This window comes from Mesorhizobium huakuii, assembly GCF_030160235.1.
GTDB classification, from domain to species: domain Bacteria; phylum Pseudomonadota; class Alphaproteobacteria; order Rhizobiales; family Rhizobiaceae; genus Mesorhizobium; species Mesorhizobium huakuii.
The window spans coordinates 55488-167321 of the sequence record NZ_BSNY01000023.1; the positions used below are offsets into that span (position 1 = coordinate 55488).

The window sequence follows — 111834 nt, forward strand, 5'->3', positions numbered from 1 at the left end:
GGTGCTGTACCGGCCGGCAAGAGGTGTGGTGGGGCAGAGGGTGCAAGCCGGGCGCGGACCAGCAGACGTCCAGCGACAGGGCCTGCCTCGCCGTCGTTAGCGTCATGCTCCTCGCGCTTCGTCGTCACCCTAAACGCTAGGCTCAGAGACGCCGCCATTCCTCAGAGTTGATGACGAAGGCAGGGAAGCTTTCGGCTAGTCTCGACGGTCGGCGCTATCTTCGTCGCGGCCCTGGATTCCAGGCGCCCAGTCGCAAAAAGTGCTCCCAGAAAAAGTCTGACGCGGTTGCCTGGAACGAGAAGATTGCGCAGGAGATTCGTGGCAAGGGTGGAGCAGTTTGGACCAGCCTTCGAGACCCGACCCGTGCAGATGAAGCCGTTTCTCCTCGCCTCCGCATCAACCCTCGCACTCCTCGCCGCGCCCGCGGTGGCGCGAGCCGCTTGCCCACAACTGTCCCTCAACGATCAGACCTACACCAATGCGACGGCGGGCTGCTTCGTCCGTACGAGCGGCGCTGTCGACCTGACCAACACCAATACGGGCATGATCGGCGCCGTTTGGGATACGGCGAGCACCGACACCACGACGATCGACAATGCCGGCTCGATCAGCGGTTCCCAGGCAATACGGTTGCAAGGAACGCTGACCCTGACCAATCGCTCGGGCGCGACCATCCTTGGATCGAACGGAGCCATATATGTGGGCTCCAGTGGCGTCACCACGATCGTCAACGATGGCAGGATCGAAGGCAGGTACGCCCTCGATGGGGACCGCTACCTTGACCTGACGAACACCGGGGTCATGGCGGGGCAGGTATTCGGCATCGACGGCTACACGGTGAAGGCGACCAATTCCGGCACGATCTCGGGCGGCTCCTTCGCCCTCAGGGCCATCGGCGACCTGACCCTCCGCAATTCGGGCGACATCGTCGCGAACACCAACCCATCGCCCAACAGCGCGGCTGTCAGGGCCTGGGGCGGCACCACCGCGATCACGAATTCGGGGCGCATCTGGAGCGACAGCGGCTACGGCATCCACGCGGAAGTTTACATAAAGAACACTCCGGTCGGCTCTTTCAACTTGACCAACACCGGCACGATCGGCGGCAACATCGGAGTCTATACCGCCTCCAACATGGTCAGCACTGTCAGCGCGACCATTGTCAATTCCGGCAGGATTTCGGGCTATTCGGCCGCCATTTCAACAGGCGGCGACCTGACACTCGACAATTCGGGCCAGATCTACTCCATCGGCAATTCGGGCGATTGGGATGGTGTCGCGGCCCACGGCGTCACCACGAAGATCATCAATTCGGGCAGCATCGACAGCTATGGCGTCTACGGCACGGGCATCGTCGCCGACAGCACCGACGCCGACGCGTCCCTGGCGTTGGCCAATAGCGGCACGATCACCGCCACGTTCGGCGTCGCCTCGCACGTCGCCACGACGACGATCGACAATTCCGGAACCATCACCGGTACGGGGGGCGCTGGCGTCTACGCGGATAGCGCGGCCGCCAACGCGTCCCTGAAGTTGACCAACAGCAACAGCGGCAGGGTCACCGGCGAGTACGGTGTCGATTCGCTGCTCGCCACGACGACGATCGACAATTCGGGAACCATCACCGGGGTGAACGGCGCTGCCGTCTATGCCGGGGATACGGCCGCCGGCTCGTCTCTGGCGTTGGTCAACCGCGGCACCATCACCGGCCACGGAGGCGTCTCTTCGCGAGCCGCCACGACAACGATCGACAATTCGGGGATCATCGACGTCGTGCCCAGGGCGGCGATGGCGTCTTCGCTTTCAGCACCCTCGCCGATGCGTCGCTCGCGCTGACCAACAGCGGCACGATCGGCGGCATTTACGGCGTCCATTCGCAGGTCGCCACGACAACGATCGACAATTCAGGCACCATCGCCGGCAAGTACCTCTCCGGGTATGGCCTCTATGCCGACAGTCCGGCCGCCAATGCTTCCCTGGCGTTGACCAACAGCGGCAAGATCACCGGCCGGTTCGGCGTCTATTCGCAGGTCGCCACGACGACCATCGACAATTCGGGCTTCATCGGCGGCGACAACGGCCAAGGCGTCTACGCGCGGAGCACAGCCGCCAACGCCTCTCTGGCGTTGACCAACAGCGGCTGGATTTTCGGCTACTACGGCGTCCTTTCGCTCAATGATACGACCACGATCGACAATTCGGGAGAGATTGCCGGCAGGATTGGCGCTGGCGTCTCTGCTCAAAGCACGGCGGCCGACGCGACTCTGGCGTTGACCAACAGCGGCACGATCAGCGGCTCGGTAAGCGGCGTCTCTTCGCAGGTCGCGACGACGACGATCGACAATTCAGGCACCATCGCCGGCTGGCAATACGGCATCTACGCCGATAGCGCCCTCACTTTGACCAATACGGGCCTGATCTCCGGCGGCACCGCCGCGGTGCTGCTGAACAAGGACGGCAACAGCCTTGGCCTGGACAAGGGCGCTCGCTTCGATGGTGTCATCGATTATGCCGGCACCACCGGCAACACCACCCGCTTCGGCCATGGCAGCTGGATCCTCGACGTCGCCAACTACGATGCCGCGGACAACACGATCCTGACCGGCGGCAGCGCCTATGTCGTCAAGGGAAACCAGATCATCGTCGCCGATGGTTCCGCGGTGCAGGCCGGCGCGCGCGGCGCGCTCGACATCACCCGCTCGCTCTCTGGCCTCGCCAGCGACGCCCTCTCGCTGTCGTCGTCGTCCTTGCCGGTCGCCAGTTCCTTCGGCGGCGCGCTCGCCTATGCCGACGACAATGCCGTCGACCGGGGATTTACCTCTGCGGCGCTGGCCGGCTCAGGCCAGGACAGTGCTTTCTCGCGCTTCTCGAACGGCGCCGTCGGCGACACCGCCGGCAACATCGTCTGGTCGCGCGTCCTGGCCGGGCGGAGCGTCGCTTCGCAGGACGCGGCCAGTGCCGCCTCCTGGATGAATTTCGTCGGCGCCGCCTTCGGCGGCGATCATCGCTTCTCGGACACGCTGCGCCTCGGCGGCTTCTTCGGTCTCGCGGACAGCCGCACCGAGACCGGCGGCGATTCCTCGCTCAAGTCCAAATGGTACTATGCAGGGCTCTATGGCAGCTGGTCGCCCGGTGCGGCCTTTGTCGAGGGGAATCTTACCGGTGGCTATGCCGAAAACCGTTCCGAGCGCATGGTCACCAGCGGCCTCGCCACTGAAACGGCCAGCGGCGACTATGGCTCGACTTTCGTCTCGCCCGAGCTCGCCCTTGGCTATCGTGTCGCCCTGCAGCCCGGTGTCAGCCTGACGCCGCAACTGCGCGTCCGCTATCTCGGCGTCGACGCCGAGGGCTACGGCGAAACCGGCTCCAGCGCCGACATGACGGTGTCCGCGCACTATACCGGCTTCCTGGAGGAGCGGGCGCTGGCCAAGCTTGAATTCGACAATGAGCGCTGGAGCCTCTTCAGCACACTCGGCGTCGTCGCCCTGCAGCGCGTCCAGGGCTCCGGCACGGATGTCAGCCTTCTCGGCATCGCCTCGACCGTGGCGGAAGGCGACACCAACCTCTTCGGCGTCAGCTTTGGTCTCGGTGGCAACTGGAAGATGACCGACACCGTCTCGCTCTACGGCGCCGTCAACGGCACGGCCCTGAACAACAATGCCAGCATCGACACCAATATCGGGGTGAAGATGGTGTTCTGAGGGGCTGAGCTCCCACCGTTGGTGTCAGGCTCGACGGCAGGGGCCTATTCCGGCATCCTCAACCCCAGCGCCTCGACCATCGCCGGGTCCAGCGCGCGCGTGGTGTCGTCCATCATGCCCATGCCGTCGAAGAGGTCCCAGAAGGCCCAGGGGAAGCCGGCCGCCTCGGCGCTCTGGCGGACATCGGAAATGTAGCGGGCGCGGTCGGGGTTGGGCGCCGCCACATAACGCGCGTCGGTGCGCAGCGCGCCGAACTCGCCCATGATGACGCGTTCCGGCGCAATGCCGTGGGCATCGGCCCAGGCGCGCGCCTGGCTCAGATATTTGTCGATGAACCAGCGGTCGGGCTTGGCGTCGAAATAGACCTTCAGCACGCGCTCGGTTTCGGCATAGGCGGCCTGCTTGTCCGCTTCGGAGGTCTCGGAATCCTGCGCCATGCGAGCGCGCACGGAGGCCAGCGTCTGTTCGAGCGAGCCGGCGGAGGCCGGCCATGGCACATTGTTCAGCGAACGGTAGACCGGCTCGCGCATCCAGGGCGCACCCTGGTGGCTGAACAGATAGGGCTCGTAGAAGTGGAAGGTGAACAGGATCGGTTCGAAGGCCGCCAGGGGCGCCGGGTCGAGTGCCACGAGCCCGCTGACCATCGAGCCGCAGCCGCCGGTGACGACCAGCGGCAAGGTCCGGGATGATGCCCTGGCCGCCGTCAGCAGGGATGCCTGCACCTGCGACCAGACGTTGGAATCGCAGGACTGCGCCGGTTCGTTGACCGGTTCCAGCGCCACCATGCCCGGCGTGAACCGCGCCAGCCTGCCGGCAAGCTCGCCGATCAGCGCCCGGTAGAGCTCGAAGGCCGGAGCCTCGGTGCTGGAGAGCATGCGATCGGGGTTCCAGTAATGGGTGGCGCCATTGGCCTGGACGTTGACGATGATGCCGAGGCCGGCGGCGAGCGTGGCGGCAACGGCGGCATCCAGCATGGCCAGCAATTTTGCGCGCGTGGTAGCGTCGGCGGCGAGGAACGGGCCGGGATCCACGGGCAGGCGGATGAAATCGAGCCCGGTCTGGCGTAGCCGACCAAGGTCGTCCGGGGTCGGCACCGGCCGCTGCGACTGGAAGGGCGGCCAGTCATAGTCGGTGCGTGGTGCGGGAAATTCGCGTGTCAGCGCGAACCAGGGCCAGGCATTGACGCCGCGGCGGAAACGCCATTCGCCAATGGCGGCAAGGGCGGACGAGGCGGAAAGTGGCGCCAGCGATGCAGCGGCGGGCACCAGCGCTGTCGACAGCGCGGTGGTGAGAAGCCGCCGACGCGACCAGCCCGTCATACCGCGCCGGGCGAGGGGTGGTCGATCGCGGCCGTTCTGGCTGATGTGACGCCAAGAAGCCGATAGGCTTCATTCTCGTAGGCCAGCAGCACATCCTCCCAGCGGAAGGCTTCGCGGGCGCGTGTCCTGGCGGCCTCGCCGCAGGCCTTGACCAGCGCATCATCCTCCATCGCCGTCTGCATCCGCTCGGAGCAGCTTTGCGTGTCGGTGAAATAGATGGCAGCGGCCCCGGCCACCCATCTGTTGTAGGGATTGTCGTGCGCGATCACCATGTTGCCGGCGGCCAGCGCCTCGACCAGCGAAGGGTTGGTGCCGCCGACCGTGTGGCCATGCATATAGGCGCGAGCGTGGTACCTAAGCGCCTTCACCGCCGCCTGGTCGTAGATGGCGCCGGGCAGGACCACCGAGGCGTTCGCCGCCTTGCGGACAGCGACATGATAGGGGATCTGGTCGGACAGCGTGCCCAGCACCACCAGCTTCATGTCGCGCTTGCGGCTGCAGAAGGCCTCGACGATCGGCAGGATGTTGTTGTCGGGCTCGATGCGCGCGATCGAGATCAGGTATTTCCCGGGCTCGAGGCCGAGCGCGCGCACCGGCGCCTCGGGTGCCGATGTCACCGGGTCGGCGCCATAGGCGATGGTGGAAATGGCGCTGCGCGGCCGGCGCGTCGCCAGGTGATCGGCAATGACGGGGTGGTCGGCGACCAGCCGGTGCGAAGCCCAGGCGCCGATCCACTCATTGATCCAGAACCAGGTGCGCGCCGCGCGCCCCCATTTGGGGCGGCGCCACTCGATGCCGTCCATGTTGGTGATGACCTTGCGCCGCATCAGCCTGAGCCAGGTCAGGAAGATCGCGCCATTGTAGCCGAGCACCAGGCAGACGCCGGGCCGGCGCGCGGCGTCGAGCACGCATTGCCAGTCGAACTCCAGCGTCGCGCGCGGGCCTTTCGAGGCGACCTGGACGTGGATGAGGTCGATGCCGCGCCAGCTGTCGAGGCGCACCCTCTGGTCGACCCGCTCGATCTCGTCCTGGCAGTAGACGCCAACCTTCCAGCCGCGTGCGACCAGAAAGAGCGCCAGTTTCTCGGCGAAGGTCTCGAAGCCGCCATGGGCCGCGGGGATGCCGCGCGTTCCCAGGATCAGGATGGAAGGCTGTTCCGGTTTCATGGCTGCTGGCGCTTTCAAATCCGTCCGATCCGCTGTGGAAGGCTGTCCCGTGTCAAAACCGGCCCTGCAATATGCCTGCCAGGTCCGATTCCAGCCATTGTCGCATTCGGGTTGTAAAATATTTGTTCCAACCGCCGGAGTTGTTTCACTATCGGTCAACCTTCCGAACGTATGTGTATCGAAACGAGGCGATGCCGGGGCCAGTCGGCCCGCGAATGAATATATTAGCCCGGCATGAACCTTGCTGATGGACTTCTGCGCGCCAGAATCGGCGGAAGGCGTGCAGCGTCGGTGTGGTGAACCGGATCCAGATCCGTTTCATGACCACACTGAAAACCAGTGAAGTCCAAAGGGGTGTTGGGCTTGACGTTTCCGGTCGCCGGTATGGTCAGGCGGCGGAATCGTCACACCACCCCTGACAGAAAGATGCATGTGAAGATGCGGATTGCCTGCATCCATCAGGGATACGAGCTCTACGGTTCCGACCGCAGCTTCGCGGAGAGCGTGGCGGCGCTGCGCGCCGCGTTTCCGTTGGCCGACATCGAAGTGGTGCTGCCGCGCAGCGGACCGATCGTCGAAATCCTGGAACCCCATGCCAGCCGCATCGTCTTCGAACCGCTCTGGGTGCTGAGACGGCAGGCAATGCTGAGGCTGGCGACCATCGAGATGGCCCGGCTGCCGGTCGCGCTGTGGCGGGCATGGCGGCGCCTCGGCGCTTGCGACCTCGTCTATGTCAACACCTCGATCGTCGCCGACTATGCGCTGGCCTCACGCCTGCTGCCCGCCAAGGCGCTGCTGCACATCCATGAAATTCCCGAAGGCGTGCTGCGCCGGATCCTCGTCGGCCTGATGCACTGGAGCCATGCCGATCTCATCTTCAACTCGAAAGCGACGCGCGATACGTTCGGCGAGCCCAGATCCGCGCGCTCCTACGTTGTCTACAATGGCGTTGCCGGTCCGGCGGCGGCGGAGCCGATGACCTATGACGGCAAGCGCCCGCTGCGGGTGCTGCTGCTGGGCCGCGTCAACCGGATCAAGGGCCAGGAAGTGCTTCTGGAGGCGCTCGCCTCGCTGCCGGCCGAGCTGAAGTCAAGGATCGAGGTGCGGCTGGTCGGCGGCGCCTTCGAAAGCGTCGAGCGCGAGCGCGCCCTGACCGAACTGGTCGAAACCATGGGGCTGAGCGGACATGTCAGCGCCTTGCCCTTCATCCCGGACCCTTCGGAGCATTATCGCTGGGCCGACATCGTGACCGTGCCGTCGCGGCGTCCGGAATCGCTTGGCCGTGTCGCCATCGAGGCGATGGCCTATGGCCGGCCGCCGCTGGTGTCGGCGATCGGCGGGCTGGTCGAAGTGGTCGCCGACGGCGAGACCGGCTGGCATGTTCCGCCAGGCAATGCGGCGGCGTTGGCCGCGAAGTTGCGGGAGATCATCCTCGCCCCCGAGGCCTGGCGCGGTTTCGTCGCCGCCGGGCGCAAGCGCTACGAGACGGTGTTCAGCGAACCGGTCGCCGCGGCCGCGATCGCGGCGATCGCCGCCGACAAGCTGAAGGCTGCCATCGCAAGGCCGGACCGGACGGCAAGCACCCGGCAGGCGGAGACACAGCCGTGAAGTTGCCTTTGCATCTGGTGCGGCGCCTCGTGCTGATGATCGGCGGCGAGGCGATGCAGAGCGGCTTTCATTTCGCGCTCAACATCGCGCTGCTGCACATGCTGTCGGCGCAAGGCTACGGCCTCTTCGCCATCGCCATGGTGATGGGCGGCGTCGGCCTGTCCTATATCAGATCGCTGACTGCCGTTCCCGCCTCGATATGGATGGGCAAGAGCACCAACAGCGCCGGCGTCGACGCCCATGACGTGGCCTTTGGAACGGCAGCGCTGGTGGTGGCGCTGCTGATGGCCGTCGGCACGGCTCTTCTGATGCATCTCCTGGGCGACCCGAGCGGCATTGCGGCCGGCTGCTTCGTCGGCGCATGGTCGCTGCGCAGCCATATGCGCACGGCATTCTTCGCGCGCCGCCAGCAGGTGATCGTCTCCGTCAGCGACGCGGCTTTCACAATCGCCGGCACCGTGTTCGCCGGCCTGGCGATCTGGTACGCCGAGGCCGCGCTGCAGACCGTCTTCTATGCCCTTGCCGCGGCCAACGTGATCGGCATCCTCGTCCTGGCCCGGCTGGCACGCCGCACGCTTCGCATCAGCTTCCGCATGCCGACGCGGCGGCGCTACACCAAACTCTGGCGCCAGCTGTGTTGGTCGGCCTTCAGCGCGACCACCACCAACATCCAGGGGCAGTGCCTGGCTCTGCTGGTGGCCGGCATTGCCGGACCCGCGGCTTACGCGCCGCTGGCGGCGGTGATCGTGCTGTTCGCGCCGCTGCGCATCATCAGTCTTGCTTTCGTCAACATGACGCAGCCGGAGCTCGCCAAGCTGATGCGGCACAATGAAACGCGCCGCGTCTGGTCGCAGGCGAAGATCTGGTCGGTCGTCATGGGGCTCGGCGGCCTGGCCTATGGATGCGCCATCCTGTTCGTCCTGCCGATGATCAAATCCCAGGCTCTGCAGGATGCTTCGGTGGGGTTCATCGGGCTGTTCGTGACGGCCAATTTCATCCCGATCATGCTCTACATCATGCCCCGCATCGTCCTGGAGATCTTCGGCGATTTCCGCATCGTCGCCTTCATCACCATGGGCGGCGCCATCGTCGGGTTGGCGCTGATCGCCATCCTGCTGGCCGTCGCGTCCCCGCCATGGGCGCTGCTGGGCTCCGCGGTCTCCGAGACCTTCGTGCTCGCGGCATCGTGGTATTTCGCGCATCACCGCATGTGGAACATCGAGCATCCGGACCAGCAGCGTAACAGCCGCCTGGGCTCCTGGCGGCGGGCGGTCACGTTCGCCGCGGTAAAGCGATAGGAGATGGATGTGGCTGGCCAGGCGGTGCAAATTGCTACGGTGGATGACGGCTTGCCGGTCGGGGACGCGTCCCGTCCGGTGACCGTTCCCGCGAACGACGCGTATACGGCGCGACTGCACACAAGCCTTGAAGCGGTCAGGCCACTCTGGCTGCGCTTCCAGATGGACGGTGTCTGCACCGCCCACCAGCATTTTGCGTGGGTGGAGGGGATCGTGGCGCGGCTGATGCCGGCAGGCGCGGAGCCGCTCATCGTCGAAGTGAACGACGCGGTGACGGGCGCGCCCTTGATGCTGGTGCCGCTGATGCTGCGATCAGCCTTCCAGCATCGGGTGATCGAGTGGTTGAGCTGTGGCGTGTGCGACTATTCGGCACCGCTGCTGGCGGATGCGGGTGCGTGGACCGCCCAGTCGGCGCAGGCTGCGTGGGCGGCGGTGCGTTCCGTGCTGCCATCGGCGGATCGCTTCCATATCACGGGGATACCGCAGCAGATCAGCGGCGTCGCCAATCCCCTGGCCTTGCTGACGGCCGCGCGCGGTTCCCTCCAGACCACCTTTGGTATTGCCATCGACGGCGACCCGCAAACCGTGCTCAAGCGTCTCTGCAGGCCATCTTTCGTCAAGGAATTCGGCAAGGACTGGCGCCGGCTCGAAAGGCTCGGCGACGTGGAGCTCGTCCAGGCCGGTTCGCCGCAGCAGGTGGAGGAAATCTTCGGCGAACTGGTGCGGATGCGGCTCAGCCGGTTTCGCGAGCTTGGCCGCTTCGACCTGCTGACGCAGAAGGCTGTCGTCGATTTCTACCGTGACGCGGCCATTCAGGGCTTGTCGAACGGTTCGGTGCGGCTCTTCGGCCTGCGTGTCGGCGGGTCCCTGATCGCGGTTCAATACCTGCTTGTCCATCAAGGGACTGTTCATGCTCTGCTGATAGCTATGGACCAGAGCATCGTGCCCAATGTCTCACCCGGACTGGCGATCATTGGCAGGTTGATGAGGTGGGCACGCGAGCAAGACTTCGGCTATTTCGACCTGTCGGTCGGTAACCAGAGCTACAAGGAATATATGGGCGCCAAGGGTTCGGTTCTTGTGGAACTCTGCCACGGGTACACGATGCGGGGCAGGGCGGCGAGCACCGCCATCGATCTACGCAACCGAACCGAGGCTTTCGTGCGATCCAAGCCACGGCTGCTCAACGTGGCCCAGAGACTGATGCGAGGTTTGCGGCGTTCGCGTGGAGGACGTTGAAAGCAGGCCTGAACGACGGAGAAGTACGTGGCAGGCCAGGCAATACGAATAGTCGCGGTGGGGGATGCACCGGGCCAGTCACTTCCCCCGGTCATCGCCGGTTGGGGCGCCGCCGCGCGCTTTGCCGCGCGGCTGCACACCAGCTTCGATTCCGTAAGGCCGCTGTGGCTGCGCCTCGAGGAGACCGGCCTGTGCACGGGCCATCAGGGCCTTGCCTGGGTGGAAGGGATAGCAGACCGGCTGATGCCCAAAAGCGCGGAACTGCTGGTCGTCGAGGTCAACGACGCCGCAACGGGCGCGCCGGTCATGCTGTTGCCGCTGATGCGCCGCCGGGCCATGGGCCATTATGTGATCGAATGGTTGAGCTGCGGCGTGTGCGATTATTCGGCGCCGCTGCTGGCCGATGCGAGACCCTGGACCACGCAGAGCGCCGACGCCGCCTGGGCGGCGGTGCGCGCCGTGCTGCCGCCGACGGACCGCTTCCACATCGCGGGAATTCCGCGAGAGATTCACGGCGTCGCCAATCCGCTGGCGCTGCTTTCGCAGGCCCGCGATTCCATCCAGATCGCTTCGAGCCTGGCCCTGAATGGCGATCCGCAGACGCTGATCAAGCGCATCTGCAAATCGTCCTTCGCCAAGAATTTCCACAAGCACTGCCGCCGCTTCGAACAGATGGGCAAGCTCGATCTGGTCGAAGCCGAGACGCCCGAGATGGTGGAGGCGCATTTCGCGACGCTGCTCGAGCTCAGGCTCAACCGCTTCCGCGAGCTCGGGCGCTTCGACCTCCTGACGCAGGCGCCGGTCGTCGATTTCTACCGCAACGCCGCCTTGCAGGGCCTGTCCGACGGCTCGGTGCGGCTGTTTGGGCTGCGTGTCGGTGAAGCCTATCTCGCCGTCATGTACGTGCTTGTCATGAAGGGCACCTTGCACGCGCTTCTGCTCGGGATCGACCAGGACGCGGTGGCGAACGCCTCGCCAGGCCTGACGACGATCGGCAAGCTGATGATGTGGGGGGTGGCGCAGGGGCTCGACTGTTTCGACCTGTCGGTCGGCAGCCAGGGCTACAAGCAGCATATCGGCGCTTCGAGCGCGGTGCTGGCCGAGCTGTGCGAGGCGGTGACGCTGAAGGGCAGGGGCTCGACCGCCTATATCAAGCTGCGCGGGAAGACCGAGCTTTTCGTGCGCTCGAAGCCCGGGCTGTATAAGACCGTGCAGGGCGTGATGCGGCGGTTTCGGCGATTGAAGAATTGAAGAATTGAAGAATTGAGGAACGGCTCCCGAAGCGGCTTCGGGAGCAGGAATTGATGGCCGTGCGCGGCGACGTAACGGTTCACAGTATTTCGGTGTCGAAGAGCAGCATCGTCACCAGATCCTCATCCCCGGCGAACTTTCGCCGGTCCTCCGCGCAGGCGCGGCCGATCTCGCTGGCAAAAGCCGTGCGAATGGCCTCCATGCTGTCGAAATAGAGGATGGCGACCCTGTAGGGCGTCTCGCCCGGCAGGACGTTCATGATCGGCGACCGGCTGATCTCGTAGCGCTGCAGTCCGGGCAATTGCTTGGCCAGCGGCACATGGATGTCGTGGTAATGGCGCTCGAAGGCCGCCGGATCGGCGGGGGTTTTGTAGATGACAAGCATCTTGGCCATGATGGTGCTCCCAGTTTGAGGTGATCGCGCCTCGCCGGCGCCGCACCAATGTCGTTCGCCGGGAGCGGATTTCGACACGGATACGGGATTTTCGCAGGACCGACGGCATGGCTTCGGCGCCAGAAGATAGTCCGCGCCTCGCCATCCTGGCCGCCGGCCGGTGCCTGCATGGCGGCGCGCTTGATCCATGTCAAAGCGGATCGGCGTCGATGCTTCTATCTGGTCCAGTGTCTTGGGAAGGACACAAGGCGGTGGGTGGTTCCGGGCCGGCAAGCTGAAAACAGCTCCGGTCCGGACTGCCTGTCCCGAGCCATGGCCGATGCCCGGATGCCTCATGTTTTGATTCAGTTCCGCGCGCAAGCACCTTCAAAAATCTGGCAAAACTTAACCGAACTGCAACGCAAGGTCTCTATAGGGTTGTGTGAGGGATAAGAAACCAAGGGCTAGCAATGCCATCAATCGTTTCCCGTTTCATGCGGGATGAAACCGGTGCGACAGCCGTCGAGTATGGCCTGATCGCCGCCCTCATCGCGCTCGCCATCATCGCCGGCGCCGGTGCGCTCGGCAATGCGATCAACGCCAAGTTCACGAAAATCGGCAACACGCTCAACAGCAGCGGGTCGTAACCGTCGGCCACGGCCCGCGAAATTGACAGGACAGCCCGTCTCCGTCATCCTTGAGCCAGTCGCCTGATGTGTAGGGCGACCGAGGGCAGCGTTATGTTCAGTCCCGTCACCAGCCAGAATGCCAAGCGCGCCGCTGTGCGCAAGGCGCTCGACGCCCACAAGGTCTACATCACCGCGCAGAGCTTTTCGGACGGCGCCTACCGTGCACGCGTACTGGTCGACGGCGAGGCCTACTGGGTGGATGAGTTCCGGCTCGCCCAGCTGCGGCAGGGCCTGTCGCCGGCCGAGCTCGAGCTGACGCCGGCTGCCGACGATTGAGAGCGTGACTTCCATCCGTTCCGGAACGCGGCGGTTGCTCCTGCTTGCCAAGCGCTTCGGGCGCTGACCCATGCCCGCTCCCGCCAAACTCAAAACCTACCGCGCCAAGCGCGAATTCTCCAAGACGCCGGAACCGGCCGGCGGGCTGGTCAGCGGCGACGGCAACCGCTTCGTCGTCCACAAGCACCACGCCACGGCGGACCATTATGATCTGCGCCTGCAGGTCGGCGATGTGCTGAAGAGCTGGGCGGTTCCGCGCGGGCCCTCGCTCAACCCGGCCGACAAGAGGCTGGCGGTCGAGACCGAGGACCATCCACTCGAATATATCGACTTCGAGGGCGTCATTCCCGAGGGGGAGTATGGCGGCGGGCCGATGATCGTCTGGGACACCGGCACCTGGGCGCCGATGGAGGATGTCGAGAAGAGCCTGCGCACCGGCGCCTTCAAGTTCCGGCTCGCCGGCGAAAAGCTCAATGGCGGCTGGATGCTGACCCGCCTGAAGCCCAAGCCCGGCGAGGACGAGAACAAGAAGAACTGGCTGCTGTTCAAGGAGCGCGACCTCGCCGCCGACACGGCGCTGAACATTCTGGAAGCGCGGCCGGAAAGCGTGAAATCCGGATTGCGCATCGAGGAACTGGCGGCCGCCGCGAAACCGGCCGCGAAGTCAGCGCCAAGACCGGGCTCCCTGAAGCCCGGCGAACTGCCTGGCGCGGTGAAGGCGCCGGCGCTCAGCCGCATCGAGCCGCAGCTGGCGACGCAGGTTCCGAAGCCGCCGGGCGGCGAAGGCCCGGCCGAGAAGACCAACGAGCTCTGGCTGCACGAGATCAAGTTCGACGGCTACCGCACCATGGCGCATCTTTCCGACGGGCAGGTGCGGCTGATCACCCGAGGCGGCATCGACTGGACGAAGCGCTATGGCGACCTGCCGCATGCCTTCGCCAAACTGCCCTGCCGCGAGGCGATCATCGATGGCGAGATCGTCGTGCTCGACGCCAAGGGCATCAGCCGCTTCGCGTTGTTGCAGGACGCGCTCGCCGAGGGTGCCGGCAGCAAGCTGCATTTCTATGCCTTCGACCTGCTGCATCTCGACGGCTGGGATTTGCTGAAGGCACCGCTGATCCGGCGCAAGGCGCTGCTGGCCGAGCTGCTTGGCGGGCTCGGGGCGAATTCCGCCATCCAGTTCTCCGACCATGTCGACGGCTCGGGGCAGGGGCTGTATGACCAGGCGACGGAGCTCGGGCTCGAAGGCGTCGTCTCCAAGCGCGCCAGCGCGATCTACCAGAGCGGCCGCACCAAGAGCTGGACCAAGTGCAAGGCGCTGCAGAAGGACGATTTCGTCATCGCGGGTTACACAACCTCGCAAGCGGCGGAAGGGCTGGCCGCACTCGGCATGGCCGAATGGCAGGACGGCGAGCTGCACTATCGCGGCAAGGTCGGCACCGGCTTCGATGCCGAGACGGCAGCCGACCTGCTCGCCCGGCTGGAGCCGCTGACATCGGGCGCCACGGCGCCGGAAGGCGTGCCGCGCGAAATCATGCGCGAGATGCACTGGGTGAAGCCGCTGTTTTCGGCGCGCATCCACTACGCCAACCGCACGGCGGACAATGCGTTGCGCCACGGCGTGTTTCGCGGCCTGCGGGATGTCGGCCTGTCGACGCCGGTCTCGGCCAAGCGCAAGCGGCTGATCTCGGAGGCGGATCTCGCCACCATCTGGGTGACCAATCCGCAGCGGCGGCTGTTCGGCAAGACCGGGCCGACCAAGCTCGATATCGCCGTCTACTACGCGCTGGTCGGCGACTTCATGCTGCCGCACATACTCGGCCGCCCGGTGTCGCTGGTGCGCTGCCCGACCGGCCTGCCAAAGGACTGTTTCTTCCAGCGCCACGCCTTCACCGGCATGCCGCCCTCGGTGGTGACGTTCCAGGCGACCAATTCCGAGGGCGAGACCAAGTCCTATCTCTCCGTCGAAGGGGCAAAAGGCTATCTGGCGCTGGCGCAGTTCGGCGTCGTCGAGTTCCACACCTGGGGCACGCACCGCACCAGCCTCGACAAACCCGACCAGATCGTCTTCGACCTCGACCCGGGCGAGGGGATTTCGTGGCGCGAGGTGGTCGAGGCCGCCGTCCACATCAAGGGCGAGCTGGAGGGGCTCGGGCTGGTGCCGTTCGCCAAGACGTCCGGAGGCAGCGGCATCCACATCACCGTGCCGGTGACGCCCAGGCAGAACTGGAAGAAGCTGCACCAGGCGACCAGCGCCATCTCCACGCATCTGGCGGCGACCGCGCCCGACACATTCACCACCACCATGGGCAAGGAAAACCGCAAGAAGCGCATCTTCATCGACTATCACCGCAACGCGCGCGGCCACACCTCTGCGGCGCCCTATTCGCTGCGCGCCCGCACCAATTTGCCGGCCTCGACGCCGGTGAGTTGGAGCGATCTGGAGGCGATCGATGCGCCACAGGACCTGAACTATTCCTCGCTGCCGGGGCTGCTGGAGACGTCGGGCGATCCGTGGGCGGACATCGAGGATTTTGCGCGGGATTTGCCGGTGTTTGAGGGGGCGAGAAAGTAGTCGTGAGATGAAGGCGGCCGCGATCCGTGGGCCTGCCGGCGTCTCTCAATTCCAGGTCCATCGACGCTTCCGACAATTTGAATTATTCTCTCCAAACGACCTCAAGGACGCATCGGAAGATTTCGTCAGGGATTTGCCGGTATTGTGCGGGGTCGGTGTAGGATTTGCGCAGCCTCGTTCGTCCTTCGGACGAAAAGCGCTGCAGAGAGCATGATGCCGAGGTCATGCTCAGTTCAAAAATGTCAGTGCATGGCCGCGTAGGAGTGTATCATGGCGCCCAGGGCAAGTTGGAAGGGTTATCTCAAGCTCAGCCTCGTCAGCTGTCCGGTCCGGCTCTATCCGGCGACGACGACCAGCGAGCGCATCTCGTTCAATCAGCTACACAAGAAGACGCATAACCGCATCAACATGAAGCCGGTCGATCCCGAACTCGGGCTCGTCGAACGCTCGGACCTGGTCAAGGGCTACGAGTACGAGGACAAGCAGTACATCATCATCGACGATGCCGACCTCGACGCGGTCAGGATCGAATCCAACCACACGATGAACATCGAGGCCTTCGTCGACGAGGGCGAGGTCGATGTCATCTACCAGGACGCGCCCTACTACCTGGCGCCGGATGGGGCCATGGCGGAGGAGACCTTCGCCGTGCTGCGCGAAGCCATGCGCAAATCCGGCAAGCTGGCGATCGCGCGGCTGGTCCTGTCCAGCCGCGAGCGGGTGGTGACGATCGGCGCGCGCGAGAACGGCATGTTCGTGTGCACATTGAGGAACCCGAACGAAGTGCGCGGCACGGCTGAATATTTCGGCAACATCCCGGCCGGCAAACCCGATCCGGAAATGCTCGAGCTCGCCGAAGCGCTGATCAAGCAGAAGGAAACCACCTTCGACCCGAAGAATTACGAGGACCGCTACGAGATCGCGCTGATGGCGATGATCCGCGAGAAGCTCAAGGGCCACAAGCCGATCATCGCGGCCGCGCCCGAGCGCGGCAATGTCATCAACCTGATGGATGCGCTGAAGGCCAGCCTGTCGCAGTCGAAGCCGCCGGCCAAGTCGAAGAGCAAGGCCGACGAAGTGGCGGCCAAACCCGCCGCCAAGAAGGCGGCTGTGGGCGGCGCGCCTGAGAATCCGCTGAAGGCCAGTCTGCTCAAGGCGGTCGGCAAGAGCAAGAAATGACGGCACCGGCCGTTTCGGTTCCGGGAGCCGTTTTCGGTACCATTGGCGCGCTGGCGGCGTTCCCCTTGCGGCTCGCCGCGCGTGAGGTCGAGCGCCAGCACGGCCAGCTGAGGCGCGGCATCACCAGGCGCACGACGCATGTCGTGTTCGGCAGGACGGTGTTGGCCAAGGCCGGACTGACGAAAAGCGGCGATGCCGGGATCGAGCGCCGCGTCGCCGCCGAGCGCGCCGCCGGGCGCACGCTGATCAGCGAGAACGGTTTTTTGCGCCTGCTCGGCCTGATGAAGGCGCCGGAGGCGTCGTCACTGTCCAGGCAATCGCTGATCGAGCAGTCGCGGCTGCCCGGCGCCGACCTCGATCTGCTGTCGCTGTTCGATGCCTTCGAACATGATTGCGAACCCTATTCCTTTCGCGATCTGATCCTGGCGCGCAAATATGCCGGGCTGGTGGCCGGCGGTGCCAGTTGGGGCGCGATCGCGCGTTCCGTGCACCGCTCCGGCCCGGTCGCCTCGCTCACCGCCAAATCGCTCAATGTCGGCTCGCAGCACGGCCGTCCCGACGCGATCTATCTCGAAGGCGGCCAGAGCGAGCTCGACGGGCAATTGCTGTTCGATCTGGGCGCCGCACAAGGCGACGACACGCTGGAAGATCTGTTTGCCGAGGCCGAAGCGGCGGAGGAGGGCGGCGATCATGAACGTGCTGCCGCCCTTTACCAGCGCTGCCTCGCCATCGACCCGAGCGACGCCATCGCCGCCTTCAACCGCGCCAACTGCCTGCGCGCCGGCGGCCATGCGGCGGATGCAGCGCATGATTATGCCAGGGCGATAAAGCTCGATCCGGCCTTTGTCGAAGCCTGGTTCAATCTCGCCGGGCTGATGAGCGAGCAGGGCCGCGACACCTCGGCGCGACGGCATTTGCAGAAGGCGATCGCGCTCGACAGGAATTATGCCGATCCGGTGTTCAATCTGGCCAGGCTGGAATTCGACGCCGGCAATCTGCCGGAAGCGCGGCGGCTGTGGGTGCGCTACCTGGAGCTCGATGCGGATAGCGAATGGGCCGGGGTGGCGGCCAAAGGCGTGCAGTTCGTGGATATGCAACTGGCGCGGACGGCGGGGTGAGGGGTTGCCACTCGACGCCAAGACCATTCGAACGCGGGTTGCGAAAGAACTCCATGTCCGCCTCGGCCAGAGATGGTTCGAGCCGGCCAGCGCCAAGTTGCTCATCGCATCCACGGACAACCTGACTGAGTTCAGCATCGAGCTGGATTGTTCCACGGATCACCGCTACGGCGCGTATGACTGCGAGCTTGCCGGCGTCATCAAGTGGAAGAAATTTGCCAAGCTGTGGAGGGACTTTGACGCCTGGTATGAAACCAAGGATCCAAGTTCGGCTCAGTTCCAAACCCGCAGCGCTCGAAAGTTGAACCACGTATTCCTGCGAAAAGGCTTCAATGCCATAGGTGGGGATTTTCAGCCTCCCAGCCGAGGCGTCTTCTGGGTCGCCAACGAACAGGAACTGGATGCCTTCATAGCTCAGTGCGTTGCTGATCTCGACGGCAAGGTCGGTGCATGGATCAAGCGATGGTTCGCATGGACGTCAGCGCTGGATGTCATGGACGGCAATTCGCAATTGTGCGGCGCGTGGCGAGACACCGCCTATTACTGCTTGCTTGAGCAAGTTCATGGACGTGAAGCTGCTTGCAAATGGATAGATGGTATCGACGCGACCGGCTGGCCTGGATTGCTCGCCGCGCAGGTAGAATATCTGCAATCGCAAGTTTGCGGCGCGGGTGCCGCGCAAGCATAGTCTGGCAGCATAATTCTAGAAGGATTGGCAGGCTCATGTTCAGAAAGACCGCCCCATGACCAGCTTCCTCTTCGATGGCTTCGACACCGCTCCCGTCACCATCCTGCTCGCCCATGGCGCCGGCGCGTCGATGGATTCTCCATCGATGACCGCAACCGCCAAGGCTCTGGCTGCGGCCGGCTTCCAGGTCGCGCGCTTCGAATTCCACTATATGGCCGCCCGCCGTTATGGCCACCGCAAGCCGCCGCCGCGCGCAGAGACGGTCAACCCGGAATATATCAAGGCGATCGCCGATCTGCGTGCCAAGGGCGTGACCGGGAAGCTCATCATCGGCGGCAAGTCGATGGGCGGACGCGTCGCTTCCATGGTCGCGGACGAGATGTTCGCAAAGGGGGAGATCGCCGGGCTGGTCTGCTTGGGGTATCCCTTCCATCCACCCGGAAAACCTGACCAGCTGCGCACCAAACATTTGACCGGGCTGAAGACGCCGACGCTGATCTTTCAAGGCACGCGCGACGAGTTCGGGATGCGCGACGAGGTGGCGGGTTATGGGCTGTCCGATGCGATCGAGGTGATCTGGCTCGAGGATGGCGACCACGATCTCAAGCCGCGCAAGAGCATTTCGGGATTTTCGACGGCCGATCATCTGAAGGCCATGGCGGAGACGGCGAAGGCTTGGGCAGGCCGGATCGCCTCCTGATCCAACCATGAAACTCGCCACCTTCAACATCAACAACATCAACAGCCGGCTGGACAATCTGCTGGCTTGGCTGGCGCTTGCGAAACCCGATGTCGTCTGCCTGCAGGAACTGAAGGCGCGCGACATGCAGTTTCCGCGCACCGCGCTGGCCGATGCCGGCTATGGCGCGGTGTGGAAGGGCGAGCCGACCTGGAACGGCGTCGCCATCCTGGCGCGCGGCGCGGAGCCGGTGCTGACCCGCGATGCCTTGCCCGGCGACGACGCCGACCGGCAGAGCCGCTATATCGAGGCGGCGGTCGACGGCATCGTCATTGCCTGCATCTACGCGCCGAACGGCAATCCGCAGCCGGGGCCGAAATTCCAGTACAAGCTTGCCTGGCACAAGCGGCTGGAGGCGCATGCGGCGCAGCTTCTCGACACCGGCCTGCCGGTCGTGCTGGCCGGCGACTACAACATCGTGCCCGAGCCACGCGACATCTATGCCACGCGCTCCTATGACGACAACGCGCTGGTGCAGCCGCAAAGCCGCGCCGCCTTCGCCGTCCTCATCGAGCAGGGCTGGGTCGACGCGCTGCGAAAAATCTATCCGAAAGAGACGCTCTACACCTTCTGGGACTACCGGCGGAACCGCTGGCCGCGCGATGCGGGCTTGAGGCTCGACCATATCCTTCTGTCGAAGACACTCGCCCGCCGGCTCAAGGGGGCAGGCATCGACCGCGACGTGCGCGGTGAGGACGGCGCGAGCGACCACGCGCCTGTCTGGGTGGAGTTGAGGTGAGGGCATCGATCTTGGCTGCCGGAGCGAACGCTCCGACTGGTGAAGGGCGATCCAGAGGCGCGAAGCCGCTACCTACAGGCCAACAGCGCTCCAGCCTACATCGACATTGTTAGCGACACTAGGCAATTGAGCAAACATTTGAGTGGCCAGATTTCGAGTCCTGTTGGCAAAGGCCGACATGGTCATACCTGGAGATGGGCCGAAATCAGTCATGGCGCGGTACCAGATTTGCCCTGCGGTTTCCCAGCTTTTGCCGCCTATGCCGGCAGCCGCCGTGTAGAAGGCGAGGTTAGGAATGCCGCTGCTGTCGTGAGGGTTCATCAGCGGCTGGAATTGGCTAAAATGAACGGGTTGCGGCGTGTAACAGTGGGCGGCGGCGGGATTTCGGAGGTCACGAATGCATGCGAGATCTTTTGCGCGCGAAACCGGCCCCAGAATATCGGCGCCCATCAACCAATCTGCATCAACAACGTCTTGCCCCGCCCGCCATTGGCGAAACATGGAACCGAAGACATCGGAGATGCTTTCGTTCAATCCTCCAGCTTCCGTCCGCGTACCGAAAAGACGCAAAGTGTTTTGGGTGATCGCATGGGTCCATTCGTGGGCAATCAAGTCGTCGGAGTTGCTGGGATCAAGAAATACCGCGCCGTCGCCATCGCTGTAGAGCACCTGTGACCCCGACCAGATAGCCTGACCTGCCATCATCCCAAAATGGATGGTCGAAGAAAGTGCAGCGCCAGCATTGTCGATTGAATTCCTGTCGAAGACTTCGGAAAAGAACCGAGCCACCTCGCTGGTTATCGGCGCCAGGTTGGTGACGACAGGATCCGCGGGAGCCGAGAAATCATCTATGGGCAATCCAGGCAAGGTCGAGCCGCCACGACAATCGAATAACAATATGGTCGGCGGCGGAAACGCGATGAAAGACGTCGTCTGAGATCCTACCAGCCCAGCTATCACGCGCGACCGTTCCCGGGTGCGCCGTATTTGACTGTCAACCTTTATTGTCGTCCTAAACTTGCGTCGAAGTTTAGGAGACAGTGATTTGTCGGCAGCCAGGGCTTTATAAATTCGGTCTGGAATAAACCTACAGACATGGCACATCCGACACTTCCGGTTGTTTTTTCGATGAAAACTCCGATACGACTCCCGCACCGGATGTCGGCGTCTCACTAGTCTGGCTTGCGGAAGGTCGTGAATGCACCTGGTTCAGCTTGCGATGCGCTCCTCACCTGGCTTGCAAGAAGTGTCGCTATGGCCAGGCTGGCATCCGCCTTCTCGTCCGGAAGGAACCCTTGGCCCTTCTGCTTCAGCCCGTCCAGCATTTGAAGAAGCACGAGCCGTTGGGACCCCAGGTCCGGCGGTGTTTCATTCTGTGCGAGGAAAGCGGCACCGAGGATGTTTTGGACATTGTCGAAACGTGCCGGCAAGAAGTGCTTCGTGAGCAGGTCCGACAGGGCTCCCGTTTCGTCAATCTGCACAAATCGCAGCGAGCTGGGCCAGTTTACTCCCGGGGCGATCTCCGCGCCGTTGGAAAAATCGTGGCAGCCCGCACAAGTCATGGCTCCCATGCGGTTCAGCACTTGGTCGGGAGTGACACTGCACCTGTCTACCTTGGATGCGGCCAATACACCGGAGATCCCGGCAATCATCGGCGTGTTGGCGGCATTAATTCGCGGGTTGTCGCTGTTCGCCACGGCACTTTCCACCGCATAGTACTGATCGTCGATATCCACGCCGAGGTTGTCTATCAGCGCTTCTCCGGTGGTCGGTTGAACCAGGGCCGTGCGGTCAACGTCGATCAACTGCCAGACATTTCGGTTGACGAATTCGCTGCGAAATTGTCCCGCGATCTGGTCGTAGGTCGTCGTCGGGAGTGCTGCCGCGGGGGTCCCGCCAAAGAAAGCCGGGACAGGATTTTCGCTCACAGGCGTATTGTGGAAAACCGGCACTCCGGCTTCGTTTGGAGCGATCTGCCATTGCATGAGATGCCAGATGAAGGCCGGCGCGTCTGGCAGGAAGGCGTTCGCACGCACTTGACCGTCGGGAAGACCGTAGTGCCGATAGTGAACCACCGGCTCGAACTTCACCGTCCCGCCGTCGACCACGCCGCCGTCATAGTAGAACGCGGCGAGCTTGTTGCCTGCGTCTTGGTTGTTCATGGTGGTCAAGCTGTTCCAGAAGGATGCAACTTCCTTGCAACCTTCCCTCGATCCCTGCGGATCTGCATTCGGCAACGCGGCTTCGAAGATGAGGAAGAAGCGCTTGGTTGGGGATGAGCTTTTCTTGGCGTAAACGATGCGGTACTCACCGCAATTGGCAAAACTCTTCGGGGCCAGATCCAACCGGTTGAAGAGTCCTACCGGTTGCATGAAATCGGCGCCGGTGGAATCAAGCAGATCTTTGGCCGTCAGCTTCGCTTCGCCTGTCCGAACGGTGATCGGAAAGGTCAGTTTGCTGTCAGGATTGATGAGTGTGTTCTGCTTGAATCCGGATAGCAACGAATTGAGGAGGTCCTCCCGTTCACCCTCTGAAACAGGAGCTGAAGGATCAACTCTCGATGTTTTTATAATATTATCCAGCGTCTTGCTTAGCGGGAACTGAGAAAGAACGTCGGGCTCGTCCTTTGCTGTAAAAACGACCGCTCTCGCCTGCTCTGCAGACAAGGCTCTGTCAACGGACGGCGTGAAACATTGCTGCGCTAAAGCAATTCCCTGGAAAATAACCGATAGTCCAAAAGACAACACAAGAGTGTACCCAGTCGAGGCCATTTCTTCCCCCTCACGTTTTCGATACATATTCCTATGGAAATTTCAGTCATGTCGAATATGACTCCGAATCAGGCGCGTGCCTAGTATTCTTTTGGGAATTTTTGATACCCGGCAGGAAACGCTCTGAAGGTCCCCAACTGTCTAGAAGTATGTTTGCGCACAGACGGCAGCGCTTGCCGAGCCGGGCAAAGACGCGCGCCGCTTGTGTCTGGTTGCCGTTCACGGGCGGGGAAGCCCGAGTTCGGAAAACGGGTGCCCTAGTCTAGAAGCTGTGTTCATGCCTTGCCTCACAATGGATCTCGAGGCGCAAACGTCGAGACGCGGCGGTGTTCCGGATTTTCTAGATCAGCAATGATCGCCTTTGCGTGAGGATGCCATGTGCGGCAGGGCAGGCACTTGTTGCGTGCTCGACTCTTTGCGGACCCTGCGTAAGACTAGTGGCAGTGGAATTTTCGATGAGACCTGTGTGCATGTAATGTCCCTCGCCAAGCTGGTGACGATGGGTGTGATGGAGGTGCGAGTCCTGACTGATTGCGTTTCGGGCCTGGGAAAACGGCCGCCATCCAAGTCCACTCGTCATGCTTGATTTCGGCCTCGTCGAAATCCTGCTTGCGACCGCTGCCATCCTTGTTGTCGCGGCATGCGCCGTCTGGCTGTCGCGGCAGGCGCGTATCCGGCGCCGTGCGGCTCGCCGGGCGGATCCGGCCAACGACTATGCGGTGCGTACCGACTGGGAGCGCAGTACCGGCACCGTCAACTACTCGTCCTTCGTCTATTTCGACGCCGATCGCGACGGGACATACGGCATGGGCGACCGGCCGATGGCCGGCATTGTGGTGCGGCTGTTCGACGGGCAAGGCGGCTTTGTCGCTTCAGCCAGGACAAACAATGGCGGCTTTGCCAACTTCGCCATGTCGACGTCTTCGGCCGATGCCGTGATCCGCACGCCCGGCACCTACCGGTTCGCGGTTTCGGTGCCGCCGGGCTGGCGCTCGCCCAGCGCCAACGAGACGCAATCGCAGGATTTCCGGCTGGCCTCCGGCTCACCCGCCGGGCTTGTGTCGCAGGACTTGCCTGAGCCGGTCGGCCTGGCGCCGGCGCGCAGCCTGGCCGGCCGGATGGCGGCGGACAGCACGGCGACACTATCGGTCATGGCGGACGGACAGATACTGCAGACCCTGGTGTTGGCGTCGGGTTCACCCTTCCGGCTCGACCTCGACGGCAGCGGCGACACTGTGGCGATTGCCGGCGGCGGGCTGGACCGGCAGCTTGCGCTTTCGCCCTATCCGACCGATCTCGGGCTGCTGTCGCCGCAAACACTGCCGATCGGGGCCGCGCTGCCGACGATCGGCTTCGACGACGTCACAGGGCGCGGTTTCCGCAAGATCCCCTGCGGCCACACCGGTCTGCAATGGCGCAACCTCAACGCCATGGCGCAGGATCACACCAAGGGCAGCGAAGGCTATGTCAACGGCAATGTCTCGGGCGATCATGTCGCCTATACGAGCAGCGGATACCCGGCTGAGTTCAGCCGCGAGACTCCGTTCGGTTTCCACTCGGTGCTGCTGAGCGCGGCATGGCTGAAGTCTGAAGGGGAGATCGCGCTGATCGAGTGTTGGCTGGGCGATCAACTGGTCGCCAGCGATCAGCTGGCGCTGTCGGCGCTGACGCCGCTGCACTACGCACCGATGCTCAAGGCGATAACCCGTGTCCGTCTTTCAACGAAACACTATTGGCAAATGGTGCTGGACGACCTGACGCTGACAGGCTGACTTATTGCAGTATCGGATTCGAGGTCACGACCGGGCCATTGGTTGCGGCAGTGATCGATTTCAAATTGCCCTTCTTGGTCAGGGCGGGTCTTTCATAAATCTTCTTCATGATGCAAGCTCTCCACTATATCCCGTCGCGATAGTGACACATCGTGGTTTTCTGTCAATGTTAGGCAGGGGATAGCCTAGATTATCTCAACCAGGACATCGGAGAATCTGGCTCCAGAATTCCCCATTGCTCCGCCGGGATCGGGTATAAGTCGGCACTCTAAAGCCCATCCCGGCATAGTTAAGCCGTTGTTTCTATGTATATCCCTAGTCCAAACCAGGATTGCGCAGGCGATATACATGAGGACAGGAGGCGAGGCCGGCGCTTCGCGGTATGCAGCCGGCGCTGCCAACCTGATCCAAATCCCCGGGCGGAAAGGGCGATGAACACGACAACGCGCCTGTGCAGCCGGAAGCCGCGCTTCCGTCGCGCCCCGGTCATCTCCCGGCAAGCGGCGACGTCCGCAGGTTTATCCGACCGTCGGCGTCCCGGAGTATTCGCGCTTCAGCAGGCTCATGATGTGGGCGTCGACAGCTTCGCCATCCCAGATCAGGGCTTCGCGCCGCGTGCCTTCGAGCCGGAAGCCGAGCTTTTCGTACACCCGTCTGGCGCGCGGGTTGAACGCGTAGACCTCCAGTTCGATGCGGTTCAGTCCCAGCGCCTCGAAGCCGTGACGAAGCAGCAGCGCGGCGGCCTCGGTGCCGTAGCCCCGGTCGCGACCGGCAGCCTGCCAGATGACGATGCGAAACGATGCTGCCTTGTTTGGCCAGTCGATGCCGTTCAGCACGGCTTCGCCGATCAAGGCGCCGCCGGCGATGATGCCATAGTCGCAGCGGTCGGTCGCCGTTTCGGCCCGTGCGTAATGAGCTTCCACCTGCGCCAGCGTGTGCCTGGCGTGCGTGCCCGTCAGCCGCTTCGCTTCCGGTTCTTCCAGCCCCGCATGGATCGCCGGCGCATCAAGCCGGGTCAGCGGCCTCAGCGTCACTGCCCGGCCGGTCAGCACCGGTTTTGTCGCCTGTGTCATGGCTGCTCCCTTGATTGGCCCAGCCTTCTTTCGAACGAGGCAAGGAATGTCCAGCCATTTCCGTGCGTTCGTGCCCCCGCGGCATCCGCACCGGCGGCCACTCGACTCCGCCGCGACCTTGCGTAAGATCGGCCGCGGCGAGGGAATTCGATGCGACCACAGCCTGCCAATATCGAGGCCGATGCCGCCGTCGGCGGCGTCACCGGCATGAGCCTTGCTCCATGACCAGGGTTGCCGACAGGTTGCTGGCGGTGCTGTTGATGGCGCTGGCCGCGGCTTGCCTCGTCCATCTCTATCTCTTGCCGGGCAGCAAGGATTTCAGCCTGACGGCCATGCATGGGCCTTGGGCAACGCGGCTGGTGGCCTTCTCGCTGCTGGCGTTCGCCTGCCTCGTCGGCGCGGTGCTGTTCTGTGCCGGGCTGTTGCCGGGGCGGCCGGCGCATCTGGCGGGGACACCGCTGTTCGGCCGCGCGGCCGAGGTGCAGGAGACCGGCAGGCCCGGCCTGCGCAAGATCTTCCTCGCCTTGCCGTTGATCGTGCTGGCAGCACTTGCCGTCGACCGGTTCGGCCCTTGGCATGATGGCGGCGACGTGGCCAGCCAGCCCAGTGAGCCCAAGGGCGGCGCACCCAAGCCCGATGAGCCCAAACTTGCCGAACCCAAACCCGCCGAGCCGAAGGGCCAGGATGTCGCCAGCGCGCCGCCGACCCCTGCGCCGGCCCCGCAACCCGCTCCGCCACCGATAGCCGCCAACCCGCCGCCGGCGCCGCCGACGCAGCCCGACGGCCATCGCGACGCCGTCGTCTGGCTTGCGGTGGCGCCGGACGGCCGATCGATCATGAGCGCCAGCACCGATCGTGTGATCAAGCTGTGGGATATTGGCGGCAAGCAGCTGATCCGCAATCTCGGCATCCACAAGGACATGGCGCGCACGGCGCTCTATATGCCCGACGGCGTCAGCGCGCTGACGGGCGGCGACGACGGCGAGATCGTGCTGCGCAAACTTGCCGACGGCGCTGTGCTGCATGTCTTCCAGGCCGGCCAGAATGGCGGCGTCAACAAGCTCGCCATCAGCCCCGACGGCAAGCGCGCCGTCAGCGGGCACGACACCGGCAATGTCATCGTCTGGGACCTCGTCAACAACTCCGTGCTGCATGTGCTGACCGGGCACGACTGGTCGATCAGCGCGGTCGCCGTCTCGCCCGACGGCAAGCAGGCGCTCAGCGGCAGCATCGACGGCACGCTGAAACTCTGGGACATCGAAAGCGGCAAGCAATTGCGCAGCTGGCACGGCCACGAGCAAGGCACCTATGGCGCCGTCTTCACCGCCGACGGGCATCATCTGGTCACCGGCAGCGGCGACCTGACGATCAAGGTCTGGGATCTCGACAGCGGCCGCGAGGTGAAGCGCTTCGAAGGCCATGAAGGCACGGTCTATGCGCTGGCGCTGTCGGCCGACGGCAAGCGCCTGCTGTCGGGCTCGCTCGATGGCACGGCGCGGCTGTGGGACATGGAAACCGGCAATCAGATCGCCCTATTCGACAGCCAGACCGGGCCGATCTACGCCGTGGCTTTCGCCCCCGACGGCACGGTGCTGACCGGCGGCTATGACCGAACCATCAGGGACTGGCCGGCGGCTGGAGGGGATGGCGTGGTGCTGTTCGCGGGGGCGCCGGAGTGAGCGAATTTTGAAGCAAGGTATATTTCGAAACAATGCGCTCTGCGTTAGTGTCTGCTGATGTCGACAGGTGAATCTCCTCGTTTTTACAGTGAAGACTGGTCGCCTGAGCCAAACACGACTGTATCAAGCGTGCCTGCGCCACGTCGCTGGAGACTCTGGCCATTCATCTTGCTTGTGCTGACCGCATGGGCGCTGCTCGGTCCGGTGCGCCACTATTATGTTCAGTGGTCAGCTGCGCAGAAGGCGCAAGCGGCACTCCTGGCCAAGAATTATGGCGAAGTGTTCAATCAGTGGATGCTGATGGCGCAGGATGGGAACGTCGATGCCCAGACCAATATTGGCCTGATGTATTGGATGGGGCAGGGTGTTGCACAAAATGACCTGCTTGCAGTGGACTGGTGGAACAAGGCTGCCTCGGCGGGAAATGTGAATGCCGCGTCCGGCCTCGGCGCGGCCTATTATTTCGGCAGAGGCGTCAAGAGGGACTACGAGTCGGCGGCGATTTGGGCGCGAAAGGCGTCGGCTGGCGGCAATTGTGCCGCTCAATCCCTGCTGGGCAGTCTGTATTGGGAAGGTCATGGCGTTGCACGCGACGAGGCGCAGGCGGTGTCATGGTGGAGAAAAGCGGTTGACGGGGGAAACTCCGATGCCGCCTACAGTCTCAGCCTGGCCTATTCCTTCGGCAAGGGCGTTGCGAAGGATGATCAGCAGACCGTGATCTGGGCAAGGAAGGCGGCGGATCTGGGCAACGCCAATGGTCAATACATGCTTGGCGTTCTGTATCACCAAGGCCAAGGGCTACCAAAGGATGATCGGCTGGCATTCGAATGGTGGATGAAATCCGCAGCCAGCGGTGTTCAGCAGGCGCAGTACAGCGTCGCAGGCGCGTATGGTACAGGAAACGGCATCGGCAAGGATAAAGCGCAGGCGTTCTTCTGGATGCGCAAGGCGGCCGATCAAGGCCACGCTCCCGCGCAATCTGACCTGGGCACGATGTATTCGCTTGGTTCGGGCGTACAACAAGATGACGCTCAGGCCACCGCCTGGTGGCGCAAGGCGGCCGACCAAGGCTATGCCGAAGCTCAGTTGTGGCTCGGCAACGCATATCTAAAGGGCAAGGGTGTTACCCCGAATAACCTGGTCGGGGCGTCCTGGTGGCTCAAGGCCGCTTAGGCTGGCAATGCGGATGCTCAAGGCCAGATTGGCATCCTGTACCATCAGGGCGTCGGGCTGCCGCAGGATGACAGGCTGGCATTCCAATGGTGGATGAAAGCCGCAGTCAGTGGCGTCCCGCTGGCGCAATACAGTCTCGGCAGCGCCTATTTGAAGGGACAAGGCGTTGGCAAGGATGATGCCAAGGCGTTCTCCTGGATGAGCAAGGCGGCCAATCAAGGCAATGTCTTGGCGCAATCCGGCGTTGGGGGGATGTATGCGCGCGGTCTGGGCGTGCGGCAAGATTATGCCCAAGCTGTCGTCTGGTGGCGCAAGGCTGCCGAAGCAGGAAATGCCGAAGCCGGTTACAATCTCAGCCGGGGGTATTATCTCGGCGAAGGCGTCAAGCAGGACTATCAGCTGGCTGCCAAATGGGCTCGGATCGCCGCTGACCAAGGCAATGCGGATGCTCAATATCAGCTTGGTATCCTCTATCATGAAGGCCTTGGGATTGCGCGGGACGAAGCGCTAGCCTTCAAATGGTGGATGAAGGCTTCGGTCAATGGCCATGCGGTCGCGCAATACAATGTCGGCATCTGCTACCGCGATGGACAGGGCATCGACAAAGATGAAGCCCTGGCATTTACTTGGTTGAGCAAGGCAAACAACCAGGGCAACGACCTAGCTGATTTCGCCTTGGGTGGAATGTATTTTGACGGGGTGGGCGTCCCAAAGGACGAAGCAAAGGCAGTCCTGCTGTGGCGCAAGGCGGCGGACCAGGGCAGCGCTGTGGCGCAGGAGGCCCTCGGAAACGCATACTCAAAAGGCAAAGGTATTACACATAGCGACAGTGACGCGGCTGGGTGGTGGCTCAAGGCCGCGCAACAGGGAAATGTCAACGCGGAACTCAGTTTGGCCTACGCCTATGCCAATGGCATCGGGATATTAAGAGACGACAAGTCCGCGGAGTTCTGGTGGCTCGCTGCGGCAAAGACCGGCAACGCCGACGCCGAAGCCAGCCTTGGGATGCTTTACTACCGCGGGATGGATGGAAAACCGAACTATGCGGAAGCCGCCAAATGGTTTTTCAAGGCAGCGGCACACGGCAGTCCTAGCGCCAAAACCTATCTGGAGATGATGAAAGAGAACGACCAGATCGACAGCAAGCTGCTGTGATCACCGCACCCAGGCTCCTGCCATGGTCGACGCGGGCGGGGGGCGCATTGTTGGGATGGCTGGGCGCCCGCGTCAACCAGGGCGGCTCGTACCGCCGCGATAACACAATGGCACAGTGCGGGGCCGCCCAAACTTCCGTGAAAGCGGAATAGGCAAGAGCAGCAGTGCGGATTCGCGCTCTGCCTCGCCCGAACCAGGGGCAATTGCGTGAAACAGTTTTTCGTCGCTTCCGCATTGACCCGCGGCGGGCGGGCGGCGAGGACTGGCGCTTTCAGCAGGGATGGCGCCGATGCGCGAGCAGACGAGTTTGAGCGAACAGACGATTTTCCGTAACGCGAAGCTGGCCGACGGGTCGCTCGCGGATTTGTTCGTCACAGGCGGCCGCTTCAGCGCCATCGCGCCGGCCGGCAAGGCGCCGCCGGCCGATTTCGCCGCCGTCGACCCGGCCATCATCGACCCCGCCATCATCGACCTTGGCGGCCAGCTTGTCGTGCCGGCCTTCGTCGAGGGGCATATCCATCTCGACACCTCGTTTTACGGCGATGCCTGGCGCCCGCACATTCCCTGCACCAACGGGTTCGATGTGCGCGAGCGTGTCGCCTTCCAGGCGCGAAACCTCGCCGCCGCCGCGCCGATGGCGGAGCGCGCGAAGAACCAGCTCGAGCTCTGCATCGGCAATGGCAGCCTGGCCATGCGCAGCCATGTCATGGTCGACGCCTCGGTCGGGCTCGGCCATGTCGAGACCATCCTGGCCGTGCGCGAAGAATACCGCGACCTCATCGACATCCAGCTCGTCGCCTTCCCGCAGAGCGGCATCCTGTCCTCGCCGGGCACGGCGGAATTGCTCGACGAGGCGATGAAGCTCGGCTGCGACCTTGTCGGCGGGCTCGACCCCGCCAGCTTCGACCGCGACGTGAGCGGCCATCTCGATGTGGTGTTCGCCCTGGCGCACAAGCATGGCGCCGGCGTCGACATCCACCTGCATGACGGCGGCGCGCTCGGCCTGTTCCAGGTCGAGGAGATCGCCGCGCGGACAAAGGCGCTCGGCATGGCGGGCCATGTCGCCGTCAGCCACGCCTATGGGCTTGGCGACATCCCGGCCGACGCCCTGGCGAAGGCCGGGACGATGCTGGCGGCGGCCGGCGTGGCGATCATGACCAACGCGCCCGGCAACCATGCCTTCCCGCCGGTGGCGGCCCTGCGGCAGGCCGGCGTCACCGTGTTCAGCGGTTCCGACAACATCCGCGATTCCTGGTGGCCCTATGGCGACGGCGACATGCTGAACCGGGCCAACATGATCGGCTACCGCTCAGGCTTCTATGAGGACCGCGAACTCGAGGCGGCCTTCGACGTGGTGACCCATGCCGGCGCCAGGGCGCTGGGGCTGGCAGATCATGGCATTGCCGTCGGCGCCAGCGCCGACTTCGTCGCCATGCCGGCGCGGCACGTGCCCGAGGCGGTGGTGGCCGTGCCGAAGGACCGCACGGTCTATCGCCGGGGCAGAGCGGTGGCGAGGGATGGCAAGGTGCTAGCGCGCTGACATGCGCCGCCGGCAGGGGGCAGCGTCGCGAACAGCACATGCATCAATCGACCGCCCTGCGGTCGGCCGCCTGGGCCGATCGTGCCGGCACGGAAGACAGCGCGCGTTGATCAGGCGGCTGCTGGCCGAAATAGAGCAAGCCACCCAGGACAAGGAACACAATGCCCACCGCCACCAGTCCGACCATCAACACGGCGACCGCCGTACCCGGGCCATGGCCTGTTCTGGTGATGATGGACTGATGGCGCATCGCTCTTTCCTCCGAAATCCGGTCCGGTCCGCGGACCTTGCGGCAAACGACGGCGGAGGCGGGATGTTCCCGATGACGAGCCTCATCGGTCTTTTGCGTTTCCTTTTGGGACCAAGGTCTTAGGTGGCTGAAGCAAAGGTCCGACAGGTCCTGTTCGGTTCCGGCAATGTCCCTTGGATGTTCCGCTATTTTAGCCAATTCAGATATAATGGCTTTACCTTGTCGATGGGCAAAAGCGGGCGTCGGACAGGGCAGAATGTTGGCCGCCTGCCATCTGACGGCAATGTGCTACCTTCCACATTCATCGGACAAAAGGCCTTTCTGTGGGCCGGTCAAGTGGAACCCCGTTCAGTCCGAGCGGCGAAGCAAACAGGCTCTTGCCGATATTCAGGAATTCGAACTTGTAGACCTCGCGCCGGCTGACCGGCGCCGCCATGTCGCGGTTGCGCACCGGCATGGCGAAGCCGAATTCGCCGCCTTGCCATCCGCCGCGATCGCTCCAGTACTGGTCCATGTCGGCGCGCTTGCCGGCGCGTTTGTCGAGCGTGCGGAAATTGATGGTGTGCCTGGCATCGCAGACGCCGAGGACATGATCGGCGCCGCCGCCGATGGCGATGCCTTCCATGACCAGCAGTGCGGCATCCTTGGGTCTCAGCCCGCACAGGTCGCGCGTGGCCTCGATGACGGCGCGCTTGGCCGCCGGCTCCCGGCTGCCCTGGAGCCCGCCAATGGCGACGGTGTAGCGGCCGATGCCCAGGGGGTCGGCGCCCAGGGGGCTGGCGCCCAGGGGATAGAGGATGAAACTCAGCCTGACCAGGTCGAGCCGGTCGCTCTGCCGCGTCAGCCCGATCGAGAAGGCGCCTTCGTGGCTGGCGCCGGAATGAACGGACAGACGCATGGTGAGCGCATAGGCATCGCGTCGCCCGGTCACCTGGCCGATGGCCATCGTCCGCCCGCGCCAGGCCGCCTCGAGCATTTCCCGCGACAGGCCCGCCGCCGCCAGATTGAAATGGCCGGCCAGAAGGTCGAGGCCGCGATGGCCGGGCAGCCCAAGCGCGAAGAATTTGTAGGGCTTCTTGCGCAGCAGATCGTCATGCGGGCAGCCCAGCCCATGCCGCCGCCGGAAGCCAGCGAGGAAGCGGAACCATTTGAAGAAGCTCACCGGCTTGCAGGCGAAGCGGGTGAGGAAAACCCTGGATTGCCGCACGCCCAGCCGCCCGCAGAGGCCAAGGATCTGGTTGAGGACGCCGGCGGCCTCCCGCAACCAGGCGCGCTCGCTCGTTTCGAAACTCAAGATACATCCCACACGGCTGTTGTGTGGGCGGGGTTAGCCCGGGGGGATTACGCGGACATTGCGGGACGTGCGTTATGTTCCCGCAGCTACCCCAGCCACCACCACAACGCCGCAACCACCACCAGCGCGGCGGCAATCGCCAGGCCCAGCATGATGTAGGAGCCCTTGATGATGTCGCGGATGATCTTCTTGATCGTCTCGCGGTCGTTGAGGTTGGGGAAGGGCTCGTTGGGCAGCGCCACGCCGAGGAAATCGCAGAGCGGCGCCCAGCCTTCGGTCACCTTGTAGACCAGCAGCTTGTGCGGCGGCACCGCGGCCTTCACTTCCTCGATATAGGCATTGTAGCGCGCCACCGCCTTGGCGCGGTCGTTCATCACGCCGTCCAGCGTGCGGCCCCATATCAGCTTGCGCGACATGTCGCCGAATTTCCAGCCGAAGGGCGTCAGCCATTCCAGGATCTTGAACTGCCAGACATTCTCGGTGAAGTAGATCGTGTCGATCGTGCTTTCGTACCACGCCTCGGCGCCGCGCGGATGCAAGGTCAAGAGCACCTTGGCGTCGGGATAGGCGGCCAGCAATTCCTTCCACACGCAGCAGCCGGGATTGTCGACGGTCGCCGTATAGTTGGCGAAGACACGGTTCCAGTCGTGCTGGCTGCCGGGCGGGCTGTTGGCCACCTTGCGCCAGAAATCCAGATGGCCCTTGTTGGCCTTGTTCATGATCACTTCCTGCATGTGATAGCAGGGCAGGCCGAGCCTGTTGAGCGCGGCAAAAGTCGACCACGTGCCGGTGCGGCCGAAACCGGCTCCGATCAGTTCGAGCGTCATTTCCCCATCCCCCCGGACTTATTTTCTGCACTGCCTCGGTCCGTGAGCATCAAATTGCTCCCGACCAGGTCGCCGCGCAACAAATTTCGAGGGTGGGCTAAGGTCGGACGACCACATAGTTGCGTAGTTGCTAAAATAATGGAACGTTGTATGCGGGCATTGGGGATCTGGGCAGGGAGAGTCGCTCGAAACGCGCAGTTTCGGCGGCTTTGGGTATCGATGTATCTTGGGCAGTTTCTCTTAGGGATGTCCGCCACGACCATCATCGTCGCGGTCTGGGCCTATATGGCCACCGGTTCCTTCTGGAAGGCGCTGGGCTGGACGATAGCGGTGCTGGTTATCCTGCAGGTCGGCTATTTCGCGCTGGTCATGCGGCTGATCTACAGTCGCGCCCGCAAAGCAGCAAGTCAGGGTAAGGTCGACGCTGTTCCACCGCTTCATCGCGACGGGGGACGCCGGGGATAGATCGGCAGTGCGGCGACCCGCTACCAGCCCATCCATTCGCGCGTGCGCCAGGCCAAGCCGGCAAAGGGCGCCATCAGCACCGCAACGACAAGCATCAGCGTGAAGGGATGCCTGGTTACGGGAGGACGGGAAGCCATGGTGCGATCATCCTTGCTGCCGATTCATCCGGGAATGCGTCGGACAACGCCATGACGGTCACATGGTTGCATCCCGATGGTCACGTTATCCGCGCTGGAACCGCATGCCGGCGCCGGCGTTTTCCCGATGTGACCGGTGAGGCTGCCACCTCCGCCGGCACCGTTTGAGGCTCGCCCTGCTCCCGGCAGGGCGGGCCTTTTTCATGCCTTCCACGACGGATCTGGAACGACACGGTGCGCTCTACGTTAGCTGTCTCTAAGGCATTCGGCGGATCGCGCCCCTTCGGAAAAAGCGCCTCATATGCGCCTTCCGGGGAAAGTGTATAGTATGCTGATATTCGTAATGATTTCCGGATTCTGAGGAAGAATTTCGGACCATCGCTCAATCGCGAGAAAAATTGAAATCATAATATCACGAAATTCGTACATCTATTCCACGAATTTGGATGGAACCTTGCGGCGATGTCAGAGTTTTCCTCAAGGGCGGAACCCAGATAGCTACCAAGGAGGTTTGTTATGAAACATTATCTTTCGAGTGCGGCGGCCGCAATCGTCCTGATGGGCGGCATCGGTACGGCCCTGGCGGAAACCATCGTCCTGCAACCGGAGCAGGAGACGGTGGTTCGCGAGTATGTCAAGAAGCAGCCGCTGGCCTCGGTCAATCTGCTGGGCCTTGAGCTCAAGCTCGGCTCGCCGGTGCCCGACAAGGTCGAATTGCGCGAAGTGCCCAACGTCAAGTATCGCGTCGCCGTGATCAACGACCAGACTGTCCTGGTCGACCCCGATACACGTCAGATCGTCGAGGTTCTGCACTGATCCATTGCTCAGCCATGACAGTGGGTGCGACACCTGCATAGCCCTCGGGAAAAGCCCGCCACGATATGTGGCGGGCTTTCTTGTGAAGCCGTTCTTGCCGCCGCCTATTCGGCTGCCAGCTTGTCCTGCGTGTTCGTGTCGAAGTCGCTGGCGTCGTGGCGCTCATGCAGTTGCAGGGCCGGCTCGCCGAAGGCGCGGTTGACCATGCGGCCGCGCTTGACCGCGGGGCGGGCGTCGATCGCCTTGGCCCAGCGCTGAACGTGCTTGTATTCCTGCACGGACAGGAAGTCGGCGGAATCATTGTACATGCGACCGAGCGCCAGCCCGCCATACCAGGGCCACACCGCCATGTCGGCGATCGTGTAATCCTTGCCGCCGAGATATTCAGTTTCAGCCAGCCGGCGGTCGAGCACGTCGAGCTGCCGCTTGGTTTCCATGGCGAAGCGGTCGATGGCGTATTCGAATTTCTGCGGCGCATAGGCATAGAAATGGCCGAAGCCGCCGCCCAGATAGGGCGCCGAGCCCATCTGCCAGAACAGCCACGACAGGACTTCCGCGCGCGCCGGCTGCTCGGTGGGCAGGAATTCGCCGAACTTTTCGGCGAGATAGACCAGGATCGAGCCGGATTCGAAGATGCGCACCGGCGTGGCGCCGCTGTGGTCCATCAGGGCGGGGATCTTGGAATTGGGATTGACCTCGACGAAGCCGCTGCCGAACTGGTCGCCATCGTTGATCCTGATGAGCCAGGCGTCGTATTCGGCGCCCTTGTGGCCCAGCGCCAGAAGCTCTTCCAGCATCACCGTGACCTTGACGCCATTCGGCGTCGCCAGTGAATAGAGCTGCAAGCGGTGCTTGCCGACAGGCAATTCCTTGTCATGCGTCGGCCCGGCGATCGGCCGGTTGATGCTGGCAAAGGCGCCGCCATTTGCCTTGTTCCAGGTCCATACTTTCGGCGGGGTGTAATCTGTCATGTCGGGCCTCGTGGGGAAGGGAAGGGCGGGATTGAATGGAACCATCTACAGCTAGGGCTGCGGAGGCGGAAGTTCAACTTGCGTTGAACTATTGTTTATGCGGGTGCCAGCGCTTCTTCCTTCTCCGCTTACAAGGGAGAAGGGAAGATCTGCCTCGCCGCGCCGCCCGGCCCTTCGCAAGGTTCCCCAGCCCTTCGGGCGTTCGCCCCTTCAAAAAACCCACTAGACCTCCTGATCCGCCCGAAGGCGGACCGGGTTCTCACCGTTCGAAGCTCGAAAAGCCAAGCAATTGGCTTTTCGTCCGTTGCGCGGACCGCTTCTTACCCTTGCACCATCCCATCCGAGGCATACCTATAGGAGAAGCCGCCAAGCATTTGCATCGCAGGACAAAATCATGGCCATCAATCCCAATCCGCGCTCCGTCGTTGCCGTGCGCGCGACCGTTCCCGAGGATGCCTTCACGGCCGGCGCGCTGGGCACGCTCAGGGAAGGCAGCGGCGTCGTCATCCGCAATGACGGGCTGGTGCTGACCATCGGCTATCTCATCACCGAGGCCGAGGAGGTCTGGCTGACCGCGCATGATGGCCGGGTCATCCCGGCGCACGCGCTGGCCTATGATCAGGAATCGGGTTTCGGCCTGGTCCAGGCGCTGGCGCCGACCGGCCTGCCGGCCGTGGCGCTGGGCGATGCCGGCAAGGCTCGGATTGGCGACGCGGTGGTGCTGGCAGACGGCATCGGCCGGGCGGTCGAGGCCAAGATTGTCACCAAGCAGGAATTCGCCGGCTATTGGGAGTATCTGCTCGACGAGGCGATCTTCATCGCGCCGGCGCATCCGTCCTGGGGCGGGGCGCCGCTGTTCGGCGCCGATGGCGCGTTGCTCGGCATCGGTTCGCTGCGCCTGCAGATGAGCCGCGCCGGCGAGGTCGCCGATATCAACATGGTGGTACCGATCGACCTGCTGCCGCCGATCCTCGACGATCTGCTGACGCGCGGCCAGGTGGCCAAGCCGCCGCGCCCGTGGCTCGGCGCCCTGTCGGCCGAAAGCGACGGCAAGGTGGTGGTGATGAGCGTGACCGAGGGCGGCCCGGCGGCAAAAGCCGGCCTGCGCCAGGGCGACGTCATCTCCGAGGTCCGCGACGGCGCGGTCGACGGTCTCGCCGATTTCTATCGCAAGCTGTGGGACAGCGGCTCGGCCGGCGCCGAGATCCCGATGCGCGTGGTGCGCGACGGCCGCGAGACCTGGCTGCGCGTCAAATCCGCCGACCGCGGCAGTTTCCTGAAGAAGCCGCAGCTGCAATAGGCCTGATGTCGGCCGGGTGATGCATCCAAGACTACTCAAGACCTTTCTCGCGGTGGCGCGCAGCCGCAACGTCACGCGTGCCGCCGCGGCGGTTCACCTCGCGCAATCGAGTGTCAGCGACCAGATCCAGGCGCTGGAGGCTGAGCTTGGTGCTGCACTGTTCACACGCTCGAAGTCCGGCCTTGAGCTGACGACGGCGGGGCTGGCGCTGAAGCCGATCGCCGAGGAGTTGCTGCGGCTCGACGGCGAGGCGCGCGCGGCGGTGCTGGCGGCCGCCGGGCAGACCAGCGGGGCGCTGACCATCGGCGCGCTGGAGACGATCGCCTCGGCCCGTCTGGCGCCCTGGCTGCCGCGGTTCCAGGCCGGCCATCCCGACATCACCGTGCGGATGAAGGTGGCCGACAGCGGCACGCTTCGGCGTCTGCTGGAGGACGGAGACATCGACGTCGCCTTCTGTTTCGAGCGTCAGGACGGTGCGAAGGGCGCGGCCGATGAACGCCTGGCCAGGCGCACGATAGGGGCCGAACCGCTAGTGCTGGTTGCCGCTCCGGGACAAGGCGCCGCGCCGCGCGACCTGGCAGATCTTGCCGCGCTGCGCTTCGTGGCGACGGAGCCCGGATGCGTCTACCGGCACATGTTCGACAGCGCTTTTGTCGAGGCGGATATGGCCCCGCCTAAACCCGCGGTCGAAGTCGGCAGCATCGGCGCCATTGCCCGGCTGGTGGCGACAGGTGCCGGGCTCGGCCTCATCCCCCGTCTCGCCGTCAGCGATGCCTTGGCGCGCGGCGAGCTCATGGAATTGCCGTGGCCCGGTCGAATGCGGCCGGCACCGCTGACGATGGTCTGGCGACGCCGGCGCGTCCAGCCGCCGGAGCTCAAGCAATTGCTCGCCGCCGCGCGCGACTCGCTGGTGCCGGAACGCCTTGAGGCGGGTTCAGAACTTGAATCGGCTCACAGCTCCAAGGCATTGTTTCCAAACAACTCCCTGGCGAAGACTGGCGCCAGCTAGACCAGCCGGTGCCCGCCTTCGACATGCAGTGTCGTGCCGGTGGTAAATCCATTGCCGATGAGGAAAAGAATAGCGTCGGCGATATCTTCGGGCTGGCCGACCCTGCCGACCGGGAGCCGCCCGGCCATCGCGGCAAGCGTCTCGGCCTTGCGGTCGCCGGCGACCCGCGCCCAGATCGTGGTGTCGACCCAGCCGGGCGATACGGCGTTGACGCGGATCGGCGCGAGTTCGACGGCCAGCGCCCGCACCAGCCCTTCGAGCGCGGCGTTGACGGCGGCGACGACCGAGCCGCGCGCGGCCGGCCGGTAGGCGGCGACGCCGGAGACGAAGCTCATCGAGCCGCTCGCGGCAAGCCGTGGCGCACCGTGCTTGGCAAGCAGCAGCGGACCGAAGAGCTTGCTGTCGACCATGCGCTGCGCGGCCTTCAGGTCAAGGTCCGGCAACAGCCTGTAGGCGCCCTCTATGTCGGCCGCCGTGCTGACGATGTGGTCGAGCCCACCGATCTCGGCGAACAGCGCCGCAACCTGGTCTTCCCGGGCGATGTCGACGACGGCTATCTCCAGGCCGGCGGGATTGCCAAGTGTCTCGCGCGCCTGTCGCAGCCTGTCTTCGCTGCGCCCAGCGATGACAACCGTGGCACCGGCCTCGACGCAACGCCTGGCCAGCGCAAGGCCCATGCCGGAGCCGCCGCCGACGATCAGGATTTTCTGGGTTGAAATGCTCATTTCGCTCTGCCTTTGCTTTGATGGGACAATGGCAGGGGATTGGCAGGTCGGCGTGCCGGGGGGAAACGGAAGAAACCGATAGCGCCATCGGAGATCCCGATGGTGGAGCCGCTCACTCGCCGCAAGCGGCGAAGGCGTCGCTCGGGTTCCAGTCCCGGAATGCGATGGTCCGGCCTTCAGCCGACACGGTCTTGTGCTTCGTGCTGCCGTCCGGCTGCTGCTTCGAACTGGTGCCCTTGCCGGTCAGCACATTGTAGTCGCAGGCGCTGGCGGCATTCTCCTGCAGATAATCATCCGAATCGTAGGCGAAACCGGCAACGATGAAGGCGCCGTCGCGGTAGGCGATGGTCAGCGTCTGGTTGGTGCGCTCGCTGCCGATCTCCGGCGCCGGCAGGTAGAATTTGATCGAGCCGTTGGGCAGCATCGTCAGCTCCGGCTCGGCATCGGAGTTCTCATAGCCCGGCTGGTCGTAACCGTTCCACTCGCCACCGATCTGTTCGCGCACGATTTCGACGGGCTTGAGGTAATTGTGTTCCTTGTCCCTGAGGAAGAAATGGATATCCATCGGGTCGGTCGGCGCGGTCTCGACCACCATGGCAAGGTCGGGAGCGCCGTCGCCATTGAAGTCGCCGGTCAGCGCGGTGATGATCTTGCGGGTTTCGACCGGTTCGGCCAGCGCCACGCCCGGCAGCAACAAGACAAGGCCGAAGAGCAGAGATTTCATTGCGGCATGTCCCCCAAGCCCGACAGTTTGCGGTGGTATAGCACGGTGGGGAAGTGCCGCGCTCCTCCATCCGGTCGGTTGCACTCTTGCGGCAGCACGGCAATGAATGGTGTGTCCCTGCTTCGCGGCAGTGTGTTCCACTGCTGACGGGAATTGACAGTGGGCCGTGTCATGATGCGGGGATCGCAGGATGGTGGAGGCAAGATGATCGGGATGCCAGCGACAACGACTTTGAACCGGCAGGCCCGCTGATGGCGCCGGTCAAGGTCGATCCCGACAAGGTGCGGGAATTCCCCGACGCGGCGAGTTTCTACGCCTGGCTCGGCCAGCACCACGCCACGGAAAGCGAGGTGTGGATCAAAGTGCACAAGGTCGGGTCGGGACTGAAGTCGATCACGCCGAAGGAGGCCATCGACGTCGTGCTGTGCTTCGGCTGGATCGACGCGGTGCGCAAGGGGCTGAACGAGAACAGCTTTCTGCAGCGCTACACGCCGCGCGGCAAGAAGAGCATCTGGAGCAAGATCAACATCGACAATGTCGCGCGGCTGGTCGAGGAGGGCCGCATGACCGGGCATGGGCTGAAACAGGTCGAAGCCGCCAAGGCCGACGGGCGCTGGGCGCGCGCCTATGGCGGCAGCAAGGAGATGAAAATCCCTGACGATCTGCAGGCGGCCATCGATGCCGAGCCGGCGGCGAAGGCGATGCTGGAAAAGCTCAGTGCGCAGAACCGCTTCTCGCTCGCCTTCCGCACCCACAACATGAAGACCGAGGCCGGCCGCAAGAAGAAGATCGAGACCTTCGTGGCGATGCTGAAGCGCGGCGAGACGATCTATCCGCAAGGCAAGAAGTAGTTCTCAGCCGCCTGAATGCGGGTCGATGCTGTAGGGATGGACCGGATAGCCAGGGCCGATGGCGTCGCGCACGCGGCCGATCCACGCCATGATCGCCGGGTAGTCCGCCAGCGAGAAACCACAATCCCCGGCGCGGTGGCTGTAGGCATAGATGGCGATGTCGGCGATCGTCAGGTCGTTTCCGGCGAGGAATGGCGTCTCGCCAAGGCTGCGGTCCAGGGCGGCCAGCGTGCGGGCTCCGGCCTCGCGCTTGCCGGCAACCATGGCCTGGTTGCGCTCGAGCCGTCCGGTCAGGGTCCAGAAGCGCAGCGATCCGATGACGGGCTCGACATTGTACTGTTCGAAGAACAGCCACTGCATCACCTTGGCGCGCCGGTAGCGGTCCGCCGGCAGCAGGGGCGTGCCTTCCGCGAGATAGGCGAGGATCGCATTGGACTCGGCAATGCCGCTGCCATTTTCGAGCTGCAGCACGGGAACCGCGCCGGCCGGGTTGAGGGCAACGAAGGCTTCGGCGTGGCTCTCGCCCTCGAAAATCGAGACGAGGCGGGTCTCGTAAGAAATCTTCAGCAGGCCGAGCAGGACCCGGACTTTCCAGCCATTTTGCGATGGCAGATAATCGTGAAGCGTGAGCATGGCAGGTCCCCGTGACGGGTGGACAGTGGCATGACGAGATGCCCTGGCGACACCCGATTCCTGATCGATCAATTCATGCACTTGGTCGCACAATGATTGCGATCTCCGCCGTCTAATAAATCAATTCGGCCCGTGCCATCTTCCCCGAGACGACAGACAGAGGCATCCGACATGATCACACATCCCAACAAAGTAGCCCTCATCACCGGCGCCAATCGCGGCATCGGGCTGGAGACCGGCCGGCAGCTGGCGAAACTCGGCTTCACCGTGCTGCTCGGCGTGCGCGATCTGGCCAAGGGCGAGGCGGCCGCGAAAGGGCTCGACGGCCATGTCGAGGCCATCGCGCTCGATGTCGCGGCACCCGACGCGGCTGCAAGGGCAGCCGATGAGGTCGAGCGCCGGTTCGGCCGGCTCGACGTGCTGATCAACAATGCCGCCATCCACTACGACACCGGCTCGCGCGCCTTGCGGCCCGACTGGACTGTCATCCGCGAGGCGTTCGAGACCAATGTCTTCGGCGCCTGGCGGGTGGCGGCCGCCTTCGCGCCGCTGCTCAAGGCCGGCGGCCACGGAAGGCTGGTCAATGTGTCGTCCGAAGGCGGTTCGCTGGCCTCGATGGGGGCGGGCGCGCCGGCCTATTCGACATCGAAGGCGACGCTCAATGCGCTGACCTGCGTGCTCGCGGCGGAACTGCGCGGCTCCGGCGTGCTGGTCAACGCTATCTGCCCCGGCTGGGTCGCCACCGACATGGGCGGGCCGGGCGGACGCCCGGTGGCGCAAGGGGCGGCCAGCATCGTCTGGGCCGCGACCTTGCCGGACGACGGCTCGACCGGCGGCTTCTTTCGCGACGGCAAAAGGCTGCCGTGGTGAACGAACAGGAGGCAAAGATGAGAATTGGAATCCTGGGCGCCGGCATGATCGGCGGTACGGTCGGACGGCTGTGGGCTGAGGCCGGACATGAGGTGAGTTTCGGTGTGCGGCATCCCGAGCGACTGCACTCCATGCTTTCCGGCCTCGGCGGCAAGGCCACGGCCGGTTCGGCGCTCGATGCCGTTGCCGGCGCGGATGTCGTGCTGGCCGCCATCCCGTTCCGGGCCTGGCCCGGTGTGGCGGCCGAGATCGCGGCAGCGCTCGGCGACAAGGTGCTGTTCGATGCCACGGTGCCCGATCCGCCACGCGACGGCGCCTTCGGCGACGCCGCGCTTGCCCGCGAGGACGGCGTGGCTTTCGCGGTGGCGCCGCTGCTGCCGCGCGCGAAGCTGGTTCGCGCCTTCAGCACGGTCATGTGGACGACGCTGCAGTCGCAGGCGCATCGCGCCGGCGACTGGGTCGGCATCCCGCTCGCCGGCGATGACGAAAAAGCCGTTGCCCTGGCGGCGCGGCTGGTGAGCGACGCCGGCTTCGACCCGGTCGTGGTCGGACCGCTGTCGCAAGCCAGGCGCTTCGATCCTGGCACCGCCGTTTTCGACAGTGGTATGAGCGGACCACAGGTTCGGGCGGCGCTTGGCCTTATGTGAAGCGGTTCACGATCTGAATCGTGGAATTGCTGTAAGCGCCTGTTTTGGCGAACTTTCAGCGTGCCTGGCTTGCCTTGTCGCGCACAAGAAAAAGCCGCCCTCGCTTTTAGCGAGTGGCGGCCTTTTCCCGGGAGGAAGTCAGAAAGAAGAGTTGGCGATCAAGCCGCCTTGGCGTGCTTGTGGCCGTGCTTCTTGTGGGTGCGCTTGTGGGTGTGCTTCTTGGCGACGTGCCGGTGGCCGTGCTTGCGCACATGCCTGTGGTGCTTCTTGTGGTGCTTGTGCGCGGCCGCCTTGACCGGCGTCTTCGCCGCGTCCGCGGCAGCGGGAGCCGCCGGAGCGGTCGCGGGGGCGGCCGTCGTCGCCGGAGCGGTCGTCGTCGTGGTTGTGCTCGTGGACGCCGCATTGGCGGTGCCGACTACCGGCATTGCCAGACCGAGCGCGATGGCGAGACCGAGTGCGGAGAGGAGGGGCTTGTTCATGATAGGCTTTCCTTCGGGTTGATGGTTGCTGTCACTGGTCGAGGTCGACCGGTGTCACTCCAAGAAGTTTCAAGGCGTTGGCGTAGGTCCGGATGCCTTGCGCCTCCTTGCGCTCGGCACAAAACCGGTTGGCCTTGTCCTGGAGTGCCTCTGCCGTGGCGATCTGGCTGGCGCTGGCACCGGGTTCGGCTTTGGTCCGGATGGCTACGTCGAGTTGAGAACCGAGCCGGCTGCAATATTCGCTCCGGGTAACCGCCGCCTGTGCACCCGATTGCGCGACCGCAAGCATGGCGAGCGAAATGCCCGCGAGGGCACCCATCCATCCGGTCGAACGTCGTTGCATTGTCGGGACCATCCCTTTGCGTTGTGTGGCGGCCGCTGTCCGGCCGCTACGGGGATGGTTATCGCAGACGATCTTTTCGCCAGTTTTTCCCGCATGTTGAATCTTGTTTCTGAAGTGTGTCTGGCGCTTCTTCCTTCTCCTCTTGTGGGAGAAGGTGGCCGAGCGAAGCTCGGTCGGATGAGGGGTGTTCCAGGGAACGCCAACGTCTCACTTCGCTGGAACACCCCTCAACCGTCTCGGCGCTGCGCGCCGATCCACCTTCTCCCGCAAGAGGAGAAGGAAGAAGCGCCGGCGCTATCCTGCGGCGCTTGTGCCTCTTCCTTTGCCGCCATCCTTCGCGTAAGGCGCCGGGCAAATCCTTTCAGCGCAGGCATAGTCCGGAACCCGCATGATCAGACTTGAAAGCATCAGCAAGCAGAACGGGCGTCAGCTTGTCTTCATCGAGGCGTCGGCCTCCTTGCAGAAGGGCGAGAAGGTCGGCCTTGTCGGACCGAACGGCGCCGGCAAGACGACCTTGTTCCGCATGATCACCGGCCAGGAGCAGCCCGACGAGGGCCAGGTGCAGGTCGATCGCGGCGTCACCATCGGCTATTTCAGCCAGGATGTCGGCGACATGGCGGGCCACAGCGCCGTCGCCGAAGTGATGAACGGCGCCGGACCGGTGAGCGACGTGGCGGCCGAGATGGCGGAACTGGAAGCGGCGATGGCCGACCCGGACCAGGCCGACCGCATGGACGAGATCATCGAGAAATATGGCGAGGCGCAGCATCGCTTCGAGGAGCTCGACGGATACGCGCTGGACGGGCGCGCCCGCGAGGTGCTGGATGGCCTCGGCTTCAGCCAGGAGATGATGGACGGCGATGTCGGAAAACTCTCCGGCGGCTGGAAGATGCGCGTGGCGCTGGCACGCATCCTTCTGATGCGGCCCGACGTCATGCTGCTCGACGAACCGTCCAACCATCTGGACTTGGAAAGCCTGATCTGGCTGGAGCAGTTCCTGAAAGGCTATGACGGCGCGCTGCTGATGACCTCGCACGACCGCGAGTTCATGAACCGCATCGTCAACAAGATCGTCGAGATCGATGCCGGCTCGCTCACCGCCTACTCCGGCAATTACGAGTTCTACCAGCAGCAGCGGGCGATCGCCGACAAGCAGCAGCAGGCGCAGTTCGAGCGCCAGCAGGCGATGCTGGCCAAGGAGATCGCCTTCATCGAGCGTTTCAAGGCGCGCGCTTCGCACGCGGCCCAGGTGCAGAGCCGGGTGAAGAAGCTCGACAAGATCGACCGCGTCGAGCCGCCCAAGCGCCGCCAGATCGTCAATTTCGAGTTCCAGCCGGCGCCGCGCTGCGGCGAGGACGTCGTCACCTTGAAGAACGTGCACAAGGCTTATGGCAGCCGCACCATCTATGAGGGGCTCGACTTCCAGGTCCGCCGCCGCGAGCGCTGGTGCATCATGGGCGTCAACGGCGCCGGCAAGTCGACGCTTCTGAAGCTGGTGGCCGGCGCTTCCGCCCCCGACACCGGCACGGTGGCGCGCGGGCCGAGCGTGAAAATGGGCTACTTCGCCCAGCACGCCATGGAACTGCTCGAAGGCGAGCGCACGGTGTTTCAGACGCTGGAAGACAATTTCCCGCAGGCCGGCCAGGCGCCGCTTCGGGCGCTTGCCGGCTGCTTCGGCTTTTCCGGCGACGAGATCGAGAAGAAATGCCGCGTGCTGTCGGGCGGCGAGAAGGCGCGGCTGGTGATGGCGCTGATGCTGTTCGATCCGCCCAACCTGCTGGTGCTGGACGAGCCGACCAACCACCTCGACATCGCCACCAAGCAGATGCTGATCGAGGCGCTGTCGCAATATGAGGGCACCATGCTGTTCGTCTCGCACGACCGGCATTTCCTGGCAGCTCTTTCGAACCGCGTGCTGGAGCTGACGCCCGAAGGCATCCACACCTATGGCGGCGGCTATACCGAATATGTCGAGCGCACGGGCCAGGAAGCACCGGGGTTGCGGAGCTAGGCCGCTACGGACCGTGTGGGACGCCCGCTGATTGGCCGCCCTTCATCCTGTTGTCGTATTGCGCTCAGCCGAGTTCCTGGGCGAGGCCGATGAGAAGCCCTCCGGGTCCGCGAATGTAGCAGAGCCGATACACGTCCTTGTACTGGACGACCTCGCCTGCGAGCCGCGCGCCACGCTTGCGGAGCCTTTCAAGCGTGTCGTCGATGTCGTCCACGGTGAACATGACGCGCAGGTAGCCCAGGGCGTTGACCGGGGCATTGCGGTGATCCGCGACGACAGGCGGCGCGAGGAAGCGGGATAGTTCGAGCCGGCTGTGACCGTCCGGCGTGCGCATCATGGCGATCTCGACCTGCTGATCGCCCAGGCCCGTGACACGTCCGGCCCATTCTCCTTCGATCGTGGCCCGCCCTTCGAGCTCGAGGCCGAGCTCGCGAAAGAAATCGATCGTCTCTTCGAGGTCATCGACGACGATTCCGACGTTGTCCATCCGTTTGAGCGCCATGGCCCCAACCTCGTGCCTGGATGAAAGGCTTTTTTGCCTGGGAAAAAGGCGGCTGTCGAGCCGACGCCGCCTTCTGGATTTTCGGTCCGACCTCTTGCCGTCGAAGGAATGGGTCCCTTACCTCAGCGAGATGGCCATGCCGCTGAGATCGGCGTTGACCTGCAGACCAACCTGCTTGCCGGTGAGCTCGAGCTGGGCACCCCTGTCATTGGTCATGACGATCACCTGGGCGCCTTTGCCGAGCGTGCCGCCGCCGCCCGCCGCACCGTAGACCCCCGTCACATCGCGGGCGCGCCTGATGTGGCGCACGGTGCCGTGGAAATAGGTCTTGGAAACGCCGAAGGCGAGGCCGCCCGAGACGCCGCCGATCGAGATGGGATAGGTTTTGCCGTGGAACGTGAACGTGCCTTCGCCGCCGGAGCCGCCGACGAAGAAGGCTGCCTTGTAGACGGCAAAGCGGATCGTACCGCTGTCGGCATGCGCGGCGCTGGCAAAGCCGATGCCCGCGGTGGCGATGGCGGCAACCGCGATTCTACGAAATCCGGACGAAATGTTCATGATGGGAACTCCTCAAGGTCGCCGCTTTGCCGGCTGGAATGTCAGCGTCGTGTCAAAGTTCCAATTGAACAGTCTGGCCCGTCATTTGGTTCCCGACACGCGGCCCGAATCTGGCCGCGGGAAGATCGACACGAGGCAAGGCCTATGGCAAGTGCAAGGGCGGGACATCGCGTATACGTGATTGGCCGGCGGGTTCCGCCGGATACAGTGCGCATGCGCGCGGAATTCAAGATGATGCAATTCACGGGAAAGGGCGTCGGGATGAGAATTGCGATGGGAATTGCAATGTCCGCATTGGCCGCGACTGTGGCAGGATGCGCGACCTCTCCCGTCGATTATGGTGCGTCGCTTTCGCCGCAAGATCCCAAATGGGCGTCGCCGCAATGCCAGCAGGCGCGTGCGGCGGCTGCGGCCTACGCAGCGCGCGAAAAACAGCACCCGGGTTGGGAATTCGCGGCCCTTGGCCCGTACGGGCTAGGCATCATCGCGGCCACCAAGGAGGCCGAGCAGAAGCAGCGAAAGCTTTACGCACGCGACGTGCACCTGCAATGCTCGAGCCTGCCTTTGCCGAAGGAATTGCAGGGCGATTTGAGCCCGGCGGGCGCCAAGGCGAAATATCCGTAACCGTCTCGCCTGGGCAAGCGGTCAAGCCGATGCGGCGTTGACCGCAAATTGCGCGGCGAAAGCCCTGGCATAGGCGGGGCGAGCTTCGCCGCGCGCAACGTAGGCAGCCAGGTTTTGATACTCGTCCAGAATGCCCGACATGCGCAGTCGCAGCAGCACCGATACCATCAGCAGGTCGCCGGCGCTGAACGCGCCATCGAGCCAGTCGGCGGCGCCGAGGTGGACCGAGAGCTGGTCCAGCCGTGCGCGAACACGGTCCTTGACCAATGGCAGGCGCTCCTCGCTCCAGGGCCTGTCGGCTTCGAATATCCTTGCCGTCATCAATTCGAGGATCGGCGGCTCGACAGTGTTGAGGGCGGCAAACATCCAGGTGATGGCACGCGCGCGGGCATCGCGATCCCTGGACAGCAGGCCCGCATGCCGTTCGGCAAGATGAAAGACGATCGAGCCGGTCTCGAACAGGCACAGAGAACCTTCCTCATAGGTGGGGATCTGGCCGAAGGGATGGATGGCCAGATGGCCGGGCGCCTTCATCCCCGCGAAGGAAACGAGACGAACCTCATAAGGCTGCCCCACTTCCTCGAGCGCCCAGCGAACACGCGTATCGCGCGCCAGTCCCTTGCCGCCATCGGGCGAGCGTTCAAAGGCGGTGATGGTGGGGATCATTGGCAGGCTCCGGGTGGTTCTGGTTGCACCCCAAGGACGAACGGCCGAGGTACTTCCCGACACCCTACCTTGTTTTTCAGCCAAGGGAGGTAGGGCGGCGCCGAAGCTGCTGATCTCCCGCCTCGCAGTGGTGAGGAGTGGCCCGCGAGGGGGGAAAGCCAATTGCTAGGCTTTCCGAACGATGAACGTCCGGCAGGGCTATTCCCCGTCGATCGTGGGAGAGGTGTCGAGCGAAGCTCGACGGAGTGGGGGGTCGATCTGGCTCGGCCGTTGCTACTTCAAGCCGCGGCGATGCCTCGGGTGGTTGGGACGGTCAGGTCAGCACGTCATTGAGAAACCTGGCCGCCTCGGCGAGGCCGGTGTTCGAAACCTGGTGGCCCAGACCGGGTACAATCGAGGTCGTTACCCGGACACCGGCCGCCGACAGCAGCTCTGCCGCTCGCACACTCTCGCTTGATGGCATGACCGGATCGGCGCCGCCGTGAATCAGGAGCAATGGGGTGCCAGTTGCAGGAGCAAGAGGCGCTGGGGATGCCAGTCGTCCCGAGAAAGCGACCACCGCCCCTAAAGGCCAGCGCCCGCTGGCGAGCGCGTCGAGCGCCATGATGGAGCCTTGGGAAAACCCGAGCAGCACAACGCGGTCAACGGCATTCGCAAATCCGTGTTGGTCGATCAGTTTGGCGATGACCCCGTCAAAGCCGGGTCGCGCCGCAACGACGCGTTGCTGGCGGTTGGCCTCGGTGACGCCGACGACGCTGAACCACTCGCGGTGCGGGCCGCTGCCGCCTGGCGCATCCGGGCTCTCGAAGACGACGCCGGGCAGTGCGGGCGCGAGCGCCCGCCCGAGTGCTGCCATATTGGCGCCGTTGCTGCCGACACCGTGCAAGAGAATGACCAGGCCACGATCCATCAGAGCTGTCCTGTCACGGAGACGGGTGCGAGGCCCGGCAGGTCGGGCCCTTTCGGCACGATGCCGTTGGGGTTGAGCGTCTTGATCGAATAGTAGCCGGCCTTGATGTGCTCGATGCTGACGGTTTCAGCGACGCCCGGCACGGCCAGCATCGCGTCCAGATAGCCGGTCAGCGCCGGATAGTCGACGAGCCGCCGCAGGTTGCATTTGAATAGGCCGTGATAGGCCGCGTCAAACCGCACCAGCGTGACGAACAGCCTGATGTCGGCCTCGGTCAGGGCATTGCCCAGGAGGAAGGGGCCGCCTTTGCCGAGCCGGGCCTCGAGGATCTCCAGCATCGAGAACACGTCGTCGAAGGCTTCTTCGTAGGCGATCTGCGTGGTGGCGAAGCCGGCGCGATAGACGCCGTTGTTGAGCCGCGGATAGATATCGGCGTTGAGGGCGTCGATCTCGGCCCGCAAGGCTGCAGGATAGAGATCCGGCCCGCTCGCGAGGTCACCGAAGCCTGAGTTGAGCATGCGCACGATATCGGCGCTCTCGTTGTTGACGATGGTGCCAAGCTGCTTGTCCCAAAGCACCGGCACGGTGGCACGACCCGTATAGAGCGGGTCGGCCCTGGTGTATATTTCGTGCAGATGGCGGGCTCCGTTTATCCCGTCCGGGTTGGTGCCGGGATAGCCGCCGAACACCCAGCCTTCCTCATCCAGGCGGGGGTTCACGATGCTGACCGAAATGGCGTCCTCCAGCCGCTTGAGCTTGCGCGCGATCAGCGTGCGGGATGCCCAGGGGCAGATTAGCGCGACATAGAGATGATAGCGGCCCGCTTCGGCGGCGAAGCCCGCGTCACCCGTCGGCCCGGCGCTGCCGTCGGGCGTCACCCAGTTGCGAAAGCCGGAAATCTGCCTGACGAAGCCGCCTTTGGCATCGGTTGCCTGCACCGGCTGCCAATTGGCCGTCCATTTTCCTTCAATGAGCATTGCTTCGTCCTTCACCGCAAATCGCCGGGGGATTGTCCACGGGGCACCGGCGCGCCACTTGACCGATATCAAGTGGCGCGTCGCGGCTTGCTATTTGTTCCTTGATGTCGCCTTCCGCCCATGAGGCCGGATTGCGATGAATTCCCGGGTTTAGACACCGACCCAGGTCGGAGCGATATTGGTGCCTTTGCCCTGGCCATAGCCGAGCCCGATATTGAGGGCGGCGACGGCCTCGATATTGCGCGACGCGGCGAGAGGGCCGGCGACGATGGCCTTGAGGCCGGCTGAATTCACCAGCGCCCCAACCTCGGCTACAGCGTCGGCGTCGTCGCCGGCGAGCAGCACCGTTGCCGGGGTACCGGCAACCTCGCCGCCATTCTGCAGCACTGACGCAAACAGCGTGTTGAAGCCTTTCACCACCTTGGCCCGCGGGGCGAGCCTGGCGATTTCTTCAGCCGCACTGGTCGAAAAGCCGATGGCGAGCCCGGAAAAATCGGCCTTCATGGGATTGGTCAGGTCGACCACGATCTTGCCCGCCAGGCTTCCGGCTGCCTTCACCACAGCGGCTACGGCATCATAAGGCACGGCGAGGAAGACGATGTCGGCCTTGGCGACAGCGTCCGGGATCGAGGCGGCAGAAACGGTGTCGCCGAAGCCGCCGGCGACCGAAGCGGCCTCCGAGGGGTCGCGCGAACCGAAGACGACGGCGTTGCCGGCGCGTGAGAAGATCGTGGCCAGGCCCTTGGCCATATTGCCGGTTCCGATGATTGCGAGTGTCATGTTCTTGCTCCTGTCAGCGTTTGCCCTGCGGCGATGACGGGAATATGCGATTTTTCTGGATCGATTATTATCCGGCAAAATTGCAGAAGATTTCTTCCGAATTGGAAAGTCTACCAACCCTGATCCCAAGGCGGGCTGTCCTGGAAATGCGAGACCAGGAAATCCACCATCACCCGCACCTTGGCCGCCAGGTGCCGGCCGGTGGTGTAGATGGCCCAGAGAGCCATCGGGTCGGCCTCGTGGTCGGCGAGCACCGGAATGAGCTGGCCGGCGCGAATGCGCTCGCCGGCGACGAAGCTTGGACCCTGCACCAGACCCAGACCGATCGCGGCCGCGGCCGCGCAGGCCTCGGCGTTGGAAAAGCGCAACCGGCCACGGATCGGCACCGACAGGCCGCGGGCAAAACGCCAGCTGGCCCCGTCGGCGAAGTTGGTGTCGAGGATGCAGGCATGTCCGGTCACGTCCTCGGGACGCTCCGGCGCACCGAATGCCGCGAGGTAGGATGGCGCTGCCGTCGTCACCAGCCGGATCGGGCAGAGCTTTCTTGCAATGAGGCTGCTGTCGCGCAAACTGCCGATGCGCAGCGCAAGGTCGAAACCTTCCTCCACGAGATTGACCACGCGATCGGAGAACGACACGTCGAGTTCGATCAGCGGATGCGCCCGCGCGAATTCGGCCAAAAGCGGCGCAAGAACCTGGGTGCCGAAGGTCATCGGCACGGATATGGTCAGCCGCCCCCGTGGATCCCCGGAAGCGCTGCGAATGGTGGAATCGAGCTCGTCCATTTCCTCGAGCAAGCTTTTGATCCGCTCGAAATAGGCGCGGCCGGCTTCCGTGGGCGATACCGAGCGGGTCGTGCGGTGGAGCAACTGCACGCCCAGTTCTCCCTCGAGCCGGGAAATCAGCTTGGAGGCCTGGCCCGAACTCACGCCGAGCTTCTGCGCGGCGCCGGACAGGCTGCCGCGCTCGATGACCGCGACGAACATCCGGTCGCATGCCAGTCTGTCCATGCCGGGGAACCTCGAGGGCGGCGACTCTTTGAGCGCCCACCATAATCGCAAATGCGCGAAGGGATTTATGAAATACGGTCGAGGCTTTGACGAATTTCGCGATGGCGGGCGGCGCGAAGCGGACAATCTAGCCCGCGGCCAGCCATTTGCGCGACTGGGCGAAGGCCTTGAAGACCCTGGCCTCCATCGGGCGGCCAAAAAGGTAGCCCTGCAGGATGTCGCAGCCAAGTTCCTTGAGGATGCGCGCATGCTCCATCGTCTCGACGCCCTCGGCGACCACTTCGATGCCGAGCGATTTGCCGATCTCTATGATCGACGCCACCAGATGCCGTTGCGCCACTGAGCCGGTGATGGGTGTGATCAGTTGGCGGTCGATCTTGAGGCGGCGCGGACGCAATTTGAGCAGCGAGACGATCGAGGCGTGGCCGGTGCCGAAATCGTCGATCTCGATGTCTATGCCGAGCTCCTTGATGTGGTCGATATTCCACGTGACCAGGTCGTCGTTTTCATCGAGGAAAATGGACTCCACCAGTTCGAACGACACCGTTCCCGCTTTGATGGCGAGCTTGCGCAGACCCTCGATAAGGTCCCTGTCCTCCAGCCGCCTGGCCGAGACGTTGACCGACACGCGCGGGATGTTGAGATGGCTGCGCGACCAACGCTCGAAATTCTCCAGCGCGTGTTTGAGGACGATTCGATCGATCAGCGCCACGACATTGAGTTCTTCGGCCACCTTGAGATAGGCGTCGGGGGCCAGGATGCCGCGTCGCGGATGCTTCCATCGCGACAACGCCTCGACGCCGACGATCTCGAGCGTGCTGGCGTCGAACTGCGGCTGATAGTAGGCGACGAATTCGTTCCGCTCCAACCCGCCCAGGATCTCGTCGGCGATCTGCTTGGTCCGCACGATCTCGCTCTGCAGCTCCTCGTTGAAGAACTCGTAACGGTTGCGGCCCCGGCTTTTGGCCCGATAGAGCGCGAGATCGGCGTTGACCAGCAACTGTTTCACGTCGACGCCGTTGTTGGCGGCAATGCCGATGCTGACCCCGAAACGGCACGGATGACCGCGATAATCGACAGGCTGGCGCATGTCCTCGATGACGCGGTGGGCAAGTGCCGACAGTCCGTCGTCGTCAAGCCCATGGCTCACCACGACGAACTCGTCGCCGCCGATGCGCGCAACGAAATCGTCACGGCCCGCATTGGCCTGGATAACCTTGGAGGCATGCACCAGCATGGCATCGCCCGCTGCGTGGCCGAGCGTGTCGTTGATCTGCTTGAAGCGGTCGAGGTCCAGGTGCAGCAGTGCCGTGCGCCGGTCCGGTTCGCCGTTTTCGGCCAGAAGTTCATCGAGATAGCGGCGGTTGGGCAGGCCGGTCAGCGAATCGTGCAGCGCCGCATATTCTATATGTGCCTTGGCGAGATTGAGCTCGGCGTTCTTCGATTCCGTCAACTGACGTTCGCGAATGAGGTTTTCGTTGAGCAGCACGTCGCTGGTCACGTCCCATTCGGCCCCGATCAGCTTGGGCGTTCCGCCGATGTCCTGGAAGTAGGTCGCGCGCGTGCGCACATGGCGGACGGTGCCGTCGGGGCGCAGCAGCCGGTATTGTGAGGAATAGGGGCCTTGTTTGGCCGCGGCGAGATCGAAGTCCTGTCTCGCCCGCGCGAGATCTTCAGGATGGATCGCCTGCGCCCAGTCATCATAGCCGCGCGGCTTGCCGTCGGCTGACTTGCCGTAGATTTCGTTGACGCGGTCATCCCACACCATTTCGTTGGTGGTGAGATCGTGTTCCCAAACGCCGATACCAGAGGCTTCCAGCGCCAGTTCCAGGCGCCCGGACAGGCGCCTCAGCTCGGCGTAGTTTTTCTGCCTTTCGCCGAACAGCCGACCGGCCACCATGATCGGCAGCACCACCAGCGCTCCGGCGAGCAACATCAGCGACCGCAAGGTCCACTCGTTCTTCGGGGCCGTCGGCCAGCCGGCCTTGGGTATGGCGGAAATCTGCCAGGAACCCGATGGTAGCTGCACGTCGGCCGAAACAGGATTTCCGGCTATGACATTGGCGCCGCCGAAGAAGCGTTCGCCGCCGCCGCCCAGCGCATCCTTGCCAGTGAGCGCGACATCGATGTCGAGATCAGGGTCGGTCAGCCCGCTCGCCGCGTAGAGCCGGTCGACATCGACCACCGCGGAGACGATGCCCCAGAAGCGGTCGCCGCCGCCCGCCGTCGGCACGAACACCGGAATGCGGCCGATGAAGCCGCGCCCGCCTTGGGCAAGGTCGACCGGGCCTGCAAACACCAGTACCCGCTGGTCGCGCGCCCGCAGCGCCGCCGTCCGCTGCGCCTCGTTCTTGCGGTAATCGAGCCCAATGGCCTTCTCGTTGCCTTCCATCGGGTACATCAGCGAGATGACCAGGTCGGGCGCGCCGGCAATGTTGCGCAATTGCGATTTCTGCTGGAACAGATTTCCGGCAAGCGAGGCAAATCGCTGCTGGCCCATATAAGGTTCGGTATTGATGGCCGAGACCAACCCCTGAACAAGCTGAAGATTGCCGTTAATGTTGCCTTCGAGCTTGGCGCGGATGATGTTGACCTTAGCCAGCACATCGGCACGCGCCAGTTGGTCGGAGACCCTCCTGTTCTGCTGGTCGGCAACGATGGAGCAGACAAGAAGGACGACAAAAGCTATCGCCGCCGGCAAGTTGGCGGAAGAAAAGACGGCCCGTCTCACGCGGCCGAGGCTGAATCCAGTGATGGTCAATTCGACCCGGATACCTTTCCTGAACTGTAGCTCATCGAACGACTGTAGTAGAAAACGCTTAAATTTGCCCTTCCAGGCTGGTGGTAAGTTGCGGCATCGGCTAAGGCGGGCGAACGAGTTGCGGAAGTATAATGGCCAGACGGTTTGCGTTTCTCCTGGTGCGCGACTTCACGCTGTCGCCGCTGTCGCTGTTCATCGACACGCTGCGGCTGGCGGGCGATGAGGGCGACCGCAGCCGCAGGATCGAGTTCGATTGGGAGATCGTAGGCGAACGCGGCCTGCCGATCCGGGCGAGCTGCGGCGTCGAATTGCTGCCGACGAAGGGGATCGGCAATCCGGAGGATTTCGACAATATCGTGGTGGTCGGCGGCCTGCTCGACACCAACCGCAGCCTGAGTTCCGACAAGGAGGCGTTCCTGTTGCGGGCCGCCGAGAAGGGGGTGCCGCTGACGGCGCTGTGCACCGGAAGCTTCGTGCTGGCGCGTTACGGGCTGCTCGACGGCTACGCCGCCGCCGTCAGCTGGTTTCACATCAAGGATTTCCGCAACCAGTTCCCTGATGTCAACGCGCATGCCGACAGCCTGTTTTCCGTCGACCGGGGGCGCTCGACTTGCGCCGGCGGCACGGGTGCGGCCGACCTTGCCGGCTATTTCGTGTCCCAGTTCATCGGCCAGAAGGCGGCGGAAAAGGCCGCCAAGATCCTGGTGCTCGATCGCATCAGGAGCAGCCGGGACGTGCAGCCCGTCGGCGACCTGTTTCCGGCGGCATCGAGCCGCGCGGTCAAGCGCGCTTTGCTGTTGATGGAGAGCAACCTGCAGGAGACGCTCTCGGTCGCCGAGATCGCAACCCGGCTGAATTGCTCACGGCGTCAGCTCGAGCGGCTTTTCGGCACCGAACTCGGCATCGGCCCGATGGCGGCTTACCTGGCGCTGAGGGTCCATCATGCGAAGTCGCTGCTGGAAGGCAGCGACCTGCAGATCGGCGACATCGCCTACCGTTGCGGCTTCACCAATGCCGGTCATTTCAGCCGGGTGTTCCGCCAGCAGACAGGCATCACGCCGACCCATCTCAGGCACCCCAACCGTATGACGAGCGTCGCGGGGCAATGAAGCCGGCCGCGTAGCGCCACCTCAGCTGCGCCTGAACCACTCTCGCTCTCGCGCAAAGGCGAGCGCGGGCGTACCAAGGCAAAGGCGAGGCCGTCGAGACCGAGAGGACTTGGCTTGCCAAGCCTAGTCTGCCTTTTGTGACGAGGGAATATAAGGTTATGAGGGATTGCTCCGAAACAGGATAAAATCCAATGGTTTTCTGGACGGCAAGCGTGGCTGGATTGGCGATCGCTTATCTCCTCGGTTCGACGCCTACGGGCTATCTGGTGGGGAAACTGCTCGGGGGCATCGATATCCGGCAGCATGGCTCCCGATCCACGGGCGCGACCAACGCGTTACGTACGCTTGGAAAATGGCCCGCCTTTGTGGTGCTGCTGATCGATGTGCTGAAAGGCGCGGCGGCAATCGTATTTGCAAAGTGGTTTTACGCCTGGCTTCTTACATCGCTCGCGCCACCGACCGCGCTTGACCCGCAAACCTTTCTGCCCTGGGCCATCTGCCCGGCCGGACTTGCCGTTTTGCTGGGGCATGGCCGTTCGATCTGGTTGAATTTCACCGGCGGCAAATCCGCGGCGACGGGGCTGGGCGTACTGTTGGCGCTTTCCTGGCCGATCGGCTTGGGTGCCGCGGCGACCTTCTGCGTCGTGCTGGCAATTTCCAGAATTGTATCCCTGAGTTCGATGATGGCCGCGTTAACAGCGACCACTCTCGTCTGTATCCTGGAGCAGCCGTTGCCCTACCGGCTGCTGGTGATTGCAGGCGGCCTCTACGTGATCGCGCGCCATCGCGCCAACATCCAGCGGCTGGTCGCCGGGACGGAGCCGCGCCTAGGGCAAGCTAGCCCGCGTCACGAAATCCGCTGACCGTCCTCGTCGAGCAGAACGCAGCCCTCGGGGTCGAAGCCGACGTCGATCGTCTCGCCTTCGCGAAGGACGCGGCCGGTGATCGGTGCGTTGGCGCGGATGCTGGTCTTGCCGCCGATGTCGATCTCGTAGATGGCGCTGCCGCCCAGATACGAGGCCGAGACGACACGGCCGGACAGCCTGTTGGCGCTCGCCGCCGCGCCGACCGACAGTTTCTGCGGCCGCAGCACGACGGTGACCTTGCTGCCCTGCGCGAGCGGCCTTGGACAGGCCACCTCGACCGTCTGGCCGGTGGCAAGCACCACCGCCATTGCCTGGCCGGACCGGCTCACGGTCCCGGCCAGCATGTTGGCCTTGCCGAGGAAGTCGGCGACGAAGGCCGTGGCGGGCGTCTCATAGACCTCCTGCGGGGTTCCGATCTGTTCCACCGCGCCGGCGTTCATCACCACGATGCGATCCGACATGGAGAGCGCTTCCTCCTGGTCGTGGGTGACGAAGATCGCGGTGATGCCGGTTTCCTTCTGGATCTTCTTGATCTCGACGCGCATCTCCTCGCGCATGTTGGCGTCCAGCGCCGACAGCGGCTCGTCGAGCAGCAGCACCTGCGGCTCGAAGACGATGGCGCGGGCGAGGGCGATGCGCTGCTGCTGGCCGCCCGACAGCTGCGAGGGCAGCTTCTTCTCGCTGCCCGGCAGCCGCACCATTTCGAGCGCCTGGCCGACCTTGCGCACGATCTCGGGCTTCGGCACGTTGCGGTACTTCAGGCCGAAGGCGACATTGTCGAAGACGTTCTTGTGCGGGAACAGCGCATAGCTCTGGAAGACCAGCCCGATATTGCGCTTGTAGATCGGCACGTCGTCGACCCGGCGCCCGTCGATCATGATCTGGCCGCCCGAAATGTCGACCAGGCCGGCGATGGAGCGCAGGATCGTCGTCTTACCGCAGCCCGAAGGCCCGAGCAGCGTGACGAAGCTGCCCTTGGCGATCGAGAGCGAGAAATCGCGCACGGCGACGAACTTGCCATAGGCGATGTCGATGTCGCGGAACTCGACCGCCGGCTGGCCGGCCCCGATGCCGCCGGACGGAGCGGGTGCGCCCGCGCCGGGCCTTGCCACCCCGGCCGCTACCGGCCGGGGCACTTCCGAAAGGTCGTTTCTGTCAGGCACCTTTCGAGATCCTGTTCCACTGCTTGGTCCAGGCATCCTCGTTGGTCGCCCAGTAGACCGGGTCGGCGAAGGTCAGCGACTTCATCGTGCCGGTCTTGTCGAAGGCCGGCAGCTTCTCGATCTTCTCGGTGAGCTTGACCTTTGTCGGATCGAGCGACGGCGGATAGCTCTGGCCCTCGGCCACCGCGATGGAGGTCGCCGGGTCGAGCATGAAGTTGATCAACTCCTCGCACTCGGCCATGGGCGAGCCTTTCAGGATCAGCATGTCCTCCATCCAGGCATAGGAGCCGGCCGGGTCGAGATAGCCGATCGGATGGCCCTGGTCCTGCAAGGCCGCGACGCGGCCGGACCAGGCGTCGGTCACCACGATCTCGCCCTTGGAAAGCAGGTCCATAAGCTCCGCGCCGGAGCTCCAGAATTTCTTGGCGAGGTCGCGCGTCTCGCGGACCTTGGCCCAGATCGCGTCCATGTCCTTGAGGTTGTTAGGGTCCTGTCCGGTGGCGAGCGCGGCATACCAGACGCGCGTGGTCATGTCGGAATAGCCGCCGACCTTGCCGGCGTATTTCTTGTCGAGCAGGAGTGCCGCGCCCTTTTCCTTGGCTTCCTCGGGCGAGATCACCTTGGTGTTGTAGGCGATGCCGGTCGTGCCGTAGTCGTAAGGCACGGCCGAGAGTTTCGGCGTCAGCTTGCGGAACGGATCGATCATCGGCTGCAGCACATTGACCATGTTGGGAATGTTGGCCTCGTTGATCTCCGAGGTCAGGCCGCCGTTCACATATTTGATGTAGTAGTTGACGCCGGAGGAATGGATGACCTGGTAGTCGCCGGGCTTGGCGGTCTTGATCTTGGTGATGATCTCGTCCTCGTCGCCGAACGTGCCCTGGACCACCTTGATCTTGGTCTTGGCCGTGTAGGGCTTGAAGGCATATTTGTCGATTGCGTCCTGCACCGTGCCGCCCCAGCCGTCGAAGCGAACCTCCTCGACCGCGGCGAGCGCCTGGCGCATCCAGGGCATGTCGAGGCCGACCGCGGCCGCGGCGGCGGCCGTCAGCGTCAGGAAAGTGCGGCGGCTGAGATCGCCGTTTTGATACCTATCGTGCAGCCGTTCGAGCCGCTTGCCGTTGGACAGTTTCATCGTGTTTCCTCCTTTGGTTCGTCGCGTCGTTTCAATCTGGTCAGGCTTTGCAGGATCAGGCCGCCGAGCAGCGGGATGCCGACGGTCACCAGGATCATCACGGTGCCGAGCGCGTTGATCTCCGGGCTGATCGAGATCTTGAGCATCGAAAGGATCTGGGTGGGCATGGTCTCGACGCCCGCCGGCCGCCAGAACAGGCTGGCCGAGGTGTTGTCGAACGAGATGGTGAAGGCGAGCAGCGCGCCGCCGACGACGGCAGGGATGAGCAGCGGCAGCGTGATCTCGCGGAAGGATGAGAAGCGCGAGGCGCCGAGCGAGAGCGCCGCCTCCTCATAGACGCGCCGGATGCCGACCATGCGCGCCTGGGTGATGAGCACCACATAGGGCACGGCGAGCAGTATATGGCCGAGCACCAGGAGAAGCATGGTCCGCGGCTGGTCGACCGCCTTGATCAGCACCAGAAGGCCGACGCCGAGGATGGTCTCGGGCACCAGCGCCGGCAGGATCACCAGCGTGCTCAGCGCCTGCTTGCCGCGGAATTCGAAGCGCACAAGCGCAAACGACGTGACGACGCCTATGACCGTTGTGACGCCGGCGGTGACCAGAGCGATCCACAGCGAGGTGCGGAAGGCGGCCAGCACCGGCTCGTTGGCCATCAGCTTGCCGTACCATTGCAGGCTGAAGCCGGTCATCGGGAAGCCGCCGAACATCGAGGCGTTGAACGACAGGATCACCGTCGCCACGATCGGCGCGAACATGAAGATATAGACGCAGACCGTGACGAAGCCGGTCAGCCGCCAGGCCCATCTGCCTTCCTCTTTTCGCCGCGCCTTCATCCGCCCAACCCCTTGACGATCTGCGACATGCCCATGAAGCGCGTGTAGATGGCGGCGAAGAAGCCGAGCACGAGGAACAGCACGATCGACAGCGTGGCGCCCATCGGCCAGTTCAGCTCGCCCATGATGGTGTCGTAGATCAGATTGCCGAACAGCGCGTCGCGGCCGGAGCCGAGCAGCTGCGGCGTCACATAGCTGCCGGCGGCGAGCACGAAGCAGAGCAGCAGGCCCGCCGCCAGGCCGGGCAGCGAAAGCGGAAGCGTGACCTCGCGGAACGCCTGCGCGCTCGTGCAGCCCATCGAGCGCGCGGCGGAGATCAGCGTGCGGTCGATGCCCTCGAGGCTGACATAGACGTTGAGGATCATGTAGGGCAGCAGGAAGTGCAGCATGCCCAGGATGACCGCGCCCTCATTGTAGAGCATCGGCAGCGGCTCGCTGATAATGCCCAGCTTCAGCAGCGCGACATTGATGACGCCCTGTTCGCCCAGGATGTTGATCCAGGAGAAGGTGCGGATGGTGAAGCTGATCCAGAAGGGCACGATCAGCAGGAGAAGCAGCAGCCATTTGTGCTTGAACGTCGTCGCCCAGATGAAATAGGCCGGGAAATAACCCAGCACCCCGCAGAGCAGCGCGGTGATCGCGCCGACCCGCAGCGTTTTCAGCAGGAACCCGGCATAGTAGCTGTCGGTGAGGAATTCGTGCCAGTTCGCCGTCGTCAGCGCGCTGGTTTCCACGCCGGCGGTGACGAAGGTGAAGAAGGTGTAGGCGGCCATCACGGCGATCGGCAACACCAGGAAGAAGATCAGCAGCAGGAGCACCGGCGCGACCAGCAGCCATGCCAGCCGTGGATCATACAATGTCCATCGTCGTCTCATGAGCACCCGGTGCGCTTTCTTTGAAGCGTCTGTTTTGTTCCCGGGGCCAAGATTGGGTGATTGGAGGCCCGATGTCTACACCAGGCGATTGAGCCAGTGGACATCAGGCGCGTCGCCGGCTGCGATGGACGCCGAAACCGTGTCGGCGGACGGCATCGCAGCGGCTCCGGTTCTCGTCGGCGAAGTTCAGCCCTTCGCGATGCCGCGCGCGATCAGCCGCGCCAGGCGCTCCGAGAACGCCCTGGCGTCGGCCGGCTTGTCGCCGTCGAGCACGCGCGCCTCGTCGTAGAGAAGGTGGGCGGCGTCATCCTTGAAGGCCTGCTCTTCGTCGCCCAAGCCGGCGAGCGCCAGCACGCGCTCGTGCCTCGGGTTGATTTCGAGGATGGGCTTGGCCGTCTTGTCGAGGCGGCCGGCGGCGTTCATTAGCCGTTCGAACTGCCGGTCGGGGCCGTGTTCGGGTGCAACCAGGCAGACCGCGCTCTCCGTCAGGCGGTCGGAGGCCTTCACATCCGAGACGGCGTCGCCAAGCGCGGATTTGACGAAGGCCAGGAAGCCGTCAACCTCAGGCGTTGCCGCCGTATCCGGCTTCTTGGCGTCGTCGAGCAGCGGGATATCGGAAAGCTCGGCCACGCCTTGCGTCAAAGATTTGAACGGCTTGCCGTCGAAGTCCGGCGCCATCGTCACCCAGAAACTGTCGACCGGGTCGGTAAGCAGCAACACCTCGATGCCGCGCGCTTTAAAACCTTCGAGCTGCGGCGAGGCTTCGAGCCGGGCGCGGTCGTCGCCGGCCATGAAGAAGATCGCCTTCTGGCCTTCCTTCATCGCCGCGACATAGTCGGCCAGGCCGCGCCAGGCTTCGCCTGATGTGGTCGAGTGGAAGCGGGCGAGCTTCAGCAACTGCTCGCGCCGCTCGTAATCCTCGTAGAGCCCTTCCTTGAGGACGACGCCGAAATTCTCCCAGATCTTGGCGTAGGCCTCGCCCTCGTTTTCCGCCAGCTTGGCGAGGTCGCCGAGCACGCGGTTGGTCAGGCCCTTGCGGATGGAGGCCAGCAGCGGGCTTTCCTGGATCATCTCGCGCGAGACGTTGAGCGGCAGGTCGGCGGAATCGACCAGCCCGCGCACGAAGCGCAGATAGCGCGGCAGAAGGTCGGCATCGTCGGTGATGAAGACACGGCGCACATAGAGCTTCATGCGCCCCTTGCGGTCCTGGTCGAACAGATCGAACGGCCGCGATCCCGGCACGAAGGCGAGCACGGAGTATTCCTGCCGGCCCTCGGCGCGGAAATGGATGGTGGCGGCCGGCTCGTCATACTGGCCGGCGACGCTGCGGTAGAAGTCGGTGTATTCCTCGGGCTTGATCTCGCTCTTCGGCCGCACCCAGAGCGCCGTGCCGTCGGCGATGTCGCGCGCCTCGGCGCCAGGCTTTTCCACGAGCGTGATCGGCACCGGCACATGGCCCGATTGCGACTTGGCCAGCTGTTCTAGCCGATAGGAGCCGGTGTAGGAAACCGCGTCGTCCATCAGATGCAGCACGACGCGGGTGCCGCGCTTGGGCGCGGCTTCGAGCGGGGCCGGCGCGATCTCGTAGGAACCCTTGCCGTCGGACGACCAGCGCCAGGCCTCATCGCTTCCGGCGAGGCGGCTGATCACGTCGACACGGTCGGCCACCATGAAGGCGGAGTAGAAGCCGACGCCGAACTGGCCGATGAGCTGCGTGTCCTCCGTGCCTGTGCCGACACGCTCGATGAAGGCGCGGGTGCCCGAGCGGGCGATCGTGCCCAGGGCCTCGGCCATGTCGTCGCGGCTCATGCCGATGCCGTTGTCCTCGACGGTGATCTGCTTGTTGTCGGCGTCAGCCGAAATCGAGATGCGCGGCTTGGGGTCGTCGCCCAGCAATTCGGGACGGCTGACGGCCTCGAAGCGCAGCTTCTCGCAGGCGTCGGCGGCGTTGGAAATCAGCTCGCGCAGGAAGACGTCCTTGTCGGAATAGACCGAGTGCACCATCATGTGCAGCAGCCGCGAGACATCCGCCTCGAACGCCCTGGTTTCCGTCGCTTTCGTGTCCGTCGTCATTCGATTTTCCCACGCTGTTCATCCGCCCGCCGCGCCATGCACGATCCGGGCCTATCCTTCAACCATTTTCAATTGCGCCGGCCACTCGGCAGATCCCGGCGCGACCGACAATATCGTAGCGCGATGCGAAGGCGACAAGGGGTGAGGAACAGTCCACGCAGGGGATGGAAAGCCAATTGCCGGGTTTCCACGTGACGAATGCCCATGGTGACAGCGAAGTGGCCCTTTGGGGTTATGGTTTGGCGACCAGGCGCACCAATATCCCGGTATCCGCAACATCGCGGATTGCCTTGGCAATCTGCCGGAATGACCCACAGGCGATCAAGCTTCCCGGTGCGGGTTGTTTTCCCTGGCCGGGGTCGACAAAGGCGGAGATTTCACGATCCGTGTCGGAAACCGCCAAGAACGATGTGGCGACGATGCCCTCGCCGCAAGTGGCGCATCGAATACAGTACGACCCGAACTGGACGATCACCTCGGTTCCGTCCGATCCACACGAGGCACATTGCAGCCTGTCGTTCATCGGCTCGGCCCTTGGTCCGCAAGGTGCCCTAATTCGCCGCCATGTGATCCGCCAGCGCCTGCGCCTGGGCGAGCAGGGCTGGATAGGCCGGGGTGTCCGGCAGGCTCTTGCCCATGCAGGCGCGGAAGTCGTTGTCGCCTTTCGTCCAGGCGGCATTGGCGGCGTCGGATGTGTTTTCGTCGCTGTCGTCGGTGGCCTGCTTGGCCAGTTTCTGGGCGGCGGCGTCGGCGGCGGTCCACGCCGCGTCGCAGGCCGCGATCTTGGGGACGGGCGGTGTCGCGGGCGCTTCGGCGATCAGGACGCTGTTGCCCTTGACGACGGTGACGACGACCTCCTGGTCGGAGTTCGGCCCGATATCCTGTGCCCAGCCGCCAAGACGGGCGATCGCCATGTCGGCGCCGTCAGGTTTCTTCAGCGCGAAGTCGAGCGTGCCGGTGAAGGCGGCGTCGCTGCCGATGGCCTGGGTGTAGAAGGCATCGAGCTTGAGCGCCGCGTCGAAATTGGTGGGCAGTTTGAGGTCGGCGTCGGTCTCGGCGGCGCGCGACCGCAGCCAGCGCTCGACCAGCCCGCGTGTCGAGGCCACGATGCTGGGGCCGTCCTCGGTGCCGTGGCGCAGCCCGTCCAGCATGCCGAAGCCGACATCGGAGGAACTCAGGCTTTCGATGTTGATCTTGCCGGCCGCCGGAAAATCCTTGACCGCGAAGGGGCCGAGCAGGGCGGAAAGCCGCTTTTCGAGATCGGCGCGGGCCTTTTCATTGGCCGCATCGAGCGTCTCCACCGGTGCGTTCGTGCTCTCCATCGCCGCGATGTCGGCAATCGCCTTGTCGCGCGCGGCGATATAATCGTCCTCGGGCGAGGCGGCGAAGGCAACACTGCTCGCCAGGGCAAACAAGACCGTCCAGACCAACCGCATGACAGAACCTTTCTTCGTGGCGGATCAACAGGCCAGGCAGCCATCGGGCAGCTTTGCGGCTATTGCGCGGCAGAAAACGCCCAGGCGAAACATCCTGATCGGGCAGGCATGCCAAGCGCCGCCATTAACCATCGATTAACTATCCGTTCGCCTTTGAATCAAATTTGACGGATACTGTTTTCAGGTCAAACGAGGCTGCTCGAGGGGCCGGAGAAGACAGTAATCATAAGCGTGGCGCGCCACTTTCGGTCGCGCCCGACAGGTTGAAATCAAAGAAGAAGCGACGGACCACCGTCGCCCCGCGGGGAGGCGTCAGCATCATTTTTTTGATGAGGATCGCCAGAATGAACATCGAAGATGCGGTTACTGCCGTAACAGCCGACGCCAACACGCTCACGTCGTGCCTCGGCCAGCCCGTCATTGCCTACCACGTCACGGCAATCATGCGAGAGGCCGACCGGGAACACGCCAGGCAGATGCAACTCGCCCTGATGCGGCGAAGCATCGAGGCGCTGGTCGATGACGGCCTGGAGGATGCGGCCGCCGAGCGTTTTGCGTCGCAGTTCCATGGGCGTCTCGGCTTGGCGTGGAGGCTGCTGCACGCGGCCGATGGTGTGGCGCACTGAAGGGAGGGCTTGCGGCGCGAGCGGGTCGTCACGTCGCCATGCGCGAACAATAGTCAGGAGCAGTTCTGTCGATTATATAGGCGTTTTTTCAGCCCGATCGCCGTCCCGTGACTCCTGCCGCCGTTCTACAAGCCACAATCGAACTCATGCATGAAGCCGATAGCGTCGCGCGTCCCGCGGATGCTGTCGTCTCGGCCTGGTTTCGGGCCCGTCGCTATATCGGCGACAAGGACCGCGGGCGGATTTTAGAGTTGCTCTACGCGCTTCTGCGACATCATGCACGGCTTGGCTGGTGGCTGGTCAACCATGGGCGCCAGGATATGCCCCGCAACCGGCTGCTCGCATGGCTCATCCTGAAGGAAGGCAAGACGCCCGATCAGATCAAACGCTTGTTCAACGGAGCGAAATTCGCGCCTGCCATCCTGAAGGATCACGAGCACGCGCTGCTGGTCAAACTGCAGGGATGCACGATCGACCATCCCGGCATGCCGGAAGAGGTGCGCCTTGAATGCCCGTCCTGGGCTGCCGATCCGCTGCGGCGTCGTTTCAAGGAAGCGTTCGGGAACGAGATGGCCGCGCTTCTGACGTCGGCGCCGCTTGACCTGCGCGTCAATCCGATCAAGTCGACCCGCGAGGCCATGCTTGGCGCGTTGAAAGATCTCGGCTTGCGGGTGCAGCCATCGGCCCTCGCGCCTTGCGGCATTCGCGTGCATGAGCGCCCCTCGCTGGCGAGCCTGCCGATGCTGAAAAGCGGCGAGGTCGAGATTCAGGATGAGGGCTCGCAGCTTGTCGCCATGCTGGTTGGCGCCCGGCCGGGCGAGCGCGTGGTCGATTTCTGCGCCGGAGCCGGCGGCAAGACACTGGCCATCGCCGCGCAGATGAACAATAGGGGTCACGTCGTCGCCTGCGACGTCATGGACGGCCGTTTGAAGCGCGGCGCCGAGCGCTTCCGGCGGGCAGGGCTGCACAATATCGAGACGCGACTTCTGGCCGGCGAAGCGGATCGGTGGATCAAGCGCCACAAGGGTGGTTTTGATCGCGTGCTGGTGGACGCGCCATGCAGCGGCACCGGCACATGGCGACGCAATCCCGATGCGCGCTGGCGCGCGTCGGCGGAACAGGGGCTGGATCATCTCGTGTCGTTGCAAGCCCGGATTCTGGCGAGTGCGGCGCGTCTGGTGAAGCCCGGCGGACGGCTGGTCTACGCGACATGCTCCATGCTGCCAGAGGAGAACGAGGAACAGGTGGCCGCTTTCCTCGATGTGCATCCGGCTTTTCGCGCCGTGCCGTTGCGCGAGGCCGCGCCGCAGCTGACGAATTCAGCCCATTCCGACTATCTGTCGCTGACGCCCGCGCGCCATGATACCGACGGCTTCTTTGCCGCCGTGATGCAGCGGGAAGGCACGCTCCCGACCGAGCGCGCGCTGATAAAGGGCAAAGCGGACTAGACTAGCTAGCGGCTCAACTTCTTTGGAAAGGGCACGCCCTTGGTGGTGAAGCTCTGGCCTTTGCCGGCGGGGCGCATGGGGCGCTTCGTGCCGGCAGCCTTGCCGGTTCCGGGCGGCTGGTGGGCGGGCACGAGCTGGTCGGGGCGAGGACCGATAAGGTCGGCGCGCCCCATCTCCTTCAAGGCATCGCGCAGCAGCGGCCAATTGTCGGGATCGTGGTAGCGCAGGAATGCCTTGTGCAGCCGGCGCTGCCGGCCGCCGCGAACGGTCTCGACCTTGTCGGTCGCGCCGCGCCGCACGCCCTTCAGCGTGTTGACGCCGGTGTGGTACATGGCGGTCGCCGTGGCCATGGGCGAAGGCAGGAAGGTCTGCACCTGGTCGGCGCGATAGCGGTTCTTCTTCAGCCAGATGGCCAGCTGCAGCATGTCCTCGTCGGTCGTGCCGGGATGAGCTGCGATGAAATACGGAATGAGGTAGTATTTCTTGCCGGCTTCCTTGGCCGCGGCGTCGAACATCTCCTTGAAGCGGTCATAGGTGCCGATGCCGGGCTTCATCATCTTGTCGAGCGGCCCACGCTCGGTGTGCTCGGGCGCGATCTTGAGGTAGCCGCCGACGTGGTGGGTCACCAGTTCCTTGACATATTCGGGGCTCGTGACGGCCAGGTCGTAGCGCACACCGGAGGCGACCATCACCTTCTTGACGCCCTTGACTTCGCGGACCTTGCGATAGAGCCGGATCAGGTCGTCATGCGAGGTGTTGAGGTTGGGGCAGATGTCGGGAAATACGCAGGACGGCAGGCGGCAGGCGGCCTCGATCTTCGGGTCCTTGCAGGCCATCCGGTACATGTTGGCGGTCGGCCCGCCGATATCGGAGATCACGCCGGTGAAGCCCGGGGTCTTGTCGCGGATCTTCTCGATCTCGCGCAGGATCGAGCCCTCGGACCGGTTCTGGATGATCCGGCCTTCGTGCTCGGTGATCGAGCAGAAAGTGCAGCCGCCGAAGCAGCCGCGCATCACCGTCACCGAAAACTTGATCATGTCCCAGGCGGGGATCTTCGCATCGCCATAGGACGGATGCGGCGCGCGCGCGTAGGGCAGGTCGTAGACGGCGTCCATCTCGTCGGAGGTCAGCGGGATGGGCGGCGGATTGAGCCACAGGTCGCGGTCGCCATGGCGCTGGACGAGAGGGCGGGCATTGCCGGGGTTGGCCTCGCGGTGCAGCACGCGCGAGGCGCGGGCATAGGCATCGCGATCGCTCTCGACCTGTTCGAAGGACGGCAGCCGGATCACGGTGTCGCCGGGCTTGCGGGTCGCGCCCTCGTCGGCGGAATCGAGATCGTCGGCGTGGAGTTCCGTAAAATGCTCGGGCACGCGGCGGAACAGGGCGACACCCCTGATGGAGTCGAGCTGGCGTGGCGTGTCGCCGGCGGCGAGCCGGTTCGCCACCTCGACGACGGCGCGCTCTGCATTGCCATAGATCAAAAGATCGGCCTTGGCATCGGCCAGGATCGAGCGGCGCACCTTGTCGGACCAGTAGTCGTAGTGAGCGATGCGGCGCAGCGAGGCTTCGATGCCGCCCAGCACCAACGGCACGTCCTTGTAGGCCTCGCGGCAGCGCTGCGTATAGACGATCGTGCAACGGTCCGGCCGCTTGCCGCCGTCACCGCCCGCCGTATAGGCGTCGTCATGGCGCAGCTTGCGGTCCGAGGTGTAGCGGTTGACCATGGAATCGAGGTTGCCGCCGGTGATGCCGAAGAACAGTCTCGGCCTGCCCAGCGCCTTGAACGGCTCCGCCGACTGCCAGTCGGGCTGCGAGATGATGCCGACCCGAAAACCCCGGGATTCGAGCAGGCGGCCGATGATCGCCATTCCGAAACTCGGATGGTCGACATAGGCGTCGCCTGTGACCAGCACGATGTCACATTCATCCCAACCGAGCGCCGTCATCTCGGCGCGGCTCATCGGCAGGAACGGCGCGGCCCGTCCGGCATGAGGCTGGCGGCCGGACAGTGGAATGATGTCTCTTTGGGCGCTGGCTATGGTTTCCATCGGCGACGTATAGGACGCCGCGAGCGGGAATTCAATTAACCTCGACCGGTGGCTCCGGAACTCACCCCAAACCCTTCGTCAGCCGCTCAAGCGCATCCACGATCAGATCGCAAAACTTCGCATGGTCGAGCTTCATCGCCACGGTATGGCGTCATGGATTGCCGGATACTCGATCCGCAGCAGGCCGCCATGTGTGGTCATCACCGTTGCTGATTCAAGCAGAACCGTCTTTGCCGCATGGAGCAGGGGGCCGCATGGAGCAGGGGAAAGCTTCATTCGTTCGTTCGAATGACAACAAGCAGGGAAATAGGAGGTAGCGTCCAGGTGACGCGGCATCCAGCCGTAGCTCGAACCAAGTGGAGAATACGATCGCGGTGGGGGTCGCGCCAGGTGGAGTCAGGTGATGAATCATTTGCAGGGTACCAGGTCCAAATGTCCGCGCTTTGACTTCACCTTTACCAAACGACGGCCTTCGATCTCACTTCACGGGATATTTGGCAGCCGGCGTAACGCCTTGCCATCCCTCGTTTCGTCAATCCTCATCCTGCTGTTTGCGTCTCCGGCAAACAGCCAGCTGGCGCCCGATGCGTCCGCGACTGCCGCAGCCAATGGCCGTTCGCCGGTCGCGGTTTCGAACCGCACCGATATCGCGAAGGACGAGGATGAGCAGGCCTTGCGCCGCGAACTGGCCGCGGCGCGGGCCGAGTTGGCCAGGCAAGCGCAGGCCCTGAAGGAGCAGCAGCAGACGGACGAAGCGCTCACGCTCAATCTGGAGACGGCGCAGCGCGCCATCGAAAATTTCAGGGCGGAAGCCAGCCTCTGGGACAGCAAGAAAAGCGCGATGCCTGAAGCGCTTCCCGCCGCGGATGCGTCCCAGGCCGCCGCGACGCAGGCGCTCGATGAAGCGCGCCAAAAGGTCGGGCTGCTGGAACAGGAACTCGCCACGGCCCGTCAAACGATCGATGCGCTCAAGACAGGCGCAAATCTGTCTGTAGCCGAGCAGGCCAAGGCGGTGGAAGACCGGCAAGTGGCCGACGCCGCCGCGAAGCAGGCGCTGGATGAGGAACGCCGTAAGGTCGGGCTGCTGGAACAGGAACTCGCCACGGCCCATCAGACGATCGCTGCGCTCAAGACAGGCGCGAATCTGGCCGTCGCGGAGCAGGCCAAGGCCGAGAAGGACCGGCAAGCGGCCGACGCCGTCTCAAACCAGGCTCGCAAGGCGCTCGAACTGGAACGTCAGCGAGCCGATTCAGCCATGCGTGACCTCGACATTGCCCGCAGGGAAAGCGACGCCTTGAAGCAGAGCTCAATGGACTTGAGCGCGGCGCTGGACCAGGAGCGTGAAAGGGCCAACGGCCTGGCACGCAGCCTCAGTGCCGCACGCGAGGAAATCGACAGCATGAAGATCGAAGGCGCCGGGGAAAAACGTCGGACCGCGACCGTGGTGCGCGCATCCAAGGCCCCCAAGAGCGCGCTCGCGAGTTCGCTGCCGCGTCCGGTCACGGCCCGTAAACCGGGCGCGCTGAAAAAACGCAAGGTGAAGGGTCCAAAGTCGCCGCAGCCCGTCATGACGGCAACCTTCGCTCTTCCCCCTGCATTGCTGCCAACCCGCCCACTTTCGCAGTGAAAGACAGGCGATCGAAATGCACGGCGCAGGGAGGATGACAGTGAAAAAATATGCAGCGGCCGCGTTGACGATCGGTATCGCGATCGGGCCTGCCTCGGCTCTCGATGCGGGTTTAGGCGGCAAGGTCGGTGGCCTCGGGCTCGATGCTGGAGTGAGCGCCGGTTCGCAAGGCGCATCCGTAGGGGTGGGCGCGAGCGTCGGCGGTGTCGGCGGATCAAATGTCGGCGCTTCGGTCGGCGCAGGAGGCGGATCAGTCAGCGCGGGCGTCAGTGCCGGCGGTAGTGCCGGCTCCGCAGGCGGAGGCCTCTCGACAGGTGTCGGCCTGGGCGCCGATCCGTCCGCCGGAAACGGATCGGCCGCCGCCACGGCAGCCAGTGGTTCTGCCGCGACAGCCACTGCCACGACACCCTTTGCCTCTGCCAAGACGGCGAGGCAGTCGGTCGTCCTGCCGCCCGTCCTCAGGCCTTCCAAAGCCGGTCAGGGCGACCTCGCCAGGGGATATCCCTTCGCACCCCTGGAGGCACTGAAAGCGAAACCCGGCACGCCAGAAGCGATCGTACAGGCCTGCCGCGCGGCGATCCTATCCGCCGCCAGGCCGCTTGGCGCCGTTCGTGTCCGCGCGGTGAGCGCAGGTGCCTTGCGTCGAGGTGGGGGCGCACTGACGGCGCCGATCCAGGTGCGAATAGACTATGCGGGACGCGGTGGCATCGAAGTCCGGCAAGCGCAAGTTGGCTGCCGCCTCGATACGGCAGGCAGGGTCATGGCGGTTTTATAGAACCGATCCGCAGGAGGGCACGCGGCGCTTCGCTGGCGTTCGCCCCGGGTTGGTCCGGAATCACCCCTTCCGCTTCTCCACCTCAGCCTTCCGCAGCAGGAACCGCTGGATCTTGCCGCTCGGCGTCTTCGGCAATTCGGCCACGAAATCGATCTCGCGCGGATAGGCGTGGGCCGAGAGCCGTTTGCGGACGTGTTGCGCCAGTTCCTCGGCGAGTTCGGGGCTGCCCTGGTAGGCGGGCGCGAGGATGACGAAGGCCTTGACGAGTTCGGTGCGCTGCGGGTCGGGCACGCCGACCACCGCCGCCTCGTTGACCGCAGGATGTTCGATGAGCGCGCTTTCGACGTCGAATGGGCCGATGCGGTAGCCCGACGAGGTGATGACATCGTCGGCGCGGCCGATGAAGGAGACCGAGCCGTCCGGCTCATATTCCACCGTGTCGCCGGTGCGATAGTAGCCGCCGGCGATCGCCGGCGTCTCGGCCTGGTGGTAGCCGTCGAACCAGCGCAGCGGCGAGTTGGCGATGTCGACGGCGAGGATGCCGGGCTGGTTGGGGCCGAGTTCGTTGCCGGCCTCGTCCAGCACCACCATGCGGTAGCCCGGCATGGCAAAGCCGGCCGAGCCCGCGCGCACGGAATGCGCAAGCCCATGATGATTGTTGACCATCATGCCGTTTTCGGTCTGGCCGTAATGGTCGTGGATGGGCGCGGCGAGGTTGGCGTCGAACCACCGGATAACTTCCGGGTTGAGCGGCTCGCCGGCGCTGCTCACCACGCGCAGCCGGCCCTTGATGCGGGCGGCGGCCTCCGGCCCTTCGGCGAGCAGCAGTCGGAAGGCGGTGGGCGAGCCGGCAAGGCTGGTGACGCCGAGCCGCTCGATGACGTCATAGGTGCTCCTGGCGTTGAAGGCGCCCTCGTTGAAAGTAGTGGCGATGCCGAGCATCAAGGGGCCCGTGATGGCGTAGTAGAGGCCATAGGCCCAGCCGGGATCGGCGATGTTCCAGAAGACGTCGTCGGGGCGCAGCCCGATCGCGTCGCGCATATAGGCGCCGAAGGCCAGCAGCGCATTGAGCGGCACCGGCACGCCCTTGGGCAGGCCCGTCGTTCCCGAGGTCGACATCATCATGAACAGGTCGTCGCCCTTGCGCATGACGGGTTCGCAATCGGGGGAGGCAGAGGCAAGGGCGGCACGGAAGTCGATGTCGCCTTGGGGCAGGGCATCGCCGGGGCCAAGAATGGTGGCGATCGGCGGGGAGGTCTCGATCTCGTCGAGCTTGCCGCGATTGGCTGGATTGGTCACCACCAGCCTGGCGCCGCTGTAGCCGAGGCGGTGCTCGATCGCCTTCGGGCCGAAGGCAGTGAACAGCGGCTGGTAGACGGCGCCGATGCGCCAGGTGCCGAGGATGAGCGCTATGAGTTCGGGAATGCGCGGCAGCATGCCGGCCACGACATCGCCGGGAACGACGCCCAATTGCCTGAGCAGGTTGCCGACGCGGCCGGACATGTCCGCGAGATCGTCGAAGCTGAATTCGCGTAGCTCGCCTCCGGCCGAGATCGCGCGCAGCGCCAGCCGGTTCTCACCGGTGTGGCGGCCGCAGCATTCGACATAGGCGTTTATGCCGGTCGCCGGATCGCCATCGAGCCTGGCGATTTCATCCTCGATGCGAAAGCCCGCAACGGCGTCCTCATAGCGCGGCAAGCCGGTCATGTCAGTCCTCCCTGGCGGCGCCCCATCTCCCCATGGCGCGCCTTCATCTGTCAGATTGCCTGAAATCGTGGTGATGGTCGATTGCGACGAAGGTGGACTGCCGGCCGGGCATTGGCCTCGTTCGCACCGGCCTGTATCATAGCCAGGTAAATGCAGGAGAGGAGGCTCGAGCGTGCGCCTGAACCGGAACCTCTGCGACTGGCGAATCTGGGTCTGCATCGCCATGCTGGCGCTTTGGCCGCGTGCCGCGTCGGCCGACACCATTACGCCGGAGCGCATCGCCGTCGCCCTGTCGAAGCTCGAAGCGCTCGCCCAAGGCGCCGTCGCGGACGGTGCGGTGCCCGGTCTCGCCATCGCCGTGGTGCACGACGATGACGTGATCTTCCTCAGAGGTTTCGGGCATCGCGAGGCCGGCAAGCCCGACGCGGTCGACGCCGACACGGTGTTCCAGATCGCCTCGCTTTCCAAGCCGGTCTCCGCCACCGTGGTGGCGGCGCTGGTCAGCGACGGGACCGTGTCGTGGGATTCGAAGATCGCCGACCTCGATCCGGCCTTTCGACTGGCCGATCCCTATCCGACCAGCCAACTCACCGTCCGCGACCTGTTTTCGCACCGCAGCGGACTGCCCGGCACCGCCGGGGACGACCTCGAGGACATAGGCTACGACCGTGCCGAAATCCTGCATCGCCTGCGGTTCGTGCCGCCATCGTCGAGCTTCCGTGCCGGCTACTCCTACAGCAATTTCGGACTGACCGAGGGCGCCGTCGCGGCCGCCATGCCGACAGGCAAGCCCTGGGAGGAGGTCGCCGAGGAGAAACTCTACCGGCCGCTTGGCATGGCCTCGACCAGTTCGCGTCATTCGGATTTCGTCAAACACGCCGATCGTGCCGCGCTGCACATCAAGGTCGATGGCGCCTGGGCCGCCAAGATAGAGCGCGATCCGGACGCGCAGGCGCCCGCGGGCGGCGTCAGTTCCACCGCGCGCGATCTCTCGCAATGGGTGCGCCTCATCCTCGGCAACGGGGTCTATGCCGGCAAGACGCTGATATCAGCCGATGCGCTGGACCAGACGCATGTGCCGCTGATGACGCGCGGCAAGAACCCCGTCTCCGGCGGCGAGTCCTTCTACGACCTCGGCTGGAATGTCGAGTTCGGCCGGCATGGGCTCAGCTGGGGCCATGCCGGTGCCTTCAGCGTCGGCGCGCGCACGCTGGTGACGATCTTCCCGCGGGAGAGGCTTGGCATCGTCATCATCGCCAACGCCTTCCCGACGGGTGTGCCGGAAGGGCTGTCCGACAGTTTCGCGGACCTCGTCTTCGAGGGGGCGGTGCAGAAGGACTGGGTCAAGGCATGGGACGGCATCTATGCCGGAATGTTCGGCCCGGTAGTCGAGGCGGCCAAGGCCACCTATGCCGCGCCGCCATCTCCGGCAAGGCCGTCCAGGCCGGCAAGTGCCTATGCCGGCCGCTACGCCAACGACTTCTTCGGCAATGCTGTCGTGGCGAGTGCGGGAGACGGCCTTGTGCTCAAGGTCGGCCCGGCGGGTGCCCGGTCCTATTCCCTGGCGCATTACGACGGCGACCTGTTCCTGACCTTCCCCGATGCCGAGACACCGGACAGGCCAACCGGCGTGAGCTTCGTCGTCGGCCCCGACGGCAAGGCATCGGCCATGACCATAGGCTTCCTCGACGAAAATCATCTGGGCACGCTGCGGCGCGTGCGCGACTAGCGGCTCTCAGGGGCAACGAGCGGCGTTGCCCGATGTCGGATCGCCGCCAAGATCGACGCGATGGTTCACTACGTCGATTGCAGGTGAGGTCTAGCTTCCTTTGTCATGCCTTATGTCGGGGCTTTGCCCAGTCGCCAGATAGCACCCGTGTTGGATATTTCAGCCAGCGGTTTTGCCAGCCTATAGGACGGGAACGCGTCAACTGCCTGGCTATTCGCCACCAGGTAGATCGGGCAAGTCGCGCATAGCGCGGCAATTGCTCTTTGTTCACGGTCGAGGACGTCCTCGCTTTCTATCGCGCGGATGACATGACGGCCGGAATAGTAGACGAACACCATGTCACCATAGGGCGTGACGATGATTGCGTTGTCGGGCAGGACTGATTTGGACAGATCAGCCAACGCGATCATTTCATTGCTCGGCGTGAAATCCGAAACGGTGCGAATAGCCGCGTAGGACGACGATGCGGCCAGCAGCGGCGCCACCAGGCATGTGAGCCTGCGGTAACGATGAGACCGGCTCTGGTCAGGCACGGCTGTTTGCGCCAATCTTGTCCTTTGATGCGGAAAAAATCGCTCAACGAGAAGTCCCGCACCGCAGGCGGCGGCCGGCAACAGGATCAACAGCTGATATTCGTGCATCGCCAAGTGGTTGCGCATAAAGGCCGCCCACAAACAGAACATGCTCAACGAGCCGAGATAGATCGCGACCGCGGGCCTTGGAAGTTTGGTTGCCGTCAGCATGCAGACGCCACCGCCCACGAGACCGAGCATGCCGATTACGCCAAGGGACGGCAAACGCCCCAGAACCGCATGCTGCAAATAGTAAGTCACGGTATAGTCAGGCGGGTAGAGGTCGACATTCGAGCCAGAGCGCATCAGCGCACGGTTCCAGAGTTCCTCCGCGAAATATGGATATTCTGTCCCGTAGAGCAGAACGATAGACAGCAAAGCCGCAACCGCTGCAAAACCAAACAAAACCAGCGCCGACGTGGTCTGCCGATGACGATCGCGCAGGGCAAGGAAGCAAAAGGCCGGCGCGGCCAGCAAGGGCTCCCAGGAGGTCATTACCGCCAGGAAATATGCGAACGCACCGACGCCAAGCAGAATTCGCCGGTGCGAGGCACTGGTATCGCGCGCCGCCGCGCCCGTATTGCGTGCGAACAGAACCAGAGCGAGCAGTGTCAGCATGATCGCCAGGTGCAGATGAAGGCCCGCAAAGCCAAAACTGAACATGATGGGAGCGCCCAGAAACGCAAGCACGGCAAGACCGGAGGCGGTCTTGTCGGATGGCCCGGCGAAGCTTCGCCAGATCAACGCTGCCGACATCACATTCAAGGCAACGGACAACAGGTGTTGCACGATCACACCTTCGCCAAAGACCCGGAACCACAAGGCAAGAAGGATTGGATAAAGCGGCGGCCAATGCAGATACGCATCGGGGGAGTTTGTCAGGGGACCGTTGTTCTGGACGGGGACCAGTCCCAGGTCGAACAGCCCATTGACGTTGAACGCCCTCGCTATCACTGCAAAATGGCTACTGGCCGTGGCATGTATGTAGTTGTAGGCGTCCAGTTTTATGGCGATTGCGGTGAGCACGACCACCGCCAGGCATGCCGCCAGATGGATCACCGCCACCGGGGTCCACGGCCAGCGAGGGGCGAATGCCGATGCCGGCACGGCCTGCAGGCTGCCGTTGTCGCTTGTTTTCATCGCGCCGGCCGTTTCTCGTTGCCAGCAGAATGAGGCTCGACGACGAACAACAGGGAATCACGAAGGTTGAGCGGCAGTGTCAGACGCCTCAGGATCAGCGGAGCCTTGAGCCGCAATCTTCCTGGAAGGTAGGCCATCACGCGATCCCAGAGGTAATCGGCGTTGAAATACCAGCAGGGCCGTTCTGTGTGGATCGGCTTCAATCCCGCCGCATTGCACGCTCTTTCCAGAGTTGTCTTGTCGAAATAGCCGATATGCGCGGCCCGGAAATGCCACCAATACCTGCCCATCAGACGCGCCAGTACGGACTTCACGTCCGGCGTGACCATGACGAGCTTTGCGTCCGGGGCCATCACTTCGCGGATGGTTCGCAACAGTCCCACGGGGTCGGAAACATGTTCGATCACGTCGATGAGGCAGACGATGTCGAATGGGCCCTTTACATCCTTGTGAGGCAGCACGCCGCAGACAACCTCGAGTCCGCGTTCCATGGCCCTGGCCGCCAACCAGCGCGATGGTTCGACGCCAACTGCGGAAAAGCCTCGTTTTTCTGCCTCATCGATCAGCAGGCCGATGCCCGCGCCGACGTCCAGAAGCCGCGCCGGAGCCGGACGGAATTTCTCCACAAGCTTCAGCAATCTGCGCGCTTGCAGGGCTCGCGGCTCGGCGGTCAGCGCGTATCCCGGGTCTTCCATGTCCTGGTAGAGTGCAAGGACGTCGGAAATCTCCGGGCACTGCAGGAAGCCACACGAATCGCAGCGGAAAACTGCCGCAGTCACCCCGTAGTTTGCGTCCGTTATGGCGACAGCATCCGCTGTCATCTTTTCGCCGATTGTGGACTGGCGAAACAGCATCGTGTCGGCCGAGCCACAAACCCAGCACGACGTGCCGCCGTCTTGGGTCGGCTTCTGCGCGAAATCCATCATGGAAATATCCGAAGGCGCTGAAAACCGGGCACCGCGCGGCGCGGTGCCGGTTCGGATCCGCCGGACCAGTCCAGCACCGGCAAGCTGTTTGCCTGGGCGAGCCTGCGCATGGAGGGTTTGGGGTTGACCACATATCCGGAACCGGCAGCCGTCAAAAGCGGCAGGTCGCTCGAGTGATCCGAATAGGCGACAATGTGCATGTCGGGCGTGTCATTCGACAGAAGGGCCTTGAGCCTTTCGACCTTGTTTGCGCCATAGCAGTTCTCGCCGTCTAGCCGCCCGTCCAGGGTCGCACCAAGATCGCCAGCCATTCGCCACGCCGCCTTCGACGCTATGACGTCATCGAATGCCAGATGTCGTGCGATGGCATCGACATAGAGATCCAGGCTTGCGGTTATGAGGATCAGCCTGTCACCACGTGCACGGTGCGCCTCTATCGAGGCGACAGCGCCCGGCCGAAGCCCGGTCTCAACGACAAGAGCCGCAAAGTCGGCGCAATAATCCGCCAGCGCCTTCCGGCTGGCTCCGCCGCATACGGCTGTAAGGAATTTCTGCTTGGCCCAGTCGTTGCCCCGCAGCCCGATCCAGAAGGCCAGGAGATGAAATGGCAATGGAATGCAACGAAAGATGCGCGAGGGGTTCCTGGCCAGAAAGCCGAGCAGGAACGGCACAAACGTATCCGATCGCGTGATCGTGCCGTCCAGATCGTAGACGGCTGTTACGGTTTTCCGGACTGGCGTTCTCGGAGGCATCATCGCACCGCGGAATGTGCGGTGAACGTGTAGAACCGGTTGGCGATGAAGTTGAATCCGGTCACCAGCACGATCGCCGTTGCCTGTGCCAGGAGATATGGAAGCCCGACCGCCAGCCCGGCATAGAACACCCATGAATTGATCATAAGACCGAGGCTTGTGACGATCACGTAGCGCGTCAGCGCCAGGCGATGGTCATTCTCCGACCGAAAAACCCAGCGATGCTGGAGATAATAGTTGAAGGGAACCGCGGCGCAGAATCCGATGACCGAGGCGATGACCTTTTTCACGCCGGCAAGCTCGACCAATCCAACCAGGATGGCATAGTGGATTGCGACCGCCGTGACGCCGACGGTCGCGTAGCGCGCGATCTGGCTGGTCGGCATGCTCCTCAATTGCCGGTGTCCTGGCCAAGCTGTTGCACATCGAGCAACGGATAGAGAAACGGCATATCGACAAGCTGCATCACCGCCACTGCCGCTACCAGGAAGCCGACATAGGCCATGAAAGGCGTCTCCCGAAAAAGCCTCTCGGGTCGCTGCGCCGCCGATCCGTTTTTCATGCCGATGGAAAGGTACCAGACGAAGAGTATCGCGAAGAGCGGAAACGACAGGACGAACTCAATTCGGTGCTTGATGAGGAAGATCGCGAGGAAGAAACTTGCGGTGATCGCGTAGAAAAACCCTGAAAGGAGGAGGGTCTTTTCGTCGTATCCGGCAAAGGAACGCCTGTAGAGGCTGGCTCGCTGGGGATCGCCGATGAAGCGGAATTCAGCGTATCGCTTGATCGCCATGAGAAAGGCTCCGCCCATCCAGTAGGCCATCAGAACGGAGGATGGAGGAAAACTGCCGTCAACGACGATGAACCAGCCGAGAAGCAGTCGGAGCGGATTGTTGACCGATTCAGAAATCACGTCGAGGTAAGACCGATCCTTCGTCCGGAACGGACGAACGTTGTAAAGGACTCCCATCATCAAAAGAACATTGCTGATGAGGAAGAAGTCCTTCGACACCAGGGAGGCCAATCCAAGCCCCACGACCGAAAGAGTGAGGTACTGCGCAAAGATTTGAGACGCGACCAATCTGCCCTGCGCCGCCGACCGCATGTGCTTTAGCGGATGATGACGATCGGATTCCGCGTCAAGCCATTCGTTGATCGTATAGTTGGCGGAGGCGATCAGACAGGTGGAGATCAGGCCGATCAAAACGGCAGAAGCAATATCTGGCCGGACCGCCGGCACGAACAGCACCCCGATGACCAGGCCAGGGATCATGAAAACGTTCTTGAACCAATGATCGGGCCGGGCGATCGCAACCATGTCCGCGAGCGGAATTCGAACGGCTGTTATGAACGCGTGCATTGCGTCACTCTTTGCGGTATTTGATAAGTTCTGCAGAAGACGAAGCCGTCTGCTCGTATATTGGGTTCTGTAGATTAAGATTTCACGAATTCTCTACTGCGCCTGAACCCACGGCGTCGTATCAAGTGATATCCGTACCTGTACAATACATAGAATTTTAAATTAGAGCCTCCTTATAGGGTGGCGGCAATTTTCTTGATCTGTTTCTCCGCAGGCTCTTAACGGGCTGTCATGGATATGTTCCCGATTTCCCAACGGAGGCCAGTCCGTTCATGGCTCCAAAACAGCCGGAAGACGGCGGCTTCCGGCTTGGGATTTTTCCCCTAGGTATGGACGGCTCACAGGGCTAGCATAGAGGCATTGGGGGTATGCGATGACGGACGTCTCGATACGCCGGGCGGATTTCATGATGGTCCTGGCCTATGCTTCGGACCTCGCCACTGGCCATTCTCGCGACTTCGCGCTGAAATCCTGCGTGCTTGCGATGCGGATCGCCGAGCTTGCGGGTGTGTCCGATGAGGTTCGGCGCAACGCCTACCATCAGTCGATGCTGCGCTATGTCGGCTGCAATGCCGACACGGACCTTCTGTCGGCCACATTCGGCGATGAGATCGCCCTGCGCCAGGACCTTGTCGGTCTCGACATGGGCAATCGTGCGGAACTGGGCAGGGTCTTCGTGCAGGCCTTCAAGCGGTTCTACTACGATCTCGAGCCGGACGCGCAGGCCAGGGCGATCGAGGCCGCGATGTCGCAGGCGCTCGCGGTGGCCCGCCCGGTGCTCACCGCGCATTGCGAGGTCGCGCAGCGGATCGGCGCGCGGCTCGGCCTGTCCGACGAGATCCGGCGCAATCTTGGGCAGATCTACGAACGCTGGGACGGCAAGGGCCTGCCGCGCGGGCTGAGCGGTGAGGATGTCCTGCCCGCCGTGCGCCTGATCACATTGGCGCAGGATGCGATTGCGCTCAGCGATGCCGTCGGCATCGACGGGATGGCCGAAACCGTCGCCAGCCGCGGTGATGGTCCATACGAAGCGGATCTGGCCCGGCTCGTCTCGGCCAACGCGGCGGTCCTGATGGAAGGCATCGGCGCGACGGTCGACCGCGAGACGATCCTGGCGCTCGAGCCGGATCCGCCGGTGACGCTGGACGAGGGGGCTTGCGACGAGGCGTTCCTGGCCATAGCCGACATGATCGACATGCGCATGCCGTTTACGCAGGGCCATTCGAGGATGGTGTCGGAACTGGCCGCGGGTGCGGGCAAGCGGATCGGGCTGCCCGACCCTGACGTTCGCGCGCTGCGCTGGTCGGGCTGCATCCACGACATTGGCGAACTGGTGGTGCCGGTGGCGACCTGGATGCGCAACGGTCCGCTGTCGGTGCGCGAACGCGACGCGGCCCAGCTGCACGCCTATTACGGCGAGCGGGCCCTGGCCTCGTTCGGTCGCGAGGGCGAGGCGATGGCCGCCCTCGTGCTGCGTCATCACGAGCGCCTGGACGGCTCGGGCTACCACCGCAAGGTCGGCGGCTCGGACCTGTCCCCGGCGGCAAGGATCCTGGCCGCTGCCGAAGCCTTCCAGACATCGCGGGAGGAACGTCCGCACCGCAAGGCGCTGTCCAGCGAGGCGGCGGCGACACAGCTGCGCGCCGCCGTGCGGGACGGCTGTATCTGCCACGACGCCGCCGAGGCCGTGTTGTCCTTCGCCGGGCAGCCATCGCGGCGGGCCGTGCCGCGAGCGCTGGCCGGAATGACGCCGCGCGAGATCGAGGTGCTGCGCCTGATCGCCGCCGGACTTACGGCGAAGGAAGTGGCCCGCAAGTTGGATATATCGCCCAAGACGGCGGACCATCATATCCAGAGCGTCTATGCCAAGATCGGCGTGACCACCCGCGCCGCCGCGGCGCTCTATGCGGTCGAGCACGGCCTGGTCCGGCCGGGCGAGACGCAGGCATAGGGAATCCACCCCATGCGCGCCCGCTCCGGCGCGCGCATCGTGATCCTGTCGACAGGCCAATGATGGCCGCGACCGACAGGAGGAAATCAGATGCTTCTCGCAACGACCAAAGTGGCTGATATCGACCACTTCATCCGTATCTTTTCGACCAAGGGCGCCGACAAGCGCCGGCTGCACGGCTCGAACGGCGCGACCGTCTTCCGCGACCCCAGCGAGCCCGACCGCGTCTGGGCGATCTTCGACTGGGACGCCGAGGGCTGGAAGAATTTCGTGTCCGATCCGGAGGTGCCAGCGATCCTTCAGGAAGCCGGCCATGTCGGCAAGCCGCAGGCGGCGCTGCTGCTCGGCCATTACGAGGCCTGAGGTCCCCGCACAGAGCGCAGCGCGCCGCCTGGCGGCGGCGCGCCCCGACGAACCCCCAGATTTGGAGAAATCAAATGGATCCGAAACCCATCAAGATCGGCCTTATCGCCGAACTCACCGGCCCATTGTCTTTCATGGGCGTTGCAAATGCGAACCTCACCACCATGCTCGTCGACGACATCAACGCCAAAGGCGGCCTCCTCGGCCGGCCGGTGGAACTCGTCATCGAGGATGGCGAGACCACAGACAGCGTTGCCAAGGCAAAGGCCGCGAAACTCGTCGACGTCGACAAGGTCGACGTGGTCGTCGGCGGCATCTACAGTTCGACCCGCCTGGCCGTCAAGAGCGAGGCGGTCACCCGGGGCAGGACGCTCTACATCTATACCGAGCAGTATGAGGGGCAGGAAAACGATCCCCTGATCTTCTGCACCGGACCCGTACCCGCCCAGCAGGTCGAGCCGCTGATACCATGGCTCATGAACAGCACCGGCGCGAAGCGGTTCTATTTGCCGTCAGCCGACTACATCTGGCCCCATTTGCTGAACAAGGCGGCGAGCCGGGCGGTTCGCGCCAATGGCGGCGAGATCGTCGGCGAGGAGTATTTTCCGCTCGACACTGTCGATTTCCGGCGGACGGTGCGGCAGATCATGGCGAGCGGCACCGACGTGGTTTTCAACACCATCGTCCCGCCGGGCCTGACGCCGTTCCTCGAAGAACTGCACAAGGCCGGTTTCGGCAGACGCGGCGGCAAGATCGTCTGCACCTACTTCGACGAGAACTTCTTCAATCTGGTGCCGTCCGAGCAGATCGAAGGCCTCTACAGCTGCCTCGACTACTACCAGGAACTCGACGAACCGTTCGGTCGCGCGCTGTTGCGCCGCTACGGTGAACGGTTCCCTGGTGGGGCTACCCTGACCGCGGGCAGCGGATGCACCGGACACTACCGGGCGATCAAGATGTGGGAAGCGGCGGTGAAGGAAGCGGGCAGTGCCCAGCGGGACGCGGTCATCCGGGCGCTCGATCACGCTCGCATAAGCGAGGGACCGGGCGGTCCGGCCGAAATGGTCCCCGGCCAGCACCATGTTCGCATGAACATGTACATCGCGCAGGCGCAGGCCGGCCGGTTCCGGGTTGTGAAGAACTTGGGTTCGATCGATCCCAAAGAGCGCGTGCTTAGCGACGAACTAAGCAACGCTGGGTAACTGGCTGCGCCGGAAGCGGACGTTCCGCTTCCGACCCAACCCGGTCTTTGAACGTGTTTGGCCTTGTCACCAGAGCGGCGAGTCCGGCTAATCGTTCACACTCACGACGCCTGGCCGTATCGGAGCAGTTTGAAGCAGTCGCCGCTGCCCGACTTCGCCTGCGACAACACCGGTTTTGACCGGTCGAGCCATTCCTGGTGCGACCTGGCGTCGGCCTCGATCGCATTGACCGGGGCAGCGCCGACGAAGCCGCGCCCTTGGCTGAACAGCCAGCAGGCGCGGGCCAGATGCTGCCTGGAGCGCTGGCGCAGCAGATCGGCATCGTAGAAGATGTCGAGCACCTCCTGCTTGACCCGGCGCTCCTTTTCAGGGTCGGCGACCGCTGCCCCTGCCGGATCGCCGCCGATCGTGTCCCGCAGGTCCTTGTAGTCGAGGGCGAGCTGGGTGGTGGCGTATTTGATCTCGCTCTCGTCGCGCACGATGTCGAACCACAGCCTGGAATCGAGCTCGTTGACGACGAAAGAGGATTCGAAATCGCGCGACAGGTTCAGCACCTCGAAGTCCGCGAGATCGACGTCGCGCTCGACCAGCAGAATCCTGGCCGCCTGCTTGCCGAGCTCTGGCCCGTGGAGGCTGACGGCGGTGTTCTTGCCGCCGAGTTGGGGGCTGAGATAGGGCCCGCCTTCATCCAGCAATTCGTCGAATTCTTCCAGCGACTGCATGACCGGCGCGCCGCGGGCAATGCGCGCGGCCAGCTTGGCGAGAACCTGCTGCAGCTCCGTCTCGCGTCGGCGCTGGTCCTGATAGTTCTGCTGGAAGAAGAAGATGAACAGCGACACGCCGATGCCGATCAGGATCACGCCCAGCTGCGAAAAGATGTTGCGATAATATTCGAGCAGCTTTTCGCGATGGCGCACGTCGTTGCGCACGCTGTGGGCGACGCGAAGATTGACGATCAGCGACAGGATGAGCAGCCCGGCGCCGACCAGGATGAGGCCGCCGATGAGGAGGTAGCCATGGCCCGTGCTGAAATCCATCCGCGTGCCCCAAGACCCCAGACCGCGCAGGATAGTGCCATTTTGCCCCAATACCTACCGTTTCGTCGGCGATGGGGTCGACGGCGAGGAGATACCCGTGATGGGCCGCGGAATGGTCCCTACAGGTTCGCCTCGGCGAAGATGCGCGCGGCCCAGTCGAGGAAGACGCGCAGGCGCGGCGAGAGTTGGCGGTTCTGCGGGTAGAGCGCCGACAGCGGCGTCGGCGAGGGCGGACAGTCGGCCAGCACCTCGACCAGTGTTCCGTCGGCCAGGTCCTTCTCGAAGCGATAGCGTGGCGCCTGGATGAGGCCGAGGCCGAGCCGCGCGAGGTCGGCGGCGGTGTCGGAATTGTTGGCGGCGACGCGGCCCGGCAGCCTGATCTCGCGGGTCTTGCCGTTGACGGTGAATTCGAAGGGCAGCACCTCGCCGGTGCGCGACGAGACGAAGCCTACCGCCTGATGGCCGTCGAGCGCGTCGGGGGAGGCGGGCATGCCGTGGCGTTGGAGATAGGCGGGGCTGGCGCAGGTCATCTCGCGGATCATCCCCAGCCGGCGCATGATCATGCCGCTGTCGGGCGGCTCGCCGACGCGGATGACGCAATCGACGCCCTCGCGCACGAGGTCGACCAGCCGGTCGCTCTGGCCGATCTGCAGGTCGATGCGGGAATAGCGGGCGAGGAATTCCGGCAGGCGCGGCAGCAGGAAAGTGCGGGTGAGCAGCGTGCTGGCGTCGATGCGCAGCAGGCCGAAGGGCTCGGCCTTGCGGAAGGCGGCTTCCGCGTCCTCGATCTCGGCCAGGATCGACAGGCAGCGCCGGTAGTAGGCCTCGCCGTCCTGCGTGGCGTTCACCTGCCGCGTCGTCCGCTCCAAAAGCCGCGCGCCGAGATGTTCCTCGAGCCGGCGGATCGCTTCCGTCGCGGTTGAGCGCGGCAGGCCGAGATCGGCGGCAGCGGCGGTGAAGCTGCGCCGCTCCAGTACGCGAACGAAGAGCCGCATCGTATCCAGGCGATCCATGCTCTTTGTTCGCAGTTTCCGAATAGTGATGTCAAGGGATGGCCGATTATCCGGTAGAGGGCTGCATCTATATCCGCGTCACCGACAACACGGAGAGACTTCCATGACAAACCAGCAGACAAGTGCGGGCCAGCAGACAAGTGCGGGCCAGCAGACAAGTGCGGGCCAGCAGACAAGTACGGGCCAGCAGACAAGTAGGGGCAACCCAAGCAGAACCGCGATCGTGACCGGCGGCTCCAAGGGCATCGGTGCGGCGATCGCGCAGCGGCTTGCCCGCGACGGCTTCGCCGTCGTCGTCAACTATGCACGGGGCCGCGCCGAAGCCGAAGCGGTGGTCGGCGCGATCGAAGCCGAGGGCGGCAAGGCGATCGCCGTGCAGGCCGACATCGCCGATCCCGCCGGCATCGCCACCTTGTTCGATGCCGGCGAGAAGGCCTTCGGCGGTGTCGATATGCTGGTCAACAATGCCGGCATCATGAAGCTGTCGCCGATCGCGCAGACCGGCGATGCGTCCTTCGACGCGCAGGTCGCGGTCAATCTCGGCGGCGTATTCCGGGGCATGCGCGAGGGCGCGAAACGCCTTCGCGACGGCGGCCGCATCGTCAATTTCTCCAGCAGCGTCGTTGGACTCTACCAGCCGGGCTACGGCGTCTACGCCGCCACCAAGGCGGCCGTCGAGGCGATGACGCATATCCTGGCAAAGGAGCTTGGCGCGCGGCGCATCACCGTCAACGCCGTGGCGCCCGGCCCGGTCGAGACCGCGCTGTTCATGGACGGCAAGAGCGCGGCGCAGATCGAGGCTACGGCCAAGATGATCCCGCTCGGCCGGCTCGGCCAGCCCGACGACGTTGCCGGCGTGGTCTCGTTCCTGGCCGGACCGGACGGCGGCTGGGTCAACGGGCAGATCATCCGTGCCAATGGCGGCGTGATCTGAGCGGGCAGTCGCCGGTGTCTTCAGCGACCCGCTCCACCCTAAGGCCTGAAACCCAATCCGCACCAGAAAAGGAAACGACGATGCCATTCGCCAACATCAAGATCCCGCAAGCCGCACTCTCCAGAGCGCAGAAGGAAGACCTCATCCACCGGACCACCGCCATGTTCGTCGATCTTTTCGGCGAAGGCGTGCGGCCCACCACGATGGTGCTGGTCGAGGAGGTCGCCGACGGCGGCTACGGCCGGGCCGACGAGGTGTTCGTCATGCCGGAAGCCTATCGCGCCAGGGAATAGCGCGAGCCTTCGATGCATGTCCGGCTCCCTGAAATCCGATGCCTCTCCGGGGCGACATGCATCAGGCGGGGCCAGGTGGAAAGTCCCGAGCTGTCCACCTGTCTTGCTCGTGCTTGCTTCCGGTCCGCAGGCGAGGGAACCAAGTTCTGAAAGGTCTGCGCCCTCACCTCCCTCTTGTGGGGAGGGTCGCTGCGAAGCAGCGAGGTGGGGTCGGCGCGGCGCTGCAAGGCTTGGCCCGTCGCGAAGTCTCAAGACACCAGGCTCAGCGACTGCTCCTCCGCATCCTCCAGCCGTTCGGCCTTACCTGCGGTCCGGTACCGCTTGGGCGCGGTGCCGGTGGCTCGCTTGAAGGCGTTGCTGAAGGCGCTTTCGGAGGTGTAGCCGAGAGAGCGGGCCAGCACGGCCACGGGCGTATCTTCCTCGCGCAAGGCGCGCTCGGCCAGATGCATGCGCCATTGCGTCAGGTAGGTCAGCGGCGCGACGCCGGCGGTCTGCCTGAAATGGAAGGCAAAACTGGTGCGCGACATGGCAGCGGCCCTGGCGAGTTCCTCCAGATGCCAGTCGCGGCCGGGGTCGCCATGCATCAGCCGCAGCGCCAGCGCCAGTCGCGGATCGGCGAGTGCGCGCAGCCAGCCGGCGGGCATCAGGCTCGACGTCTGCAGATGCGCCCGCAGCACCTGGATGAACAGAAGTTGCGCCAACTGCGCCGATGCAAGGCTGGCGCCCGGCTGGCCATCCGCCTGCTCGCGCACCAGCTGGTCGAGGATCCAGCGCAGGATCGTGGCTTGCGGCGACGAGGCCTGGATGTGCATCCATGGCGGCAAGACGTCGGCCAGCAGCCGACCGCTCGCCTGGTCGAGCAGGACATGGCCGCCAATATGGGAGAAGTCCTTGCCGTCACCGAGTTGCGCGATCTTGCAGCCTGAGAACACCGCCATGGCGTCGAGCGGCGGCATGGACAGGTCGCTGGCGAGGATGAAGGAACGCCTCGAGGCGAGCAGCAGCACGTCGCCGGTGTGCGCATGCACCGGCTCGTCCTCGCCCTCGAGGCGCATCCAGCAATCGCCCTTCACCACCGCGAAGAATTTGATTTTTTCGGGCGCCGGGAAGCGCAGCGCCCATGCCCCGCCGGCAGTGAAGCCGCCTGTCACCATGGTTTGCGCGCTGGTGAATTTGAGGATGTCGGAGAAGGGATCGCTGGTCATGTTCGTACTTTTGCGCAATTTATGCGGATTTTCAAGTATTCACAATCCGAGCGGGCAGGCATAGCTGTGGGTCGATCAAACGTCGTCGCGAGCGGCGACGACAGAGGAGACCGACATGAACGACGAACTGGTGCTGGTGACCGGCGGCTCAGGCTTCATTGCATCGCACTGCATCCTGAAGCTGCTCGGTGCCGGCTATCGGGTGCGCACGACCGTGCGCTCGCTGAAGCGCGAAGCGGAGGTGCGCGCGATGTTGAGGGAAGGCGGCGCCGAGCCAGGCGACCGTCTGTCCTTTGTGGCCGCCGACCTGACTTCGGACGCCGGCTGGGCGGAGGCTGTTGCCGGCTGCACCTATGTGATGCATGGCGCCTCGCCGACACCCTCCGGCAGCCAGTCGCGCGAGGAGGATTGGGTGCGGCCGGCCGTCGACGGCGTGCTGCGGGTGCTCAAGGCCGCGCGCGATGCCGGCGTGAGGCGCGTGGTGCTGACCTCGGCGATTGGTGCTGTCGCCATGGGGCATGCGCCGCAGACCAGGCCGTTCAACGAGACAGACTGGACCGACCTCAGCGTCCCTGTCGCGCCCTACCAGAAATCGAAGACGCTGTCGGAGCGCGCCGCCTGGGATTTCATCGCCCGCGAGGGCGGCGGTCTCGAACTGTCCGTCGTCAACCCGGTCGCCGTGCTCGGCCCGGTGCTCGCCGCCGACTTCTCGCACTCGATCGGGCTGATCAAGCGGCTGATGGACGGCATGCCCGGCTGTCCGAAAGTCAATTCCGGCTATGTCGACGTGCGCGACCTGGCCGATCTGCACCTGCGGGCGATGACCAGTCCTGCGGCCAATGGCGAGCGTTTCATCGGTATTTCGGGCCACAGCCTGTGGATGGCGGATGTCGCAAAAGTGCTGCGGCGGCGGATGGGCGCGGCCGCAGCCAGGGTACCGACCCGAGAGATCCCCAACTGGGTGATCCGCCTCTTGGCGCTGCGTGGCGATCCGACGACGAAGATGCTGGCCAGGCATCTCGGCGTGATGATGGACGCCACCAGCGAAAAGGCAACGCGCCTGCTCGGCTGGACGCCGCGCCCGGCAGAGGAGGCGATCGTCGCCACGGCCGAGAGTTTGTTGCGGCTGGGGTTGGTAGGTGGGAAGAGAGGTGACGGCTGAAGACCCCACTTCGCTGCTTCGCAGCGACTTGCGGGGTGATCCACGGTCTCCCGTCCTTCGGACCCCCACAAGGGGCAGGGTGAGGTGCCCCAACAGAGCGCGGCGGGCACATTGGCGCTGCCGCAAGTGGTTGACCGCGCCGCTCATCCGGCCGATAGGTCCGCGCGACCACTCCGAGACCTGAGATGACCGACGTTAAAGATGCAACCCGCGCCGCTCCAGACTGGCAGGACGATGTCCGCCAGGGCGTGCGCCATGTGCGCGACCTTGACCGCCTGCCGCTGTCGCCGGCCGAGCGCGCCGCTGCCCAGGAGGCCGCCAGCCGCCACAAGGTGCGTGCGCCAAAAGCTTATCTCGACCTGATCGACTGGAACGACCCGGCCGATCCGATCCGCGCGCAGGTCATCCCGTCACCGGACGAACTGGACGAGGCGGAGGGCGAGCTCGGCGATCCGATCGCCGACCATGAGTTCAGCCCGGTGCCGCGATTGACGCATCGCCATGCCGACCGGGTGCTGCTGTTCCCGACCTATCAATGCGCGGTCTATTGCCGGTTCTGCTTCCGCAAGGAATCGCTGACCTCGATCGGCCGCGGTTATACGCGCGAGGCGCTGGAGCCGGCGCTGGCCTATATCGCCGATCATCCCGAGATCCGCGAGGTGATCCTGACCGGCGGCGACCCGCTGTCGCTGCCCGACAAGGCGCTGGCCGAAATCGTCGCGCGCGTCGAGGCGATCGCGCATGTGCGGCTGCTGCGCATCCACACGCGCGTGCCGGTGGCGCTGCCGTCGCGCATCACCTCGGGGCTGGTCGCTGCGCTGCAGGGCCGGCTTATGGTCACCGTCGTCACCCATTTCAACCACGCGCGGGAGATCACGCCCGCGACCGAGGTGGCATGCCGCACCATGCGTCAGGCGGGCTTCGTGCTGCTCAACCAGAGCGTTCTGCTCAAAGGCGTCAACGACAGCGTCGAAGTGCTGGAAGAGCTCTGCCGCGAGTTGATGTATCGGCTCGGGGTAAAACCCTACTACCTGCACCATGGCGACCTGGCGCGCGGCATGGCGCACCGGCGCACCACGATCGCGCAGGGCCAGGCGCTGGTGGAAGCGCTGAGGGCGCGCCTGTCGGGCATCTGCAATCCCGTCTATGTACTGGACCTGCCGGAAGGCGGCGGCAAGGTGCCGCTCGGGCCATGTCCTATCGAGGGACGCGACGGGGAGAGCTGGCGGATACGCGGGCTCGATGGGAAGGTGAGGGACTATCGGGAGATCGTCGGCGAATAGGGCCGCGCTATTTCCCGACAAATGCCAACACCACCACGCGCGGGGCAACGCAGTAGGCGAGGCTGACCTTGCGGCCGGTCTTCGTCGTCGCGCGGCCGGCATCGAGGTCCACCGCGATATCCTCGTAGCCCAGCACCTCGCGATCGAGCGGAAACGCCGCCTTGTAGACGGCCTCCTTGGCGGCAAACAGGATGCGGCCGGCAAGCCGCGGGTCCGCCGCGCCGGTTCGATCCGCGCCGGTTGCAACGATTGCAAAAATGTCGTCGGGCAAGGGTTCGGCGGGTTCGACGTCAATGCCGAGAGAGACGATACCGCCGACAGGCGCGACCGCCGCCACGGCCATGTCGTCGTCATGGGCGAGCGAGCCGATTATCCCCTCCGGCCAGACCGGAGCGCCGGATGGCGCGCGCGGGATGGCGAGGTCGCCGATGCCGATATCGGCCAGCAGCCGGTGCGCGATCCAGCGTGCGGCACCGCTGGCGCGCCGCATGGCCGGCTGGCGCGCGGGGATGGAACGCGCTTCGTCCGGCAGCAGATGGGCCTCGTCCGCATCGCCTATAACCCGGCATCCGGTCCGGACATTTCGGGGCGCGATTGCCGCCATCGCCTCGGTCAAGGCAGCTTCAGGGGAGGGCGGGAGCGTCAACGGTCATCCCTTGGCAGGACGAGGTCGGCGACCATTTCTCCATCCTCGTCGAGCCCTTCTTCCACGAAACCGGCGGTGCGATAGAGCTGGCGTGCCGCTTCATTCTCCGGTTCGTAGCAGATCGAGACGTGACTGACGTGACCGAGCCCGCCGATCTCGTGCAGGACCGCGCGCAACGCCGCCTTGCCATAGCCCCGGCCCTGGCTGGCGCGATCGATCATGAAGCGGTAGATGCGCGCCTCGTCGTCATCTTCCGGCGCGTCGTACATCCGGAAACCGACGATGCGATCCCCGGCCATGATTGCGCGCGGCCGCGCGTCCTCGTCGGATTGGGCCTCCTCCAGCGACGCCGCGTTGCCAGCGACGAAATCCATCTGCTCCGGCGCCAGTTCCAGTGCCGCGACCAAGGCCCGATTGGCCCTGGTCACTGGGGCAAGGCGGATGTCTCCGGCCTTCAAGCCGACGCCTTGGCGCCGTCGTCCGTGACCGGGATCACGAAGCGATGCAGCTTGGCCGGGTTGCCGCGCCAGATGGAGTAGGGCTCCAGCTCCTCGCCCTTCATCACGAAGGAGTCGGTGTCGGCCACCGATCCTTCGCCCATCACGACGCCGTAATGGACAAAGGCGGACGGTCCGAGCGTGCAGCCCTTGCCGATGCGGATGTAGTCGGACTTGAACGCGCCTTCCTCCAGCGAGTGGGCCTGGATGACGCAGCCTTCGTTGAGGGTCACGTCATCGCCGATCTCGACGAGCGAGCGTTCGGTGAGGTTGGCGCCGCCATCATAGACCCTCTTGCCGACCTTGACGCCCAGCATGCGCAGGATCATCGGCCGGAAAGGCGTGCCGGCGAACAGGCGCACGATCGGTGAATCGGCGAGCTTCCAATGGCGTTCGTGGCGCCAGAAGGCGACGTCGTAGATCGTCGTCATCTGCGGCTTCAGCCGGCCGAAGCCAAGGCTTGCCCGTTCGACCAGGATGTAGAACGGAATGGTGATCGCCGAGGTCAGGAGCACGGCGACGAACAGCGCCACCTCGGCCCATTCGGTATAGTAGTTCAGCGCGCGATCCCAGATTGCCAGCGTGGCGAACAGCATGGCCCATTGCGTTGCCAGGAACAGAAGGATCGTCACCAGATTGTGGCGGTTCTTGTGCGGGATGCGCTGGCGTCGGTCCGCCTCGTCGACCCCGGCGATGAGTTCCTTGTCGCGGTTGACCATGCGCGGGATTTCAAAGGCAGGCGAGCCCAGGAGCCCGACATTCTCGCGCACCGGTCCATCGATGGGAATCATCACCTTGGTGCCAAGCAGGACGTTGTCGCCCGTGCGTCCATCCGGCGGATAGTAGATGTTGTTGCCGAGATAGTTGCGTTCGCCAATGCGCGTCCGCTCGAGCCGGAACGCCGAGGCGGACTTGTGCATGTTGATCATGAACAGGCCGTCCGACACCATGGTCTCGGTGCCGATCTCGCACAGAAGCGGATTTTCGTGCTGCTGGTTGGAGCCGAAATTGGAACCGGTCTGTACGACCTTGTTGAGGTTCCAGCCGATGGCGCGCATGTAATAGACGATCGCCGAGCTGTCGCCGAACAGCAGTCCCAGGACGCGGGAGTTGCTGGTGAATTCGGCGACGGTCTGCAGCCAGTAGCGGAAACCGTAAAGCGTGTAGGTGCGGCCTGGCTTCAGAACCAGGTTTGTCAAGCGCGGCACCAGCGTCGCCACGAGAAAGGCCACGGCGATATAGCCAAGAAGCGTGACCGTGGTGCCGACCGCGACCAGGCCGATCGTCTCCTGGTAGTCGTCGCCGACGTTCTCCCAATAGCTCTGGAACAGGAATGGCAGCGGGGTGACGATGAAAAACAGCCCCACCAACTGGACGGCCTCATAGAGGAAGCGCCGGACCTGGTAAGGATTTACATTGCGCACCTTGCAATAGTCCGCCGTGGTCGGCACGGCCGGCGACCCATGCCAGTGTTCGCCGTCCGGGATGCTTTGTCCGCGCTGCAGCGAGGATGAATGGCCGAGCTGGCCGCCGTCGCCAATCGAGGTGTCGATGTCGAGCGTGGAGCCAACGCCGACGAAGGCATCGCGGCCGATGGTCAGCGGCCCGGTGTGGATATAGCCCGACTGCGCCCGATAGCCGAGGATCATCGATTCCTTGCGCAGGATGGTGTTGGCGCCGATCGAGATCAGATCCGTGCAGACCGGTACGGATTTGGATTCGATGACGGCGTTGTGGCCGAGTTTGGTGCCGAGGAGCTGCAGATAGAGACTGTAGAGCGGGCTGCCGCGGAACAGCACGACGGGGGCGGTGCGGATCAAGGTCTTGACCACCCAGAAGCGGTAGTAGCGCAGGCCCCAGATGGGGAAGGCTTCGGCCTTCCAGCGGCCGACGAGCGCCCATTTCGCCAGAACGGCAAAGCCCGTCATGCCGAAGAACACGCTGGCCGAGAGCGCCACGCACCTGAAATAGAGCTGCAGCGGATCGTCGAGCGTTTCATACATCCAGTTGAGGCCGATGTTGATCGCCCACAGGGCCACGTAGCTGTAGACCCCGTAGAACAGCAGCTGCGCCATTCCGCAGGTCCAGTAGGCAAAATTCGATGCCTGGCGGGTGAGGACAGGCTCGTTGGTGGCGGCCGTCATCTCTTCCGAGACGCTCAGGTGCTTGGCCAGGCGCGCCACCGTCGGATGGAGATAGATGTCGCGCATGGACGTCGTCGCCCATTCCTTGCGGGTGCGCACGCGCGCGCAGAAATGCGCCATCAGCAGCGAGTTGGCGCCGAGATCGTCGAAGAAATTGTCCTCGACCGACACCTCGTCGAATTTCAGCACCGCGGCCAGCGCCTCGGCCAGGAAGCGCTCGTCGTCATTGCCGGGCGCAACCATCTCGCGGTCGGCGGAAAGCCGCACGCTTGTCGGCTTCGGCAGCTGGCGAAGGTCCACCTTGTTGGAGACAGTCATCGGGATCGCCGGCAGTTCCTCCAGATAGGAAGGCACCATGTAGTCCGGCAGGCGCCGCTTCATCGTCTGGGCGAGATCGGCGCGCGAGAGCGCCGGCTGGCCGGCCTTTGGCGCGTAGTAGGCGACGAGTTCGACACGGCCCGGCTCGATTTCCCAGGTGGTGACGGCAGCCTGCGCGATCTCGGGCTGGTCCAGCAGCACCGCCTCGATCTCGCCGAGCTCGATGCGATAGCCGCGGATCTTCACCTGGGTGTCGATGCGCCCGGCATATTCGATCTCGCCATCGCCGTTGATCCGGCCAAGGTCGCCCGTGCGGTAGATACGCCGCGACGGGTTGTTCGGCAGGCCGATGAAATCGGCGATGAACTTCTGTTCCGTCAGGTCTTGCCTGTTGAGGTAACCGACCGCGAGCCCGATGCCGGCAATGCCGATCTCGCCCAGCTCGCCAGGCTCGGCCAGTTCCGGCAGAGACGGGTCTAGGATGACGATGGAGTAGGTGGGCAGCGGCGCGCCGATGGTGACGGGCTTGTCCGGCGTCAGCGCGCCCATCGTTGCCGTGACGGTCGCCTCGGTCGGGCCATAGGTGTTGAGGATCTGCCGGCCCGGCTTCGACCAACGCACCACCAGATTGTGCGGGCAAGCCTCGCCGCCGACCAGGAGCGTGCGCAGGCTGGGCACATCCGATGTCATGGACGACAGAAGCGTCGGGCTGCAGGCCATGCAGGTGATTTCATGATACCGCAGGAAATCCGCCAGTTCCTCGCCGACGAGCGGCATCTGGCCGGGCGCGGGCACCACGGTCGCGCCGGCGACGAACGGCACCCAGATCTCCTCGGAGGAGAAGTCGAAGGCAATCGTCATGCCCTGGTAGACGCGATCGCCCGGCCTGTAGCCGTAGGATGCGGCGGCGACGCGGATGAAGTTGACGAAGCTCTGGTGCCGGATGGCCACGCCCTTCGGCCTGCCGGTCGTGCCCGACGTGTACAGTATGTAGCAGATGTCCTCCGCCGGCGCCTCTTGCGGCTTCAGCGGTGCGCTGGACTGTTTGGAGATTTCGGCGGCGATGCTGTCGATCAGCACATGGGGGACCGGCAGCTGGTCGGCCCGCGACGCATAGGTGGCGATGGTGACGATCAGGCTGACGCTGGCGTCTTCGATGATGAGCGCCATGCGCTCCTGCGGAAAGGCGGTGGCCAGCGGCACGAAGGCGGCGCCCGCCTTCACGACGGCGAGCAAGGCTACATAGGTCTCCGCCGAGCGGTCGAGAATGAGCCCGACCCGGTGGCCCGGCCGCACGCCGCGCTTGACCAGCACACGGGCGAACTGGTTGGCGCGGCTGTCCAGCTCCTGATACGTCCAGGAACGTCCGTCGGAAATCACCGCCGGCAAGGTGGCGAATGTCTGGGCGAACTCCTCGAAGACCGCGTCGAGCCGCTCGTCGGGCTGGCCTGCCCGGGCGAAATCGGCGCCGGTCAGAATCTGGCCATGCGCGGCCAGGGTCCGCTGAGCGCCCCTTGCGAGGGTATCGACGGCTGCCAGCCCATTTTGGGCCGGCCCAGTTTCGGGCTGCGCACCTGGTCTTGCCGTGTCCCTGTCCAGGGCAGCAATATCGATACCGTAATCCATTTCCATACTTTCTCGTCCTGGCCGCGCGTCGTCCGGCTGTTCATGCCGCCGTTCGAGCAGGCTTTTTCGGCGTGCCGCCGCTGCAATTTGACCCTTGTCGATGGCGAACCGAAGCTTCCGAGAAGGAAGTCCACGCAGTCCCCCGCAGGATGGTTATGCCATCCGATTTTTTCGCCAGTTTTTCCGAATTGTTGAAACTTGTTTCTGAATTGTGTCTGAGGCCATGCGAACGGGCTGGAGAGCCGCGCAAAAGGGGTGAGCCACGGGTCTCGCCCGTCCGCCGGCCCCCCCACGTCCGTGGGGCGAGGAACCCAGGTTCTGCTTGGTCGCGACCCTCAAATCCGCGCCTTCCAAAAAATCTCATCACCCTCGGGAATAAAGCACCGCCTTGCCGGGTCTTCCCTTCAGCGGGGCCAATCTGCCGGCCCGCGACGCGAAGAAACGAAACAAGGATTTACGAAAATGACCAAGCTCGCTCTCAGCGTGGCCGCGATGTTGCTTGCCTCAAGTTCTGCCTTTGCGGGCAGCGACCATGGCGCCAACAACTCCAACCAGCCTGTCGCTTCCGTCGACACCAATGCCACCGCCTCGATCCCCTACACGGCGCATGCGGCCGGCGTCGACACCAAGGTGACGACCGGGCCGAGCCAGGGGTCGGTCCAGGACATGATCAACCGGCACAACGACGACGGTCTCTGGGGCCGCTGAGCGCCCCCGACCATCTGACGCCTTCTCAAACCTCACAGACAGGAAGCACCGACATGAAAATCCTCGCTCTCACCGCTGCCGCCATCCTCGTTGCCACCATCGGCGCCTTTGCCGGCAGCGACCATTTCGGCGACCGCACCGCCAACCAGACGGCCGCCACGGTCGACAACACCTACACCGCCTCGATCCGCAAGGCCGACATGGCCCGGCACGATGTCCAGGCGACGATGAAATCTGACGCGGACGAACCAGGCCAGGGCATCTGGGGCAACTGAGTTCTGGGTCCGGACCACTCTCGAGAGACCTGACCCAGCCCGCGATCAGGACGGAGGGCCATGTGGCGTGGCCCTCCGTCGCCCTTCCGCCACAACAACCCAGGAGACCACCATGTTCAGCATGACACGCCGCACAGTGCTTCAATCCGCCGCCGCCGCTGCCGCCTTCGGCCTTGCCGGCAAGCTCGAATTCACCCGCCCCGCTTTCGCCGAGACGCCCGTTGAGCCGACCGTCGGCTTCTACAAATACACGGTCGGCGACATCGAGGTGACCGCCATCTATGACGGCATCTGGAAGAAGCCGCACGACCCGGCCTTCATCAAGGATGTCTCGGTCGAAGACACCAAGGCGGCCCTCGCCAAGGCGGGGCTGACCACCGAGTTCATGCCCATCCCGCTCACCGTCGTCGTGCTGAAGATGGGGGGCAAGCTGATCATGATGGATGCGGGCTCTGGCGTCGGCCAGTGGCAGGCCAACGCCACGCACCTGCCGGCCAACATGGCCGCCGCAGGCATCGACTACAAGGCGATCGACACCATCATGATCTCGCATTTCCATCCGGACCACGTCTGGGGCCTGATGGAGAAGGGCACCAACACGCCGGTGTTCCCCAATGCCGAGCTGATCGTCAACGCCACCGAATACAATTGGTGGACCGACCCGAGCCGGCTGGCCAAGCTGCCCGAGGGCCGCAAGCCGGCGGGCAAGCGCATCGCCGAGAACTTCCCGAAATGGAAGAACTGGAAGCTGGTCGAGGACGGCGCGGAGGTGGCGCCCGGCATCCAGATCATCGCCGCGCCCGGCCACACGCCGGGACATTCGGTGTACCTCGCCAATTCCGGCAAGGAACAGCTGATGGTCTCGGCCGACACCATGTATGTGCCGGCGCTGCTGGCGCCGCATCCGGAGTGGCAGGGCGCCTACGACCAGGATGGGCCGACCGCGATCACCACGCGCCACAAGATCATCGACCGGGTGATCGCGGACAATATCCGCATTTCCGGGTCGCACTTCCCGTTCCCCGGCACAGGCGTCTTCGTCAAGGACGGCAATGCCTATGGCTTCACGCCCGTTCAGATTTGAACGGGTAACCCAGGACCAAGCGAGAAAGACAATGAAACAGCTTCTTTTGGGCAGAAATGCCCTGTTCGGCCTGCTCGGCGCCATCGCCGTGCTGACCGTCGTTCCCGTCGCAACGATCATGCCGGCCTATGCGGTGGACGATATCGAGGGCGCCGATGCGCCCGACCTCACCGCAGTCCAGGCCAAGATCGCCGCCAAGGATTACAAGGGCGCGCTGGCCGATCTGCGCGACCTCGCGCAGGACAACCAGCAGGCCGACGTCTACAATCTGCTCGGCTTCACGCTGCGCAAGACTGGCGACGTCACCACCGCGCTGACCTACTACAACAAGGCGCTGGAGCTGAAGCCCGACCACAAGGCCGCCCGCGAATATCTGGGCGAGCTCTATGTCGAGACCGGCGACATGAACAAGGCCAAGGAGCAGCTGGCCTCGCTGCAGAAGCTCTGCCCAGCCGGCTGCGAGGAGCTTTCCGACCTGCAGAAGGCCATCGACACCAAGGTGACGCAGTAAAGCCGCGCGCCATTTCCTCTCACTCCGCAAAGCGGGGGGAGAGGTGGCTCGGCGAAGCCGAGACGGAGTGGGGGGCCTGCGCCGACCGATCCCCACCCACCAAAGTTTGGGCGCTCGTGGCTGGCGCCCATTGCCGGAGCCGGCGCCTCTCCCTCGAGCCGGCTCCGGCCTTTTCGAACTCACATCGGCAGCGCCGTTCTCGCCCACGGCGGGCGGCGCCTGCCTGTGCCCAAAAATGGAGGCTGACCATGACACCGAACGACCTCGCCGCGAAGCTCACCGGCCTCGCCATCAAATACCACATCAGGGACGTGACCCTGCTTGCCGGCCGCCTGCTCATGTCCTTCATCTTCCTGCATGAAGGCGTGACGCTGGCCACCCATTTCGACGGCGCCGCCAGGGCGATGGCGGCGCAGGGCGTCGGCCTGCCGCTGTTCGTCGCCACCATCGCGCTGCAACTGGGGGCAGGGCTCTCGGTGGCTTCGGGCCTGCTGACGCGGCTGGGCGGCATCGGGCTCGGCCTGTTCTGCCTGGCCACGGCCTTACTGTTCCACACCAACTTCACCAGCCAGAACGAGCTGCTGCATTTCGAAAAGGATCTGGCCATATCAGGCGGCATGTTCGTGCTGGCCGCCGTCGGCGCCGGCCGGATCTCGCTGGACTGGCTGCTGGCCGGCTATCTGCAGAAGCGCCAGCGCGACAAGGAGATGGTCAGGGCATTGCTGGCGGTGGAGAACCAGTTCTCCGTGGATGTGCGGCTGCCGGTTTGAGGCAGCAAGGCCGTCCGCCTGGCGCATCGCCATGCCGCTCCCGTGCCGACCCCTGCAATGCGCTCGCTCGCTGGAACCAGTCCTGATCCCCCGCATTCTATTAGCGAGGGCTCAAGGAGTGTGTGATGAAAGCGGTTCTGGCACTGGTCGCAGGCTTCGTCCTGACCCTTGCGGTCTTTGCCAGCGGGCTGGCTTTCGCCGCATGGCTGATTGTCGCCAAGCCCGTGCATCAGGCCCGGCCCGCCGACAGTGTCTCGCAGCTGTGGACCAAGGACGCACAGCCCGTCGACAAGGCCGCGCCGGGCCTGGAGCGCGTGGCCGCCGCGCAGCCCCCGGCACCCGACGCCGCCGCCAGGGTGCAGTCGGTCGACCCGACCAGGACAACCGCCGTGGCGCCCGATGCCGGCGAGCAGCAGGCCAGGCTGCCGGCCGCCCATGTCAGCTGGTGCGCGGACCGCTACCGCTCCTACAATCCCGACGACAACAGCTACATGTCCTACAGCGGACAGCGGCGCCCCTGCGTCTCGCCCTATCTCGAGACCAGTGCCGACGCCGGCCGGGCCGCGCAGCAGCCCGCCGAAGTCAGCTATGTCGAGGGCGGCGCGGCGCCTCTGGTCGCGACAGCGGACCTTTCGGACGACCACGTCCAATCCTGCTTCAGCCGCTACCGCTCCTACCGTCCCGAGGACAACAGCTACCAGCCCTATTCCGGCGGACCCAGGCGCCAGTGCGAATAGGCGCCGCGCGCCCTCCCACCCAGCTCCGCCTGGACCAGAGATCACGCAGATTTTTTGGATCAATCCCATCGCCGCGGCGTTCTTCCCTGACACGAAGGAGGAACGACAATGGGCGACGAACGGCACGAGAAGATCCAGAAGCGCGCATACCAGATCTGGGAGCGAGAAGGCGGCGGCGATCCCGAGCATCACTGGCACCGGGCCGAGGCTGAGATCGACAGGGAAGCGGCCCTGCCGCTGACGGCCGACGATGCCTTGCCGCAGACCCGCGAGATCGCCAGCACCGACGTGCTGGAGGTCGAGGAACTGGCCAGGCGCACCGGCATATCGGGCGACGAGGCGCAGGCGCTGCTCGACCGCCTGGGCACCGACCGGGCGGCGGTGGAGCAGGCAGCACGCGGCCTCAAGGCCCGGAAGAGCGCCAAATCCTGATCAGGGAGGGCTGAGATGATCCGCAAACTCAAGGACGGCAAATACCGGCTTTATTCCCGCAAGAAGGACGAGAAGACCGGGAAACGGCGGAATCTGGGCACGTTCGACACGCGGGAAGCCGCGCAGAAGCATGAGAAGGAGGTGCAGTATTTCAAACGGCATTGAGGCGCTTGCCTCTGCGCCGCTTGGCGTACAGCTCATCCCCTGGCCGGCTCTTCGTAGATGCCGATGATGAGGAGCCATGCGCCCGAAATGAGGAAGGCGAACAGGACGATGGTTCCAAGGGCCGCGATGTAGAGCCCTACGCCGCGCCCGAGAATAAGCAAGATCGCGCCTGCAACCTCGGCCAGGTAACACATCGTGCCGCCCGCCAGCCGCGGCCCGGTCAATCCGATGGAACTCATCCCCGCCTTGATGGCCACGACATATCCCCTGACGAAGATGAACGTTGCGATGCCCCAGAGCAAAAGCCATTCGAAGCCGAGTGCCGGAAGATACTGACCACCCAGGAGCGCAAGGCTGCATGCCATGAAAATCGCGCTGAAGCCCGACAGCATGTTGATTGCCCGGTTCTTGTGCGTCGTGTTGCGGACAATGCGTTCGGGATTGATCGAGATCGCGACGAAGATCAGCCCGGCCAGCCCCGCCGCGCCGCCGCCCACCATGACGAAGAAATCAGTCCATTGATCCAACATGACTTGCCCCCGAGCTTCAGCCGGTTCGATGGAGGCTAGCATGGGTGGGTTCGAGAACTCCACGGGGGAGGCAACGCGATTCTGATCGAGGCCAAATCCTGACCGGCGAGATGATGCGCAAAATCAAGGACGGCAAATACCGGCTTTATTCACGCAAGAAGGACGAGAAGACCGGCAAACGGCGGAATCTGGGACGTTTGACACGCGGGAGGCGGCGGAGAAGCATGAGCGGGAGGTGCAGTATTTCAAACGGCGGTGAGGAAGGGCTGTCCGGTGCGTATGGCGACCGCGATAGCGATACGCTGCAAGCTTGCGTGACCGGTTTACTCTTAATTCCGCTAAGCACACGGCAGCTTTGCGCCTGACACTGGTCATTAAGAGTATCTTGGCTATTGCCCAAAAGCAGACGTCATCCATGGAGGCTTCAGGTCTACGTTTTGTCCGCGAGGTTGTTCGCCATACGAGAGCCTGCCCAGTTCGAGGAAGAGAATCACTCCCTCGCTGCTTTGCTTCGTTGATGCCGACTGGCCAAGGCTGCGGAATGACGTGTCATCAATCCTGAAACCGAGTACCAGCACTACTTGGCGATCAGCCTTCGATGTCGCATTGAAGTGGGCGACCGACCGGCACGATCTCGTAGCCGTCGTCGATTAATCGGAGTTTCAACTCGTCGAAATGCCTCTTTGAGCCACTGACGATCCATTCAGGCGCGTAGTTCCAGCCCCTACGGGCGGCATTGGCCAACATGTCGGCATAGAGGCGCATGCTGGCGATTTTCACGTCCGACTCCAGCAGCTGCCTGCATCCGCTTGCGAATGACGGCGTCGATGCTGCGGACAAACCCAGAACCGCGAATACCAGCCCAATCGAAACAACGCGCATGAGAGTCTCCCGTGGCCCATTGCAACCAATTTTTGCGGTAAGGAGCTTGCACTGCGTGCTCCTGCGTTGGGATCAGGCAGATGCTGTATTCGAGTTCCTGCATTTGTAGTATTTTGCCTCGGCAACAGCTGAAACCGTGCCGATCGGGTCTGCCATGAGCCGCATCGCGACATCTTCGCCGGGTCACGACGCGCTGTCCGATCGGGAGCGCGCGGTGGCTGAAAAATTCGCCGCCGGACTGACTTATCGCGAGATCGGCGAGGCGCTGTTCATCGCCCCCTCGACGGTGCGCACTCATCTCGCGTCGATCTACGACAAGCTCGGCGTGCGTAACAAAGTCGCGCTTGCCTCTCACATCAATGGAGCTCTCGGCGCTGGCATGGACGGGCTGCCGCGTTTGCCAGGCGCCTCTCCGGTGCTCGCCATGTTCCCCATCGAATGCCAGACGTCGGAAGAGCGATGGCGCCGCTTTGCCGACGGCCTGTCGTCGGACATCACCATCGACCTAGCGCGCTACGCGGACCTGCCGGTTATCGCCTTCCACACCATGAAATCTCTGGGCAGCAAGCCAGCCGACTTCGCCGCCGACGGCAAGGCGCTTGGCGCCACCTATATCGTGTCGGGTCAACTGCGCGCCGACGAGCGGCGGGTCCGGCTATCAATAGAACTCGCCGATGCGGACAGCGGCGTCAGCCTGTGGAGCGAGCGCTACGACCGCCAGGTCGAGGATATTTTTGCGCTGCAGGACAACCTGACCGAAAGTGTCATCAATGTGATCGCCGGTAGCTACGGCGCGCTAGCCACGGTCGGCCGTAAAGCCATTCGCCGCAAACCGCCCGCCAGTCTGCGGGCCTACGATTGTTATCTTCTTGGCGTTGAACAGCAGGACACATTCAGCCGCGCCGGCACCGCCGAAGCGATACGCCTGTTTTCGCGCGCGCTGGAACTTGACCCCACCCTGGTCAGGGCCTGGACCGCGCTTGCCTATGCCTATTCGATCGAGGGCGCCAACGGCTTCGGCGACGATGCTCAGGTCTCGATCGAGAACTGGCGGACGGCGGTTGAAAACGCAATTCTGCTCGACCCGATGGACAGTATTGCCTGCAATTGCCTTGGCGATCTCAGGGGATGTCTCGGAGATCTCGAAGGAGCAGAGCGCGCGTATCGCCGCGCCTTCGAATATGGCTCCAACCATGCCGATACGCTGGCGACGCTTGCCGGCAGCAAGGCGCTGGTCGCAGGCGATCCAGCCGAGGCGATGCCGCTCATCGAGCGCGCCATGCACCTCAATCCGCTGGCCCCACCTTGGTATTTCGGCATGCTGGGCCGCATCCTGTTCACCGTCGGCAGGCACAGGGAAGCCATTGCGGCGCTGCGCAGAAGCACGCTAAATTCTCCGAATGTGCTGTTGTTTTTGGCGCTGGCGCATGCGGCCGTGGGCGAGGCCGGCGAGGCGGCCAGGATCGAAGCCCGCTTGAAAACCGAATTCGCAGACTTTTCGGTCGAACGCTTCATCACCAGCTATCCCGTGACCAACCCCGACGCCGTGCATGCCATTCGCCACGCCGCCCAGCAACTGGCGAGGCGCGACTGAGGCCTTCCGAAACGCCCGACCCGAGTTGACGGCGAAGACAAGCCACAAAAGCCCGCATGTCGGAACGAGGCGCTCTCCCGGTTAGCGTCTGCTTTCGCAGGGCAGTTCCCGAAAGCCGCCTGACCGGAATCGGCCCCTAATCTGTCGTTCCCACTACATCAGCGCAACCACGCCCTGACGGCGGGACTGGGGTGGATAGCTGCCATGTCGACAACCAGCCGCCGACGTCAGCTAAGCGCCAATCGCGGGCCATGGTGTCAGGGGCAGCCTCACTCTGAACGTCGGTGCTCATTGTCGATGTCGCTCTCGGCTAGCAGCCAGTCGCGGAACGCTCTGACCTTTCGCTGCCGAAGGGCACTGGCGAGATAGACAACATAGTATCTGGAGCTGGCCTTGATTTCCTGGCCGAACGGTCGCACCAGGCGACCCGAGGCGAGATCGGCCGACACCAGCGTGCTGCGCCCAAGCAGGACGCCCTCGCCATGCACGGCGGCCTCTGTCGCGTAGGTCGCCGAGTCGAACCGAACGCCGCTATTGGGGTTGATATCGCTGATGCCGGCCCGCTCCAGCCATGTCGCCCAATCTATGGGAAAGCCGTCATGGATCAGCGTGTGGTGCCGCAGGTCGGCAGGTTCGCGCAGCGGATGCTGGCCCTTGAGGAGTTCCGGGCTGCAGACCGGGAATACATCGACCTCCGACAGCAGTTCCGAAACCACACCTTCGTATTCGCCGCTGCCGTAGCGGATCGCGATGTCGATGCCGTCGCGCACGAAGTCGGCGAGCAATCCCGAGGTCGCGATGCGGACATCGATGTCCCGGTTGGCGCGGTGGAAGCGGTAGAGCCTGGGCACCAGCCAGCGTCCAGCAAAGCCATCCGACGTACTGACGGTGAGGACACCCGCCGATCGCGGCGCGCTGGCCACCAGTGTTGCAGCGCTGATCTGGTCGAGCGCCGCCCCGATCTCGGCCGCATAGGCGGCTCCAGCTGGGGTCAGGCTGACCGATCGCGTCCCGCGCTCGAAGAGCTGGACGCCCAGTTGATCCTCGAGGTTGCGGATCGCACGGCTGATCGCCCCGTGCGTGAGGTTCAGCTCAGCGGCGGCTTTGGTGAAGCTGAGATAACGCGCCGCCGTGTCGAAGGCCGGCAGCGTCGTCAGGGGTGGAAGCTTTCGAGCCATGCCCGGACCTGTGAGTTCTACTCACACATCATGCAGCAATACTCGTTTGTGGTCGAGGCCTGAAGCGCACAGATTCATGGCTATGGAAACAGCGGTTTCCACCAACGACACACCAAACGAAAGGAACACCTGGTGAGCAATTTTCATGCAACCGCCTACGCTTCTGACCACCAGATCCCGTCCGCCTTCGGCACCGCGGTCGAAGTGGCCGCCACCCTGCGGGCGACCATCCGGGCCTTCGCCATGCTCATGATCGCGGCGATCCAGCAGCGCTTCATGGAGCGGCGACTGACCCTTCTCTCCGATCACATGCTCCGCGACCTCCGCTACGAACGCGATTGGGACGGCTCGATCCGCTCCCTCCGCGACCGCTGCTAACCGCGCCATCCAACCCAGAGGATTGAACAAATGCCCAAGGTCTTTCCCCATCTCTGGTTCAAGAACCAGGCCGAAGAGGCGATGGCGTTCTACACGTCCATCTTCAAGGACTCCAAAATCCTGTCACGCGACGTGATGCCGGATCCTGCACTCTCCGTCGTTCGCTTCGAGCTCGCGGGCCAGCCCGTCGTTGCGCTCAACGCCAATTCGTCCGCGCACTACAACGAGGCCTTCTCGTTTCTCGTCGAGACTGCCGACCAGGCCGAGACCGACTACTACTGGAACGCCCTTACCGCCGACGGCGGCAAGGAGCAGCCCTGCGGGTGGCTCACCGACAAGTTCGGTGTTTACTGGCAGGTCTCGCCGACACGCCTGCTCCAGCTCGTGGCTGATCCAGACCGCGAGAAGGCCGGGCGCGTGCTGCAGGCCATGTACAAGATGAAAAAGATCGTCATCGCCGATCTCGAACGTGCCTATCGCGGCTAGTCCGCGGCACCGCATCGACTCTCACCACAACCTGACAAGGGAGAACTCCCATGGCATCGCTTATGGGCACGAAAGTCGTCGTCGTCGGAGGCAGCTCCGGCATTGGTCTGGGTGTCGCAAAAGCCGCGCTCGGGCGCGGCGCACACCTGGTCATAGTCGGCCGCTCACAGGACAAGCTGCTGCAGGCGCAGCGGACGCTCGCCGCCGACGGGCGCGTCGAAACCGTCACCGCCGACATGACACGCGAGGCCGAAATCGCGGCGGCCTTTGCCGGCATCAACAGCTTCGATCATCTCGTCTCGACCGCAGGTGCGCCGCCGCCCGGTGACCCGATCGCCGACACCGACACAGACGAGATTCGCCGCTTCGTCGACAACAAGCTGATCGGCGCCGTGCTCCTCGCCAAACATGCCGCGCGCCGAATCAAGCGGGGAGGCTCGATGACCTACACTTCCGGCATCAACAAGGACAAGCCGCCAGTCCCCGGTGGCGCCGTTGTCTCGGCTATTGCCGGCAGCTTCAGCTACTTCGCCCGGGCTCTGTCGCTCGAGCTCGCGCCATCCCGGGTCAACATCGTGTCTCCAGGGTGGGTCGATACGCCTATGTTCGATGAGCTCGTTGGCGACGCCAAGGCTGCCTACTTCGACGCCATGGCTGCTCAGCTCCCGATTGGTCGCATCGCCACGTCAGCCGACATCGCCCCTGCCTACATCCACGCTATGGAGAGCGACTTCACCACCGGCGAAACCCTACACATCGACGGCGGCCAGCGCCTCATCTAGCGCTGACCGGCATGACAACGGCCGTCGCCGAACGACGATGCAGCCAACTATTCGAAGGATCTGACATGAAAAGGCCCGTTACCGACGAAGATGTCCGCCAATTGGCGGCAACCGCGCGCCCTTACAGTTTGGTTATTCTGCGCTGGGGACCAGCAAGGCGTCAAAACGGTGCAGTCGAGACGGAAAACGCGCATCAGCGACGAATGGTGGAACTGCGGCGGGACGGCAAAATCGCGATCCTGTGTCCTGTCACCTCCGATACCATTTGTGGTGTCGCCGTCCTTACCGTACCAGTCGATGAAGCTAGCGCCATCATGCAGGGCGATCCTTGCGTCCACTTGGGGATGATGAACTGCGAGGTGCTACCGTGCTACAGCTTTCCGGGAGATGCCCTACCGTGAGGTGGCTGCACATGTCCGCTCAGGTCATGACCATCAGGCGGCCGGCTGCGGCCGTCCGCTGTGGGGCCAGAAGCGGTCATCGCGGACCGAAGCGCAAATGGCTGAAAAAGGGTCGGAACCGTCGCTAGACCAACCCGCGCTTATCGGCAGCAATTCGCTTCTGTGCCCCAAGAGCCGACGATCTGCTCCCGGCCCCTATCAAGACATTCAGTGTGTTGCGGGTATTGGCCGCAACTGGCGTTTAGCTGACCTTCCAATTTTCTCGAAGATTGCCACGTTGCCCACCACCCCTCGTTAACCATTCGTTAACCATTCCCTCGCTAGCGTTTACCTCTCAGTAAGGATTCGCCAGCCGTGACCTTTGCCGCTCCCCTCGAGGCCAAATCCATTCGCTTTCGTGCCCGTTCTTTCGTCGCTTTCACATTGACCCCGGAAGCGCCCATGGTGGAGTGGCTGCAGGGGCTGGATCACTGGATCGGCAACTCGCCGGGCTATTTTGCCGGGCGGCCGGTGCTGCTCGATCTGAACGTTTTGAAGCCGCAGCCGAGCGAGATCGCGGCACTGGTAGCGGAGCTCGGGACGCGCGGCATTCGCATCTATGCCATCGAATTGGAAGGGGCCTCGCTCGGGCCCGACCTGCCGCCTCTGCTGGTCGGCGCCAAGGAGGCGACGACGGATGGGCTACTGCCTGGCCGCAAGGGCGGGCAAGAGGGTTCCGGCAGGGAAGGCAAGGCCGCCGAGGGCAGGGATCACGCCATCGACGCGCGCACGGACGCCGGCGGCGTTGCCAAGGGCAAGGCTGGCGCAAGCAAGACCGATGAAAGCGAGCCGCAGGTTTCGCACTACGATTCGGGCACGCTGATGATCAAGGCGCCGATCCGCTCCGGCCAGGCGATCATGCACGCGCATGGCGACGTCATCGTGCTGGGCTCGGTCGCGTCCGGTTCGGAGATCGTCGCCGCCGGTTCGATCCATGTCTACGGCACGCTGCGCGGGCGCGCTTCGGCGGGCGCGCTCGGCAACACCGCCGCGCGCATCTTCTGCCGCCGCAACGAGGCCGAGCTTCTGTCGGTCGACGGCTGGTACATCACCGCCGAGGAGATGGAAGGGGTGTCGCGCGGCAAACCGGTGCAGGCCTTCCTCGACGGCGACGGCCTGCGCGTCGAGACTTTGAGCTGAGAACGGTCGTCAGGGCGGCCGACTGAGAAAACAGGCCGGTGCGGCCAACTGAAGGCCGGCAAGCCGGCCCGGGATAAAACGAACAACAACGGAGGCTTTTTTCATGGGCAAGGTAGTGGTGGTCACTTCGGGCAAGGGGGGCGTCGGCAAGACCACCTCGACGGCGGCGCTCGGTGCCGCCGTGGCCAAGACCGGCAAGAAGGTGGCGCTGGTCGATTTCGACGTCGGCCTGCGCAACCTCGACCTGATCATGGGCGCCGAACGCCGCGTGGTGTTCGACCTCGTCAATGTCATCCAGGGCACCGCAAAACTGTCGCAGGCGCTGATCCGCGACAAGCGGGTCGACACGCTGTTCCTGCTGCCGGCTTCGCAGACGCGCGACAAGGACGCGTTGACGGAAGAGGGCGTCGGCGAGGTGATCGACAAGCTGCGCTCCGTGTTCGACTATGTCTTCTGCGACAGCCCGGCCGGCATCGAGCGCGGCGCGCAGCTCGCCATGCGCTTTGCCGACGAGGCGGTCATCGTCACCAATCCGGAAGTGTCGTCGGTGCGCGATTCCGACCGCATCATCGGCCTGCTCGACGCCCGCACCATGCGCGCCGAACAGGGCGAGCAGATCGCCAAGCACGTGCTGGTCACCCGCTATGACGCGGGGCGGGCCGCGCGCGGTGAAATGCTCAGCATCGACGATGTCCTGGAAATCCTGTCGGTGCCGCTGCTCGGCATCATTCCGGAGAGCCAGGACGTGCTGCGCGCTTCCAACCTCGGCGCGCCGGTGACGCTGTCGGAGCCGCTCAACACCGCGGCCAAGGCCTATATCGACGCCGCAAGGCGGCTGGAAGGCGAGGATCTCCCGGTCGTCGTCCCCTTCGAGCGCAAGGGTTTCCTCGACCGTCTGTTGGGAAGGAGGGCGGCATGAACGTGTTCGACCTTTTCAAGCGGCGCTCCAGCGCGCCGGTGGCGCGCGAGCGGCTGCAAGTGCTGCTCGCCTATGAGCGCCGCAACCGCAGCCAGCCCGACCTCGTCTCCATCCTGCGCGAGGAGATCATGGCGGTAATCGCCAAGCACGTGCAGATCGACCAGGATTACCTGCAGGTCTCGATGGAGCGCGGCGAGACCATGTCGACGCTGGAGATCGATATCCAGATCCCCAACAAGAGCGCCGTGCCGATGGCGATAGCCGGCTAGCGCCGACGCCATTTCCTCGCCCCCGCAAAGCGGGGGGTCCGAAGGACGGGCGAGACCCGTGGCTCGCCCCGGCAAGGTGGCCGCGAAGCGGTCGGAGAGGGGGCAGCGCGACGCTCGCCGGTTCCCTCTGAATTTCGTTGAGGCCGAGCCATTCCCCCGCTCCGTCTCGGGCTTCGCCCGAGCCAAAGTGCCGGGGCGAGCCACGGGTCTCGCCCGTCCTTCGGACCCCCACAAGGGGGAGGTAGGGAGCGAGCCTTTCCCGATCTGCGACAAAAGTGCTGTTCCGCCGGCAGGCAAGACGCCTCTTCACCCTCCCCCTCGTGGGGAGGGTCGCTGCGAAGCAGCGGGGTGGGGGCAGCGCGCCCTGCAGGAGTTGGAGGCCGGCGCCGCATCTGGAGAGTAAGCGATGGGCACCGGCCCGGGCGGATCGACAGGTCCGCCGCGAAGGAACGGTAGCGAGTCCGGGCACCGCATGGCATTGGTGCGATCGCGCAGGGTGCCAGCGGTACGTCATGGGCCTTTGATTCGGATGGCCGAGCGGCGCACCGGGAATCGTGGCCCCGGCCCCTGTCAGTCCTGCGGTTCATGCTGGTAAAGCTCGTCCATCGAGAGTGACGCCAGGGCGCCGAAAGGGGCCTGTTTCTTCACCCGTCCGCCGCTCAGGATCACCACGTCGTCGCAGAACGAGATGGTGCTGTGATGGTGGCTGATGACGATGGTCGTGCGCCGTCCCGCCCTCGATTTCAGGGTCTCGACGATGGCCGCTTCCGACAGCCCGTCGACGGCATTGGTGGCTTCGTCGAGGATGAGCAGATCGGGGTCGCGCACCAGCGCCCTGGCCAGTGCGATGCGCTGCCGCTGTCCCGCCGACAGATTGACGCCCCTGTAGCCAACGAGTGTCTCGTAGCCCTGGGGCAGCCGTTCGATGAACTCATGCGCCTCGGCCAGCTTGGCGGCGCGCTCGGCGTCGCCCAGCGTCGCCGCGTCCTGCCCATAGCTTATGTTCTCGAAAATGGTGCCGTCGACCAGTTCCAGCTCCTGGCTGGCCAGGGCGATGTGGCGCCGCCACTGGCTGGCGTCGATCCCGTCGAGGGGCGATCCGTCGACGAGGATCCTGCCGGAGTCCGGTTCCACGAAGCGGCACAGTAGATTGACGATCGTCGTCTTGCCGGCGCCGGAGCGGCCGATCAGCGCCGTCGAGCGGCCGCTGTTGATTGCGAACGTCGCCGCATGCAGCACCACCTCACGCCGGTCCGTGCCGGAATAGGTGAACGTCACGTCATCGAACTTGATGCCCTGGCGCAAGCCGTGGAACGGCCCGTCGCCTTGCGGCGGCCTGGGCTTGCCCGCGGGATCCAGCATCCATGTCACCTCTTCCAGCGATCCGCTCAGGCCCTGCAGCTGGCTCCACGATCCCTGCAGGGCCCGCATATGCGGCTGCAGCCGGTAGAGCAGGATGACGAAGGCGATGATCAGCGGGAAACTCACCTGCGCCAGCCAGGCGCCGATCACCACCGCCAGGAACAGCATGGCGTGGAGAACCTCCGTCAGCGGCGGCAACGCACCCTGGCGGACCTGCAGGACGAAGGAGGCGCGGCGAACCGCATCGGACGCGGTGTCGAAGATCGCCTTTTCCCGGCCCTCCTGGCCGAAGATGCGGATCAGGCGTCCGGCATGCACCAGATGCAGCATCTGCGAGGCGAGGTGGCTGTTGCGCGAAGCGACGCTGCGGCTGGGCCCCTTCAGATTGGCCGAGAGGATGGCGTGCGCGATCTGGACGAGCGCCAGTCCGAGCGTGACCAGCAGCGTCATGCGCCAGGACAAGAGCAGCAGGAAGGCCAGCAGGATGATGGCGGCCGATGCGCTGACGATCGCCGACAGCATGGTCTGGATGGCATCGGACGCCCGCCAGGATTCGTTGGAGATGATGTTGAGCAGCCGTCCGGGGCTCTGCCGCAGGAAGAAGGGATAGCCGACCCGCAGGAGCCGCTCCGACAGTGCGCTGCGGATCGAATGGCTGGCCTTGCCGGAGATGAAGGCCGTCAGCAGCGTGTTGGCGAAGGCGAAAACGTTCTTCAGGATGATCGAGCCGAGGATGGCGGCTGAAATGACGAAAAGCCGGTCGCGTTCGCTGAAGCCCGATCCGACCTGCTGGAGGACAGCGGAGAAGCCGGCCATCCCCGCCGCATCGCCATGTCCCATGATGATGCCCAGCAGCGGGATGATCAGGCCGATGCCGAATCCTTCGAGGGCAGCGCCGACCAGACCAAGGACCACCACGGCCGGAACCAGGCGCAGTTGCCGCGTTCCGAAGGCGCGGAACAGCATCGGCAGGCTGGGCGGGAGCAACGGCATCAGAGCGGCGCCTCGGCATTGGCTTGCTGGTCCTGCCGCGCCGGCTCGGCCTGCGGCCGTCTCGCCAGCAGCAGAGCCGCGTATCTGGCCGCGCCGAGCACATTCATGCCGACGATCGGCCAGTGCGACAGGTCGAGTTCGCGATCGAAGGCCGGCCCGCCCGCCAATTCGCGCAAGGCTCCTCTCGCGGCCCAGTAGAAATGGCGAAGCAGCCAGGGCGCATGGCGGACATGTTTCAGGCAGAGCCCGCCATTGCCCAGGCTGTAGTCGCGGTGCAGCTTTTCGATGGCTTTGCGATCGCGACGGCCGTGATGATGGAATATCGTCATGTCGGGCACATACTCGACCGGGATGCCGAGCAGCACCGCGCGCACGAGGTAATCGGTATCCTCCGCCGACCGCAATGGCCCGCCCGCGCCGAAGCGCTCGTCGAAATAGCCGATGCGGGCCGCGACATCGCGGTGCATGGTCATGTTGCAGCCCAGCACGAAGCCGCCGGGATGAATATCGGGCGTCAGCCGCTCGCGCACCCGCGATCGCTTGATCGTGAAAGGCAAGTCCCTGGGATCGCCAAGCTCGACACGGCCGCCGCGGATGAGCCCCTGTTCCCCGGAGGAATAATGTCGCTCCAGGTCGCGCAGATAGTCGCGATCCACGGCGCAATCGTCATCGACGAAGACCAGCACGCGGCCCCTGGCGCGCCTCAACCCGGCATTACGGGCCGCCGCCAGTCCGGGGCGCGGCTCGCTGACGGGCGTGAAGGGAATATCCGACCTGGCGGCGATGCCGGCCAGGCGTTCCGCGGTGCGGTCGCTCGAACCATTGTCGACGACCACGAGCTCGGCCGCGAAGCCGGGGTGGGCACGGCACGCGGCCTGCACCGACTTGATGCAGGCCTCGAGCACCGCGACGCGGTTGCGCGTGCAGATGATGAAGCTGACTTCCGGGCCCGATCGCTCCGCTCGCGGACCGGCCGGGGCGAGGCCAAGCGCCGTCGAACGATCGCGTTGCAGAGGTTGGTGGGCTTTGACGGTCATGCCTCTAGCCCACCCGATGAGATGCCAGGACCGCCGCGGCGGGCGCGGATTTGAAGAAGTATTCCACGGCGTCCGCTCGCTTGCCGGCCGACAGCGACGCGAGGCTGAGCCAGGGCGCCCAGGCGCCCGGCCGCAGCGCATATTTTTCGCGCCGCCGGATGGCGTTCCACTTCGCGGTCCGTGTCAGCAGTTCATGCGTCAATGGGGGCTGCCTTTCGTCGGCGACGAGCTGGTAGAGGAAATAGAACAGGTTGAGCGCGCCGGCCTCGAAGCTCGGCCGCGTCTCGGCCGGCAGCGAGCGGATCCGCTCCTCCAGCGCGACGATGAAGTCGGCCGCGCGGGTAACCGTGTCGAAGCTGACCGCTTCGCCGATGTCGCGCAGGTCCCGCGTGGCTTCCGCGAGGCCCTCGCGCTCGAGGTTCTCTGCCACGATGCGCAAATGCGTCCTGCGCATCTCCTTGCTGTGCCGGCTGGTAACACTTGCCTGATGGATCCGGTAGACGACCAGGTTCTCGGGCATCATGGCCGCCGGGTAGCGAGCGGCCAGCCGCCTGAAGAGATCGAAATCCTCGGCGTGCCTGTAGGTCGAGTCGTAGTGGAGGTCGGCGTCTTCGATGACCTTCCTGTTGTAGACGACCGTCGGGTGCATGAAGATGGTGAAGAACATCGCCAATATGGGCATGCGGCCGAACCGGAACACCGGATCGGGCTTGCCCCTGGCGATGCGGCCGCGGATCAACATGTCGACGCCGGCGCCGCAGAAGCCGAGTTCGGGCCGCTGCTCGAACAGCGCCACCTGGCGCGACAGGCGCCAGGGATAGGCGACATCGTCGGCGTCCATGCGCGCGACCAACTCGCCGCTCGCGACCGCCAGGCCTTCGTTGAGCGTCGCGACGAGGCCACGGTTTTCGCGCGAGATGATCGAGACGCGGCTGTCGGCCTGCCGGTATCGCTCGAGGATCTCGAGCGAATTGTCGCTCGATCCGTCATCGATCGCGATGATCTCCAGGCGGCGGTAGTCCTG

111 protein-coding genes and 1 pseudogene (2 of these 112 running past the window's edge) are annotated in these 111834 nt (G+C 64.2%); 61 read left to right on the forward strand and 51 right to left on the reverse strand.

The window, feature by feature from the left end; all coding sequences use genetic code 11:
• The 3 genes from QQK95_RS12600 to QQK95_RS12610 form a co-directional block, all read left to right on the forward strand.
• Nucleotides 1-100: the 3' portion of a VpsF family polysaccharide biosynthesis protein gene (locus tag QQK95_RS12600; RefSeq protein ID WP_284272746.1), read on the forward strand. The gene continues 1274 nt to the left of window position 1, outside the view; 100 of the gene's 1374 nt are visible here — the last part of the coding sequence; the start codon falls outside the window, past its left edge; its stop codon occupies nt 98-100.
• A gap of 269 nt (nt 101-369) precedes the next feature.
• Nucleotides 370-1836 (forward strand): hypothetical protein, encoded by a 1467-nt coding sequence (locus QQK95_RS12605; protein ID WP_284272748.1) that lies wholly within the window; start codon nt 370-372, stop codon nt 1834-1836.
• A gap of 146 nt (nt 1837-1982) precedes the next feature.
• The gene (locus tag QQK95_RS12610; protein ID WP_284272750.1) at nt 1983-3701 is read left to right on the forward strand and encodes an autotransporter family protein; all 1719 of its coding nucleotides are present in this window, start codon (nt 1983-1985) and stop codon (nt 3699-3701) included.
• Between the two features lie 44 nt (nt 3702-3745).
• On the opposite strand, the gene QQK95_RS12615 is transcribed toward QQK95_RS12610, so the two are convergent.
• On the reverse strand, nt 3746-5020 hold the full coding sequence (locus QQK95_RS12615; RefSeq protein ID WP_284272752.1) for a glycoside hydrolase family 5 protein: 1275 nt from the start codon (nt 5018-5020) through the stop codon (nt 3746-3748).
• Nucleotides 5017-6186 (reverse strand): DUF1972 domain-containing protein, encoded by a 1170-nt coding sequence (locus QQK95_RS12620; RefSeq protein ID WP_284272753.1) that lies wholly within the window; start codon nt 6184-6186, stop codon nt 5017-5019. The genes QQK95_RS12615 and QQK95_RS12620 overlap by 4 nt, the downstream gene beginning before the upstream one ends.
• A gap of 339 nt (nt 6187-6525) precedes the next feature.
• On the opposite strand from QQK95_RS12620, the gene QQK95_RS12625 reads away from it, so the two are divergent.
• The 4 genes from QQK95_RS12625 to QQK95_RS12640 are packed head-to-tail and all read left to right on the forward strand — an operon-like array spanning nt 6526 to nt 11582.
• A complete protein-coding gene (locus QQK95_RS12625) occupies nt 6526-7794 on the forward strand; it encodes a glycosyltransferase family 4 protein (protein WP_284272754.1) in 1269 nt (422 codons plus the stop codon).
• A complete protein-coding gene (locus QQK95_RS12630; protein WP_284272755.1) occupies nt 7791-9092 on the forward strand; it encodes an MATE family efflux transporter in 1302 nt (433 codons plus the stop codon). The genes QQK95_RS12625 and QQK95_RS12630 overlap by 4 nt, the downstream gene beginning before the upstream one ends.
• A gap of 3 nt (nt 9093-9095) precedes the next feature.
• Nucleotides 9096-10331, forward strand: a complete 1236-nt coding sequence (locus QQK95_RS12635) for a GNAT family N-acetyltransferase (RefSeq protein WP_284272757.1) — start codon at nt 9096-9098, stop codon at nt 10329-10331.
• A 27-nt stretch (nt 10332-10358) separates the two neighbouring features.
• Nucleotides 10359-11582, forward strand: coding sequence for a GNAT family N-acetyltransferase (locus QQK95_RS12640; protein ID WP_284272759.1), 1224 nt, complete (start codon nt 10359-10361; stop codon nt 11580-11582).
• A 79-nt stretch (nt 11583-11661) separates the two neighbouring features.
• Here the strand turns inward: QQK95_RS12640 and QQK95_RS12645 are convergent, their stop codons facing one another.
• Complete coding sequence (locus tag QQK95_RS12645; protein WP_284272761.1) at nt 11662-11976, reverse strand: EthD family reductase; 315 nt, start codon at nt 11974-11976, stop codon at nt 11662-11664.
• 449 nt (nt 11977-12425) lie between these two features.
• Here QQK95_RS12645 and QQK95_RS12650 point away from each other — a divergent pair, with 449 nt between their 5' ends.
• The 8 genes from QQK95_RS12650 (at nt 12426) to xth (ending at nt 19958) form a co-directional block, all read left to right on the forward strand.
• Nucleotides 12426-12602 carry a Flp family type IVb pilin gene (locus tag QQK95_RS12650; RefSeq protein WP_284272763.1) on the forward strand — a complete coding sequence of 59 codons (177 nt, stop codon included), beginning with the start codon at nt 12426-12428 and terminating at the stop codon, nt 12600-12602.
• Between the two features lie 93 nt (nt 12603-12695).
• Nucleotides 12696-12920, forward strand: coding sequence for a hypothetical protein (locus QQK95_RS12655; RefSeq protein WP_284272764.1), 225 nt, complete (start codon nt 12696-12698; stop codon nt 12918-12920).
• 70 nt (nt 12921-12990) lie between these two features.
• Nucleotides 12991-15495, forward strand: a complete 2505-nt coding sequence (gene ligD / locus QQK95_RS12660; protein WP_284272766.1) for a DNA ligase D — start codon at nt 12991-12993, stop codon at nt 15493-15495.
• A 270-nt stretch (nt 15496-15765) separates the two neighbouring features.
• The gene (gene ku / locus QQK95_RS12665) at nt 15766-16674 is read left to right on the forward strand and encodes a non-homologous end joining protein Ku (protein ID WP_284272768.1); all 909 of its coding nucleotides are present in this window, start codon (nt 15766-15768) and stop codon (nt 16672-16674) included.
• On the forward strand, nt 16671-17792 hold the full coding sequence (locus QQK95_RS12670; protein WP_284272769.1) for a tetratricopeptide repeat protein: 1122 nt from the start codon (nt 16671-16673) through the stop codon (nt 17790-17792). The genes ku and QQK95_RS12670 overlap by 4 nt, the downstream gene beginning before the upstream one ends.
• A gap of 4 nt (nt 17793-17796) precedes the next feature.
• A complete protein-coding gene (locus tag QQK95_RS12675) occupies nt 17797-18480 on the forward strand; it encodes a hypothetical protein (protein ID WP_284272770.1) in 684 nt (227 codons plus the stop codon).
• A 55-nt stretch (nt 18481-18535) separates the two neighbouring features.
• Nucleotides 18536-19180: an alpha/beta hydrolase family protein gene (locus tag QQK95_RS12680; RefSeq protein WP_284272771.1), complete on the forward strand. Its 645-nt coding sequence runs from the start codon at nt 18536-18538 to the stop codon at nt 19178-19180.
• Between the two features lie 7 nt (nt 19181-19187).
• The gene (gene xth, locus QQK95_RS12685) at nt 19188-19958 is read left to right on the forward strand and encodes an exodeoxyribonuclease III (RefSeq protein WP_284272772.1); all 771 of its coding nucleotides are present in this window, start codon (nt 19188-19190) and stop codon (nt 19956-19958) included.
• 72 nt (nt 19959-20030) lie between these two features.
• On the opposite strand, the gene QQK95_RS12690 is transcribed toward xth, so the two are convergent.
• Both QQK95_RS12690 and QQK95_RS12695 read right to left on the reverse strand, forming a co-directional pair.
• The gene (locus QQK95_RS12690; RefSeq protein ID WP_284272774.1) at nt 20031-20918 is read right to left on the reverse strand and encodes a M4 family metallopeptidase; all 888 of its coding nucleotides are present in this window, start codon (nt 20916-20918) and stop codon (nt 20031-20033) included.
• Nucleotides 20919-21130: 212 nt separating this feature from the next.
• On the reverse strand, nt 21131-22729 hold the full coding sequence (locus tag QQK95_RS12695; protein ID WP_284272776.1) for a hypothetical protein: 1599 nt from the start codon (nt 22727-22729) through the stop codon (nt 21131-21133).
• Between the two features lie 578 nt (nt 22730-23307).
• Here QQK95_RS12695 and QQK95_RS12700 point away from each other — a divergent pair.
• The gene (locus tag QQK95_RS12700) at nt 23308-24501 is read left to right on the forward strand and encodes a hypothetical protein (protein ID WP_284272778.1); all 1194 of its coding nucleotides are present in this window, start codon (nt 23308-23310) and stop codon (nt 24499-24501) included.
• 1 nt (nt 24502) lies between these two features.
• Here the strand turns inward: QQK95_RS12700 and QQK95_RS12705 are convergent, their stop codons facing one another.
• Nucleotides 24503-24610 carry a putative RiPP precursor gene (locus tag QQK95_RS12705; protein WP_284272780.1) on the reverse strand — a complete coding sequence of 36 codons (108 nt, stop codon included), beginning with the start codon at nt 24608-24610 and terminating at the stop codon, nt 24503-24505.
• Nucleotides 24611-25019: 409 nt separating this feature from the next.
• On the reverse strand, nt 25020-25574 hold the full coding sequence (locus QQK95_RS12710; RefSeq protein ID WP_284272782.1) for a GNAT family N-acetyltransferase: 555 nt from the start codon (nt 25572-25574) through the stop codon (nt 25020-25022).
• A gap of 221 nt (nt 25575-25795) precedes the next feature.
• Between QQK95_RS12710 and QQK95_RS12715 the strand changes: the two genes are divergently transcribed.
• The 5 genes and pseudogenes from QQK95_RS12715 to QQK95_RS12730 all read left to right on the forward strand — a co-directional run bounded on the left by QQK95_RS12715 (nt 25796) and on the right by QQK95_RS12730 (nt 31121).
• Complete coding sequence (locus tag QQK95_RS12715) at nt 25796-27253, forward strand: WD40 repeat domain-containing protein (RefSeq protein WP_284272784.1); 1458 nt, start codon at nt 25796-25798, stop codon at nt 27251-27253.
• Nucleotides 27254-27427: 174 nt separating this feature from the next.
• The gene (locus tag QQK95_RS12720; protein WP_284273012.1) at nt 27428-28426 is read left to right on the forward strand and encodes an SEL1-like repeat protein; all 999 of its coding nucleotides are present in this window, start codon (nt 27428-27430) and stop codon (nt 28424-28426) included.
• A 21-nt stretch (nt 28427-28447) separates the two neighbouring features.
• Nucleotides 28448-28519, forward strand: a pseudogene (locus tag QQK95_RS33480) (SEL1-like repeat protein); the annotation flags it as partial.
• Complete coding sequence (locus tag QQK95_RS12725; RefSeq protein ID WP_284272786.1) at nt 28520-29581, forward strand: tetratricopeptide repeat protein; 1062 nt, start codon at nt 28520-28522, stop codon at nt 29579-29581.
• A gap of 289 nt (nt 29582-29870) precedes the next feature.
• Nucleotides 29871-31121, forward strand: coding sequence for an amidohydrolase family protein (locus QQK95_RS12730; RefSeq protein WP_284272788.1), 1251 nt, complete (start codon nt 29871-29873; stop codon nt 31119-31121).
• Nucleotides 31122-31164: 43 nt separating this feature from the next.
• On the opposite strand, the gene QQK95_RS12735 is transcribed toward QQK95_RS12730, so the two are convergent.
• From QQK95_RS12735 to QQK95_RS12745, 3 genes are all read right to left on the reverse strand, one after another.
• Nucleotides 31165-31371, reverse strand: coding sequence for a hypothetical protein (locus QQK95_RS12735; protein WP_284272790.1), 207 nt, complete (start codon nt 31369-31371; stop codon nt 31165-31167).
• A 301-nt stretch (nt 31372-31672) separates the two neighbouring features.
• Complete coding sequence (locus QQK95_RS12740; protein ID WP_284272792.1) at nt 31673-32665, reverse strand: DUF535 family protein; 993 nt, start codon at nt 32663-32665, stop codon at nt 31673-31675.
• An 86-nt stretch (nt 32666-32751) separates the two neighbouring features.
• Nucleotides 32752-33492, reverse strand: coding sequence for a sulfotransferase family protein (locus tag QQK95_RS12745; protein WP_284272794.1), 741 nt, complete (start codon nt 33490-33492; stop codon nt 32752-32754).
• 246 nt (nt 33493-33738) lie between these two features.
• Here QQK95_RS12745 and QQK95_RS12750 point away from each other — a divergent pair, with 246 nt between their 5' ends.
• Together QQK95_RS12750 and QQK95_RS12755 are read left to right on the forward strand one after the other, a co-directional pair.
• Complete coding sequence (locus QQK95_RS12750; protein ID WP_407660549.1) at nt 33739-33957, forward strand: exopolysaccharide production repressor protein; 219 nt, start codon at nt 33739-33741, stop codon at nt 33955-33957.
• Nucleotides 33958-34610: 653 nt separating this feature from the next.
• Nucleotides 34611-34910 (forward strand): DUF1236 domain-containing protein, encoded by a 300-nt coding sequence (locus QQK95_RS12755; protein WP_284272798.1) that lies wholly within the window; start codon nt 34611-34613, stop codon nt 34908-34910.
• Between the two features lie 104 nt (nt 34911-35014).
• On the opposite strand, the gene yghU is transcribed toward QQK95_RS12755, so the two are convergent.
• Entirely contained in the window at nt 35015-35881 is an 867-nt protein-coding gene (yghU, locus tag QQK95_RS12760) for a glutathione-dependent disulfide-bond oxidoreductase (RefSeq protein ID WP_284272800.1), read from the reverse strand.
• 394 nt (nt 35882-36275) lie between these two features.
• On the opposite strand from yghU, the gene QQK95_RS12765 reads away from it, so the two are divergent.
• Together QQK95_RS12765 and QQK95_RS12770 are read left to right on the forward strand one after the other, a co-directional pair.
• On the forward strand, nt 36276-37181 hold the full coding sequence (locus QQK95_RS12765; protein ID WP_019859505.1) for a S1C family serine protease: 906 nt from the start codon (nt 36276-36278) through the stop codon (nt 37179-37181).
• A gap of 19 nt (nt 37182-37200) precedes the next feature.
• Entirely contained in the window at nt 37201-38190 is a 990-nt protein-coding gene (locus tag QQK95_RS12770) for a LysR family transcriptional regulator (RefSeq protein WP_284272805.1), read from the forward strand.
• On the opposite strand, the gene QQK95_RS12775 is transcribed toward QQK95_RS12770, so the two are convergent.
• Together QQK95_RS12775 and QQK95_RS12780 are read right to left on the reverse strand one after the other, a co-directional pair.
• On the reverse strand, nt 38187-38915 hold the full coding sequence (locus tag QQK95_RS12775; protein WP_284272806.1) for an SDR family oxidoreductase: 729 nt from the start codon (nt 38913-38915) through the stop codon (nt 38187-38189). The genes QQK95_RS12770 and QQK95_RS12775 overlap by 4 nt on opposite strands.
• Nucleotides 38916-39027: 112 nt before the next feature.
• Nucleotides 39028-39639, reverse strand: coding sequence for a hypothetical protein (locus tag QQK95_RS12780; RefSeq protein WP_284272808.1), 612 nt, complete (start codon nt 39637-39639; stop codon nt 39028-39030).
• 251 nt (nt 39640-39890) lie between these two features.
• On the opposite strand from QQK95_RS12780, the gene QQK95_RS12785 reads away from it, so the two are divergent.
• Nucleotides 39891-40490: a YdeI/OmpD-associated family protein gene (locus QQK95_RS12785; RefSeq protein WP_284272810.1), complete on the forward strand. Its 600-nt coding sequence runs from the start codon at nt 39891-39893 to the stop codon at nt 40488-40490.
• Between the two features lie 3 nt (nt 40491-40493).
• Here QQK95_RS12785 and QQK95_RS12790 read toward each other — a convergent pair whose 3' ends face one another.
• Complete coding sequence (locus QQK95_RS12790; RefSeq protein ID WP_284272812.1) at nt 40494-41123, reverse strand: glutathione S-transferase family protein; 630 nt, start codon at nt 41121-41123, stop codon at nt 40494-40496.
• A 171-nt stretch (nt 41124-41294) separates the two neighbouring features.
• On the opposite strand from QQK95_RS12790, the gene QQK95_RS12795 reads away from it, so the two are divergent.
• The gene (locus QQK95_RS12795; protein WP_284272813.1) at nt 41295-41993 is read left to right on the forward strand and encodes an SDR family NAD(P)-dependent oxidoreductase; all 699 of its coding nucleotides are present in this window, start codon (nt 41295-41297) and stop codon (nt 41991-41993) included.
• Nucleotides 41994-42010: 17 nt separating this feature from the next.
• A complete protein-coding gene (locus QQK95_RS12800; protein WP_284272815.1) occupies nt 42011-42640 on the forward strand; it encodes an NADPH-dependent F420 reductase in 630 nt (209 codons plus the stop codon).
• A 158-nt stretch (nt 42641-42798) separates the two neighbouring features.
• Here QQK95_RS12800 and QQK95_RS12805 read toward each other — a convergent pair whose 3' ends face one another.
• Nucleotides 42799-43119, reverse strand: coding sequence for a hypothetical protein (locus QQK95_RS12805; protein ID WP_284272817.1), 321 nt, complete (start codon nt 43117-43119; stop codon nt 42799-42801).
• A gap of 31 nt (nt 43120-43150) precedes the next feature.
• Nucleotides 43151-43462 (reverse strand): hypothetical protein, encoded by a 312-nt coding sequence (locus QQK95_RS12810; protein WP_284272819.1) that lies wholly within the window; start codon nt 43460-43462, stop codon nt 43151-43153.
• A 388-nt stretch (nt 43463-43850) separates the two neighbouring features.
• Between QQK95_RS12810 and QQK95_RS12815 the strand changes: the two genes are divergently transcribed.
• Nucleotides 43851-45473, forward strand: a complete 1623-nt coding sequence (locus tag QQK95_RS12815; protein ID WP_284272821.1) for an ABC-F family ATP-binding cassette domain-containing protein — start codon at nt 43851-43853, stop codon at nt 45471-45473.
• A gap of 64 nt (nt 45474-45537) precedes the next feature.
• Here QQK95_RS12815 and QQK95_RS12820 read toward each other — a convergent pair whose 3' ends face one another.
• On the reverse strand, nt 45538-45975 hold the full coding sequence (locus QQK95_RS12820; RefSeq protein ID WP_199649802.1) for a VOC family protein: 438 nt from the start codon (nt 45973-45975) through the stop codon (nt 45538-45540).
• 117 nt (nt 45976-46092) lie between these two features.
• Nucleotides 46093-46533 (reverse strand): lipid-binding SYLF domain-containing protein, encoded by a 441-nt coding sequence (locus tag QQK95_RS12825; protein ID WP_284272825.1) that lies wholly within the window; start codon nt 46531-46533, stop codon nt 46093-46095.
• A 261-nt stretch (nt 46534-46794) separates the two neighbouring features.
• On the opposite strand from QQK95_RS12825, the gene QQK95_RS12830 reads away from it, so the two are divergent.
• Nucleotides 46795-47157: a hypothetical protein gene (locus QQK95_RS12830; RefSeq protein WP_284273015.1), complete on the forward strand. Its 363-nt coding sequence runs from the start codon at nt 46795-46797 to the stop codon at nt 47155-47157.
• Between the two features lie 21 nt (nt 47158-47178).
• Here QQK95_RS12830 and QQK95_RS12835 read toward each other — a convergent pair whose 3' ends face one another.
• The 6 genes from QQK95_RS12835 to QQK95_RS12860 all read right to left on the reverse strand — a co-directional run bounded on the left by QQK95_RS12835 (nt 47179) and on the right by QQK95_RS12860 (nt 53943).
• Nucleotides 47179-47823, reverse strand: a complete 645-nt coding sequence (locus tag QQK95_RS12835) for a glutathione S-transferase family protein (RefSeq protein ID WP_284272827.1) — start codon at nt 47821-47823, stop codon at nt 47179-47181.
• Between the two features lie 313 nt (nt 47824-48136).
• The gene (locus tag QQK95_RS12840) at nt 48137-48733 is read right to left on the reverse strand and encodes an alpha/beta hydrolase (protein WP_284272830.1); all 597 of its coding nucleotides are present in this window, start codon (nt 48731-48733) and stop codon (nt 48137-48139) included.
• Nucleotides 48733-49710 carry a glutathione S-transferase family protein gene (locus QQK95_RS12845; RefSeq protein ID WP_284272832.1) on the reverse strand — a complete coding sequence of 326 codons (978 nt, stop codon included), beginning with the start codon at nt 49708-49710 and terminating at the stop codon, nt 48733-48735. The genes QQK95_RS12840 and QQK95_RS12845 overlap by 1 nt, the downstream gene beginning before the upstream one ends.
• A 150-nt stretch (nt 49711-49860) precedes the next feature.
• A complete protein-coding gene (locus QQK95_RS12850) occupies nt 49861-50490 on the reverse strand; it encodes an NADPH-dependent F420 reductase (RefSeq protein WP_284272834.1) in 630 nt (209 codons plus the stop codon).
• A 110-nt stretch (nt 50491-50600) separates the two neighbouring features.
• Nucleotides 50601-51500 (reverse strand): LysR family transcriptional regulator, encoded by a 900-nt coding sequence (locus QQK95_RS12855; RefSeq protein WP_284272835.1) that lies wholly within the window; start codon nt 51498-51500, stop codon nt 50601-50603.
• A 127-nt stretch (nt 51501-51627) separates the two neighbouring features.
• A complete protein-coding gene (locus tag QQK95_RS12860) occupies nt 51628-53943 on the reverse strand; it encodes a bifunctional diguanylate cyclase/phosphodiesterase (protein ID WP_284272836.1) in 2316 nt (771 codons plus the stop codon).
• Between QQK95_RS12860 and QQK95_RS12865 the strand changes: the two genes are divergently transcribed.
• From QQK95_RS12865 to plsY, 3 genes are all read left to right on the forward strand, one after another.
• The gene (locus QQK95_RS12865) at nt 53944-54291 is read left to right on the forward strand and encodes a hypothetical protein (RefSeq protein ID WP_284272837.1); all 348 of its coding nucleotides are present in this window, start codon (nt 53944-53946) and stop codon (nt 54289-54291) included.
• A 101-nt stretch (nt 54292-54392) separates the two neighbouring features.
• A complete protein-coding gene (locus QQK95_RS12870; protein ID WP_284272839.1) occupies nt 54393-55370 on the forward strand; it encodes a GlxA family transcriptional regulator in 978 nt (325 codons plus the stop codon).
• A 191-nt stretch (nt 55371-55561) separates the two neighbouring features.
• Nucleotides 55562-56233, forward strand: a complete 672-nt coding sequence (plsY, locus tag QQK95_RS12875) for a glycerol-3-phosphate 1-O-acyltransferase PlsY (RefSeq protein ID WP_284272841.1) — start codon at nt 55562-55564, stop codon at nt 56231-56233.
• Here plsY and QQK95_RS12880 read toward each other — a convergent pair.
• The 8 genes from QQK95_RS12880 to QQK95_RS12915 form a co-directional block, all read right to left on the reverse strand.
• Entirely contained in the window at nt 56218-57399 is a 1182-nt protein-coding gene (locus QQK95_RS12880; RefSeq protein WP_284272843.1) for an ABC transporter ATP-binding protein, read from the reverse strand. The genes plsY and QQK95_RS12880 overlap by 16 nt on opposite strands.
• Nucleotides 57392-58534 (reverse strand): ABC transporter substrate-binding protein, encoded by a 1143-nt coding sequence (locus QQK95_RS12885; RefSeq protein ID WP_284272844.1) that lies wholly within the window; start codon nt 58532-58534, stop codon nt 57392-57394. Before QQK95_RS12885 ends, QQK95_RS12880 begins: the two co-directional genes overlap by 8 nt.
• Nucleotides 58531-59370, reverse strand: coding sequence for an ABC transporter permease (locus QQK95_RS12890; protein ID WP_284272846.1), 840 nt, complete (start codon nt 59368-59370; stop codon nt 58531-58533). The genes QQK95_RS12885 and QQK95_RS12890 overlap by 4 nt, the downstream gene beginning before the upstream one ends.
• Entirely contained in the window at nt 59367-60245 is an 879-nt protein-coding gene (locus QQK95_RS12895; protein WP_284272848.1) for an ABC transporter permease, read from the reverse strand. The genes QQK95_RS12890 and QQK95_RS12895 overlap by 4 nt, the downstream gene beginning before the upstream one ends.
• A 186-nt stretch (nt 60246-60431) precedes the next feature.
• The gene (gene htpG, locus QQK95_RS12900; RefSeq protein WP_284272850.1) at nt 60432-62318 is read right to left on the reverse strand and encodes a molecular chaperone HtpG; all 1887 of its coding nucleotides are present in this window, start codon (nt 62316-62318) and stop codon (nt 60432-60434) included.
• A 232-nt stretch (nt 62319-62550) separates the two neighbouring features.
• Nucleotides 62551-62841, reverse strand: a complete 291-nt coding sequence (locus QQK95_RS12905) for a hypothetical protein (RefSeq protein WP_284272851.1) — start codon at nt 62839-62841, stop codon at nt 62551-62553.
• Between the two features lie 28 nt (nt 62842-62869).
• Nucleotides 62870-63754, reverse strand: coding sequence for a hypothetical protein (locus QQK95_RS12910; protein WP_284272852.1), 885 nt, complete (start codon nt 63752-63754; stop codon nt 62870-62872).
• A gap of 223 nt (nt 63755-63977) precedes the next feature.
• On the reverse strand, nt 63978-64106 hold the full coding sequence (locus QQK95_RS12915; protein WP_284272854.1) for a hypothetical protein: 129 nt from the start codon (nt 64104-64106) through the stop codon (nt 63978-63980).
• Here QQK95_RS12915 and QQK95_RS12920 point away from each other — a divergent pair.
• Nucleotides 64099-64380: a hypothetical protein gene (locus QQK95_RS12920; RefSeq protein ID WP_284272856.1), complete on the forward strand. Its 282-nt coding sequence runs from the start codon at nt 64099-64101 to the stop codon at nt 64378-64380. The genes QQK95_RS12915 and QQK95_RS12920 overlap by 8 nt on opposite strands.
• A gap of 146 nt (nt 64381-64526) precedes the next feature.
• Nucleotides 64527-65828, forward strand: coding sequence for an RsmB/NOP family class I SAM-dependent RNA methyltransferase (locus tag QQK95_RS12925; RefSeq protein ID WP_284272858.1), 1302 nt, complete (start codon nt 64527-64529; stop codon nt 65826-65828).
• A 5-nt stretch (nt 65829-65833) separates the two neighbouring features.
• On the opposite strand, the gene QQK95_RS12930 is transcribed toward QQK95_RS12925, so the two are convergent.
• Nucleotides 65834-67876 (reverse strand): YgiQ family radical SAM protein, encoded by a 2043-nt coding sequence (locus tag QQK95_RS12930; RefSeq protein ID WP_284272860.1) that lies wholly within the window; start codon nt 67874-67876, stop codon nt 65834-65836.
• A 403-nt stretch (nt 67877-68279) separates the two neighbouring features.
• On the opposite strand from QQK95_RS12930, the gene QQK95_RS12935 reads away from it, so the two are divergent.
• Both QQK95_RS12935 and QQK95_RS12940 read left to right on the forward strand, forming a co-directional pair.
• The gene (locus QQK95_RS12935) at nt 68280-69503 is read left to right on the forward strand and encodes a coiled-coil domain-containing protein (RefSeq protein ID WP_284272862.1); all 1224 of its coding nucleotides are present in this window, start codon (nt 68280-68282) and stop codon (nt 69501-69503) included.
• Between the two features lie 40 nt (nt 69504-69543).
• Nucleotides 69544-70278, forward strand: a complete 735-nt coding sequence (locus QQK95_RS12940; RefSeq protein ID WP_284272864.1) for a hypothetical protein — start codon at nt 69544-69546, stop codon at nt 70276-70278.
• 60 nt (nt 70279-70338) lie between these two features.
• Here the strand turns inward: QQK95_RS12940 and QQK95_RS12945 are convergent, their stop codons facing one another.
• Nucleotides 70339-71985: an acyl-CoA synthetase gene (locus tag QQK95_RS12945; RefSeq protein ID WP_284272866.1), complete on the reverse strand. Its 1647-nt coding sequence runs from the start codon at nt 71983-71985 to the stop codon at nt 70339-70341.
• A 172-nt stretch (nt 71986-72157) separates the two neighbouring features.
• Between QQK95_RS12945 and QQK95_RS12950 the strand changes: the two genes are divergently transcribed.
• Nucleotides 72158-73714, forward strand: a complete 1557-nt coding sequence (locus tag QQK95_RS12950; protein ID WP_284272867.1) for a serine hydrolase — start codon at nt 72158-72160, stop codon at nt 73712-73714.
• 110 nt (nt 73715-73824) lie between these two features.
• On the opposite strand, the gene QQK95_RS12955 is transcribed toward QQK95_RS12950, so the two are convergent.
• From QQK95_RS12955 to QQK95_RS12975, 5 genes are read right to left on the reverse strand one after another with little or no spacing between them, the layout of a single operon-like run.
• On the reverse strand, nt 73825-75426 hold the full coding sequence (locus QQK95_RS12955; RefSeq protein ID WP_284272869.1) for an ArnT family glycosyltransferase: 1602 nt from the start codon (nt 75424-75426) through the stop codon (nt 73825-73827).
• Nucleotides 75423-76352, reverse strand: a complete 930-nt coding sequence (locus tag QQK95_RS12960) for a class I SAM-dependent methyltransferase (RefSeq protein WP_284272871.1) — start codon at nt 76350-76352, stop codon at nt 75423-75425. Before QQK95_RS12960 ends, QQK95_RS12955 begins: the two co-directional genes overlap by 4 nt.
• Nucleotides 76349-77104, reverse strand: coding sequence for an HAD-IB family hydrolase (locus QQK95_RS12965; RefSeq protein ID WP_284272874.1), 756 nt, complete (start codon nt 77102-77104; stop codon nt 76349-76351). Before QQK95_RS12965 ends, QQK95_RS12960 begins: the two co-directional genes overlap by 4 nt.
• Nucleotides 77104-77490 carry a GtrA family protein gene (locus QQK95_RS12970; RefSeq protein WP_284273017.1) on the reverse strand — a complete coding sequence of 129 codons (387 nt, stop codon included), beginning with the start codon at nt 77488-77490 and terminating at the stop codon, nt 77104-77106. The genes QQK95_RS12965 and QQK95_RS12970 overlap by 1 nt, the downstream gene beginning before the upstream one ends.
• 5 nt (nt 77491-77495) lie before the next feature.
• The gene (locus tag QQK95_RS12975) at nt 77496-78464 is read right to left on the reverse strand and encodes a UbiA family prenyltransferase (protein ID WP_284272876.1); all 969 of its coding nucleotides are present in this window, start codon (nt 78462-78464) and stop codon (nt 77496-77498) included.
• 373 nt (nt 78465-78837) lie between these two features.
• On the opposite strand from QQK95_RS12975, the gene QQK95_RS12980 reads away from it, so the two are divergent.
• From QQK95_RS12980 to QQK95_RS12990, 3 genes are all read left to right on the forward strand, one after another.
• Nucleotides 78838-80415 (forward strand): HD domain-containing phosphohydrolase, encoded by a 1578-nt coding sequence (locus tag QQK95_RS12980; RefSeq protein WP_284272877.1) that lies wholly within the window; start codon nt 78838-78840, stop codon nt 80413-80415.
• Between the two features lie 90 nt (nt 80416-80505).
• Nucleotides 80506-80778: a hypothetical protein gene (locus QQK95_RS12985; RefSeq protein ID WP_010910579.1), complete on the forward strand. Its 273-nt coding sequence runs from the start codon at nt 80506-80508 to the stop codon at nt 80776-80778.
• 74 nt (nt 80779-80852) lie between these two features.
• On the forward strand, nt 80853-81980 hold the full coding sequence (locus QQK95_RS12990; protein WP_284272894.1) for a substrate-binding protein: 1128 nt from the start codon (nt 80853-80855) through the stop codon (nt 81978-81980).
• Nucleotides 81981-82081: 101 nt separating this feature from the next.
• Here the strand turns inward: QQK95_RS12990 and QQK95_RS12995 are convergent, their stop codons facing one another.
• Nucleotides 82082-83017 carry a hypothetical protein gene (locus QQK95_RS12995; RefSeq protein ID WP_284272896.1) on the reverse strand — a complete coding sequence of 312 codons (936 nt, stop codon included), beginning with the start codon at nt 83015-83017 and terminating at the stop codon, nt 82082-82084.
• A 119-nt stretch (nt 83018-83136) separates the two neighbouring features.
• Nucleotides 83137-84030 carry a LysR family transcriptional regulator gene (locus tag QQK95_RS13000; protein WP_284272898.1) on the reverse strand — a complete coding sequence of 298 codons (894 nt, stop codon included), beginning with the start codon at nt 84028-84030 and terminating at the stop codon, nt 83137-83139.
• A 103-nt stretch (nt 84031-84133) separates the two neighbouring features.
• Here QQK95_RS13000 and QQK95_RS13005 point away from each other — a divergent pair, with 103 nt between their 5' ends.
• Nucleotides 84134-84964, forward strand: coding sequence for an SDR family oxidoreductase (locus tag QQK95_RS13005; RefSeq protein WP_284272899.1), 831 nt, complete (start codon nt 84134-84136; stop codon nt 84962-84964).
• An 80-nt stretch (nt 84965-85044) separates the two neighbouring features.
• Complete coding sequence (locus tag QQK95_RS13010; RefSeq protein WP_284272902.1) at nt 85045-85257, forward strand: tautomerase family protein; 213 nt, start codon at nt 85045-85047, stop codon at nt 85255-85257.
• 248 nt (nt 85258-85505) lie between these two features.
• On the opposite strand, the gene QQK95_RS13015 is transcribed toward QQK95_RS13010, so the two are convergent.
• Entirely contained in the window at nt 85506-86462 is a 957-nt protein-coding gene (locus QQK95_RS13015) for an AraC family transcriptional regulator (protein WP_284272904.1), read from the reverse strand.
• Nucleotides 86463-86577: 115 nt separating this feature from the next.
• Here QQK95_RS13015 and QQK95_RS13020 point away from each other — a divergent pair, with 115 nt between their 5' ends.
• Nucleotides 86578-87624 (forward strand): SDR family oxidoreductase, encoded by a 1047-nt coding sequence (locus tag QQK95_RS13020; protein ID WP_284272906.1) that lies wholly within the window; start codon nt 86578-86580, stop codon nt 87622-87624.
• 185 nt (nt 87625-87809) lie between these two features.
• Entirely contained in the window at nt 87810-88907 is a 1098-nt protein-coding gene (locus QQK95_RS13025; protein WP_284272907.1) for a KamA family radical SAM protein, read from the forward strand.
• 7 nt (nt 88908-88914) lie between these two features.
• Here the strand turns inward: QQK95_RS13025 and QQK95_RS13030 are convergent, their stop codons facing one another.
• The 3 genes from QQK95_RS13030 to QQK95_RS13040 are packed head-to-tail and all read right to left on the reverse strand — an operon-like array spanning nt 88915 to nt 94138.
• Nucleotides 88915-89511, reverse strand: a complete 597-nt coding sequence (locus QQK95_RS13030; RefSeq protein WP_284273019.1) for a 4'-phosphopantetheinyl transferase family protein — start codon at nt 89509-89511, stop codon at nt 88915-88917.
• 38 nt (nt 89512-89549) lie between these two features.
• On the reverse strand, nt 89550-90011 hold the full coding sequence (locus tag QQK95_RS13035) for a GNAT family N-acetyltransferase (protein WP_284272910.1): 462 nt from the start codon (nt 90009-90011) through the stop codon (nt 89550-89552).
• A complete protein-coding gene (locus QQK95_RS13040) occupies nt 90008-94138 on the reverse strand; it encodes a Pls/PosA family non-ribosomal peptide synthetase (protein ID WP_284272912.1) in 4131 nt (1376 codons plus the stop codon). The genes QQK95_RS13035 and QQK95_RS13040 overlap by 4 nt, the downstream gene beginning before the upstream one ends.
• A 462-nt stretch (nt 94139-94600) precedes the next feature.
• Between QQK95_RS13040 and QQK95_RS13045 the strand changes: the two genes are divergently transcribed.
• The 8 genes from QQK95_RS13045 (at nt 94601) to QQK95_RS13080 (ending at nt 98820) form a co-directional block, all read left to right on the forward strand.
• Entirely contained in the window at nt 94601-94846 is a 246-nt protein-coding gene (locus QQK95_RS13045) for a DUF680 domain-containing protein (RefSeq protein ID WP_284272914.1), read from the forward strand.
• Between the two features lie 53 nt (nt 94847-94899).
• On the forward strand, nt 94900-95121 hold the full coding sequence (locus QQK95_RS13050) for a DUF680 domain-containing protein (RefSeq protein WP_284272916.1): 222 nt from the start codon (nt 94900-94902) through the stop codon (nt 95119-95121).
• Nucleotides 95122-95233: 112 nt separating this feature from the next.
• A complete protein-coding gene (locus QQK95_RS13055) occupies nt 95234-96205 on the forward strand; it encodes an MBL fold metallo-hydrolase (protein ID WP_284272918.1) in 972 nt (323 codons plus the stop codon).
• A gap of 31 nt (nt 96206-96236) precedes the next feature.
• The gene (locus QQK95_RS13060; protein ID WP_020628939.1) at nt 96237-96716 is read left to right on the forward strand and encodes a tetratricopeptide repeat protein; all 480 of its coding nucleotides are present in this window, start codon (nt 96237-96239) and stop codon (nt 96714-96716) included.
• Nucleotides 96717-96964: 248 nt separating this feature from the next.
• Nucleotides 96965-97486, forward strand: a complete 522-nt coding sequence (locus QQK95_RS13065; protein ID WP_284272921.1) for a DoxX family protein — start codon at nt 96965-96967, stop codon at nt 97484-97486.
• A gap of 125 nt (nt 97487-97611) precedes the next feature.
• On the forward strand, nt 97612-98223 hold the full coding sequence (locus QQK95_RS13070; protein WP_284272923.1) for a BA14K family protein: 612 nt from the start codon (nt 97612-97614) through the stop codon (nt 98221-98223).
• Nucleotides 98224-98331: 108 nt separating this feature from the next.
• The gene (locus QQK95_RS13075; RefSeq protein ID WP_284272925.1) at nt 98332-98655 is read left to right on the forward strand and encodes a DUF2934 domain-containing protein; all 324 of its coding nucleotides are present in this window, start codon (nt 98332-98334) and stop codon (nt 98653-98655) included.
• 15 nt (nt 98656-98670) lie between these two features.
• A complete protein-coding gene (locus tag QQK95_RS13080; RefSeq protein WP_284272928.1) occupies nt 98671-98820 on the forward strand; it encodes a hypothetical protein in 150 nt (49 codons plus the stop codon).
• 32 nt (nt 98821-98852) lie between these two features.
• On the opposite strand, the gene QQK95_RS13085 is transcribed toward QQK95_RS13080, so the two are convergent.
• Complete coding sequence (locus QQK95_RS13085) at nt 98853-99413, reverse strand: hypothetical protein (protein ID WP_284272930.1); 561 nt, start codon at nt 99411-99413, stop codon at nt 98853-98855.
• 525 nt (nt 99414-99938) lie between these two features.
• Nucleotides 99939-100232: a hypothetical protein gene (locus QQK95_RS13090; RefSeq protein WP_284272932.1), complete on the reverse strand. Its 294-nt coding sequence runs from the start codon at nt 100230-100232 to the stop codon at nt 99939-99941.
• A gap of 154 nt (nt 100233-100386) precedes the next feature.
• Here QQK95_RS13090 and QQK95_RS13095 point away from each other — a divergent pair, with 154 nt between their 5' ends.
• The gene (locus QQK95_RS13095; protein WP_284272934.1) at nt 100387-101826 is read left to right on the forward strand and encodes a LuxR C-terminal-related transcriptional regulator; all 1440 of its coding nucleotides are present in this window, start codon (nt 100387-100389) and stop codon (nt 101824-101826) included.
• A 269-nt stretch (nt 101827-102095) separates the two neighbouring features.
• Here the strand turns inward: QQK95_RS13095 and gcvA are convergent, their stop codons facing one another.
• On the reverse strand, nt 102096-103004 hold the full coding sequence (gene gcvA / locus QQK95_RS13100; protein WP_284272936.1) for a transcriptional regulator GcvA: 909 nt from the start codon (nt 103002-103004) through the stop codon (nt 102096-102098).
• A gap of 132 nt (nt 103005-103136) precedes the next feature.
• On the opposite strand from gcvA, the gene QQK95_RS13105 reads away from it, so the two are divergent.
• From QQK95_RS13105 to minE, 7 genes are all read left to right on the forward strand, one after another.
• Nucleotides 103137-103382, forward strand: coding sequence for a hypothetical protein (locus tag QQK95_RS13105; RefSeq protein ID WP_284272938.1), 246 nt, complete (start codon nt 103137-103139; stop codon nt 103380-103382).
• Nucleotides 103383-103412: 30 nt separating this feature from the next.
• Nucleotides 103413-103868: a VOC family protein gene (locus QQK95_RS13110; protein WP_284272942.1), complete on the forward strand. Its 456-nt coding sequence runs from the start codon at nt 103413-103415 to the stop codon at nt 103866-103868.
• A 62-nt stretch (nt 103869-103930) separates the two neighbouring features.
• Complete coding sequence (locus tag QQK95_RS13115; protein ID WP_284272944.1) at nt 103931-104650, forward strand: SDR family oxidoreductase; 720 nt, start codon at nt 103931-103933, stop codon at nt 104648-104650.
• Between the two features lie 65 nt (nt 104651-104715).
• Complete coding sequence (locus QQK95_RS13120; RefSeq protein WP_284272946.1) at nt 104716-105051, forward strand: hypothetical protein; 336 nt, start codon at nt 104716-104718, stop codon at nt 105049-105051.
• 354 nt (nt 105052-105405) lie between these two features.
• Entirely contained in the window at nt 105406-106230 is an 825-nt protein-coding gene (gene minC / locus QQK95_RS13125) for a septum site-determining protein MinC (RefSeq protein ID WP_284272948.1), read from the forward strand.
• Nucleotides 106231-106333: 103 nt separating this feature from the next.
• Nucleotides 106334-107149: a septum site-determining protein MinD gene (gene minD / locus QQK95_RS13130; RefSeq protein WP_010910549.1), complete on the forward strand. Its 816-nt coding sequence runs from the start codon at nt 106334-106336 to the stop codon at nt 107147-107149.
• A complete protein-coding gene (gene minE, locus QQK95_RS13135; protein WP_258582585.1) occupies nt 107146-107418 on the forward strand; it encodes a cell division topological specificity factor MinE in 273 nt (90 codons plus the stop codon). The genes minD and minE overlap by 4 nt, the downstream gene beginning before the upstream one ends.
• 570 nt (nt 107419-107988) lie before the next feature.
• Here minE and QQK95_RS13140 read toward each other — a convergent pair.
• The 3 genes in view from QQK95_RS13140 to QQK95_RS13150 are tightly spaced (at most 4 nt apart) and all read right to left on the reverse strand, a layout consistent with a single transcriptional unit that may run on beyond the window.
• On the reverse strand, nt 107989-109773 hold the full coding sequence (locus QQK95_RS13140; protein WP_284272954.1) for an ABC transporter ATP-binding protein: 1785 nt from the start codon (nt 109771-109773) through the stop codon (nt 107989-107991).
• Nucleotides 109773-110810 carry a glycosyltransferase family 2 protein gene (locus QQK95_RS13145; protein ID WP_284272956.1) on the reverse strand — a complete coding sequence of 346 codons (1038 nt, stop codon included), beginning with the start codon at nt 110808-110810 and terminating at the stop codon, nt 109773-109775. Before QQK95_RS13145 ends, QQK95_RS13140 begins: the two co-directional genes overlap by 1 nt.
• 4 nt (nt 110811-110814) lie before the next feature.
• Nucleotides 110815-111834, reverse strand: the 3' portion of a protein-coding gene (locus tag QQK95_RS13150) for a glycosyltransferase family 2 protein (RefSeq protein ID WP_284272958.1). It continues 87 nt past the right edge of the window; only the last 1020 of its 1107 coding nucleotides appear in the window; the start codon falls outside the window, past its right edge; the stop codon is at nt 110815-110817.

Excerpts from the sequence above, each read along its gene's own strand:
- QQK95_RS12605 (WP_284272748.1), top strand. The coding sequence starts at position 370 with ATGAAGCCGTTTCTCCTCGCCTCCGCATCAACCCTCGCACTCCTCGCC.
- QQK95_RS12615 (WP_284272752.1), bottom strand. The coding sequence starts at position 5,020 with ATGACGGGCTGGTCGCGTCGGCGGCTTCTCACCACCGCGCTGTCGACA.
- QQK95_RS12620 (WP_284272753.1), bottom strand. The coding sequence starts at position 6,186 with ATGAAACCGGAACAGCCTTCCATCCTGATCCTGGGAACGCGCGGCATC.
- QQK95_RS12635 (WP_284272757.1), top strand. The coding sequence starts at position 9,096 with ATGGATGTGGCTGGCCAGGCGGTGCAAATTGCTACGGTGGATGACGGC.
- QQK95_RS12645 (WP_284272761.1), bottom strand. The coding sequence starts at position 11,976 with ATGGCCAAGATGCTTGTCATCTACAAAACCCCCGCCGATCCGGCGGCC.
- QQK95_RS12650 (WP_284272763.1), top strand. The coding sequence starts at position 12,426 with ATGCCATCAATCGTTTCCCGTTTCATGCGGGATGAAACCGGTGCGACA.
- QQK95_RS12655 (WP_284272764.1), top strand. The coding sequence starts at position 12,696 with ATGTTCAGTCCCGTCACCAGCCAGAATGCCAAGCGCGCCGCTGTGCGC.
- ligD (WP_284272766.1), top strand. The coding sequence starts at position 12,991 with ATGCCCGCTCCCGCCAAACTCAAAACCTACCGCGCCAAGCGCGAATTC.
- ku (WP_284272768.1), top strand. The coding sequence starts at position 15,766 with ATGGCGCCCAGGGCAAGTTGGAAGGGTTATCTCAAGCTCAGCCTCGTC.
- QQK95_RS12670 (WP_284272769.1), top strand. The coding sequence starts at position 16,671 with ATGACGGCACCGGCCGTTTCGGTTCCGGGAGCCGTTTTCGGTACCATT.
- QQK95_RS12680 (WP_284272771.1), top strand. The coding sequence starts at position 18,536 with ATGACCAGCTTCCTCTTCGATGGCTTCGACACCGCTCCCGTCACCATC.
- xth (WP_284272772.1), top strand. The coding sequence starts at position 19,188 with ATGAAACTCGCCACCTTCAACATCAACAACATCAACAGCCGGCTGGAC.
- QQK95_RS12695 (WP_284272776.1), bottom strand. The coding sequence starts at position 22,729 with ATGGCCTCGACTGGGTACACTCTTGTGTTGTCTTTTGGACTATCGGTT.
- QQK95_RS12700 (WP_284272778.1), top strand. The coding sequence starts at position 23,308 with ATGCTTGATTTCGGCCTCGTCGAAATCCTGCTTGCGACCGCTGCCATC.
- QQK95_RS12705 (WP_284272780.1), bottom strand. The coding sequence starts at position 24,610 with ATGAAGAAGATTTATGAAAGACCCGCCCTGACCAAGAAGGGCAATTTG.
- QQK95_RS12710 (WP_284272782.1), bottom strand. The coding sequence starts at position 25,574 with ATGACACAGGCGACAAAACCGGTGCTGACCGGCCGGGCAGTGACGCTG.
- QQK95_RS12715 (WP_284272784.1), top strand. The coding sequence starts at position 25,796 with ATGACCAGGGTTGCCGACAGGTTGCTGGCGGTGCTGTTGATGGCGCTG.
- QQK95_RS12725 (WP_284272786.1), top strand. The coding sequence starts at position 28,520 with ATGAAAGCCGCAGTCAGTGGCGTCCCGCTGGCGCAATACAGTCTCGGC.
- QQK95_RS12730 (WP_284272788.1), top strand. The coding sequence starts at position 29,871 with ATGCGCGAGCAGACGAGTTTGAGCGAACAGACGATTTTCCGTAACGCG.
- QQK95_RS12735 (WP_284272790.1), bottom strand. The coding sequence starts at position 31,371 with ATGCGCCATCAGTCCATCATCACCAGAACAGGCCATGGCCCGGGTACG.
- QQK95_RS12745 (WP_284272794.1), bottom strand. The coding sequence starts at position 33,492 with ATGACGCTCGAACTGATCGGAGCCGGTTTCGGCCGCACCGGCACGTGG.
- QQK95_RS12750 (WP_407660549.1), top strand. The coding sequence starts at position 33,739 with ATGTCCGCCACGACCATCATCGTCGCGGTCTGGGCCTATATGGCCACC.
- QQK95_RS12755 (WP_284272798.1), top strand. The coding sequence starts at position 34,611 with ATGAAACATTATCTTTCGAGTGCGGCGGCCGCAATCGTCCTGATGGGC.
- yghU (WP_284272800.1), bottom strand. The coding sequence starts at position 35,881 with ATGACAGATTACACCCCGCCGAAAGTATGGACCTGGAACAAGGCAAAT.
- QQK95_RS12765 (WP_019859505.1), top strand. The coding sequence starts at position 36,276 with ATGGCCATCAATCCCAATCCGCGCTCCGTCGTTGCCGTGCGCGCGACC.
- QQK95_RS12770 (WP_284272805.1), top strand. The coding sequence starts at position 37,201 with ATGCATCCAAGACTACTCAAGACCTTTCTCGCGGTGGCGCGCAGCCGC.
- QQK95_RS12775 (WP_284272806.1), bottom strand. The coding sequence starts at position 38,915 with ATGAGCATTTCAACCCAGAAAATCCTGATCGTCGGCGGCGGCTCCGGC.
- QQK95_RS12780 (WP_284272808.1), bottom strand. The coding sequence starts at position 39,639 with ATGAAATCTCTGCTCTTCGGCCTTGTCTTGTTGCTGCCGGGCGTGGCG.
- QQK95_RS12785 (WP_284272810.1), top strand. The coding sequence starts at position 39,891 with ATGGCGCCGGTCAAGGTCGATCCCGACAAGGTGCGGGAATTCCCCGAC.
- QQK95_RS12790 (WP_284272812.1), bottom strand. The coding sequence starts at position 41,123 with ATGCTCACGCTTCACGATTATCTGCCATCGCAAAATGGCTGGAAAGTC.
- QQK95_RS12795 (WP_284272813.1), top strand. The coding sequence starts at position 41,295 with ATGATCACACATCCCAACAAAGTAGCCCTCATCACCGGCGCCAATCGC.
- QQK95_RS12800 (WP_284272815.1), top strand. The coding sequence starts at position 42,011 with ATGAGAATTGGAATCCTGGGCGCCGGCATGATCGGCGGTACGGTCGGA.
- QQK95_RS12805 (WP_284272817.1), bottom strand. The coding sequence starts at position 43,119 with ATGAACAAGCCCCTCCTCTCCGCACTCGGTCTCGCCATCGCGCTCGGT.
- QQK95_RS12810 (WP_284272819.1), bottom strand. The coding sequence starts at position 43,462 with ATGCAACGACGTTCGACCGGATGGATGGGTGCCCTCGCGGGCATTTCG.
- QQK95_RS12815 (WP_284272821.1), top strand. The coding sequence starts at position 43,851 with ATGATCAGACTTGAAAGCATCAGCAAGCAGAACGGGCGTCAGCTTGTC.
- QQK95_RS12820 (WP_199649802.1), bottom strand. The coding sequence starts at position 45,975 with ATGGCGCTCAAACGGATGGACAACGTCGGAATCGTCGTCGATGACCTC.
- QQK95_RS12825 (WP_284272825.1), bottom strand. The coding sequence starts at position 46,533 with ATGAACATTTCGTCCGGATTTCGTAGAATCGCGGTTGCCGCCATCGCC.
- QQK95_RS12830 (WP_284273015.1), top strand. The coding sequence starts at position 46,795 with ATGAGAATTGCGATGGGAATTGCAATGTCCGCATTGGCCGCGACTGTG.
- QQK95_RS12835 (WP_284272827.1), bottom strand. The coding sequence starts at position 47,823 with ATGATCCCCACCATCACCGCCTTTGAACGCTCGCCCGATGGCGGCAAG.
- QQK95_RS12840 (WP_284272830.1), bottom strand. The coding sequence starts at position 48,733 with ATGGATCGTGGCCTGGTCATTCTCTTGCACGGTGTCGGCAGCAACGGC.
- QQK95_RS12845 (WP_284272832.1), bottom strand. The coding sequence starts at position 49,710 with ATGCTCATTGAAGGAAAATGGACGGCCAATTGGCAGCCGGTGCAGGCA.
- QQK95_RS12850 (WP_284272834.1), bottom strand. The coding sequence starts at position 50,490 with ATGACACTCGCAATCATCGGAACCGGCAATATGGCCAAGGGCCTGGCC.
- QQK95_RS12855 (WP_284272835.1), bottom strand. The coding sequence starts at position 51,500 with ATGGACAGACTGGCATGCGACCGGATGTTCGTCGCGGTCATCGAGCGC.
- QQK95_RS12870 (WP_284272839.1), top strand. The coding sequence starts at position 54,393 with ATGGCCAGACGGTTTGCGTTTCTCCTGGTGCGCGACTTCACGCTGTCG.
- plsY (WP_284272841.1), top strand. The coding sequence starts at position 55,562 with ATGGTTTTCTGGACGGCAAGCGTGGCTGGATTGGCGATCGCTTATCTC.
- QQK95_RS12885 (WP_284272844.1), bottom strand. The coding sequence starts at position 58,534 with ATGAAACTGTCCAACGGCAAGCGGCTCGAACGGCTGCACGATAGGTAT.
- QQK95_RS12890 (WP_284272846.1), bottom strand. The coding sequence starts at position 59,370 with ATGAAGGCGCGGCGAAAAGAGGAAGGCAGATGGGCCTGGCGGCTGACC.
- QQK95_RS12895 (WP_284272848.1), bottom strand. The coding sequence starts at position 60,245 with ATGAGACGACGATGGACATTGTATGATCCACGGCTGGCATGGCTGCTG.
- htpG (WP_284272850.1), bottom strand. The coding sequence starts at position 62,318 with ATGACGACGGACACGAAAGCGACGGAAACCAGGGCGTTCGAGGCGGAT.
- QQK95_RS12905 (WP_284272851.1), bottom strand. The coding sequence starts at position 62,841 with ATGAACGACAGGCTGCAATGTGCCTCGTGTGGATCGGACGGAACCGAG.
- QQK95_RS12910 (WP_284272852.1), bottom strand. The coding sequence starts at position 63,754 with ATGCGGTTGGTCTGGACGGTCTTGTTTGCCCTGGCGAGCAGTGTTGCC.
- QQK95_RS12920 (WP_284272856.1), top strand. The coding sequence starts at position 64,099 with ATGAACATCGAAGATGCGGTTACTGCCGTAACAGCCGACGCCAACACG.
- QQK95_RS12915 (WP_284272854.1), bottom strand. The coding sequence starts at position 64,106 with ATGTTCATTCTGGCGATCCTCATCAAAAAAATGATGCTGACGCCTCCC.
- QQK95_RS12925 (WP_284272858.1), top strand. The coding sequence starts at position 64,527 with ATGCATGAAGCCGATAGCGTCGCGCGTCCCGCGGATGCTGTCGTCTCG.
- QQK95_RS12930 (WP_284272860.1), bottom strand. The coding sequence starts at position 67,876 with ATGGAAACCATAGCCAGCGCCCAAAGAGACATCATTCCACTGTCCGGC.
- QQK95_RS12935 (WP_284272862.1), top strand. The coding sequence starts at position 68,280 with ATGAATCATTTGCAGGGTACCAGGTCCAAATGTCCGCGCTTTGACTTC.
- QQK95_RS12945 (WP_284272866.1), bottom strand. The coding sequence starts at position 71,985 with ATGACCGGCTTGCCGCGCTATGAGGACGCCGTTGCGGGCTTTCGCATC.
- QQK95_RS12955 (WP_284272869.1), bottom strand. The coding sequence starts at position 75,426 with ATGAAAACAAGCGACAACGGCAGCCTGCAGGCCGTGCCGGCATCGGCA.
- QQK95_RS12960 (WP_284272871.1), bottom strand. The coding sequence starts at position 76,352 with ATGATGGATTTCGCGCAGAAGCCGACCCAAGACGGCGGCACGTCGTGC.
- QQK95_RS12965 (WP_284272874.1), bottom strand. The coding sequence starts at position 77,104 with ATGCCTCCGAGAACGCCAGTCCGGAAAACCGTAACAGCCGTCTACGAT.
- QQK95_RS12970 (WP_284273017.1), bottom strand. The coding sequence starts at position 77,490 with ATGCCGACCAGCCAGATCGCGCGCTACGCGACCGTCGGCGTCACGGCG.
- QQK95_RS12975 (WP_284272876.1), bottom strand. The coding sequence starts at position 78,464 with ATGCACGCGTTCATAACAGCCGTTCGAATTCCGCTCGCGGACATGGTT.
- QQK95_RS12980 (WP_284272877.1), top strand. The coding sequence starts at position 78,838 with ATGACGGACGTCTCGATACGCCGGGCGGATTTCATGATGGTCCTGGCC.
- QQK95_RS12985 (WP_010910579.1), top strand. The coding sequence starts at position 80,506 with ATGCTTCTCGCAACGACCAAAGTGGCTGATATCGACCACTTCATCCGT.
- QQK95_RS12990 (WP_284272894.1), top strand. The coding sequence starts at position 80,853 with ATGGATCCGAAACCCATCAAGATCGGCCTTATCGCCGAACTCACCGGC.
- QQK95_RS12995 (WP_284272896.1), bottom strand. The coding sequence starts at position 83,017 with ATGGATTTCAGCACGGGCCATGGCTACCTCCTCATCGGCGGCCTCATC.
- QQK95_RS13000 (WP_284272898.1), bottom strand. The coding sequence starts at position 84,030 with ATGGATCGCCTGGATACGATGCGGCTCTTCGTTCGCGTACTGGAGCGG.
- QQK95_RS13005 (WP_284272899.1), top strand. The coding sequence starts at position 84,134 with ATGACAAACCAGCAGACAAGTGCGGGCCAGCAGACAAGTGCGGGCCAG.
- QQK95_RS13010 (WP_284272902.1), top strand. The coding sequence starts at position 85,045 with ATGCCATTCGCCAACATCAAGATCCCGCAAGCCGCACTCTCCAGAGCG.
- QQK95_RS13015 (WP_284272904.1), bottom strand. The coding sequence starts at position 86,462 with ATGACCAGCGATCCCTTCTCCGACATCCTCAAATTCACCAGCGCGCAA.
- QQK95_RS13020 (WP_284272906.1), top strand. The coding sequence starts at position 86,578 with ATGAACGACGAACTGGTGCTGGTGACCGGCGGCTCAGGCTTCATTGCA.
- QQK95_RS13025 (WP_284272907.1), top strand. The coding sequence starts at position 87,810 with ATGACCGACGTTAAAGATGCAACCCGCGCCGCTCCAGACTGGCAGGAC.
- QQK95_RS13030 (WP_284273019.1), bottom strand. The coding sequence starts at position 89,511 with ATGGCGGCAATCGCGCCCCGAAATGTCCGGACCGGATGCCGGGTTATA.
- QQK95_RS13040 (WP_284272912.1), bottom strand. The coding sequence starts at position 94,138 with ATGGATTACGGTATCGATATTGCTGCCCTGGACAGGGACACGGCAAGA.
- QQK95_RS13045 (WP_284272914.1), top strand. The coding sequence starts at position 94,601 with ATGACCAAGCTCGCTCTCAGCGTGGCCGCGATGTTGCTTGCCTCAAGT.
- QQK95_RS13050 (WP_284272916.1), top strand. The coding sequence starts at position 94,900 with ATGAAAATCCTCGCTCTCACCGCTGCCGCCATCCTCGTTGCCACCATC.
- QQK95_RS13055 (WP_284272918.1), top strand. The coding sequence starts at position 95,234 with ATGTTCAGCATGACACGCCGCACAGTGCTTCAATCCGCCGCCGCCGCT.
- QQK95_RS13060 (WP_020628939.1), top strand. The coding sequence starts at position 96,237 with ATGAAACAGCTTCTTTTGGGCAGAAATGCCCTGTTCGGCCTGCTCGGC.
- QQK95_RS13065 (WP_284272921.1), top strand. The coding sequence starts at position 96,965 with ATGACACCGAACGACCTCGCCGCGAAGCTCACCGGCCTCGCCATCAAA.
- QQK95_RS13070 (WP_284272923.1), top strand. The coding sequence starts at position 97,612 with ATGAAAGCGGTTCTGGCACTGGTCGCAGGCTTCGTCCTGACCCTTGCG.
- QQK95_RS13075 (WP_284272925.1), top strand. The coding sequence starts at position 98,332 with ATGGGCGACGAACGGCACGAGAAGATCCAGAAGCGCGCATACCAGATC.
- QQK95_RS13080 (WP_284272928.1), top strand. The coding sequence starts at position 98,671 with ATGATCCGCAAACTCAAGGACGGCAAATACCGGCTTTATTCCCGCAAG.
- QQK95_RS13090 (WP_284272932.1), bottom strand. The coding sequence starts at position 100,232 with ATGCGCGTTGTTTCGATTGGGCTGGTATTCGCGGTTCTGGGTTTGTCC.
- QQK95_RS13095 (WP_284272934.1), top strand. The coding sequence starts at position 100,387 with ATGAGCCGCATCGCGACATCTTCGCCGGGTCACGACGCGCTGTCCGAT.
- gcvA (WP_284272936.1), bottom strand. The coding sequence starts at position 103,004 with ATGGCTCGAAAGCTTCCACCCCTGACGACGCTGCCGGCCTTCGACACG.
- QQK95_RS13110 (WP_284272942.1), top strand. The coding sequence starts at position 103,413 with ATGCCCAAGGTCTTTCCCCATCTCTGGTTCAAGAACCAGGCCGAAGAG.
- QQK95_RS13115 (WP_284272944.1), top strand. The coding sequence starts at position 103,931 with ATGGGCACGAAAGTCGTCGTCGTCGGAGGCAGCTCCGGCATTGGTCTG.
- QQK95_RS13120 (WP_284272946.1), top strand. The coding sequence starts at position 104,716 with ATGAAAAGGCCCGTTACCGACGAAGATGTCCGCCAATTGGCGGCAACC.
- minD (WP_010910549.1), top strand. The coding sequence starts at position 106,334 with ATGGGCAAGGTAGTGGTGGTCACTTCGGGCAAGGGGGGCGTCGGCAAG.
- minE (WP_258582585.1), top strand. The coding sequence starts at position 107,146 with ATGAACGTGTTCGACCTTTTCAAGCGGCGCTCCAGCGCGCCGGTGGCG.
- QQK95_RS13140 (WP_284272954.1), bottom strand. The coding sequence starts at position 109,773 with ATGCCGTTGCTCCCGCCCAGCCTGCCGATGCTGTTCCGCGCCTTCGGA.
- QQK95_RS13145 (WP_284272956.1), bottom strand. The coding sequence starts at position 110,810 with ATGACCGTCAAAGCCCACCAACCTCTGCAACGCGATCGTTCGACGGCG.